The 115,343-nt window shown below is 37.7% G+C and carries 83 protein-coding genes and 1 tRNA gene (1 of these 84 running past the window's edge); 24 read left to right on the forward strand and 60 right to left on the reverse strand.

The window, feature by feature from the left end:
• Positions 1-521: 521 nt before the first annotated feature.
• The gene (aspS, locus tag OO013_RS10855) at positions 522-2,276 is read right to left on the reverse strand and encodes an aspartate--tRNA ligase (RefSeq protein WP_266056831.1); all 1,755 of its coding nucleotides are present in this window, start codon (positions 2,274-2,276) and stop codon (positions 522-524) included.
• A 175-nt stretch (positions 2,277-2,451) separates the two neighbouring features.
• Between aspS and OO013_RS10860 the strand changes: the two genes are divergently transcribed.
• From OO013_RS10860 to OO013_RS10870, 3 genes are all read left to right on the forward strand, one after another.
• Positions 2,452-3,030 (forward strand): hypothetical protein, encoded by a 579-nt coding sequence (locus OO013_RS10860; protein WP_266056832.1) that lies wholly within the window; start codon positions 2,452-2,454, stop codon positions 3,028-3,030.
• 1 nt (position 3,031) lies between these two features.
• On the forward strand, positions 3,032-3,481 hold the full coding sequence (locus tag OO013_RS10865) for a nucleoside deaminase (RefSeq protein WP_266056833.1): 450 nt from the start codon (positions 3,032-3,034) through the stop codon (positions 3,479-3,481).
• 172 nt (positions 3,482-3,653) lie between these two features.
• Positions 3,654-4,259, forward strand: a complete 606-nt coding sequence (locus OO013_RS10870) for a superoxide dismutase (RefSeq protein ID WP_266056834.1) — start codon at positions 3,654-3,656, stop codon at positions 4,257-4,259.
• 76 nt (positions 4,260-4,335) lie between these two features.
• Here OO013_RS10870 and OO013_RS10875 read toward each other — a convergent pair whose 3' ends face one another.
• The 5 genes from OO013_RS10875 to clpB all read right to left on the reverse strand — a co-directional run bounded on the left by OO013_RS10875 (position 4,336) and on the right by clpB (position 10,527).
• Positions 4,336-6,324: a M56 family metallopeptidase gene (locus OO013_RS10875; RefSeq protein ID WP_266056835.1), complete on the reverse strand. Its 1,989-nt coding sequence runs from the start codon at positions 6,322-6,324 to the stop codon at positions 4,336-4,338.
• A 2-nt stretch (positions 6,325-6,326) separates the two neighbouring features.
• Positions 6,327-6,710, reverse strand: a complete 384-nt coding sequence (locus OO013_RS10880; RefSeq protein ID WP_266056836.1) for a BlaI/MecI/CopY family transcriptional regulator — start codon at positions 6,708-6,710, stop codon at positions 6,327-6,329.
• Positions 6,711-6,839: 129 nt separating this feature from the next.
• On the reverse strand, positions 6,840-7,208 hold the full coding sequence (locus OO013_RS10885) for a DUF1801 domain-containing protein (protein ID WP_266056837.1): 369 nt from the start codon (positions 7,206-7,208) through the stop codon (positions 6,840-6,842).
• A complete protein-coding gene (locus OO013_RS10890) occupies positions 7,192-7,824 on the reverse strand; it encodes a trimeric intracellular cation channel family protein (RefSeq protein WP_266056838.1) in 633 nt (210 codons plus the stop codon). Before OO013_RS10890 ends, OO013_RS10885 begins: the two co-directional genes overlap by 17 nt.
• 87 nt (positions 7,825-7,911) lie before the next feature.
• Positions 7,912-10,527: an ATP-dependent chaperone ClpB gene (gene clpB, locus OO013_RS10895; RefSeq protein WP_266056839.1), complete on the reverse strand. Its 2,616-nt coding sequence runs from the start codon at positions 10,525-10,527 to the stop codon at positions 7,912-7,914.
• A gap of 482 nt (positions 10,528-11,009) precedes the next feature.
• Here clpB and OO013_RS10900 point away from each other — a divergent pair, with 482 nt between their 5' ends.
• On the forward strand, positions 11,010-12,392 hold the full coding sequence (locus tag OO013_RS10900) for a T9SS type A sorting domain-containing protein (RefSeq protein ID WP_266056840.1): 1,383 nt from the start codon (positions 11,010-11,012) through the stop codon (positions 12,390-12,392).
• A gap of 320 nt (positions 12,393-12,712) precedes the next feature.
• Here OO013_RS10900 and OO013_RS10905 read toward each other — a convergent pair whose 3' ends face one another.
• Positions 12,713-13,312: a DUF2179 domain-containing protein gene (locus tag OO013_RS10905; RefSeq protein WP_266056841.1), complete on the reverse strand. Its 600-nt coding sequence runs from the start codon at positions 13,310-13,312 to the stop codon at positions 12,713-12,715.
• A gap of 121 nt (positions 13,313-13,433) precedes the next feature.
• Between OO013_RS10905 and rlmN the strand changes: the two genes are divergently transcribed.
• Positions 13,434-14,492 carry a dual-specificity RNA methyltransferase RlmN gene (gene rlmN, locus OO013_RS10910; protein ID WP_266056842.1) on the forward strand — a complete coding sequence of 353 codons (1,059 nt, stop codon included), beginning with the start codon at positions 13,434-13,436 and terminating at the stop codon, positions 14,490-14,492.
• A 4-nt stretch (positions 14,493-14,496) separates the two neighbouring features.
• Here the strand turns inward: rlmN and OO013_RS10915 are convergent, their stop codons facing one another.
• Positions 14,497-15,492 carry a dipeptidase gene (locus tag OO013_RS10915; protein ID WP_266056843.1) on the reverse strand — a complete coding sequence of 332 codons (996 nt, stop codon included), beginning with the start codon at positions 15,490-15,492 and terminating at the stop codon, positions 14,497-14,499.
• A 111-nt stretch (positions 15,493-15,603) separates the two neighbouring features.
• A complete protein-coding gene (locus OO013_RS10920) occupies positions 15,604-16,446 on the reverse strand; it encodes a 1,4-dihydroxy-2-naphthoyl-CoA synthase (RefSeq protein WP_266056844.1) in 843 nt (280 codons plus the stop codon).
• Positions 16,447-16,609: 163 nt separating this feature from the next.
• On the opposite strand from OO013_RS10920, the gene kynU reads away from it, so the two are divergent.
• A complete protein-coding gene (gene kynU, locus OO013_RS10925) occupies positions 16,610-17,890 on the forward strand; it encodes a kynureninase (RefSeq protein ID WP_266056845.1) in 1,281 nt (426 codons plus the stop codon).
• On the opposite strand, the gene OO013_RS10930 is transcribed toward kynU, so the two are convergent.
• From OO013_RS10930 to OO013_RS11025, 20 genes are all read right to left on the reverse strand, one after another.
• A complete protein-coding gene (locus OO013_RS10930) occupies positions 17,887-19,374 on the reverse strand; it encodes an MltF family protein (RefSeq protein WP_266056846.1) in 1,488 nt (495 codons plus the stop codon). The genes kynU and OO013_RS10930 overlap by 4 nt on opposite strands.
• A gap of 36 nt (positions 19,375-19,410) precedes the next feature.
• The gene (locus tag OO013_RS10935; RefSeq protein WP_266056847.1) at positions 19,411-20,634 is read right to left on the reverse strand and encodes an alkaline phosphatase family protein; all 1,224 of its coding nucleotides are present in this window, start codon (positions 20,632-20,634) and stop codon (positions 19,411-19,413) included.
• 79 nt (positions 20,635-20,713) lie between these two features.
• Positions 20,714-23,512, reverse strand: coding sequence for a TonB-dependent receptor (locus OO013_RS10940; RefSeq protein WP_266056848.1), 2,799 nt, complete (start codon positions 23,510-23,512; stop codon positions 20,714-20,716).
• 717 nt (positions 23,513-24,229) lie between these two features.
• A complete protein-coding gene (locus OO013_RS10945) occupies positions 24,230-28,765 on the reverse strand; it encodes a T9SS type A sorting domain-containing protein (protein ID WP_266056849.1) in 4,536 nt (1,511 codons plus the stop codon).
• Entirely contained in the window at positions 28,762-30,642 is a 1,881-nt protein-coding gene (locus OO013_RS10950; protein WP_266056850.1) for a fibronectin type III domain-containing protein, read from the reverse strand. Before OO013_RS10950 ends, OO013_RS10945 begins: the two co-directional genes overlap by 4 nt.
• Positions 30,642-35,363, reverse strand: coding sequence for a hypothetical protein (locus tag OO013_RS10955; RefSeq protein ID WP_266056851.1), 4,722 nt, complete (start codon positions 35,361-35,363; stop codon positions 30,642-30,644). The genes OO013_RS10950 and OO013_RS10955 overlap by 1 nt, the downstream gene beginning before the upstream one ends.
• A 103-nt stretch (positions 35,364-35,466) precedes the next feature.
• Positions 35,467-36,381 carry a hypothetical protein gene (locus OO013_RS10960; RefSeq protein ID WP_266056852.1) on the reverse strand — a complete coding sequence of 305 codons (915 nt, stop codon included), beginning with the start codon at positions 36,379-36,381 and terminating at the stop codon, positions 35,467-35,469.
• Between the two features lie 443 nt (positions 36,382-36,824).
• Positions 36,825-37,847, reverse strand: a complete 1,023-nt coding sequence (locus OO013_RS10965; RefSeq protein ID WP_266056853.1) for a hypothetical protein — start codon at positions 37,845-37,847, stop codon at positions 36,825-36,827.
• A gap of 132 nt (positions 37,848-37,979) precedes the next feature.
• Entirely contained in the window at positions 37,980-38,528 is a 549-nt protein-coding gene (locus tag OO013_RS10970) for an REP-associated tyrosine transposase (RefSeq protein WP_266056854.1), read from the reverse strand.
• 108 nt (positions 38,529-38,636) lie between these two features.
• Entirely contained in the window at positions 38,637-38,810 is a 174-nt protein-coding gene (locus OO013_RS10975) for a hypothetical protein (protein ID WP_266056855.1), read from the reverse strand.
• Between the two features lie 74 nt (positions 38,811-38,884).
• Entirely contained in the window at positions 38,885-39,433 is a 549-nt protein-coding gene (locus tag OO013_RS10980) for an REP-associated tyrosine transposase (protein WP_266056856.1), read from the reverse strand.
• Positions 39,434-39,591: 158 nt separating this feature from the next.
• Entirely contained in the window at positions 39,592-40,149 is a 558-nt protein-coding gene (locus OO013_RS10985; protein ID WP_266056857.1) for a hypothetical protein, read from the reverse strand.
• Positions 40,150-40,376: 227 nt separating this feature from the next.
• Positions 40,377-41,057: a hypothetical protein gene (locus tag OO013_RS10990; protein ID WP_266056858.1), complete on the reverse strand. Its 681-nt coding sequence runs from the start codon at positions 41,055-41,057 to the stop codon at positions 40,377-40,379.
• A 233-nt stretch (positions 41,058-41,290) separates the two neighbouring features.
• Positions 41,291-41,956 carry a hypothetical protein gene (locus tag OO013_RS10995; RefSeq protein WP_266056859.1) on the reverse strand — a complete coding sequence of 222 codons (666 nt, stop codon included), beginning with the start codon at positions 41,954-41,956 and terminating at the stop codon, positions 41,291-41,293.
• Position 41,957: 1 nt separating this feature from the next.
• The gene (locus tag OO013_RS11000) at positions 41,958-47,822 is read right to left on the reverse strand and encodes a fibronectin type III domain-containing protein (protein WP_266056860.1); all 5,865 of its coding nucleotides are present in this window, start codon (positions 47,820-47,822) and stop codon (positions 41,958-41,960) included.
• A 34-nt stretch (positions 47,823-47,856) separates the two neighbouring features.
• Positions 47,857-49,578 (reverse strand): hypothetical protein, encoded by a 1,722-nt coding sequence (locus tag OO013_RS11005; protein WP_266056861.1) that lies wholly within the window; start codon positions 49,576-49,578, stop codon positions 47,857-47,859.
• Between the two features lie 512 nt (positions 49,579-50,090).
• Entirely contained in the window at positions 50,091-50,633 is a 543-nt protein-coding gene (locus tag OO013_RS11010) for a transposase (protein ID WP_266056862.1), read from the reverse strand.
• A gap of 580 nt (positions 50,634-51,213) precedes the next feature.
• On the reverse strand, positions 51,214-53,760 hold the full coding sequence (locus OO013_RS11015; protein WP_266056863.1) for a TonB-dependent receptor: 2,547 nt from the start codon (positions 53,758-53,760) through the stop codon (positions 51,214-51,216).
• Complete coding sequence (locus OO013_RS11020) at positions 53,757-54,665, reverse strand: FecR family protein (RefSeq protein ID WP_266056864.1); 909 nt, start codon at positions 54,663-54,665, stop codon at positions 53,757-53,759. The genes OO013_RS11015 and OO013_RS11020 overlap by 4 nt, the downstream gene beginning before the upstream one ends.
• 39 nt (positions 54,666-54,704) lie before the next feature.
• The gene (locus OO013_RS11025) at positions 54,705-55,235 is read right to left on the reverse strand and encodes an RNA polymerase sigma factor (protein WP_266056865.1); all 531 of its coding nucleotides are present in this window, start codon (positions 55,233-55,235) and stop codon (positions 54,705-54,707) included.
• Between the two features lie 152 nt (positions 55,236-55,387).
• Between OO013_RS11025 and OO013_RS11030 the strand changes: the two genes are divergently transcribed.
• Together OO013_RS11030 and OO013_RS11035 are read left to right on the forward strand one after the other, a co-directional pair.
• A complete protein-coding gene (locus OO013_RS11030; RefSeq protein WP_266056866.1) occupies positions 55,388-56,374 on the forward strand; it encodes a hypothetical protein in 987 nt (328 codons plus the stop codon).
• A 116-nt stretch (positions 56,375-56,490) separates the two neighbouring features.
• Positions 56,491-57,654, forward strand: coding sequence for a hypothetical protein (locus tag OO013_RS11035; RefSeq protein WP_266056867.1), 1,164 nt, complete (start codon positions 56,491-56,493; stop codon positions 57,652-57,654).
• Positions 57,655-57,739: 85 nt separating this feature from the next.
• Here the strand turns inward: OO013_RS11035 and OO013_RS11040 are convergent, their stop codons facing one another.
• Entirely contained in the window at positions 57,740-59,143 is a 1,404-nt protein-coding gene (locus OO013_RS11040) for a sugar porter family MFS transporter (protein ID WP_266056868.1), read from the reverse strand.
• Between the two features lie 557 nt (positions 59,144-59,700).
• On the opposite strand from OO013_RS11040, the gene OO013_RS11045 reads away from it, so the two are divergent.
• Positions 59,701-60,366, forward strand: coding sequence for a YiaD family glycine zipper/OmpA-like lipoprotein (locus OO013_RS11045; protein ID WP_266056869.1), 666 nt, complete (start codon positions 59,701-59,703; stop codon positions 60,364-60,366).
• 50 nt (positions 60,367-60,416) lie between these two features.
• The gene (locus tag OO013_RS11050; RefSeq protein ID WP_266056870.1) at positions 60,417-61,028 is read left to right on the forward strand and encodes a porin family protein; all 612 of its coding nucleotides are present in this window, start codon (positions 60,417-60,419) and stop codon (positions 61,026-61,028) included.
• 153 nt (positions 61,029-61,181) lie between these two features.
• Here the strand turns inward: OO013_RS11050 and OO013_RS11055 are convergent.
• A tRNA-Arg gene (locus OO013_RS11055) sits at positions 61,182-61,255 on the reverse strand.
• 147 nt (positions 61,256-61,402) lie between these two features.
• Between OO013_RS11055 and OO013_RS11060 the strand changes: the two genes are divergently transcribed.
• Positions 61,403-62,113 (forward strand): porin family protein, encoded by a 711-nt coding sequence (locus OO013_RS11060; protein WP_266056871.1) that lies wholly within the window; start codon positions 61,403-61,405, stop codon positions 62,111-62,113.
• Between the two features lie 55 nt (positions 62,114-62,168).
• Here OO013_RS11060 and OO013_RS11065 read toward each other — a convergent pair whose 3' ends face one another.
• The gene (locus tag OO013_RS11065) at positions 62,169-62,897 is read right to left on the reverse strand and encodes a hypothetical protein (RefSeq protein WP_266056872.1); all 729 of its coding nucleotides are present in this window, start codon (positions 62,895-62,897) and stop codon (positions 62,169-62,171) included.
• Complete coding sequence (gene rpoN, locus OO013_RS11070) at positions 62,894-64,336, reverse strand: RNA polymerase factor sigma-54 (protein ID WP_266056873.1); 1,443 nt, start codon at positions 64,334-64,336, stop codon at positions 62,894-62,896. Before rpoN ends, OO013_RS11065 begins: the two co-directional genes overlap by 4 nt.
• A gap of 245 nt (positions 64,337-64,581) precedes the next feature.
• Between rpoN and asnS the strand changes: the two genes are divergently transcribed.
• A complete protein-coding gene (gene asnS, locus OO013_RS11075) occupies positions 64,582-66,024 on the forward strand; it encodes an asparagine--tRNA ligase (protein ID WP_266056874.1) in 1,443 nt (480 codons plus the stop codon).
• 51 nt (positions 66,025-66,075) lie between these two features.
• Here the strand turns inward: asnS and OO013_RS11080 are convergent, their stop codons facing one another.
• The 12 genes from OO013_RS11080 to OO013_RS11135 form a co-directional block, all read right to left on the reverse strand.
• A complete protein-coding gene (locus tag OO013_RS11080) occupies positions 66,076-67,566 on the reverse strand; it encodes an NAD(P)H-hydrate dehydratase (RefSeq protein WP_266056875.1) in 1,491 nt (496 codons plus the stop codon).
• Between the two features lie 47 nt (positions 67,567-67,613).
• Positions 67,614-69,554 carry an ATP-binding protein gene (locus tag OO013_RS11085; protein WP_266056876.1) on the reverse strand — a complete coding sequence of 647 codons (1,941 nt, stop codon included), beginning with the start codon at positions 69,552-69,554 and terminating at the stop codon, positions 67,614-67,616.
• Positions 69,555-69,744: 190 nt separating this feature from the next.
• Entirely contained in the window at positions 69,745-70,830 is a 1,086-nt protein-coding gene (gene leuB / locus OO013_RS11090) for a 3-isopropylmalate dehydrogenase (RefSeq protein ID WP_266056877.1), read from the reverse strand.
• Positions 70,827-71,423, reverse strand: a complete 597-nt coding sequence (leuD, locus tag OO013_RS11095; protein WP_266056878.1) for a 3-isopropylmalate dehydratase small subunit — start codon at positions 71,421-71,423, stop codon at positions 70,827-70,829. The genes leuB and leuD overlap by 4 nt, the downstream gene beginning before the upstream one ends.
• Positions 71,424-71,437: 14 nt before the next feature.
• Complete coding sequence (gene leuC, locus OO013_RS11100; protein ID WP_266056879.1) at positions 71,438-72,829, reverse strand: 3-isopropylmalate dehydratase large subunit; 1,392 nt, start codon at positions 72,827-72,829, stop codon at positions 71,438-71,440.
• Between the two features lie 4 nt (positions 72,830-72,833).
• Complete coding sequence (locus OO013_RS11105) at positions 72,834-74,003, reverse strand: 2-isopropylmalate synthase (protein ID WP_266056880.1); 1,170 nt, start codon at positions 74,001-74,003, stop codon at positions 72,834-72,836.
• Between the two features lie 234 nt (positions 74,004-74,237).
• The gene (locus OO013_RS11110; protein WP_266056881.1) at positions 74,238-75,458 is read right to left on the reverse strand and encodes an NADH-quinone oxidoreductase subunit D; all 1,221 of its coding nucleotides are present in this window, start codon (positions 75,456-75,458) and stop codon (positions 74,238-74,240) included.
• Positions 75,433-75,957: an NADH-quinone oxidoreductase subunit C gene (locus OO013_RS11115; RefSeq protein ID WP_266056882.1), complete on the reverse strand. Its 525-nt coding sequence runs from the start codon at positions 75,955-75,957 to the stop codon at positions 75,433-75,435. The genes OO013_RS11110 and OO013_RS11115 overlap by 26 nt, the downstream gene beginning before the upstream one ends.
• On the reverse strand, positions 75,957-76,481 hold the full coding sequence (locus tag OO013_RS11120) for an NADH-quinone oxidoreductase subunit B (protein ID WP_266056883.1): 525 nt from the start codon (positions 76,479-76,481) through the stop codon (positions 75,957-75,959). The genes OO013_RS11115 and OO013_RS11120 overlap by 1 nt, the downstream gene beginning before the upstream one ends.
• Positions 76,465-76,968: an NADH-quinone oxidoreductase subunit A gene (locus OO013_RS11125; RefSeq protein WP_266056884.1), complete on the reverse strand. Its 504-nt coding sequence runs from the start codon at positions 76,966-76,968 to the stop codon at positions 76,465-76,467. The genes OO013_RS11120 and OO013_RS11125 overlap by 17 nt, the downstream gene beginning before the upstream one ends.
• A gap of 50 nt (positions 76,969-77,018) precedes the next feature.
• On the reverse strand, positions 77,019-77,651 hold the full coding sequence (locus OO013_RS11130; RefSeq protein ID WP_266056885.1) for an LON peptidase substrate-binding domain-containing protein: 633 nt from the start codon (positions 77,649-77,651) through the stop codon (positions 77,019-77,021).
• 91 nt (positions 77,652-77,742) lie between these two features.
• Complete coding sequence (locus tag OO013_RS11135; RefSeq protein WP_266056886.1) at positions 77,743-78,969, reverse strand: isocitrate dehydrogenase (NADP(+)); 1,227 nt, start codon at positions 78,967-78,969, stop codon at positions 77,743-77,745.
• Positions 78,970-79,128: 159 nt separating this feature from the next.
• Between OO013_RS11135 and OO013_RS11140 the strand changes: the two genes are divergently transcribed.
• Complete coding sequence (locus OO013_RS11140; RefSeq protein ID WP_266056887.1) at positions 79,129-79,698, forward strand: CAP domain-containing protein; 570 nt, start codon at positions 79,129-79,131, stop codon at positions 79,696-79,698.
• A 4-nt stretch (positions 79,699-79,702) separates the two neighbouring features.
• Here the strand turns inward: OO013_RS11140 and panB are convergent, their stop codons facing one another.
• The 3 genes from panB to OO013_RS11155 are packed head-to-tail and all read right to left on the reverse strand — an operon-like array spanning position 79,703 to position 82,601.
• Positions 79,703-80,524, reverse strand: coding sequence for a 3-methyl-2-oxobutanoate hydroxymethyltransferase (gene panB, locus OO013_RS11145; protein ID WP_266056888.1), 822 nt, complete (start codon positions 80,522-80,524; stop codon positions 79,703-79,705).
• Between the two features lie 48 nt (positions 80,525-80,572).
• On the reverse strand, positions 80,573-82,096 hold the full coding sequence (locus OO013_RS11150; RefSeq protein ID WP_266056889.1) for a PAS domain-containing sensor histidine kinase: 1,524 nt from the start codon (positions 82,094-82,096) through the stop codon (positions 80,573-80,575).
• A 1-nt stretch (position 82,097) separates the two neighbouring features.
• A complete protein-coding gene (locus OO013_RS11155; RefSeq protein ID WP_266056890.1) occupies positions 82,098-82,601 on the reverse strand; it encodes a phosphoribosyltransferase family protein in 504 nt (167 codons plus the stop codon).
• A 180-nt stretch (positions 82,602-82,781) separates the two neighbouring features.
• Here OO013_RS11155 and lon point away from each other — a divergent pair, with 180 nt between their 5' ends.
• Genes lon through OO013_RS11175 form a run of 4 tightly spaced genes read left to right on the forward strand, consistent with a single transcriptional unit; the run spans position 82,782 to position 88,703 of the window.
• Complete coding sequence (lon, locus tag OO013_RS11160; RefSeq protein WP_266056891.1) at positions 82,782-85,274, forward strand: endopeptidase La; 2,493 nt, start codon at positions 82,782-82,784, stop codon at positions 85,272-85,274.
• Positions 85,271-86,254, forward strand: coding sequence for a PorV/PorQ family protein (locus OO013_RS11165; protein WP_266056892.1), 984 nt, complete (start codon positions 85,271-85,273; stop codon positions 86,252-86,254). The genes lon and OO013_RS11165 overlap by 4 nt, the downstream gene beginning before the upstream one ends.
• A 7-nt stretch (positions 86,255-86,261) precedes the next feature.
• A complete protein-coding gene (hslU, locus tag OO013_RS11170) occupies positions 86,262-87,671 on the forward strand; it encodes an ATP-dependent protease ATPase subunit HslU (RefSeq protein WP_266056893.1) in 1,410 nt (469 codons plus the stop codon).
• Between the two features lie 12 nt (positions 87,672-87,683).
• Positions 87,684-88,703, forward strand: a complete 1,020-nt coding sequence (locus OO013_RS11175; RefSeq protein ID WP_266056894.1) for a DUF4421 family protein — start codon at positions 87,684-87,686, stop codon at positions 88,701-88,703.
• Here OO013_RS11175 and OO013_RS11180 read toward each other — a convergent pair.
• The gene (locus OO013_RS11180) at positions 88,700-89,206 is read right to left on the reverse strand and encodes a SixA phosphatase family protein (RefSeq protein WP_266056895.1); all 507 of its coding nucleotides are present in this window, start codon (positions 89,204-89,206) and stop codon (positions 88,700-88,702) included. The two genes, OO013_RS11175 and OO013_RS11180, sit on opposite strands and share 4 nt — an antisense overlap.
• 72 nt (positions 89,207-89,278) lie before the next feature.
• Between OO013_RS11180 and OO013_RS11185 the strand changes: the two genes are divergently transcribed.
• Both OO013_RS11185 and OO013_RS11190 read left to right on the forward strand, forming a co-directional pair.
• The gene (locus OO013_RS11185) at positions 89,279-92,560 is read left to right on the forward strand and encodes an amidohydrolase family protein (protein ID WP_266056896.1); all 3,282 of its coding nucleotides are present in this window, start codon (positions 89,279-89,281) and stop codon (positions 92,558-92,560) included.
• 103 nt (positions 92,561-92,663) lie between these two features.
• Complete coding sequence (locus tag OO013_RS11190) at positions 92,664-93,344, forward strand: metal-dependent hydrolase (RefSeq protein ID WP_266056897.1); 681 nt, start codon at positions 92,664-92,666, stop codon at positions 93,342-93,344.
• Positions 93,345-93,375: 31 nt separating this feature from the next.
• On the opposite strand, the gene OO013_RS11195 is transcribed toward OO013_RS11190, so the two are convergent.
• From OO013_RS11195 to carB, 7 genes are all read right to left on the reverse strand, one after another.
• Complete coding sequence (locus tag OO013_RS11195) at positions 93,376-94,560, reverse strand: formimidoylglutamase (protein ID WP_266056898.1); 1,185 nt, start codon at positions 94,558-94,560, stop codon at positions 93,376-93,378.
• Between the two features lie 80 nt (positions 94,561-94,640).
• Positions 94,641-95,948 (reverse strand): NADH:ubiquinone reductase (Na(+)-transporting) subunit F, encoded by a 1,308-nt coding sequence (gene nqrF, locus OO013_RS11200; RefSeq protein ID WP_266056899.1) that lies wholly within the window; start codon positions 95,946-95,948, stop codon positions 94,641-94,643.
• A gap of 137 nt (positions 95,949-96,085) precedes the next feature.
• The gene (locus tag OO013_RS11205) at positions 96,086-97,063 is read right to left on the reverse strand and encodes a radical SAM protein (RefSeq protein ID WP_266056900.1); all 978 of its coding nucleotides are present in this window, start codon (positions 97,061-97,063) and stop codon (positions 96,086-96,088) included.
• An 855-nt stretch (positions 97,064-97,918) separates the two neighbouring features.
• On the reverse strand, positions 97,919-98,821 hold the full coding sequence (gene accD, locus OO013_RS11210; RefSeq protein WP_266056901.1) for an acetyl-CoA carboxylase, carboxyltransferase subunit beta: 903 nt from the start codon (positions 98,819-98,821) through the stop codon (positions 97,919-97,921).
• Positions 98,822-98,981: 160 nt separating this feature from the next.
• The gene (locus OO013_RS11215) at positions 98,982-100,040 is read right to left on the reverse strand and encodes a class I fructose-bisphosphate aldolase (protein WP_266056902.1); all 1,059 of its coding nucleotides are present in this window, start codon (positions 100,038-100,040) and stop codon (positions 98,982-98,984) included.
• Between the two features lie 161 nt (positions 100,041-100,201).
• The gene (locus OO013_RS11220; protein ID WP_266056903.1) at positions 100,202-100,468 is read right to left on the reverse strand and encodes a DUF4834 family protein; all 267 of its coding nucleotides are present in this window, start codon (positions 100,466-100,468) and stop codon (positions 100,202-100,204) included.
• 11 nt (positions 100,469-100,479) lie between these two features.
• Positions 100,480-103,296 carry a carbamoyl-phosphate synthase large subunit gene (gene carB / locus OO013_RS11225; RefSeq protein ID WP_266056904.1) on the reverse strand — a complete coding sequence of 939 codons (2,817 nt, stop codon included), beginning with the start codon at positions 103,294-103,296 and terminating at the stop codon, positions 100,480-100,482.
• Positions 103,297-103,474: 178 nt separating this feature from the next.
• On the opposite strand from carB, the gene OO013_RS11230 reads away from it, so the two are divergent.
• Together OO013_RS11230 and OO013_RS11235 are read left to right on the forward strand one after the other, a co-directional pair.
• On the forward strand, positions 103,475-103,942 hold the full coding sequence (locus OO013_RS11230) for a hypothetical protein (RefSeq protein WP_266056905.1): 468 nt from the start codon (positions 103,475-103,477) through the stop codon (positions 103,940-103,942).
• Positions 103,943-104,123: 181 nt separating this feature from the next.
• Positions 104,124-104,537, forward strand: a complete 414-nt coding sequence (locus OO013_RS11235) for a tellurite resistance TerB family protein (RefSeq protein ID WP_266056906.1) — start codon at positions 104,124-104,126, stop codon at positions 104,535-104,537.
• A gap of 62 nt (positions 104,538-104,599) precedes the next feature.
• Here the strand turns inward: OO013_RS11235 and OO013_RS11240 are convergent, their stop codons facing one another.
• The 4 genes from OO013_RS11240 to OO013_RS11255 form a co-directional block, all read right to left on the reverse strand.
• On the reverse strand, positions 104,600-106,846 hold the full coding sequence (locus tag OO013_RS11240) for a Tex family protein (RefSeq protein ID WP_266056907.1): 2,247 nt from the start codon (positions 106,844-106,846) through the stop codon (positions 104,600-104,602).
• Positions 106,847-107,051: 205 nt separating this feature from the next.
• Positions 107,052-108,452 carry a dihydrolipoyl dehydrogenase gene (gene lpdA, locus OO013_RS11245; protein ID WP_266056908.1) on the reverse strand — a complete coding sequence of 467 codons (1,401 nt, stop codon included), beginning with the start codon at positions 108,450-108,452 and terminating at the stop codon, positions 107,052-107,054.
• A gap of 28 nt (positions 108,453-108,480) precedes the next feature.
• On the reverse strand, positions 108,481-110,094 hold the full coding sequence (gene odhB, locus OO013_RS11250; protein WP_266056909.1) for a 2-oxoglutarate dehydrogenase complex dihydrolipoyllysine-residue succinyltransferase: 1,614 nt from the start codon (positions 110,092-110,094) through the stop codon (positions 108,481-108,483).
• A 24-nt stretch (positions 110,095-110,118) separates the two neighbouring features.
• A complete protein-coding gene (locus OO013_RS11255) occupies positions 110,119-112,860 on the reverse strand; it encodes a 2-oxoglutarate dehydrogenase E1 component (RefSeq protein WP_266056910.1) in 2,742 nt (913 codons plus the stop codon).
• A gap of 318 nt (positions 112,861-113,178) precedes the next feature.
• Here OO013_RS11255 and OO013_RS11260 point away from each other — a divergent pair, with 318 nt between their 5' ends.
• From OO013_RS11260 to OO013_RS11270, 3 genes are all read left to right on the forward strand, one after another.
• Positions 113,179-113,763 carry a 30S ribosomal protein S16 gene (locus OO013_RS11260; protein ID WP_266056911.1) on the forward strand — a complete coding sequence of 195 codons (585 nt, stop codon included), beginning with the start codon at positions 113,179-113,181 and terminating at the stop codon, positions 113,761-113,763.
• Between the two features lie 12 nt (positions 113,764-113,775).
• Positions 113,776-114,303 (forward strand): ribosome maturation factor RimM, encoded by a 528-nt coding sequence (gene rimM, locus OO013_RS11265; protein WP_266056912.1) that lies wholly within the window; start codon positions 113,776-113,778, stop codon positions 114,301-114,303.
• Positions 114,304-114,555: 252 nt separating this feature from the next.
• Positions 114,556-115,343, forward strand: the 5' portion of a protein-coding gene (locus OO013_RS11270; protein WP_266056913.1) for a DUF4407 domain-containing protein. Its footprint extends 226 nt past the window's final position; 788 of the gene's 1,014 nt are visible here — the first part of the coding sequence; the start codon lies at positions 114,556-114,558; its stop codon lies off the right edge, out of view.

Here is a 115,343-nt window from a genome sequence, read left to right on the forward strand (position 1 = left end):
CTCTCCATTGTAATTATTCTTAAATGTTTGTTGTATCCCAGGCCCTAAAAATTGACTTAAGGAAATTCCTTAAGCGGTTTGCTATCTTGCCTACATCTATTCAAAGAACTTTTTCGCTTCCTATTTCCGGACGTTTCCGGTATCTCCGCGATCGTGAATACTTAACTTTTTAAGTACCCTCTTCCCGTTTTGGGAGTGCAAAATTGAAACATATTTTTCATTTCCACACAACTTTTTGCAAGTTTATTTTTTCTTTTCTCTGCCGGCCTCTCAATCAGGAACTTAACCCCGATCTCCCTCCTAATAAACTCGTCCCCATCACTTCAATCTTACTCCCTCTTCCACCGTCTGTTTCCGAAAGGGATTGCAAAGGTAAACACTTTTTTAATAATTGCAATACGTCACATTGGAAAAAATATTTACTCCCCCATAACTTGCTTAAAGTCACAACAATAATTTATTAAATAAAAAAAGCCGGCCTTTCCCGAGGCCAGCTTTCCATACATATATTATATAGTGCTTTATTTTTCTTCCTCAATTTTGAGATGTAATTCATGCAACTGATCACGATCGATAGTTGCCGGACTATCAATCATTATATCTCTTCCTGAATTATTTTTAGGGAATGCAATAAAGTCTCTGATCGATTCTGCTCCTCCAAATAATGCACACAGCCTGTCAAAACCAAAAGCAATTCCTCCGTGTGGTGGCGCTCCATATTCAAAAGCTTCCATTAAAAATCCAAACTGTTTCTTCGCTTCTTCTTTTGTGAAACCTAAATGATCAAACATCAATGACTGTGTCTTCTGATCATGAATACGAATGGATCCTCCACCTATTTCAACTCCATTAATAACAAGGTCATACGCATTAGCCCGTACTGCTCCCGGATCTGAATCCAGTTTTGAGATATCCTCTGTTTTAGGAGAAGTGAATGGATGGTGCATTGCATGATATCTTTCAGATTCTTCATCCCACTCTAATAAAGGAAAGTCAACTACCCATAAAGGAGCAAATACTTTATTATCTCTCAGGCCAAGTCGCTTACCCATTTCGAGTCTCAATTCATTCAATTGCTTCCTAACTACATTAGTATCTCCGGATAGAATTAAAAGAAGATCGCCTGAAGAAGCATTCATTTTTTCAGCCCAGCCTTTAAGATCTTCCTGGCTAAAGAATTTATCTACAGAAGATTTGAAAGAACCATCTTCGTTACATTTAACATATACTAATCCTTTTGCTCCTATCTGTGGCCTTTGCACCCACTTGGTCAGCTCATCAACTTGCTTTCTTGAATAATCTCCACATCCTTCAGCAACAATTCCTACCACTAGTTCTGCACTATCAAAAACTTTGAAGCCTTTGTTTTGAGCCACGTCATTCAATTCAACAAACCTCATGTCAAATCTGATATCCGGTTTATCAGAACCATAATATTTCATGGCTTCAGAATAAGGCATTCGCTTAAAGTCGGCTACCTCCACATCTAACACTTCTTTAAAGAGTGCTTTGGTCATTCCTTCAAACGTATCCAGAATATCTTCCTGCTCAACGAAAGCCATCTCACAGTCTATCTGAGTGAATTCAGGTTGCCTGTCAGCTCTCAGGTCTTCATCTCTGAAACATTTTACAATTTGAAAATACCTGTCATAGCCAGAAACCATCAATAACTGCTTAAAGGTTTGAGGTGATTGAGGCAACGCATAAAACTCCCCTGCATTCATTCTTGAAGGGACAACAAAATCTCTAGCACCTTCAGGAGTAGATTTGATCAATACCGGCGTTTCCACTTCTAGAAAGCCCTGACCATCCAGATACCTTCTTGTTGCCTGAGCTAATTTATGCCTTAACACCAGGTTCTTTCTGACAACATTTCTTCTCAGGTCCAGGTATCGGTATTTCATTCTTAATTCTTCTCCTCCATCCGTATCATCTTCTATAGTGAATGGAGGGACTTTTGAAGAATTAAGTATTTCTATCTCTTCAACGAACACTTCAACATCTCCGGTAGGAATCTTGTCATTCTTAGAATAACGTTCTTTAACTTCTCCTTTGGCTTTAATAACAAACTCTCTTCCCATTTCGCGAACCTTCTCTATTACTTCAGAATTAGTTTCGCCTTCCTGAAAGATCAGCTGTGTAATACCATATCGGTCACGAAGATCGATCCAAATCATTCCTCCTTTATCACGAATTCTCTGTACCCATCCACTTAGTTCTACCTTCTGTCCGGTATGTTCAATGCGTAATTCACCGCAAGTATGTGTTCGTAACATTTCAACTTTATTTTTATATTGGCTACAAATTTATAAAAGGAAATGACAAAATCTTCAATGGTTTTCAATTTCAGCTATAAACAAGTAAAATATATCATAGATTTGCAGTGGATTTTTCTCGTATATAAGATTTAAGAGAAAATATCGTTTAATTGCCTGAATAACTTTATAAAGAATGAAGCACCTATTTTTAACATTGATATTATTTTTCTTTTCAGTCGGAATAAGTTTCGGCCAGGAGGGACTCAGTCTTGAAAAAGCAACTGTAAGCGAAAATATTCAGATAAAGATTCCAGAAGGATTTTCAAAAATGACTGATGATGAGCTTTACGCAAAATACAGATCTGCTGATCCTGCCGCTTTTGCTTATATCAGCGCGGATAAACAAGCGGAATTTACTATTAATAGTGCTGAAACTCCGTGGCCGGAAGAAGATATCGAATTATTATATGGTTTTTACAAAGCCACAATATATGATCTTTTCGATGAGATCAATATCCTGAAAGAGGAGACTATTGATCTGGATGGAAAAAAAGTAGCAGTTCTTGAAATGGAAACTGTTGTATATCCTCCTGAAAATTCAATAATTCCTCGCCCGACGGTTAGAAAGTATAACTACATTCAATATTTTATCCATGATGGTAAGGTGTGGATTATGAGTTTTTCTTCTCCCCAGGGAGCAAAGCAAAACTGGAAAGAAATAATCGAAATAAGTATGGAAAGCATTAAACTCAAAAAGCCAAAACAGAAATAATATGGGGCTAAGTGTGCATTCGGATGAACATTTCATGAAAGAGGCATTGAAGCAAGCTCAAATCGCTTACGAAGAAGGTGAAATACCGGTGGGTGCTGTAATTGTATGCAATAACCGGATTATTGCCCGTGCTTATAATCAAACTGAGATATTAAACGATGTTACTGCTCATGCTGAAATGATCGCTATTACCTCTGCAGCTGACCACCTGGGTGGAAAGTACCTTACTGATTGTCGTTTATTTGTCACCCTTGAACCTTGCACCATGTGTGCCGGAGCCCTCGCCTGGTCACAGATAAGTGAAATTGTATATGGCGCTCCAGATCTGCAACGAGGATTTCGCAGATTAAACCCTTCCCCACTCCATCCTAAAACAAACATCAAATTCGGTGTATTAGAAAACGAATGCAAATCTCTTATCCAGGATTTTTTCACTGACCTGAGAAAATAGAGCCCACAAACAGTATTGGTTTATAAAAAATCGGTTAATTTTATAATACAATGCCAATCCACCCGGCATTAGCCTTGACCGTATTCTAAAATCAATGTAACATTACATTGAATAAACAGTTTATATTATTATAAATAGTATTTGTTTAACCAATAATAAACCACGATTAATTATGGCATTTGAATTACCGAATTTACCGTATGAATATGATGCGTTAGAGCCTAATATAGATGCTCAAACTATGGAGATTCACCACTCCAAGCACCATGCGGGATATACTTCAAAATTAAATGGTGCTGTAGAAGGTACTGATATGGAAGGTAAAAGCATTGAAGACCTTTTAAAGAACCACTCAGATAAAACTGCAGTTAGAAATAATGGTGGTGGTTTTTATAACCATAACCTGTTTTGGGAAGTAATGAGTCCTAATGGTGGTGGCCAGCCATCTGGCGAACTTGCTGACGCTATTAATGATGCATATGGATCATTTGATAAATTTAAAGAAGAATTTTCAAGCGCAGCGGCAGGAAGATTCGGATCAGGCTGGGCATGGCTATGTGTACATTCTGGTGGAAAAGTAGAAATCTGCTCTTCTCCAAACCAGGATAACCCATTAATGCCAGGCGTAGGTTGCGGCGGATTCCCTATTTTAGGTTTAGATGTATGGGAGCATGCATACTACCTTAAATATCAAAACAAACGTCCTGATTACATTGCTAATTTCTTTAATGTTATTAACTGGGACAAAGTAGCAGAACTTTATGCTGCGAATAAATAATATTATTTTAAACAGGTGAACAACCAAAAAAGGCCGGAAGAAATTCCGGCCTTTTTCATTTTATCAATATTTATAATCAATCAAAGTCAATATCCATGGCATCATCAATAATCTTTTTATATTTCTTCTGATGCTCAGGCTTGATCTTTTTACCATTAACTTTTATTTCATCATTCTTAATTTCGATGGTTTTAATTTCTTCATTAGTTGATACATAACCATCTTTCACAAGCTCAGCTTTAATTATGGCATTCCTCTTTTTCATTTCTCTTTCAAATTCTGCCATTTCAACCTTAAGTTCAGCCATTTCTCTTTTAAGCTCCTTCTGTGCTTGCTCAAGTTCTCGCTTCACCTCTTCATTGATCTTTTCATGATCAATTTCAACCTTTAATTCTTCAATCTCTCTTTTAAGCTCCTCTTTAGCCTGAGCAATTTCTTCTTTAGCCTGTTCCAATTCCATTCTCATCTGGGCTTTTTCTTCAGGCGTTAAAGTACTGTCATTTTCAAAAGAAAAATCAAAATTCATTCTACTGAAATCCAGACTTTCCATTGCCATCTTCATGCTTTCCCTAATATGCTTCTCATCTACATGAGCATCAGCCATGATTTTTTGAAAATCCATATTCTTCATACTTGAATAGGCTGCTTCCATTGAACGCATTATATGTTCAGAGATCTCCTTATTATTGATGACTACAACTTTTTCTTTGCCATCATCATCTTTGATAATATATTTTATTCCTTTATGATCATCAGGTAAGGTATCAGGATTTATCATATACACACGATTACCTTGTTTCCTCACTTGTGCGATATCATAAATCCTATATTTTACTGGATTAGCCGGCTCAGCAGGAGAGACTGATGCAATAACCTGAGGGTTTTCTGATTCTTCTATCGCTTCGACTGGTTCTATCGGAGCTATTCTCCTTATAGAAGGAAGTGATTTTGGTTCTTCGGGTTTACCTGGATACTCATTTACTTTCTTATCCTGTTTCGGATCAACTAACTCGCTAATTTTCTGTTCGGCTTCTAATAATTTTTTCTTGCCAACATCCATAAAACTCATTGCAACTACTGCAACAATCAGGATCACTAAAGGTATTATTTTATCTTTCATCGTCTTTTTTTGCATTTTAGGTTGAACAATTCGTTGAATTCTAAGTAGCAAACTGTGTTTCGACTGCCCACCTAACTGCATTGCAGGACTCTGTTGATTTATTGCATATTCTTCAAGTTTGGTTAATAATTTAGCGTATTGAATTGTTGAAGGTTGATAATTTAGTGCCACTGTATCGCAGCAGACTTCTCTTTCATGTCGGAGTACATCACTCATATACCAGACCATGGGATGATAGAAAAATATCACTTCAACCAATGATTGGACAAAATTGACCAGGTAATCACTCCTTTTAATATGGGCCAATTCATGGGCCAGGATTGCCTCCACCTGTTGCGTAGGAAGTCCTGTTGCCAAGCCTACCGGTATCAGGATAACTGGTTTTAGATGTCCCATCACCATCGGGCCATAAATGGCTGCAGATTTCAAAATCCTGACATCTTTATTAATATTAAGTGATTTTTTTAATTTATCGAGAACCTCATTCCACTGACTATCAACCAACTCAGTGGCCTTGTTTTTCAAAATTCTCAAATAGGCATAACTTCCGATCAGTCTAAACCCAAGTAATAATGCTCCGGTACTCCAGACAATCACAAGCTCTGGCAAAAAGGGCTTTATACGACCAGATAGCCCTTCCCAGAAATTCACAACTCCCGGATCATTCATGGTAATCAGATATTCTACCTGGTTATCTAGCATCCCCATCGATAAATTTGAAGCAGCTCCTAGTTCATTCCAATGCATTATAAATGTTTGAACGCTCCATCCAAGCCCTCCAAGCAAAGCTCCGAAAGTCAGCCAGTACATTACTTTTGGTTTATTTTTTACCAGTGGCTTTATTAAAAGGAATAAAATCCCGATCAACATAAACTGCCATAATGCATGAACAAGTGTCCATCCGGTAGCTTCGATTATCCGGTTATATGATTCAATACTAAACATTGTTAATCTATTTGAGAATCTTCAATATCATCGAGGTACTTTTTGATCCTTTCCAGCTCAGCTTTATCAGTTTTATTATTTCCCAATAAATGCATTACCAGTTTTGCTGCCGACCCCTGAAAGGTCGTTTCAAGCAGACGGTCAATTAGCCTGTCACTTGTCTGCTTGCGATCTATTTCTGCTGTATATATATGTGTCTTGCCGTGCTTCTCTCTGGAAAGATACTTTTTCTCATACATTAGTTGCATGATCTTCAAAGTTGTTGTGTAACCCGTATCTTTTTCTTTGGACAATTCATCATGTACTTCACGCACAGTAGATGGGCCCTTGTCCCATAAGACACGTAAAACATCTAATTCAGATTCGGTGGGTTTTGAAACACTCATTTTTTGCTACTACGATTAATTTCGTATTACAATTATATACGATTTTATTCGTAGTTAAAAGTTATCTACGAAAATATTCGTAAAAAAGTGTTAAATGGTGACTTAAATAGATGAGTGGAAGGATGTTACCTATTTTCTCCTTTTATTGATTCTGATCGCTTCGTCAATATAAAAAGGTAAACTTCCCCTGAAGTCAGTAGTACTATCAAGTATAAAATGCCGGATTTGCTTTTGATCTCCAGTCAATAATCCAAAAGGGTCTTCGATTTTAATTCCATCAACGAAGCCTATTATCAAATGATCTTTTTTCGGATTGAAATAGATTAACGGACCGTAATAATCATAAAAGGGAATTCTATACTTAACGGATTCTGAAACTCCCGGAGTATCCATCAACCACTGTCTGATTTCTTCGGCTTTAATGTATAAAGGGTATTCAAGGTTTTCTGCTAATAGCGAAGTAACCTGATCTGATTTCTGATTAGGTATTGCTTTCATCTGGTTGATCTGCCTCAATTACCGGTAATCCTAATTGGTATTTAATAGCTAATGTTCTAATGACAATTACTGTTGTCACACATGCCACATCTGCCCAGTTGCTGGTAATAGCAAAGGCATCAAATAAAGCATAGGCTAACCCACCAACAATACAAGCTCCTGCATAAATTTCTTTCCTGAAGATCAAAGGAACTTCATTAATCAGAATATCTCGAGTAATACCACCGGCGATCCCGGTGATCATGCCCAGTGTCATAGCCACCCAGTACGGCTGACCAAAAAGTAAAGTCTTTTCTATACCTACCAGTGTGAACATACCTAACCCAATGGTATCGAAAATAAAGAATGTATTTTCTAATCTTACCAATCGATTCCTGAATATCACTACAAATCCCAATGCTACCAATATTGTTATAAAATATTTTGGGTCCTCCATCCAGAAGGGAGTTGCGTTAAGCAAAAGGTCTCTGATCGTTCCGCCTCCAACTGACGTAACAATTCCAATGACGACAGAACCGAATAGGTCAACCCTTGCTGCTGCTGCCAGACGAATACCACTAATAGCAAATACGAACGTCCCCGCGTAGTCTATAAATTCAGGAAAAGTAAGCATCATCGAGGTAAATTTTAAAATTTGGCACCAAAGTAATAAAAAAAAACCGCTGCCTCATGGCAACGGTTCACTTTTTAAAACTGAATTACTTTAATCGTCTATTTGCACCTTATCAAGGTTCATAAACACGATATTATCACCTTCGATATCTATACCAACGACAGAATCTTTCTGAATATTTCCTGCAAGTATCTCTTTTGATAATTCATTTAAGACCTCACGTTGTATAACTCTTTTCAACGGTCTGGCGCCAAATGTCGGATCATAACCGGTCTTGCCAAGGTAATCAAGTGCAGCATCAGTAGCTTCTAGTTTAATACCATTGTGCTCCAGTCTGTTTTTGATCAGGTTAAACTGAATGGTAACAATCTTTCTGATATCTTCTTTAGAAAGAGGTCTGAACATGATCAGTTCATCAATTCGGTTCAGGAACTCCGGACGCACTGATTTTTTCATCAGTTCGAACACTTCATTTTTAGTTTTGTCGATCACCTCATCATGGTTTATTTCATCCATCATTTCAAAGTTGCTCTGTATGATGTTCGAACCAATATTTGTTGTCATGATGATGATTGTATTTTTGAAGTTAGCTATCCGTCCTTTATTATCGGTCAACCTTCCATCATCCAGTACCTGTAGCAGAATATTGAAGACATCCGGATGAGCTTTCTCGATCTCATCAAGTAATACCACACTATATGGTTTTCTTCTTACTGCTTCTGTAAGCTGGCCTCCTTCATCATAACCAACATATCCCGGAGGCGCTCCGACCAGTCTACTAACGGCATGCCTTTCCTGGTACTCAGACATATCGATCCTGACCATGGCATTTTCATCATTGAACAGATATTCTGCCAACGCTTTCGCCAGCTCAGTCTTACCCACACCGGTAGTCCCCATGAAAATGAAACTACCAATTGGTCTTTTCGGATCCTGTAATCCGGCACGGCTTCTTCTTACTGCATCGGATAATGCCTGAATAGCTTCCTGCTGTCCGGCAACTCTTCTGCTCAGCTCATCTTCCAGGTGAAGCAGTTTTTCTCTTTCGCTTTCGAGCATCTTACTCACCGGAATACCTGTCCAGCGTGCGACTACTTCCGCAATATCTTCTGAATCAACTTCTTCTTTGAGTAAGCTTTCCTCACCCTGCATTTCAGAAACCTGTTTCTGAAGTTCTTCTAATTTATTCTGAGTTTCAACCAGCTTACCATACCTGATCTCCGCTACTTTTTCATATTCACCTGCGCGCTCCGCTTTTTCAGCTTCAAGCTTAAGCTTATCGATTTCTTCCTTCGCATGCTGAATTCCCTGGATTACACTCTTTTCATTCTCCCACTTGGCTTTCAGACTGTCGCGTTGCTCACTGAGTTCGGCAATATCTTTATTTAATATCGCTTCCTTCTCCTTATCTTTTTCACGTCTGATCGCTTCACGCTCAATCTCCAATTGCATAATCCTTCGATTGAGCTCATCAAGTTCTTCCGGTAATGAGTCAATTTCAATTCTCAGCTTCGATGCAGCCTCATCCATCAAGTCGATAGCTTTATCCGGCAAGAACCGGTCAGAGATATATCTACTGGATAGTTCAACTGCAGCAATTACAGCATCATCCTTAATTCTGACTCCATGATGGAGCTCATACTTATCTTTAATACCACGTAAAATTGATATTGCATCTTCCTCACCGGGTTCATCGACTGTTACTGCCTGGAACCTTCTTTCCAATGCCTTATCTTTTTCGATGTATTTTTGATATTCCTTCAACGTGGTCGCACCGATTGCATGAAGTTCACCACGTGCTAGAGCAGGTTTTAATAAGTTTGCTGCATCCATAGCTCCTTCGCCACCACCACCGGCACCGATCAGCGTATGGATCTCATCAATAAAGAGAATGATTTCTCCATCTGAATCCTTAACCTCTTTAATTACCGCTTTCAGTCTTTCCTCAAACTCACCTTTATATTTGGCTCCTGCGACGAGGAGTCCCATGTCTAAAGAAATGATCGTTTTAGACTTTAAGTTCTCCGGGATATCACCATCGACAATACGCTGGGCCATACCCTCTACGATCGCTGTCTTACCTACACCCGGCTCACCAAGAAGCATCGGGTTGTTTTTCGTTCTCCTGGAAAGGATCTGAAGTACACGCCTGATCTCTTCATCACGACCGATCACCGGATCAATCTTACCCTGCCTCGCCTGCTCATTGAGATTAATAGAATATCGTGAAAGAGCCTGGTATTTATTTTCAGCATTCTGGTCAGTCACTTTCGATCCGCCACGAAGCTCTTTAATTGCTTTTACAGCATCAGACTCATTAAATCCGTGATTCTTTAATAGAGTGGCAGTTTTATCCTTACCTTTTAACAGGCCAAGAATAATGTGCTCCACAGCCACAAATTCATCACCAAATGTTTTGAGTGTCTTATTAGCTTCCGTCAGCGTTTGATGCGCATCATTAGATAAATACGGTTTACCGCCCGACACTTTAGGATAAGACCTGATCAAATTATCAAGTTCATCATTAAGAACGGGGGTATTTACATTTAGCTTTTTAGCCAGGTACGAAAAAACATTTTCGTCAGTAGAAATAATTCCTTTTAGCAAGTGCCCTGTCTCCACAGCTTGCTGTTCATGGGCCATTGCTACCTCAGTAGCCTTTTGAATGGCCTCCTGTGATTTTAATGTATAATTATCAAATGTCATATCTATTATTAGTTTCTTAGTTCAATTTCCTATAGGGAATAATCAATAATTCTACCAATTGATATTTTTAGACTAAAACAAGAAAAAACTGCAGGTTAAAGTGATAAAATAGCATTATTTTAAGACATTTTGTCTCAAAACCACTTATTTATTCCCTTAACACTGCCGTAATGACAGTTTTTAATTTGGTCTTTTTATTAAAGAGGTGAGTGGTTTTACAACGTGTTAATATTTGTATCAATGCCAAACTTGTTGTAGAAGATATGAATAATGGGGAAGCTCATAACTCAGGTTGATTGTTGAAAACGTTTAGATGGAAGTCCCGGGGTTTGAATTGAATATTATTGGACAATTTTGCGATATTTCTTTTATATTTTAATAAGACAGTTATATTTATAATAGGGTTAAGTTTTTTGAGGGAGAAGAAATGGAGAGTAATAACCCTATCCAAATTCATTAGTAAATCAACGCCCAGAAATAAGATGAAAAATTTTACTATCAACACCAGTAGCAGAATTTTGATTGCTATTATTTTGCTCTTTTTGATCAATTATTCAGGATATTCCCAATGTACTCCGAACGATTGTTCAACTATATTACCTCCTTTTGGAGGCATATGTGATTCATCATTTGTCGAAGGCACAAGCAATGAAGCTTATTCGGATTTTGAATCCTTTCATATTACAACTACATGCTTTGATGCAGGTATTCTCGACCCATCGTTTAGTGGCACAAATGTCAGCGTAGAACAAATAGATAACTTAACCTTTTTTGGTTTGCCAAATGGCATAACGGGGACATCTAATCAGATTTCGTATTCATCACCTGCTAATGGATGTATAAGCATTTCCGGAACCCCGTCTGAAGCCGGAGAATTTCAAGTAAACGTTTTTTTATTGGCAGATGTACTCATTTATGATGGAAACTGCTCTTCCGTTGTATCAGTACAAAATGATAATCAGATAACCGTTCCTTTAACATTGACTATTTTACCAGATGCCTCATTCACAATTCCATCCACTTCTTTTGCTGCTTGTGATGAAGCAGTTTCACTAAGCCCTACAGGCACAGTTGGAGGAAGCTTTTCTGGACCGGGTGTATCCGGGTCTACATTTAACCCCTCTGTAGCTGGACCTGGTTCTCATACAATAACATATTCTGTTTCGGCTCAAGAAGGAGAAGCAGTTGGTCCTGCGTCTAATAGTTCTTCAATTACTGTTAATGTTTCAGCTCTTCCAGAACCTGGGATTGATACACAAACAGCCTGTGATTCTTTCACATGGATTGACGGAAATACTTACACTGAAAGTAATAATACAGCTACTTTTAATATTGAAGGTGGAGCAGCAAATGGTTGTGATTCTCTTGTTATGTTAAATCTAACTATTGATACTATTTCAGATCTAACAACTTCTACAGATGGATCAACTATAACTGTCAATAACACAAATGTCACTTATCAATGGTTGGATTGTAATAATAATTATGCAATAATCCCCGGGGAAACAAATCAATCATTTACACCGGTAGAAAATGGCACATATGCTGCTGAACTCACTAAAAATAGTTGTGTAGACACCACTGCCTGTGTTGAAATTAACACTTTAGGAATAATTGATAATGATTTTGGAGATGACCTTAAGGTTTATCCCAATCCAACTGATGGTAATTTTTCCATTGAAATGGGGGGTTATTTTAAAAATGTAGAAATTTCAATATTTGAAATAGATGGAAAACTCATTCGGTCAGCAGTCTTTAACAATCAAAAAACCATTGATCTTACTATTACTGAGAAACCAGGAATCTATTTAATTGGGATAAGTGCTGAAAATAAAAAAGCCACGATCAGGTTATTAAAAGAGTGATATAATGGCAAAATGGAATTCATAAAACTCCTTGAGCTAAATCTTAAGGAGTTTTACCCCCCTCTGGTGCAAGAATTCTCTTGTACCTACGTCGTTAAGCTAAACTATAGAATTTAAATGTATTTCCTGCTCATGCCGGAAATTAAATTCAATCATTTTCTCATTTCTGGATAGTGAAGACACAATCCAGGGCTAAACGTTTAGGTTGAAAAATACTTAAAAGAACTAATAACAATCGGTCCAAGAAAATTATTGAACCATTATTAAGGAAAATAACACAAGCGCATGCCTACGCGAGTGGATTGAATTTATAATTAAATTTACTTCACCTTCAAAAACGGACTCTTTAAGAATGATTTTGGAATTGGGGCTTCCATCATTTCGTCAAATTCTTTAACGCTCTTTACTCCCTCTACCGTCATGAATGCCTTTGGATTATTTTCTTTTATCAACGTTTCCAATGAATGAAGCTGCTTTCTTCCGGCAATGACGAATATGACGCTGACTTCACCCTTACTTCCGTGTGCTTCGACTTCGGTGAATTTATAATCTTTTGATTTTAAAGCTTTTAGTAATTTAGATGCGTTACGTTGGGTTATGATTCTGATCACTATATTTCCAATAGCAAGTTTTTCTTCAATACCCATACCAACATAAATACCCGCAGCAAACCCTCCGGCATAAGCTACATAAGATATCGGGTTAGATAAATGCTGCATGATCTGACTAATCGCTATTAACCAAATCAGTGCTTCCAGGAATCCAAGTGCAGTGGATAATCCACGTTTTCCCTGAAGCATATAGATTACTCTCAGGGTATTTAAGGGTACATCTATAATTCGAGCAAGGAATATGATCAATGGCAGGAGAACAAATTCGAAAACTTCCTGACTTATCCCTAATACTGCTGCAAAATCCATTTACGCTGGTATTTAAATGTTTTACTTATAATCTCTTTCTTTCTCCGTAAATTTAATTCATTTAAAGCAGGATAAATCGAATTTTCAAAACACTATCGTCAATTCTACGTACATTTGCATCATGGCAGTAGTGAAGAAAAAGGATATCAGGTCGTTAAAGCCCGACGAGTTAAAAAAAGTTTTTGTTGAAAACGGCGAAAAAGCCTTCAGAGCAAAGCAGGTTCATGAATGGTTATGGAAAAAGTCTGCCCGTACTTTTGAGGAGATGACCAACCTTTCGAAAGACCTTCGAGAATGGCTGAATGAACATTTTGTAATTAACCCGGTAACTATTGCTGATCAGCAAAAGAGTAATGACGGAACGATTAAAATTGGCTTTAAACTTCACGATGGTCACCTGGTAGAAGGTGTGCTAATACCCACTTCAAAACGAATCACTGCCTGTATTTCTTCGCAAGTCGGATGTTCTCTATCCTGTGCGTTTTGTGCTACAGGTTTTCTGGATAGAAAAAGAAATATTGAAGCTGCTGAAATTTATGATCAGGTAGTACTTATCCGAGACCTTGCTGAAGAACTTTATAATCGCCCATTGACCAATATTGTATACATGGGAATGGGAGAACCATTATTAAACTACAGCCATGTTTTCAAATCTGCGGAATACGTTACTGCGGAATATGGTTTAAATATGGCTTCCAAAAGACTAACTGTTTCTACTGCAGGCATTGCTAAAATGATCAAAAAGCTAGCTGATGATGACGCTAAGTTTAACCTGGCATTATCTCTTCACGCTGCAAATGATAAAAAGCGTGATAAGATCATGCCGATCAATGAATCGAATACCCTCGAGGCTTTAGCTGAATCATTAAAATATTATTACGAAAAGACCAAAATGATGGTCACTTACGAATACATCGTTTTCAATAATTTTAATGATACGCTGGAAGATGCCGAAGAACTTTACCAGTTCACCAAAGTCGTTCCTTCAAAAGTGAACATCATTGAGTACAACCCGATCGACCAGGCGGACTTTGTCAATACAGAAGAAGACAAACTCGATAAATTTGCTTCCTACCTTGAACGCAAAGGAGTGAATGTCAATGTCCGTCGAAGTCGTGGAAAAGATATTGATGCAGCATGTGGACAGCTGGCAAACAAAGGCCACAAAGAAACTGCCTGATCAATTATCTAATATAATTTTCAGTAAGAAACTTCATCCCGGTTTTATTCATATATTTTTCTGCAAAATCGGCACCGAATTCTTTGGCTATGCGCTTGGCAACTTTAGGAAATTTGGATGAATCAGCCAGTTCAGGAAAAAATAAGGGATGTCTTTCAGGCTCATAATCTGCCCAGTAAAAGAAATCTGCTCCCTGTACGAGGTAATTTTCACCGCCTAATTTTATTCCATGCTCAATATGTTCTAAATAATATTCGGGGTTCTCTTTATGCATATAATCTCTCAGGTAGGTGATCCCGATTATACCATTATTCTGAATTATGTATTTCGCATGTTCATCAGTCAGGTTTCGATCGTGTTCATAGACCTCTCGAAAATTTGAATGCGAAGCGATCACCCTCAAATCGAGGCCATTCTTTTCTTTATAATTTATAATATCCTCTGCAAGCTGATAACTGGAGTGAGAAAGATCGATGCAAATCCCATATTTGGATAATATTTCCAGCAGAGTTTCACCATCTTCCTTTAAACCAATTCCCTGAGCCTTATTTCCACCTCCAAACCTGTTTTCTCCATGATGGGTCATTGATACGTATAAAGGAGTTCCGATCCATTGCTTCATAGCCAGCAAGTTCATTTCAGTCTGAACTTCGGCATCTCCCTCTTCGAGACATAATCCAGAAGCTCCTTCAATGGCCGGAATTAACGTGATATTCTTCTTTCTGAATTTACCCTTCCATTTTTTGAAAGGAAAATCCCTTTGAAAAAGTTCAAAAAGAATCCTCGCCTGTCTGAAGGCATTGACCACACTATCTTCACCCGGCGCTGTAAATATTGCACAGGTCTGTACTTTGACCTTTCCAGCTTCCATAGCAGGAAGAGAAGCTCCAATGTCATCAGTCTGTTCTAATGCATCATAAGATAATGCAGGCATATCCTGAACGTGTAAAAGATAACTTAACAGATCACAGTGGAAATCGACTACGGGTAATTTTTGCATGGCTTGATAATTTTTCGAGATACCGGGTTATGCTTGATTGCATAATTTAGATAAAAATAAAAAAAGCAGCCGATAAACTGACTGCTTTTTGAGGTATTTCCTATGATACGCTTATGGTATCCACTTGATATCTTTAAAATTCGGTTTTCGTTTTTCAAGAAATGCATTACGACCTTCTTTTGCTTCTTCGGTCATGTATGCAAGTCTGGTTGCCTCACCGGCAAAAACCTGCTGGCCTACCATACCATCATCAGTCGCGTTGAATGCGAATTTCAACATCTTGATCGAAGTTGGTGATTTCTCCAGGATCTCCTGTGCCCACTGGTAAGCAGTATCTTCTAATTCATCATGCGGGATCACGGCATTTACCATACCCATATCGTAAGCATCCTGTGCAGAATAATTACGACCAAGGAAGAAAATTTCTCTCGCTCTTTTCTGACCAACCATCTTAGCCAGGTATGCCGATCCATACCCCCCATCAAAAGAAGTTACATCAGCATCAGTTTGCTTAAATATCGCATGTTCTTTACTTGCTAGAGTCAGGTCGCATGTTACGTGAAGACTATGCCCTCCACCGACAGCCCATCCGGGAACCACAGCAATAACTACCTTTGGCATAAATCGCATTAAACGTTGAACCTCCAGGATATTAAGTCGTGGCATACCGTCATCATCAACATATCCCTGGTGGCCTCTGGCATTTTGATCTCCTCCACTACAAAAAGCCCATTTACCATCTTTTGAAGAAGGACCTTCTCCTGATAGAAGAATTACTCCGATAGAAGTATCTTCCCTTGCATCAAGAAATGCCTCAAATAATTCTCCAACAGTCTTAGGTCTGAATGCATTTCTCACATCGGGACGATTAAATGCAATTCGAGCTACCCCGTCGCACTTTTTATAAGTTATATCTTCGTATTCCTTAACGGTTTTCCAGTTTATCTTACTCATTTTAACTTTCTTTTAAATCAGTTACGCAATGTAAAAATACTTCTTGATTATAAAAATCTGATATTTTTCCCGGAAAGTATACGTATAAAACTGAATTTTAGTCTCTGGCTGCCTCAGTTGGATAGAAATCATTAATTTAGCCGCGCAACATAAAACTCAAAAGATGAATTACGAAGCAACCCTCGAATTTGCTCAAAAAATGGATCGCGAAGATGCCCTTTCGCGATTCAGAGATGAATATTATATACCGAAAGTCAATGGTCAGTCTTCTATCTACTTTTGTGGTAATAGTCTGGGACTGCAACCTAAGCGCACTGAAAAATACTTAGAACATGAAATGAAACAGTGGCGTGAGATGGGAGTTGAAGGTCACTTTGAAGGAGATACACCATGGTATGAGAGCCATGCCAGATCTAAACCAGCCTTGAGTAAGATCCTCGGTGCCAAAGAACACGAGATCGTGGCGATGAACAATTTAACCACAAATTTGCATCTAATGATGGTTTCCTTTTATAAACCTGAAGGGAAAAGAACCAAGATCATCATGGAAGGAGGTGCATTTCCTTCTGATATGTACGCTGTAGAAAGCCAGGTTAAATTTCATGGATTAAATCCTGACGATCATGTGATAGAAGTAACCCCACGAGAAGGAGAATACCTGATCAGACATGAAGATATCATTGAACAGATAGAAAAGCATGCTGATGAAATATCCATGGTATTATTTCCGGGCATTCAATATTATACAGGGCAGGTTTTTGATATGAAATCAATTACCGAAGCCGGTCATAAAGCCGGAGCAAAAGTTGGGTTTGATCTTGCCCATGCTGCTGGAAACATAGTGATGGAACTTCATAACTGGAATGTAGATTGTGCCACCTGGTGTTCATACAAATATATGAATAGCGGACCCGGAAATGTATCTGGGCTTTATGTTCACGAAAGATATGCTGATGATAATGAACTGCCTCGATTTGCAGGCTGGTGGGGACATGATCAGGATGAGCGATTCCAGATGCTTAAAGGATTTAAACCGATGCATGGAGCTGACGGATGGCAACTGGCCAATCAAAATGTACTGGCACTCGCAGCACACCAGGCTGCATTAAGTTTGTTTGAAGAAGCGGGTATTAAAAAACTGAGAGAAAAATCTGTAAAACTTACCGGTTATCTTGAATTCATGCTCAATGGATTGAATGATTCTGTTGATGAACCAATTGTTGAGATCATCACTTCTTCAAATCCTGAAGAAAGAGGGTGCCAGCTATCATTATTTGTTCATAAAGGTGGCAAAGAGCTGTTTAAAAAACTCCAGGAAGGTGGATTAATAGCAGATTGGCGCGAACCTAATGTAATCAGACTCGCGCCAACCCCTATGTATAATTCTTTTGAAGATGTTTTTCGACTGGTAAATCTTATGGAAAAAGTTTTCAAGCAATTCTAATTAAGCATCGCGACTCGCTCAAGCTTAGTAGAATCATTATATATCAATTGATATTGTTTGTATAAATTCATAATACTTCTAACATAGGCTACTGTCTCAGTTCCACGGCAGTAGCCATTTCTTACTACCTCATCCTGGTAATATTTCGGCTGAGACTTAAGTAACAGGTATTTTTCTACGTTGTCTTCCCAGACTTCAGGATCTGCACCGTATTTTCTGGCTAATCTTCTGGCATCTAATATATGTCCCTGACCAATATTGTATGATGCCAGGACAAACTTCTTTCTTTCAACGCTATCAGCCACACGATCATCCCAGTAGTTATCAAGCCATTCCAGGTGGGCAATACCGGCTTTAATATTTTCTTCAGGATTAAAGGTGTTAGTCACCCCATATTCTTTGGCAGTCTCAGGAAGTAACTGAAACAATCCATGAGCACCGGCCCATGATGTTACATTCGGATTAAATCTTGACTCCTGGTACGCTACAGAAGCAACGAGCAACCAGTCCCAGCCAATTTTTTCTGCACCCTTTTTAAATTGATCGTCATATGGAGAAAGCTTTTCACTTGAGAAAGAAGCGTAATCACTCTTAACCCATTTACGATTGTATTTAGGATTTTCGAAATACTTCCTGTAGATGACATAGTAATCATTGGTTTTTCGCATTTTTCTCACCCATTGATTAATAGTCGTTTCCAGAGAATCTGCATTCCTTCTCACTGCCCAGGAAATACGTTGAGGAAAACTCACTGCTGTTTTTACATCGATGCCAGGATAATATGTAGCATTTACCTTTGCCATATTCTCATCAGCAATAGTATAGTCAATCTCTCCTTCAGCTACTTTTCTGATCAGATCTTCAGTTGTGGTACCCATATCAGCTTCTACTATAAAAATATCATCACCGATCTCTTCGGATAGATTTTGAAGCCGTGTAAGGTAAGCACTACTGCTTCTCACATAAACTTTCTTACCAATTAGTTCTAAAGGTTCACGAACAAGTTTATTTTCGATCTGATGCCATTTCAGCTTACGCCAGTTATCCGGTTTGCGTTGAACAAGCACCTGCCGCTCGATGGAGTGATATTCAGTAAAGGTGGCAAATTTCTTTCTTTCCTTTGTAACAGAAAGATTATAGGCGATGATATCGACCTTACCACTGTTGAGCATTTCAAATGCCTCCTCAATGCTATTAGATATTTTAATTTCTAATTTGATATCAATATCATCAGCAAGACGCTGAAGCAGTTCATATTCATATCCCATTGGTTTACCTCTGTAGATGAAATAACCCGTTGAGCTATTATCTACCACGGCACGCAATACTCCCCTTCTTTTAATAGTGGGAAGATCGAGATTTACAACCTGGATGGAATTAGCACTGTCTTTAGATACGGTATTCTGCTTTACTCCTGACTGTCTGCATGAGTAAAAAGTAATCGACAAAAGTAAAACAGGTAAAAATAATACATACTTTCCCAAAACATTATTGGTTGGTGATAGGGTAAAGTACGTAATTTATTGCTCTTGGTTTAAAGTTTTTTCGAGAAGAAAGTCATTTCCATCGATGAATTCATATGGTTCAAGCGATAAAATATTAACTATCAAAGAATATATATGAATATTCTGGAATGATTTTATTTTTTCCCCATGTTTGAAAGATGGTCCATTTGCATAAAAAATGCCATGCATACTTTTCATTTCAGGATTAAATCCATGAGTACCTCCTCTTTCAAAGCCATTAGGAAACTCTTTCTTTTTTTCAGGTTGAAGAAAAATACACTTTTTCGGGGCGGTGACAATCATATCAGGTGTCCACGGCTTCTTATCCCCGTCAAATGATTTATAATTTTTTGGTTTTTCAAATATCACATCATTGCTGTTAAATGATGCTACAAGATCTTTTTTGGCTTTTAAAAAGGAAGTTTTAGGATCTACAAAGTATACATACGCAAAAGGACCTGCATTCAAAACAATATATTTCCCTTTATATTCATCGCTTTCCATATCCCAATAAATAGGCTTGTAATTTTTCATATCTTCCATTCCATGGTCGGAAACAAGAATAAGATTCACCGGGACACCGGTTTCTTTAATTTGTTCGCGAAAATAGCCAAGTTCTTCATCGAGCTTTTTAGCAGCTTTTTTTGTTTCCGGAGCAGTTGGGCCGTACTTATGGCCAACATCATCCATGGTGCTGAAATAACCAAGTATCAGGCTGGGGCGTTCATCTTTAGGTAATTCAAGCCACTCAATCATACCGTCAATTCTAGCTTTATTTGATATGCGACCATTATATGGATAGACATAGTCCGGTTTACAGCCATTAATGGATGCTTCAGTTCCCACCCAGAAATAAGATGCAGTTTTCAATCCATTTTGCTGCGCATAGCACCAGATAGGAAGTCCAGCATAAAACCTGCCATCGGTAACATCTTTTTTATCCCAGATCTGATAGACTGTTTCGATATCGCGATTATAAAAAGTATTTGCCGGGAGCCCATGATGCCCGGGTTCCATGCCTGTTACGATTGAATAATGGTTAGAAAAAGTTTTAGACGGATAAGAAGGGATTAAGGCTTCAGCGGCCACTCCCCCTTTTATTAAATCCTTAAAGTTATTCAAATCGAATTTTTCAACATAGTCGTGTCTGAATCCATCATAGGAAATCAATATGGTGACCGTATCCAGTTGAGCAAAAAGGACAGTGGGTAGAAAAATTAAAACAAACAATAATCGCATGATCGAAAGAATTACGCTATACAAAAATAAAAAAGGCTGCCAAAATTGACAGCCTTTTAAATTATTTATTTTGAGGAGGTTAGAAGCTAACCTTCAGACCAGCATTCCATGTTCTTCCAAAACCGAAATAAACTCTGTTTCTTGTCGAGCCATCAGAATCTGGAATAGCATGATTATTATCATCATCTGAAGGATCATGTAGTATATTAGTTTCAGATTCAGCAATATATTCTTCATCAAGAAGGTTATTAATATTGATGAACAACCTGATTTTAGAAACACCAGCATCAAAAGTATAAGATGCCCCAGCATCAACTAGACCATAGGAAGGCAATTCCCATGCCTGGTTTCCTGGAGATAAAAATACATTTTCACTGGCTACATCAAAGTCTGCGTATACTTGGGATGCATAATAGTAAGCTGCATTTATATTTAAACCATCGATAACTTGATAATCAGCTCCTAATGACCAGGTAGTTTGTGCAGCATCCGGCACCTTAACATCTTCCATGAACAATTCTTGAGTACCGATAAGCTCATTGTTATTATTGAATACATCTGCACTGAAATTATCAGTGTATCTCCAATTACCAAATGAGAACATCGCATTTATACTCAGGTTTGTAATTGGTCTGATTACAGCATCTATTTCAATTCCCTGGTGAAGTTGATTAACACCTTCAAAGTTAGCTGTACCATCCTGTCCATCTACATCAACTGTTCTTGAAAATTGACGATTCTTCCAAAAGGTATGGTATAAATTCACGTTTGCACTAATTAATTTATCTCTAAAGCCATAACCAAATTCATAAGCTTCCACATTTTGATTTTCGATATTTTCATCAACTTCATTCGAAAAGTTTACAAAAACATTATCAAAAATAGGCTGGCGAGAGAAATAACCAGCATTTGCAAACACATTATGCTTACTATTAATGTTATAATTAACACCACCTTTTATAGTTCCTCCCAGGAAGTTTTCCCAATCAGACTCCTGATTCCCTTCTTCGTAACGGAAATAGTCGATTCTTTTAAATCCTTGGTTTGACCCAGAAAGAGACAAAAATGCTGACCATTGATCATTTGTATATTCTACTTGACCAAATAACCCTATCCAACTCACTAAACCATCATTGTAATAATCAATTTTCTCATCATTGCTACCCTCATCTGTTGCATAGTGATTTGGATTATTAACATCGTCATCATCAAAATATGCATCTAATCCTAGCAAGTTTTCAAGCCTACGGTAATGAATACCCTTATAATACCGATAATCAAGACCACCAACAACAGCCCAGTTTTCATTTATCTCATGATTAACATTGGTTAATAACCCATACCAGTTATGAGAGTTCATAGAAGCTCTTCTAATAAATCCTCCTTGTGATCTATCTGTATAATAATCGTATTCTCTACCATCAGTATGTAGACTGTCTATAGTAGAATATCCAGATGTACCTACGTATTGACCGTTAAATCCACCTCCATTATCCCATGGAAGTTTTTCATCTAAAGTTTGCCAAGGGTTTGTTCTTATAAAATCATTTATTGAACCTCCTTGGTTCCAGGTACTAATGTCATTCCATCTAACCTGACCAGGAATACCAGCATTGCTAGTTCTAAATCGAGAACTTGTTCTAAAACGCCCATTTATTTGGCCTAAGTCCCCAGTTCCTCCACCTCTTCCAAATGAAGCATAAGCAGAAGTTGCTACCGTTGTTTTTTCTGATGGATCCCAATACCAGTTAAGGAAAATTTTTGGTTTGTGATAGAAATTCTTTCTCCAGGAGAATTGCTCTCCATCAAGTATTCCCCACTGAGGATTGTATTTTATTCCAGTACCTTCAAATGACCCATCAGGATCACCTTTTAACGTTTCATAATTAACTCCATCAAACCTTCCATACTCTCTTTGGTGATGCCATTGAGGAGCTCCTAAAGCTGTCAAGTGTACTGAATGTTTTTCGTTTATAACTTTTGCTACTGATAAAAAATATGACCATGCTTCAAAATCAGTACCATCAGCCCACATTGCTCCAGTTGTTCTTGTACCCTGAATAGTAGCAGCCCAGCCATTTTCACCTAACCCTGTTGATAGAACTAATCCGAATTTATTATATCCATCATTACCAATTGTGGTTGAAACAGCTCCTCCCTTTTCGTGATCAGCTGCATTGGTGATTATGTTTATAGAACCACCTACAGTAGGCACAGCTAATTTAGTTGCACCAAGACCTCTTTGTACCTGAATTTGAGATGTTACATCAGAAAGACCAGCCCAATTTGACCAGTAAACCCATCCGTTTTCCATATCGTTTACAGGAATACCATTGATCATTACAGCTGTATTACGCTGATCAAAACCTCTGATATTAATTCTTGAATCTCCAAAACCCCCACCTTGTTTGGTAGTATAAACTGATGGCGAATACTTTAATACTTCCGGAAATTCCTGATTTCCTAACTTTTGCTCTATTTCTGCACCTTTAATAGTCGATACAGCGACAGGAGTTTCCCTATCTTTTGCTACTGAAGCAATTACTTGTACTTCACTCAACCCAACTGCTGCTGAAACTAGTTTAATTGTCCCCACATTAGCCGTACCCCCTTCAGTTACCTTGACATCAATTTTCTTAGCCTCATATCCTATATAAGAGATGTCTAGAGTTTTATCTCCTACTGGTACATTGTTAATAGTAAAATTACCATTAAGGTCTGCAATAGCCCCTGTGGTAGTTCCTTCTATTACTACATTGGCACCAAGCAATCCTTCTCCGGTTTCACTGTCAACCAGTTTTCCGGTGATTTTTCCGGTTTGCCCGAATGCTGTTAGCGAGGCAAACACGAATACTAAAACGAGTAAACGTTTAATCATAATAGTTATAGTTTGGTTTGAATAATTCGGCGACAAAGATAAGTTTTTGGCATTACCCATCATGTAAGTTAAGATTAACTTTCTTTAAATACGCTCCGGGTTTCTTAACAATTTCTTAACATTTATTAACCGAAGCAATTTTGCCTGTAAAAAGGAAGGGCATTGGCTGTAACGCCCTGAAATCAAGACGTTTCAACACTTTCCTATGCAAATATTAAAAAATTTAATTGGAAATCATACTCATGAGTGTTATTGTTTTTTTAACATTTGTTCACAGGGGTATTTAGCTATTAGAGATTGATGATTTGGTTATTTGGGATTGAAATAACAGGTATTAGTGATTAAACTATTTGGGAATTGGGGATTGGGTGATTAGTGATTAGTGATTGGTTATTGAGTTATTAGGGAATATAAAATACATGTAAAAATTATCGCCTTGAAAAAATTACCTCATTAATTACCGCCTTGGTTCGTGTCTCCACGAACCAAATTTAGCTTCTTACCCAGATCTGGTGCGTGAGGACACGAACCAGGGCGAGGGCAGAGTGAGTGTGAGAGTGAGAAAGGAGAATGAGTCAGAGTAAAAAATTGTGACTGCAAATATAATTTGAACCAATCCGTCGCATAGGGACACGAACCAGGGCGGGAAGAGAATGAGAGTGAGAGTGAGAGCGGAGTGTGGAGAATAAAAAAAGCCGGATAAACCGGCTTTTTTTATCAATTAATTATCAATTGTCTTGCTGTGCTTTCTCCTCCCAGATATACTCTTAAGTAATACATTCCTGCTGGCAGATTAAATAAGTTCATATCGATAGAATGTTCTGTTCCAACTGATCCGGTAACTTCGTAAAGGACCTGCCCCTGACTATCATGAATTTTGATTTCCGGAGCTACTTCCTCAGCACTGGTAAACTGAACGGTCAACTCGCCATCGGATGGGTTTGGATACACTGTAAAGTCAGAGATGAAGTCAACATTATCAACCCTTCCTCCCTCCGGATTCTGAACTTCCAGGACAGTAATATTTTTTGATCTTGTTCCGGCACATTCAAAATAATGGGCAGTCAATTTTACAGGGTAAGTACCTGCCTGCTCGTATTGAGCTTCAGCATAATACTGTCCATTATGAAGAAGAGTTCCAAAACCCTGAAGATCCCACTCGATACTATCCGGTTCCGGAGTCGTCAGATCAATCATCAACACTGTATCCATGGCATTGACTTCTGTACTCATCAAAAATTCTGTTTGAAGCAGATCATTGTTTTCTACTATCGTGAACGTCGCAGATTCATTGCAGCCTTTCGCTGAGATCATATCCAGCGTATAAGTCCCCGGGACTGTAACCAAATAAGACGACACAGTACTTACCTCATTACCACTTCCATCTTTCCATGAATAACTGCTTCCTGTAATTATTGGAGAGAGTAATAATTCCTGACCTTCGCACACTTCCTGGTCAGTTAAACCCAGGTCTGCAGGTTCGGTAGCAGGCATTTCAAATGCATCTTCTTTGCTACAGCCATTTTCATCTGTTACAGTAACGGCATAACTCACTCCTCCCTGGATATTTGTAATCGGATTGGTGGTTTGACCATTATTCCATTGGTATGTTTTATTTCCCGTCCCTCCGGTAGATTCCAGTGTTATCGAACCGTCACTTCCATCTGCACATGTTGTTTGTATATAGTCAAAAAGACTAACCACTAGTTCCTCCGGCGCATCAAGGAATACATCAAAACTTGCCTCACATCCCTGGGCATCGGTAATGTTCACCTGGTAAGTTCCTTCGGAAAGATTGGCATAAGAAGCATTCGCCGGACCACTGACCCATTGATAGGTAAAGCCGGTATTATTTTCTCCAGATGCTGTCACAGTAATCGTTCCATCAGAACTGTCAAAGCAAGACGGTGCCTGAAGCTGTTCCATTATTGTCATCGGTTCAGGACCGGTAAGGTCAACAGTATGAAAAGAACGGCATCCCGCTTCATCCTCTACTTCCACCGTATATTGACCCACGGCAAGATTTTCTTCCCTTGGTGTACTTGTGCCCGTAGGCCAGCTTACTGAATACGCCCCTGTACCTCCAGTAATAGCAATTTCAGCAGCACCATCTGCTGTATAGGAACATGTGGGTTCTTCAATTAATGCTGTTTGTACTACCGGGCCATCCGCTGCAGAGATAAATGCATTATTTTGAGCAACACATCCCTTTGCATCTGTTATTGTAATTGAATAACTGCCTGGTTGTGCGTCTGTGATATCCTCAGTTTGCGAATAATTACTGCCATCTTTTTGCCATTGGAATTGATTCCCGCCATTTCCTCCGGTTGAAGTGATGAAAATACTTCCAAGTGGTTCGGCGCAGGTTGCATCGACCACTTCATCAATAGTTACTAAAAGCCCATCAGGCTGGGACACAACAAGAGATTGCTCCCCGGTAAGGCACCCGTTGGAATCTCTAATCTCTGCCAGGTAAGAACCGGCAACCAGGTTAGTATAATTTTGAATAGTATTGAAAGCTCCTCCTTGCCATTTAAATTCATAGGTTCCAGTTCCCCCCTGGCCTTGCAGGTTTATTGAACCATTGTCACTTTCAAAGCAGGTTTCATCAGTCACGGTTGCAGAAAGTTGCAAAACATCAGGTTGGGTAAGTTCAAAGGATGTCTGAGTCTGGCATCCATTGATATCAGTAGCGACTACCGTGTAGTTGCCAGCTGCCAGAGTTGATTCATAGTCTGATTTTGCTTCTCCATTCCAGCTATATGTATACCCTGGAGTACCTCCCGAGGTCAATAATAATACTTCGCCATCTGTATCTCCATTACAGCTTACACCAAACCCGTTTTTATCATAGATATCGGCTGTTACATTAAGCTCATCCGGTTCGCTGAGAGTATAGGCTACTTCGTTAATACATCCATTACCATCGGTGACATTTACAGAATAAATACCTGCCGATAAATTATTTCTGGTTTGCGAAGTACTGTTATTATCAGTCCAAGTGATTGAGTACCCTGTTCCTATACCACCAAAAGGCGAAACTTCTAATGTACCATCTGAATCACCAAAGCAAGTAATAGCATTGGTTTCAGTAAATGAGGCATTGACCCTGGTCGGTTCATTTAGAATCACTGGTTTTTGCCTCGAACATCCTTGTTCATCCTGCACATATACTGTATAAGCATTTGCGACCAGGTTGGTAAAGCTGGGTGAGGTTTGAAAACCTGCACCAGGCTCGGTGATACTATAAACAACAGCTCCCTGGTTATTACTCACGTTAACTACATTCAACACCCCATCTGAACTACCATAACATGAAGGTTGGGTAGTAGTTACATTAAAATCCATTTGGGCTGGTTCAGTGATTGTATAGGTTGTTTCAGCTGAACAGGTGGAGTTATATTGAACATATACTGTACCGGTTCCGACACTCAATCCGGAAAAAGTATTGGAATTTGGTTCTGCAAAAATACCGTCAGTCAATGAATACTTAATACTACTGATAGATGCAGAATTAGCAGTTGGAGTTAGCTGAGCAGTCAACTGCCCATCTGGAGACCCAAAGCATGAAGTAGAAGTTTCAGTGACTGAAAAGTTAAATTCCGGCTCTTTAACGGTTATAGGCACCGGATTTGAGAGACATTCATTCTCATCTTTAACAAGGGTGGTGTAAGTTCCTTTCGAAAGATTAGAAAAAACGGCATCCCCTATAAATGTTACTCCATTGTCGATGGAATAAGTTAAAGTATGATTATCAGCTACATTTCCTGTTACAGTGATTTGTCCATCCGAATTTTCCGGACATGTTAAATCTTTAACATTTGTTAATTCATCTGTTGTGTTAATTACTGCCGGAGCATCACTTATAATTACTTCTTCGGAAGTTGTTTGACAACCTAATCGATCTGTAGCTAGAACTATGTAAGATCCAGCGGAAATTCCTGAAATTATGTCTGAAGTGGCTGTGGATCCGTCATAGGTTATTGATTTAACTTCACTGCCGTTTTGCAGTACTGAATAGGTGTGGGAATAGCCATTCCCAATTTCTGCATTAACCTCGATTTTACCATCTGAAGCGCCTGGACAGGAAACTTGTCTATCACCTGTATACTCATTTAATGGATTTAATGTGACATTAAAACTTGGAGGAACATTTACATCTGCTGTTGCCTTATATCCACAGGATTCTTTAGAGGAATGAGTAATAGTAAATTCAATTAATCCGCTTTCAACCAAATCTATAGATAATCCTTCATTTGAATTAAAATTTACATCTCTTGGAAAACCAACGCAATAACCTGGTAATAATTCTGAAGCTGTACTTCCGCACCCTTCTTCAGGAGCAGGCGATAATTTTGAAATTGAAATTTTCATTGGAGCAGAGAATAATTTTGGAGCTATATTAATTTTAGCAACATCTTCCTGACAAACTCGTTGAATTATTTCAATATCAGCATCATTGTATTCATTGGGATAATTAAAGGTATAATTTGCTCCGGAAGCAATACGTGTTTTATCGTAGAAATTAAAATGAGCATAGAAATTTATATTTTTTTCATATCCAGCATTATCTGAAAAAAGTTCTGTATAAGAAATATCTACGGTTGGGCCTAAAGTAGTCTTAAACTGTGTTTTATTTATTAATATCTCATTAGTATTTGCATCCAAAACCTCATAATACCAATCAACGGATTCATACAAATTATGTATTTTACTGTTTTCTGGTGCAACATCAACATTTAAATTAATAGATTTTCCACATTCAATTTCCGTTAAATTAGGGATGGGCAAATCTCCTAATACCTTAACTAATACACTTATACTCATATCATCACGATCTGTGACAACATTATCCATTCGACAATGATCTATCCCTAAATATTTATATCCGTAAAAATTATCTAAGTTACAGCTAGCTGAAACTGGCCCTGGAGTAGGCCCCATATTTGGGTCTAAATATGTATTTTGTCTGCCAGAAGCAAAAAAGAATCGTGGAAATGTTTCTGGAGTGTATGTAGTACTATAATAATCACAATTGAAGCAATAATCCGGACCTGAATTATAATTATGAAAATCTTTAGCTACATTAAGACCTTCAGAAGAACTAAGTAATACATCTGAAAAAAATGCTCCTGGGTCCTTTAAAGGTTCATAAGCGCTATATAAATAAATTTTAGTTTCAAACTGCAATTGACCAAACCCTTTCCAGGTAAGCAGTAGACTAAAAAAAGATAAAAGTAAAACTCTTTTCATCGTGATACCTCCTTATTAATTTTTTGGTTGTCAGTGGTAATGATCTCTATTAAAGCTGATTTAATTTCATCCCCTATTCTAATTTCATTCAATATATCAACCTTATAGTTCCGTTTAAATGAGCGATATTGTTCTCCGTCTTTCACATAAATATTACAAATCCGTACTTTAGATGGATAAGTCACTTCGAAGGTAAGTTTGTTTTCTTCCAGCCTTGGATTTAGGTCAAAAATCGCTTCTCTATCTGATTCACTAGCTATAAATGCTTTCTGAAAAACTAATTCATCTCCTTGTTCCAGCTTGACCTCAAAATTCGATCGGTATTTCTCAGGAACAATGAATTTAAAATCTTTATTAAAAACCTTTGATTCAACTTGTTTGCCTCCGTAAATCAAAGTAAACTCTACTTCAAAAGGGGAAAAGGCAGTTAACTCCGGTTTTTCTTCATCATAATCTACAGACAAATAATCCCACAGATTCTTTTTATTAGAATAAACTACTTCCTCTGACCTCTCAGAGAGATTATATCGATTATCATAAGCCGCTACTGAATATTTATAATCATAAGCCGCTTGTGTGCTTAATGTGTCGTAATAAATGTCGCTTTCTGTCGCACTTAAATAAATAGGTTCATGTCCTTTTACGCCTCTTCTAAATAATCTGTATCCTTTAAAATCAGAATCCGAGGGTCTGTTAAATGAAATTGCCACAACATTATTAATAGTATCTCTTAACTCAATAAAATCTATTCGAGGTACCGCTGGAGCAATACTATCTAGCAATTGCACCAAATATGGGAATGATTTTTTTCCGTTGTTTTCTAATATATAATACCCTGAAACTGGATCATCAGTCCAAATTGAATTTTGATCCTTAGCAGAATTATTAATAGGAGCATATGTACCACTTTCTGATTTGCTATGCATTAGAACAGTATTTTTCCCCAATTGATTAGCAGTATAAAATGTTAACCTGCCCTGATCATCTATTTGATGGTCTACCAACTGGTTGATTTCTGTCTTTCCACTTACTTTCACGTTGGCATTCATTACTACCGGATCAGAGACAATACTATCACCATAGGGTGTTAGTCCGGCTACCTTATATTTTACTTTCCCATCGGTAGTGCTTAATGAATCATAGTAATCAAGAAAAACAGCCTGATCTACATTTATATATGGAGCTTCATTGATCTTTTCAAAACCATTTTCTCCAATACTTTTATAAATATTGTATCCGACAAAATCATATGAATTATCCTTCCATCTCAATGCAACTGAATTATCATCATTCAACTGATAAAAAATTCTGGGAAAGAAGACCTTCTCAGGTGATTGACCGTTAAAATTTGCGACAGTTGCCGCTAAAAAATTTTCAGGTTGATTTTGTAATGCTACTCGATAAATATAAGTGTCCTTTTTAACCGGGGAATCTCGAAAAGCAAACCCCGAAAGCTGAGCTGTTTTAAAAGAATAATCATTAACTAATTGTGAAATACCGAATCGATATTCCTGATCTTTTGCTGCTTTGTAGTATTCAAAAGGACCGAATTGTCCTCCCAGATCTACCTCACCTTCACCAAAGATCATTTCTGCGGCAACCAAAGTATAGTCAGACCCTTCCTTTAAAAATTCTTTTCCATCAGCTGTATTGATCCTGAAAGTTTTTTTCTCTTTTGTTGATTGACTGATTCGTTCAATAATTACTCCATTATCAATAATATCTCTCCACAAACCATAATTATCAGCAGCCCACTTTATAGAGACTCCATTTTCATCGGCACGAGAAATAGCTTTCAGCCCGGTAGTTTGTCCTTTTGTAATATCAAAAGACAATAAAACCAGCAAAATGATCAATATGGATCTATAACTTTTCATTAATAAATAAATTCAAAACTCGTTTCAACTTCGTCTGTAGTGATTTCCTTACCAGGTAGTTTGTAACTGAATTTTAGTTTGATCAAACCATTGCGAAATCTTGGGTATGGTGTTGCTAACAGCTCATTTTCTGATGATGGATAATTTCCTCCAAAATGATTAATCACCAGCTCTCGAATATTTTTATTATCCTGATTAACGATATAAGGGTAAAATATATAAATCATAACTCGATCTGGCCCGGCTAAAGATGCATCTGCAATATCAACAACGGGCAAATAAAAACCAGATGTTTCAAGTATTCTGAAAGCCTCCACCGGAGGCACACCACCGTATGCCTTATCATCACGGACTGTCAGATTCAATCCATATTTAGGATAGTTAGCATAGGTAAGCCCCATTACAAAATCTGAATGCCACTCAGAATCTTCAATAATCATTTCATACTCAATTCCCGATTCATTGAAATTTGCAAATTCCTGTCTGACGAATGGCTCACCAACTGTAAACCCATTAAAGATATCTTCCACTCCTGGTCTTACAGGATAAGTACTTGTCCCTTCAAAATCCATTGAAGCCACTTTCTCTCCTAAAGTTCTAAAATTACTTGTCCTCACCGGAGCGATATAGACATTCTGGGTTTGAAGCTCTGCTAAATTACCCGTGGCTTTTTGGCCTTTTATTTCCAGATCAAGGTTACTATCTCCACCAACCTTTGTTTTTACTGAATCGACATTTGAATCTACTGCATCAGCTGCCTTTGCAGGCACTTTGTTCAACGACAAATTGTAGATTTTACCTGTTTGAATGTTTGAAGGAAAATCAAACATCACCTCGTTTTTCCTATTATCGTAATCAAAGCCAAAGGAAGAAGATTCAGTACCGTCATCGGCAATAAACTTCCCTTCGAATTTCCAAGCACCCGAATCATTACTAAACAGATAATCCTGACCTTGCTCTAACTGAATATATCCCTGTGGATATTCATCCTGGTAGAAGTTGACCATCTCAATCTCAGGATAACTATACGCTACGTTGTGGTGTGGAATGTTATCCGGAGCTTCACCTGAAAGGAATTTCACTTCTTTAGATTCAACATATCTTTTTCCATCGACAATTACAGGCTCCCAGTTACCGCCTATGCGCTCCTCAAAGCTCACCTGTACCTTTGCTATCATTGTAGTGTGTGGCGAAAGGATGTCTACTGGTTTTACTGCTAGTACATCTTTATCATCATCCCACTGCTTTACCACTTCGATTGGTCGTTTTTCGCCGTCATGGGTGATATCAAAATGATCTAGCTTTATTTTAAATTCTTTGGTAACACCATCCAGATCTTCCAGCTTAAATATCTTTTCAACCGGCATATTAAATACTGCTTGTGGCTTGGTGAATACGTTTACTTCTTCTCCTTCTCCCGGTGTTACTTGTGAAATAACTGTGATTCCTTCGAGTACCGAACCTCCAACGATCTGACATTCTTCTCCCAGAGTCACTTCAAAATCGCAACGACCACTAACTAATCCACCTAACACACTATATCGCCCACCGACAATACCGCGCATCCAGAATGGATTTGGAAGCTTGGCCTGGAGTAAAGCCGCTGCTCCAATATGCAGAATTGATACTTTCTTCTTCTTACCAAAAACTTTAACCCTTATCCCAATATCTCCATCAAAATACGCATAGGCCTGTCCATTAGCATACCATCCATTAACTCCTAGCGTCCCTGGTCGACCGGCACACTCTGCGGAGCCATAATCTTTAAGCATGATATCAAATCCAGCACCAGCCATAAATCGGGCATAGAACATCAGGAAATTCATATCGCCGGTATCTATATTAAATCCGGCACCAAAGCCTACTCCTGCACCATCACCCAAGGCATTCATGTCTGACATATAATCCAGGTCTGCCTGACTTCTACCAAGTATTTCTGCAACCTTCGGATCTGGTGGTGGTGAGCCCGGTACTTTGGTTCCCATTACGAAATACGCATTGGCCTCGGCATTTAACGGACCAACGCCCATTTGTACTCCCAACCTGTCCTCCGGTGTACCAATGTATACATACCATTCCGCCGGATCGAAGTGCATCACTGCCCATCCTGCACGCCCATTTGGGCCTATACCGGTGATTATTCCTCCTGCCACATTGACGAACATATCCATGTTGGCGTGGAAGACCTTGTTTTCAAAATCGTATTCCATCACCATCGAAGCTGAGATACTTCCTTTACCTCCCATTTCAGTTGGATCGCCGAATATTTGCGTTATATCATTGGTTCCTGTGCTTTCAATCAAACTCCCAGATACAGATTCAACAGCATTACTAACAGATGCAGCTTTTTCTGCGATCTTATCCATATTATCCGTGATAACATCCAGGTCAACCATCATTTCCGGGGTCATCACGTAGGCATTTCCGGCAAATTTGATATTTCTGATTCCACCTCCTTTAAAGAAGGCTATTTCAAACATCGCATCACCATTCCATGCTTCTTTCTTTTTACCTCCCATTACAATCGAGGCCTTTACTCCTAACCCTGCTTTAGTAGAAGGCTTGTAGGTAATACCTGTACGGGTATATCCCAGGGAATTATATCCTCCTTTATCGATCTCCATGGCGTAGTAAGCTCCACCACCAAATCCATAAAGGTTCAAACTTGGCTCTACTATCGGAATGCCATTATCAAAAGTAGCGGCCGCATCGGCATACCAGTATCGCATGCCATTGACATTACCAAAAATGGCACTCGCTTCAATTTCCATCTTTAATCCCGATTGCATACCGAGCTTCAGATTACCATTAAATCCTTCACCATAAATGGAATCATTTCTGTAAAACTTTAATCTCCCATCAAGTGAAAGGCTGCTCACCTCACCACTCAATGCTATTTCATCTATCTCAAGTCTTTTAAATCTGAATCGCTGTCTTCCATTTTTCTCATAAGGTTCTGCAACGATCGTCATACCAGACATTCCGCTGAACCCGCCATCTTCCGGCTTCATTACATTCACGGTCAGATCAAAGCTAACACCTACCTCAGTGCTATCTGCCAATGTTTCAAACCCGATGTTATTCAACTGCACAGGGAAATTAGCCATTGCCTGTTGTGCCGCTTCAGAGTTAAAGGAGAATTGGCCAACCTGAAGGTAAGGTTTAACGGTTTGCACCTGGAGAGAGTAGAATTCCATCTCAGCGATCTCGAGCGCCTTCTTGCTATCATCACTAAAGGATGCCTCCACATTCATTTTACCATGTAGCGTGGCGCGGGGATAAAATTTTCCATTATAAACATCGACTTCCAGGGAGGAACCTGAATACAATTCAACTTCAGTTCCCTTAAATAATGGGAAAGTAAGTGTTGAATCATTTCTTACGTCAAATTCATATTGTCCATGAGGCAAAACCCTTCCTTCATAACTAAAATACTCACCATCACCATTGGTAGGAACGTGGATTTTTCCGTTGATCTCACCACGCTCTAATGAACCCATCAACATAGAAACTTCAAATCGCTCTAAAGAAAAAGCCCATTTATTCATCAGGCCTTCATCCATGTTGATAAGGTTTTGTCCGGAAATTGTCCCGGTAAAACCCAGGTCATCGATGATCAGACCCCGGCCATTGAAAGTTGTCCGGGCACTGTCTGTCCGTTGAAACTCCGGCGGCAACATGACGGCCACTTCTTCAATGTATACCCCACGCCATAACTCCGGCTGTTCTGCAACCAGGTAAGGCTGGTATTCTTCCGGAAAAACCACAGCTGGTGAATTTCGGTAATCGCTGTAATCGAATACTGCATTTTTCACCTGGAAGGTCACTCCTTTCACACCATTGATTTGAAACGGATCCAGATCAAAGCCAGCGATCAAATTATTCCAGTCTTCTAATTCTGTTTCAAATCTTCCCGTTACACGTTTTGTTGTATCTATTCTTCCAATCGAGTCTTCAGCGAGCAGCCATTCTTTAGAAAAGACTACTTCACCTTTTATTTTCATGGATTTATATCCGTCACAATCGATCTTTACATGCGTGCCGGATACTCCTCCGGACTTTAAGACCAATGCTCCTTTTCCTCCGGATATTGGAATGGCATAATCTTTAACCAGAAACAACATCGCATCATTGGTTATGATCCCGCCTTCCTCAGATATTTGAATATTGTGAGCCCCAAAGACCAGCTCCTGACCCTGAGGTGGTTGAAAAACCATATAAACACTCATGAAAGTACCCTGAGGCTTGAAAACGATCGAGTCGATAATTACCCCGTAGGTGAAACCTCCAATTTCTTTGCTTTTGGCGATTGGCAAATTCTGAACGGCTTCAGCATTCAGGACGTCAGTGAACATATCGTTTTTCACTACCTGATCCCAGATACTTTGAGCACGATCTAATACTCTTTGAATTGAATCAGTTACAGCGGTAGGTGGAGCTATGTCTCCTAGTGTATCGACAGAATTGAAAACCGGTTGATATAATTCTTCCCGACTTACTCTGGCAGGTAAAGCAGGCGCCGAACTACTCTTCACTTCTTCTCCGGTGTATCGTGCCAGTTCTTTTCTTTTCAGGTCTTCTAATAAGCGATCGGCCGGGGTACTAACTTCCGGCTTAGATTTTTCACCAATAGACTTTACCGGATCTATTGATGCATATCCTGATGAAAAGCCCAATAATAATAAGGCAATGAAGAAAATTAAATTCCTATGTTTATACATTCCTAATCTAGCATGTAAAAAAATCCTGTCGATACGGAGCTTAAGCACTCTCTACCGAAAAATTATGTCGTTAAAAGATCTTACCGTTACAAGGCGGTAACTCTTAATATTTACTATCTACAAATTGTAACCTCTTATCTTCTTTTATCCAGTCAATTATCGCATCCATTGCAGCCTGGTAATCATCGGCCAGAAACATTCCCGAAGCATCGACGGCCACGGGGAAATTAACTATCCGTGGAGCGATCTGCTCAGCAATACCATATCCGCAAGGTATCTTTTCACTCACATTCGGATTTGGTGATGCACAAAGAATCGATTGATCAGTTATTATTTCAAAAAGAAAATTATAAACTACTTCGTTGTTGGTGTAAGCCAGGTCAGGAACCACATCGTAAATAAAATCACTGTTGACTTCCATCTTCCTCACTGCCTCCATCAACCGGGCCTCCGCACGTTGGTTTCCCATCCTGGTCAGGGCAACTAATGCATGCCATTGCTCCCTGTTTCGGCTACTGTTATCCAGTGCAATATCTTCGAGGGCTTGAGTTGATTGCTGTACCTTGGCAAACCCAATGATTTTAATCAACAAACTACGATGAGGATAATCACCTCTAAGGTAAGCATCGAGCAACTGCTTAGTTTCAGGCGCAAAATCTGCCGGAGTAAAGCGCTTGAGCATGCTGATGGCTTTATAGGAAACCGAATTATCTTTGGAATTGCCCAATAGCGCCAGGTTTGCTACAGCCTGTGAGCGCAACTGTTTGTCGGTGCTGTACACACCATAAGCGCCAAACGCATTGATTGCTTCAAGTTTTAATTTTGAATCGTCAGTAGCCGCATATCGTTCGATGATCTTTATGGCAGTCGGGTTGTTGGCAAAACCTTCGTAAAAAGCCAATGGCTTTGATTCGGCCTTACCTTTTTTAACTACTTCAAAGTGATTAACGAGAGCTTCTTCCTGCGCAAAAATTAAAAAATGTGCGAAGAATGATACAAAAAATATTATTCGCTGCATAGTTGACTAAAAAATATGCCCAAAAATAGGAAAAGAAGATTTACGGAGCAAATAATTGATAGCTAAGTTGTTGGGAGGTTAGGTATTGGTTATTAGGTTATTAGTTATTGGATATTTGATTGGAGCTGTAGATAAATAAAAGGCACTTCATTGACGCTTGGAATAGGTGGTTATAGGGGGTAGTTATTGAGTTATTAATGATTAGTTATTTGGTGATAATTTTGAACTCTGCTGCTTGGAGTGTTCCGTAGGACAACTTCAAACTTTTTTATGAAATGCAGAGTCTATGACTTGGTCATTCTACAAAGAAAAATTTATATCCACGCTTTTTTACTTCTACGCTGAAATAAACTTATTTATTTGACCGGGATACAATCCCTGCTTTTCATGAAAAGTCTGAAGTTACGCTATCGCTAAACTCCAGACAGCTGGGGGGGCTGGAATTACTCACGCTCGAAGATGTGGAGAGTTTGATCCTGAGTTAAAGCAAAGATTCTATCTTTACTAATCTTTATTGTCCCAACCATTCCATTCTTCTTTTCAAAAATATGCTTCCAAGCAATTTTTTCTTGATTTGGATCAAAAATACCAATTTTGGCTTCATTGCTCCCCATATTCTGAGAGAAATAAATCATACCATCTTTTACTTGTATTCTCCAATCAGGATATATATCATGTTTTTTGAATTCTTTCTGAATATCGATTATTTTAATCTCATTAGTTTTTGCATTCAAAACTGCAAGTTGGGTAACCTCAATATCTTTATATTGAAAACCGTATAAAAATTCATTCTCTGAAGCAGTGAATGGCACATCATAAGTTTCCTCAATATTTCCATTTGCTGGATTTAGACGAAATGTCTTCCCATATTCAACAAAGAGTTTACCGACAATTTTGATTATTGAGGGTGTGCCTAGCTCCAATTCACTCTTAGCAGTAACTAAATCTTTGACATATATCTCCCAAACGCATATGTTTTCAAAAGTGAAGAGTCCAAATTTTTCTTGATTCCGGGATATGAAGTGATTTTCATCCCAAACTAAGAGAATTCCGTTTAAACCCAATTCTCCAGGAAATTTAGATATGATCTTAAAAGAATTTCTTTCAATTTTAGAAATATACTTTTTGGAAAAATCAAGTTGGAAATAAGTATAGGCAAACAGATAAGATTCTGTGAGGAAATTCTTAATGTCAAGATTAACAGTTGCTAAATAATCAACTGATTGGATTGCCCCATTCAAATTGAATATTTTTGTTTGACCCGTAGCTTTACTTGACACGCATATATTATCATCTGTAATTACTGTAACAATTGGATCCTGAATAGTTTCAATTTGCTTTTTTAAAGGGGCATTATTGATGATTTTAACCCCATGTTGATTGTTAATAAACAAAGTGTTCGACTGTTCTTCAATTTTAAATGATGATTCCTTAACACCTTCCAATTTGGACAGTAAATTGAACATGATACTAAAGTTTAAATATTGATTTGAAGTTGTTTTCAATATTGAGATAATCAATTACCCCCCGCTGTTTGGAGTGTTCCGAAGGACAACTTCAAACTTTTTATGAAATCCAGAGTCTGTGACTCGGACACTTTACAACAAAATGATATCAATTAATCCTTGTTCCCCACTATAATTACTAGCACTTGAATAAACATAATCTTCAGGACGTTTTACTAAACCAGATTCTACAGGATTATTATGAATATAGTCTAATTTTTGATCTTTAAATTGATTAGTTATTAATTCCTTTGGTTGATTATTTTGTCGCCAAAATTGAAAGCTATTGTTTTTGTTATTCTTTGACCCTGCTTGTTTAAAGATCCAAAGCATCCAATTCCTGCGACTTTCAGAATGATTATTGTTGATTGCTGATATAATCTCTTTTGCTGTATATTTCTTAAAATCTCTTAATATATCAGAAAGATTAAATCCTTTTTTTGCGGCAACAATTAAGTGTAGATGATTACTCATTAAACACCATGCATATATTTCAAGTCCTTTATTTTTTTGGCAAAAAATCAAACTATCAACAACTATTTCAGCATAATTCCTTCTAGTAAATACATCTACCCATTCAACTACCGCAAATGTTACAAAATATAAACCGTTCTGATCTCGAATTTTATAGCCTTTATCCATTAGTCAAATATAATGAAACAAACTTATTTATTTGACCGGGATACAATCCCTGCTATTCATTAAAAGTCTGAAGTTACGCTATCGCTAAACTCCAGACAGCTGGGGGTATCACAAATTATACTTTGGTTCTATGGTAGGTAAAACAGCTTTCAGCTTTTCCCAGTATGGTAGCCATTCATCTGGTTCATCAAAAATCGCCTCTACCTTTCTAAATTTTTGATTATAATTAGGATCATTGCATAGTTTAGAAATAATCAGTCCTCTGAAATATGCCTCTCCCATACCACTTAGAACTTCCTTCCAATTCTCCCCCCCCTGGCGCAAGAATCTTCTTGTGCCGTCGTCGTTAAGCGAACTTACCGTATGTAGTTCAGCTTAATCAATTCTTCTTTACCATGCCAACATCCTGCGCTGCTATATGTATATTCTTCTTCCTTTTCAACAAAACCGGCTTCTACAGGATTTCTGTGAATATAGTCAAGTTTTTGATAAAACATCTGCTCGTTAAGTAACTCTATTGGTTTGTTATGCTGCTGCCAAAACTGCCACTTTTTATTGTTGCTATTCTTTAAACCTGCTCTTTCAAACATCCAAAGCATCCACTCTCTCCTGCTTTCTCCAGGATGATCGAATATTGCTTTTTTTAATTGACTTGAAGTATGTCGTTTCATATCTCCAACAACTCTTTCTAAAGGCTTTTCTTTGGAACCAATAATCATATGCACATGACTTGTCATGATACACCAGCCAAATATTTCAAGATCCTTATTTTCTTGACAATACTTCCAGCTATTTATCAATATTTCTTTATACTCGTTTCTTATGAATACATCTATCCAATAAACTACAGCAAAACTTATAAAATTTAACTTGCTGCTATCGCCAAATTTATATTTCCGGCTCATGCCGGAAATTAAATTCAAACATTTTATCCTCAAAGAAATAAACGGTTAGGTTGGGAAATCCTTAAAAGAATCAATAACGATTGGTCCAAGAGGATTCTTGAACCAGGACTAGTCGATAATAGCACAAGTACATACTTGCGCTAGTGGGGGATTTATATTTATGAGCTTATTTCATTGATGATTTCATCGTAGAACAACCAAGATTCATCAATTCCTAATATTTTTTCAATAATAACCTTTCCAAACACTCCAGTAGGTGTATTATTATCTGGATAAAGCGGATAGCCAACTTTTAAATCTCCAATAAACAACTTATTGCAACAGGTACATCTTGAATATAATATATTAATTGAGCTCCTTCTTTGAAAATCAAAGTCATATTCAAACCCTGTTCTATTAATATATGTAACACTAGATACTTCATGTAAATAAACTCCATTAAAAATCTGACAAATATTTTTTAAAAAGGACAAAGAAAATTTCTCTGTTGATAACTGTTTAATCCAATGAAAACTCTTTATCCCTTTTTCAAAATCCTCTTTTATCTCAACTTTGACCGAGCAAAAAGGACAAATAAATGACAACTGCCAACTGCGGTTATACTCAAAATCACCAGGTAGAGTTAAAAAAAAAGGAGATGCTTCTTCAGTGATCTGATCAACGTCTATTAACTCTTTTCCGAAAAGAAAAACTTCAACTTTCTTTATTTCTTTCATAGCGAAAAACTAAGGTCCCTCAATGACTTTTATAACACTCCCTCCGCTGTTTGGAGTGTTCCGAAGGACAACTTCAAACTTTTGTATGAAATGCAGAGTCTCTGACTCGGTCATTCTACAACGAAAAATTTATATCCACGCTTTTTTACTTCTACGCTTAAAAAAACTTATTTATTTGACCGGGATACAATCCCTACTATTCATTAAAAATCTGAAGTTACGGTATTTTACTCCTTTTTCTTAAAGGATTTTGCACCCCATTCAAAATCTCTTACTTTTAAATTATTTGAGGTACATATAACATTATATTTAAGTCCTGATTCTGGAGCTTCCAGATCAAATATAAATATTAAATCTCTATTTAAAACCTCTTCAATTATAATCTCTTTAGTTGGATCCCATACGAGTTTTAAAGAATCAACATCTTTGCTATTAATTTTAATATCACAATTAATATTTTCACCATGAGTTAATTCCATTGGAATATCACTTCTCCACTTTAAATTGTATAATTTAAGTTTACTTGACTTTGACTTAGCCTCAAGTTCATTGATAATTATCTTAAATGGAGAGTTATTGTAGAATGATATACTAAATAAAATTTGTGATTGATTATCATTAATACTATTAAACCCAAAACCAGATATAAATCCATCGATTTTTGGTGTTAATTTTTCCCAATTAATTATTTCCTGTATTTGATTTGAATTTTGTGCTAATTTTAATGACTTTTCTGAAACTTCACTTGATTTGGATATGGCATAAATTGATACTACAGCTGTTAATAAAGTTGAAATCAAAGGAATAATAACTTGAGTTGTAAGATTCGAGTACCCCAACCATAACAAAATAACAATGGGAAGAATTATTATTAGTGATATGATTAAAATTGAAAATTTAATTTTCATAAGAAAGATAGCATCTATAATTGATTATTCTAAATAACACCACTTTAATTCCTCCATCTCCACTTTTATACTGAAATATATTTATTTATTTGACCGGGATACAATCCCTGCTTTTCATTAAAAGTCTGAAGTTACGCTATCGCTAAACTCCAGACAGCGGGGGGGGGCTAGTGGGGTAATCGCCATTTCATAACGGATTAACTCCATTGAACATTTTATAAAAGCTGCTAAAATTAATTTGATGTAAGAGTGTCTAAGTATTTTTTAGTGGCTTCCAGTTCTGATAAAGTTTCTGTGTCTTTAGGAGAGATTCCAGATACCCATTTATCATAAATTTCTTCATAACGTGGATTTTCGGATAGTTTAGCAGCAATAACACCACTAATCGCATTATTCCAGTTCATTCCCTTTTCAAAATCGTAAGAACTATCCAATACGGGTAAATTGAACCAATCATCAAAATCGCGCATGGTTTCAAAACGATCAAAAAAGGGAAAGCCCACTTCTTCCATAAACCGTTTAAAAGCTGCCAAATAAAATACTAAAGTTTCTTCATTTACTAAATTCCCAGGATTCTCGATTTCGTAATCTAATTCTGGTCTATTATATCGTTCTAATAAGCTAAAAACCTTTTGTAATACGCTGGGTGTCTCTTTTCGCTTCAGATATCTCGGGTTTATTTCTCCTTTTATTTCTTGAATAGCATTATTTCTAATTCGTAAAGCGGTGGTTATCGAATAACTATCTACCATATCATTTACCTCAAAAAATAATTTATCGAAACCATATTTTGTTTTTCTTTTTGCTGTGGATTGTGACCTGTTTAATTTGAAGTTCTCTCGCCTTAAAAAAACTTCCACCTGGTCATAAAATTCTTTGAGTACAAGCTTTTTATCCATATCACTTATAATTAATTATTGGAGCTACTTGACTACTAATACCTGGTACACTCTTATAGATATCTATCTTCAGGTTATTAGGATCAAGTAAATCCCCTTGAAATAAATCTAATTCTTCAAGCCTAGAATCAACTGCTCTAATTTCAACAGTAATATCATCTCCGTTTTTCATCCATGCAAACACTTTTGATTGATTGGGAGTGAAGGACTTTGCCAAGTCAAAATTGTCAAGGGTGGTGTATTTAGTATCTACGATGTAAAACATTCCATCCTTCTTCGCCAAATAGTCTGCAACAATTTCAAATGTTTCGCTTCCTTTAGTTACTTTCAGCGTGATTTGAGAACCAAATGAAGTTCCAAAAACATCCCGTACTTTACTCAAACCAGCAGTATTTTGAAAAGTTTGAGCTGTTTCTCGTAAATCCTTCCACCACTTACCTTGAGCCCATGATTGCAATGCAGAACCATTTACCAACTCTCCTTGAGATATTCTTTCCCAATATCTACCAGGGTTTTGTAATACATCATCAAAAGTGTCGAACCAATCAGGGTTATTAATTAGGTCTTGTTTTATACCATATTCAATATTTCCTAATCTTGATTTGACTTCACCTAAATGAGAACTTGTAAAATGCTCTTGATCAATTCGATTAAGTATAGATACTAATTCTTCATTGGTGGCATTATTTAATACATCTCCTAGATCACTATCAATAGCAGATTTTAATTTCTGTTTATTAATTCCCCTTCCTCTTCTGGAGATTTCTTTAAATTTATCAAGGATGGAAGTATTCCTACGATGAGATTCTAACCTTGAGGCAATTTCCCAACCATCGGGACCATTATTTTTTATGTATTGCCCCAATTCACTTGCAGGATCCCCAATTTCAGACTTAAGAGCTATCGGCAATTCATCAAACCAGCTATTATCATTTTTTCCTAAAAGAATAAAGTCATCTCCGGAATTAATACTTGTCCCAGCTGGGATATCCTCAACGACATCACCATTACTATTGATTTTTTTCCAGCCTATAAATTCCTCCGTACTATTTTTTGCCAAAGCTCGCACTTCACCATTTGAATAAAGCCGGGTGATACCTGCATTGGCAATTATTTCTCTATTGAGTGCAACAGCTAATTCTTGTGCTGAATTTAAATCACTACAAGATAACAACCTTAATGGTTTGTCTGATCCTTCTAAATCACGAATTAACTGCCCTAAATCACTACTTGAGTATCTTTGCCCATCAATAATGAAATCTGCTCCCTCTCCATGTACAATTATATCAAGGTAATTCTGACCAGATAAGTTTTCTATATTTCTGGAATAATTAACCACATTATCGGTAAGGTTAATTGCATCATCACTCAAGCTATTAACAAGATTCTCAATTCGGTTTACAGTTGATAAATCATCAGCCCCTTCTCCAATTAATTTTTTAAACTTATTTAAGCTGTTTTCAACCTCATCTATTTTAATCGAATTTGCATTCTGATTTTTAGCTAATTGAAGCTTTTCTTCTATTTCCTGAATTTTAACCTGAAGAGATTGCCGGATAGATGTATTGTTTTCAATAGCATCTATAACAGGACTATTTATTCTTTTTAGTTCTGTCACATATTCATCAATACCATTCAATAGGTTTTTTGAACCAAAAATTGTTATAAGAATATCTAATCCATCAACAGCACTTTGCAGATTTTCATTTTCGATATTAGTTGTAGTAATTAAAAGATTAGAAGATGCTATGCTTACTTCAAATATTTTATATAATCTCCTAGCTTTCCTTAAGTTATTTGCGACTATAAGTGGAGCTCCATCATAAATTGTAATTAAATCGAGGGCTGTAATTATTCCATCTTCAATAGCCTCATTTAATTTCATCTGATCATAATAGGTCAAGAAAACCGCCGGCATAATAACACCTTGTCCATTCGGTTCTAGATTATCTATAGCTTCTTTTACATAAAATTCTGCATTACTAGGGTCTACAAGAATTGGAGTGAATGGAGAAATACCAGTTTCAGGTGTTAAATAAAAACTACCCACCTCAATAGTTGGAATTAAACTACCCTGTTTTATAGAGTTTTTAATTGTTATTTTGGGGTCACCGTTTATATCCGTCCATTCTGAAACTACATCATACTCAATTACATTTATATGGGTATTGATAGTTTTTTCCTTTAACCTAACAAAAGGAAGGATACCATTATAATCATGAAGGTTAATTGCCTGAAATCGATCAATCACAACTTCTGAATTATATTGATACACATTGTTTAACCAACTGAAAAAATTCGAATAGTTATTTTCATCTAATAAATTAATTGATTTATCATGTAACTGATTACATAAATTATATATTAGATTATTATCATCAATAAAATCAATTACTTCTTTATATTGATTTGTGTCAAAGCTGTTTAATAAAGCTATTATTGCATTTTCCTCTACTTCACCAATTAATCTATCCTCAGATAGCTTTTTAAATGCTTTTAGTCTTAAGTCAATATCAATTTGCTTCAATAAATCAAAGCAAGACGAAAGTATTGACAATGAAATTTTTGTTGTTGAAACATCACCAGAATTTTCAAAATTTTCAATTAATTCATCTTTCTTAACCCTCAAAAACTCTACATCTCGACATTTTTCAGAATTGTTTAGATCACTAATATAATTGAAAAGACAACTTGCATCAGCATTTTTTAATAAGGTTGGGTAACCACTTAAATATTCAATTTTCCTTTCTATAGTTATTTGAATATCTTCAACATTGTTACTCCAGTCAATTATATGAGTCGTAACATAACAAGAACCATTATCATAATTATAAACTTTTGTTCTACCAGAATTCCTATAGGATAGTGATATTGGCAACTCTTCATTTCCATTAAAATATCCAGAAGCCCCTTCCACATTTGCCTTCCATGTATATTTTATTCCATTATAACGAATACCATAAATACAATACTTAGACTCTTCTGTATTTTTAATTATTATGACTGGTTTAAAATTTAAATCATCAGGAAATTCATCAATAATTTGCCCTAATGGTGTTAAACCAATTCCTAAAGCAGGCATTCCGTCTACTTGTGATTCAAACTCAAATAATAAAAGCAACTCACTCTCCTCATCCTCCTGAAGTCCCCCCAACACTGGTGCCGGATCATGAATCTTGTCCCATTGATCTTTGAGCAGTCGCGTGCCTGGCTGGCCTCCTGAGGCGTAGTCCATCAGGTTGTTGGTGGTGCCCTGAGCTACGTTGTATCCGTCTTCGCTGAAGGTGTGAAATAAATTGAAGGCTCCGTGTCCTAACTCGTGGGCTGCAGTCTTGGCAAATGTCTGTGCATTTGAGGTATTTAAAAAGATGAATCCAAAATGCCTGTTAAATGGCATGTACCCTGATAAGGAAGGATTTGTTGTTTTCCCAGGATGAATAACGAATAAATAATATTCTCCTTCAGCTACTTCACCTGCCTCTTCATACGCATTAATCACTGCCCGCATCTCTGAGGTAAAGCTCGCCAGCGGACCAGAACCTGAGTTTTTAAGCAAACCATCACCATCACTGTCGTAGTCAACAGTCGTAAATGGTTGTTTTTTGACTACATTAAATTGAACTACTGCCTGCTTGTAAATCTTATCTAATTCTCTTTTTACATCACTTGCTGATAGATCGCTGATGTCACCACCCTCCTGAAGTGGTACGATATTCAGGTTTAATGTCTTGTTGTTATAGGCAATAACATTAAGCTTTCCTGCTGTCTGAACTGCCGTGCTGTCTCCAAGGTTAGTTTCCTTTATCGCATACACCGGCTCGATCAGTCCCGCAAGTCCCGGAGCTCTGACCTGTACTCTTCGGTTGCCATTTGGTCCATTGGTGGTGTTAAGGGTATCCGTCAGTGTATATAACTTGTAATCACTACCTGGAAGATTTACTAATGCTTCATCTGATTGTCCGATCGCTGCAGATTTCCAGTCCACCCAGTAATCACCGGCCAACTCTAATCTTTCATAACTTTCTTCCGGTCCGTAGTTGGTCTTCTTATCGAAACCGAAACTCTGATCATCAGACTTACTAAACAACACTCTTTCAGCTGGATCAGTCACTCCGGATGGTGGTGTAAGCACATTCGGGTTAACTTTTTGTGCTACGTTGGAATTTTTCCTGACAATGTAGGTGTTATTATCACTGTCTTTTATGATCGTGTCTTTGTTCTGATCTTGTGTATGGGTTTGCCCATCGGTGGTGGTCACTACGATCTGACCGTTGCTAACCTCGATGCTTTCGATCACCCCATCAACAGCGAGGGTATCGGCCTGGTTTGCATATTCTATTGCATTTTCAGCTATATCCAGTGCCTGGTTTGCATAAGAAAAGGCACTATCTACTGATGCAATTACTGAATTGATCTCATCACGAATGTAATCCGGAACTGCCTGCACTTTGGCCCCGGTAACATTTACCTGTCCACCAACCAGCACATACTCTTCATTAATCTCTGCCTGGCTAAATGCAACAGCGATCTTCAGGTTGTCCATAAATGGTACTACTACAAACCCATCACCGGTGAATTTTCCTCCTCCACCTGAAACGGTACTCACCTTCACATCAAAGTCACCGGCTGTAAATATTTCACCAGGCTGTAGTTGCTCCAAAGGAGTTTTATTTGAAATGTCTGCTAAAGCATAATCGGCACCACAGGAATAGTTGACCGGTGGGGCTGGCTGTGTCAGCACTGTATCTCCATAGATGAATTCACTTTCTGCTATGCCACAAACAGCTCTGACTTCGTATTCGTAAAGTGTAGAATCTTTTAATCCTTTTGCCTTATACTCTTCGATGAAACTGTCATACTCATACCAATCAGCACCTTTCTTATTGGCTTCTCTCAATCGAACCACGAAGCCGGTATTTCCGGCCTGTGGTGTCCACTGAGCTAAAAACCCTTGCCTGCTTGGTGTATCACTAATACTGGTTGGTGGAGGACACGCATCACCATAGGTGAAATACCCGGCTTCTGAAAACCCGCTGTTCTTAAACAGGTCGAGGGTATTAATACCATCTTTTGCTTTTGCCTGTACTCTCCAGGCATAACTCTTACCCGGGATGAGCATTGGTTCTGCCGGCCCGTAAACCAGGTTGGTCGTATTTACCGTTGCCCGATAGATAGGAGCCTGGCTTCTGACTGCATCTTCTGCAGGTCTGTCATCCGGCCAGATTTCAAAAAGTGTAAATTCATATTCGGTTACGAAAGCTGAGTTGGGGCTTCCGGTATGTCTTGGTGTCCACTGAAAAACGATGTACTGTGGATTTTGAAGGTCCAGTTTGGTTCCCTTTTCCGGCAGGGAGATAAATGGCGGATCATTGAGCATCAACCAGGCCATCGAAGAACCGGTATTACTGATCTTTAGTCCTCTGCGATATTCAAGTACTTCGAGTTGGAACTCATAAAATCCTTCGGGTAGTTGACCTGTACGAGCCAGGTTATTTATACTGATATTTTGAGCCTGTAGGTTATTCAAGTCAAAATAAGGAGCCAAGTCATAGCCGGTCAATCGATTATTTTCACCACCGTAAATCATTGTCGGAGGTGGCATGAAGTCACTTCTCGTCTGGAGGATAACTGCATTATTCCGCTTAATGGTCAGTCTGAAGCGCACCTCCAGTTCAGAAATGGTGATATCTTTCAGCATGATATTAGCTGCAAGCTTATCTACCTCAGGTCGTGTATAATCAGCCAGGTTGAGTGAATATGGAGGTGTGAGCTGCATATTCACCTGAACAGGATAGTTTACCTGTCCGAAAAGTACACTTGTCGCAGTGACAAGAAATGTTGAAAGAATAAAAAATAATCGTCTCATATCCGGTTAACTTTCACCGTATAATTTTTTCAGTCTAAAAAGAATAATTGTACCCGAAGGTAATCGTCAGTTCACTAAACTCCTGCTCCGGAGCATTTCGTGAAGCATAGGTTCCATTCAGGTTAAATCTATGTTTTTTGGCCAGGGTATAATTTCCCGACACCCGGGCGGTAAGCACTTCCGACCGGCTGCTCTCTACTCCATAAGTGCGATTGTAAGATGTCGCGAGGGAGGTGCGCAGTTTTCGATCTAAAAATGATTTTGCTACCGATACCGATGGGCCATACGTTCCGTTGTTAAGTCCTGCAGAATTATTCACGTTGTAATTCATACTCAGCGAAAGCTGGGTGCTTGATGGCGTCCATCCCATGGAATACACTGCATTGGCGTTGATGAAAGTCAGGCCGGTATTCTGTTCTGTGCCTCCCTGTTCATCGTCTGTTCCCTGATAATTTACATTCAGGTTAATATTTTTTGGTCGCTCTTTATCTGTGCTCAACACATAGGCAACATTCATGTTTGCCTGTTGACTGATCTGGCGGTAATTAAGCGTATCCAGGTTATCATAAGGAGTCAGGGCATTGATGTTATCAAAGATTGGCCTGATGTTAGTGTAAGTCTGATAGCTGCTATAGTTGAATTGCAGGTTTAGTCTTTCTGATGGAGCATACCCCACACCAACAGCACCTGAAAGCCTCGATGTTGCTGAAGCTTCATCTCCTTCGAGGTTATTACGCTGTGTACCCACATTGATATTCAGATTTACTTTCCCCTCAAACAAAGAAGAGGCTGCTGTCACAGCGATTGTTTCCAGGTCATTGTTAAAGAAATAAGCTCCATGAGATTCATATCCCGGGTCAACCCGTTCGTAGGTCAATCCAACAATGTATTTTCCAAAGGTATAGTTTAATGCGCCATTGATTGCATCATATACAGCTGTTGAAGCATTCGCATTGTAGAATGCATCCATTATTTTGATCCCGGCATTGTTACCAAAATATTTATTTGTAGCTCCGATGTTGCGGGTCAGAATGGAGGTTCCGTATTCAATGTTAAATCGAAGATTTTTAGTTATTGAATAGGCCAGATCAACACTCATGGCAAGGTTTTCTTCGGGTGTAATATCTGAGTATAATGAATCAGTCAGGTTGATCGATGTGCTATCGTCTTTGGCATGAAAAAATGAGAACCCTGCCTGAAGTCTCTCTCCATTATATTTTGACTGGAGTCCGTAGCCCATTCTCTGGTAGGCCGGCTCAAGATAAGACTGAGTTGAATCCGGCTGTGCGGCCTTCAAAAACCTTCCGTAAACTGCTTTTATCTGCCATTTCCCGGGTGTTAATTCTAATCCTCCACCGCTAAAGGTATGACCTGCGAGCGTATAAGAGGAAAAAGTTTGATTTTGAACTCCGATATGAGCCGTTGCCCATTTATATCTTGGGCTAATACTTAACCTGTTAAATGGTTGTCTGAAGGATACCTGCTGATTGGAATAAGCAAAGCTCACCGGGGCACTGATCCCAAAGATGGTCAGGTTTAAATTTCCTGATAAGAAATAACTATAAGGGTCTCTTCGGTTTTCGATACCAAAGCCTTTATAGAAGATCTGGTTTACTGAGATCCCTCCGTTCACTGTTAGAGGCTTTTCTTTTCCGATGCTTTCAAGGTCAATATTCTGAGCCTTGATAGTTGATAAACAAGAGAAAAAAACAGCAGCAACGAGTAAAAAATAACGTTTATTAACTTGAAAAATCACCGTACGTTACTGGTTGACTAAAAAATAATTCCTAATGTAGGTGCAAGAATACGGCATTCTCCGAAAAAATCAAAGAGAATTAATTTTTTAATCACTGGTTTTCAAGAGAATAGATCGGGAATTAGTTATTGGAGATTGGGTAATTGAGTTATTAAGTTATTAGTGATTGGAGAATAGTCTGATGAAGTGAAAATTGTTACATACATATCGCCTTGGTTCGTGTCTCCACGAAACAAATCATCTGGTGCGTGAGGACACGAACCAGGGCGAGTACAGAGTGAGAGTGAGAGCGGAGTGTGGGGAATGAAGCTGTAAGTTTCTTTTGTGGCAAACAGGCGCGGGAAGAGAGTGAGAACGGAGAGCGGAGTGTGGGGATGTTGAGTAGGGTTATTGGTTGTTTAGTGATTAGGTTATTAGTGATTGGAGAATAGTCGGATGATGTGAAAATTGATACATTCATATCGCCTTGGTTCGTGTCTCCACGAACCAGTTCCTCAACAGTCAAATCTGTGTCAAAATTCGTCTCGGAGATCTTTAATAAATTGAAACTCCTTACTCCCTTCTTCATAAAATCCTGCGGATGAATATTTATAATCAACCGGATGTTGAACTAAATCCCACTGCTCTGCTAACGGATTATTATGGATATAGTCTAATTTTTGACTTGCCACTTCAGGACTGTATATATCAATAGCTAATGGGTCGCGTTGCCAAAATTCATACGATTTATTATTAGCCTTTACCCTATATTTCAATAGTTCATTATTCCCTTCCTTTAATAATTGTTTCTTAAACTGATGTGCTGTGAATTTTAAAAATGATCCATTGACAGATTCTTTGCCATTAATATCATTTTTTCGCCAAATTAAGTGAATATGGTTAGGCATAATAACAAAAGCAAAAACATCAATTTTATCCAGGTCACTCAAGTATTTTAATGATCCGATTATGATGTCTTTATAGGTATCATTAACAAGAAGCCTTTGCCATTTATTTATTGTGGCTGTCCAAAAATATATCTTTCCAATGTCCGTTATTGAATTCCTTTTATTCATAAGTGTTATATTAAACTGGTTCGTGGAGACACGAACCAGGGCAACTTTCTCAAATGAGATATTAAAAGATTAGTGATAATTAACATCCTAAGAATCAAAATTAAATTGGCAGTGAATCAAAAGGAAATTATAAACGGATAAGTTTTATCACCATTGCTTGGACATAAAAAATTCTTGGGTATTGAATTATCCGATGTAAATATCCGCCTTACATTCCGGTTCGTGAGGACACGAACCAGGTCGGGAAGAGAGTGAGAGCGGAGTGTGGAGAATGAAAAAAATGTCTGAATTGAAAATACTAACACCTTTCATGACAAGTATAGCTTCGTCACTGATGCGATATCTTTGTCAGTACAGGATTTACCAGGATGGAAAAAATGAATGGCTTAATTTGAACTATTGATTATTTAGTAATTAGAAAAAGACATCCAATTTAAATATCCGAATACCGCCTTGGTTCGTGTCTCCACGTACCAAATCCCAATATCATCTGGTGCGTGAGGACACGAACCAGGGCGGGAAAGGTCTTCTTAGCGACTTAGCGGTTATACTTTTTTTTTTAACAGCTCGCTATTTCCATCTACCAAAACACCCTGAACGTCACATTTGGTGTAATTCCCAGTCCATAAATGCGATTATCAATAAGGGAATTATCAATTCCCGGGGTGGTACGGAATTCGCGATTTAACAAGTTTTCCCGGTCATAAAGATTTAGTACAGATGCTCCAACACGATATCTGATATCCGATTTTTGTCCACCACCAAACTCATACATCATTGAAAAATCCAACCGATGATATATTGGTAAGTTGCTGCCATTTAACTCCCCGTAATTAATTAGTAATGGCCCGGCACCACTTTCATCAACTGTAACACTGGTAAATGTTTTTCCGGTATGCCAGGTCCATCCCAATGATAACTGCAGTGATTTTATCTGATAATAAGCGGTCCATTTTATAGTATGTTCGATATTCCAGTTCCCCGGAAAAGGCTGATCATCATTCAGGCCTGTGAACTGATTTTCACTAAACAGATATGAATAACTTGCCCAGGACCTGAAATTATTTCCTACTTGCTTTTTTATTAACACATCTGATCCCCTTACACTGCTGTTACCCAACCTGAATTCATTATCTACCGGATTCAAAAAGCCAAATGTCAGCGTGGTAATGTTTTCAATTTCACGATAATATCCTTCGATATCCACCAGCCAGCCATTGTTATCATAAGCAAAGCCAGTTGAAAACTGATAAGATTCAATAACCGGAAAACCATCATTTGAAGCCATCGACCACACCTGGTTTTCGAGCGATAGATCACTGACAACCGACTCCCGGATCTGACTCACTGTTTGAGTGCGATATTCGGCAGTTGCGTTGAAATAAAAATTATTGGATAGATTTTGCTCCAGGGCAATACGCGGTTCAAAATAAGTTTTTCTCAATTCGGAATAGTGATTAATTCTTAATCCTGCTTTTATGGAAGACTTATTTACTGATAAATCATATTGTCCGAATAGTGAATGGGTATTTAATACTTCATCGGCCTGATCTAAGATAAGTGTATATCCCGGCCCGGTATTTTTAAACTCGTATTGTACTTGGTTATTAGAAAACTGATATCCGGTTTTTACACGTCCTTTTTTATTCAAGTCGAATGATACAGTAGCATTAAAACCTAAGTCATCGACAGAGTTGTTTTTAAATGAATTTTCTTCCGTCGAGGGCAGTGAACGCATAAAATGATAATTCAACAGATAGCCTGAATAATATGCTTCGGTTTCTACAGTGAAATTATGACTATTATGTATCCATTTTAAGTTATACCCTTCATTTTCAGTTTTCAGCCTGTCTGTATAGTTAAGATCCTGTTCCCCCGAGCGAAATTCCAGATCATTCTTCGTGTAAAGGGAATTAAAACTGATATTATTTCTATTATTTATCCGGTAATTAACCCCGGTAGTGAAATCATTAAAATAAAAATCATTTTCTGATGTCTGGCCGGGTGTTGCAGGTACTTCATTGATTCTTGTATTTTGAAAAACACGGTCTGAATAACTGTCATACGTAAATGTTTCCAGAAAATCATTAAATGACCTGCGTGCTGATACTGTAGCCGACAACTTATTCTTGATTATCGGTACTTTTAGAAACACATCTCCATAGATCATATTAAGACCAGCACTTCCTTTAAAATCATTGTTAATTGTATTATCTGATCTCACATCAATCACTCCCGAAATCCGATCGCCATATTCAGCACTCACTCCATTCTTAATAAACAATACTTCATCGGTTACAAACGGATTAAAAGCAGAGAGCATTCCAAAAAAATGGCTTTGGTTATAGGTTTTGATACCATTCCACTTCACCAGGTTCATATCCGGGGAAGTTCCCCTTACGAATACTCCTGAAGCTGTTTCAAAGGGTCCGTTAACACCGGGAAGTTGCTGAATACTTTTTAATATATCCGGCTCAATTAAACCGGGTAATATGCCCAACTCATCTGGCTTTAAAATGATTTCATTGTTGACTTTAGACATCCCTCCGATCAAAAAATCACTCAACGTAATCTCGGGCAACTCATTAAGTCTTTCAGTCAAATTTACATGAGGACATTTATCTTTATAAAGTTCTTTTACAGGAATATCCAATGAAATAAAACCCAAATGGTCGACCGATATATTACTACCAAAGGGAACGTTGGTAAATTCGAAATAACCTCTCTTATCACTTTGGGTAACAATTTTATCTCCTGTAATTTTAAGCACTGCATTAATAATGGGTTCTGCAGACATCTCTTTTAAGTAACCACACACGTTTACTTTGTCATCCTCAGAAAAAGGTCTGACTACAATGTTTTTTTCATTTATGGTGATAAAATTTAGAGATGAAAGTCGCTCTAACCTGAAAACTACTTCGTGAAGGGTATTTGATTCATAATCAAATGGGACAACAGTTTTACCGGCAACAACAGTATCAATATAAGAAAATCGGACCTGATGTATCTGCTCGAGATCAGATAATATTTTTTCCAACGTGATTTCTGATTTCACATTAGTTTCTGACTGTCCCGAAACGCACCAAATAGAAAAAATAAGGCTACATAAAGTAAATACTACCCTCATTTATTCGATTTAAAAATTATTTTATCTCCGTCTTGTTTATATTCCAGGCCAAGTGATCCCGAAATTATCTGTAATGCTATTTTCAGATCATCATTTGGAAACCGGCCGGTAAAAGTCATTTCTTGTTTGAGGTCACTATAATCAACTTTCACTCCGTACTGGTTCTCTAATGTGATAAAGACATATTTTACAGGAGTATTATTAAATTCACTATTGTTTGTTGTCCATGCCGGTGATGACTCCTCTGTTTCTGTATATTGGATTTTATCATTTACGACCTGCACCACCATCCCTTCGGAAAGTTCGGTTTTTTCTTTACCTGATTCGACTAATACTCGTCCCTCGTAGCAGGCAACTCTTAAATATCCATTTAACTGTGTCACGTTAAACTCTGTTCCTAAAACAGTTACCCGACCTGCTGAGGTATTAACAGAAAACTTCACCCCCTTCTCTACATCGAAAAAAGCTTCCCCATTCAGTTGTACCACCCGGTTTTCACTCCATTTGCTTTCATTAAATTCCAAACTGGAATTGGCATTTAGTCTTACCAAAGATCCATCTGGTAATGCTACTTCATCCATTTCACCATGAGCTGTCTTAACAAGTGTGGTGGGCTGGTAAAAGAATAAAAATGCAAAAACAAATATCGCTACAGCCGCAGCAGCACCATACCACCAGTATGTCTGGCTGTTCTTTGGTTTAACTGAAAATTTATTGGTTCTGGATTTAATGTTCCGTAAAGCTGATTCCTCATCAAAAGGTTCTTGCTCGATATTATCCGTCGCAGCAATAATCTTTTGATACTTTTTAAATTCCTCACTTGACTCAAAAGCTTTTCTCTCTTCATCAGTGAGTTCATTATTTAGCCAGCGGGCCAGAAATGTATCGTCATAATTTTCTTTCATCTCTCGTTTGCTTATTTAAACAACGAATAAACACCTTGATTACCCTACCCCCTCATCTAAGATTTTTTTAATCTTAATAAGTGCCTTGTGCATTAATTTTTCTACCGCTTTTGTAGATACTTCCATTATTTCGGCAATTTCTTTGTAGGTCTTCTTTTCAACCCTATTGAGCAAATAGGCTGTTCGCTGACGCTCCGGGAGATCATTAATAGCCTGAGTCAAACTGTCCATGTATTCTTTTTCAATAATAAGAAATTCCGGAGATTGAACATCAGACTTGCCAGAATCTACCTTTACTGCCTTTTCTTTGTATTTTAACTTTACCTGCTCGTGGCGTTTTACACTTGTCATCAAATTAGTTGAAGCAGTATACAAAAACCCCTTAGCTTTTTCTAAAGGAATCTCAGCACATTTCTCCCATAACTTCACGAAAGCTTCCTGAACAGCATCATTAGCCTGCTCTTTATCGCCAAAACGATAACTCAAATAGGAAAATAGAGATCTTGCTTCCTTCTTAAACAAGGAATCAAAAATCTTTTCTTCGCAAACAGATTTTTTATTATCGAGCATAATTGAGACTTAAAGCTATGCGATTTTCCTATTTTCTCAAATCATTTAATTTTTTTTAGTAAAGGGGGGTAGGGTAAAGCCGGGTGCCGTGCGTCTTTATATCAGAACGGGGAGATACCCATTAATCAACCACTAATTAAATCAGAGAAAAAATGAAGACACACATTAAATTTCCGGCTTACTTAATAGCCTTTATCTTTTTACTGTTTACATCCTGTTTTGAGGAAAATCCTTTTGACGACAAACATAATGACGGTAATGGAGAAATTGTAAACAACGACTCAACCGATACTGACAGCCTCCACTGTCCTGAATTACATTTTACCTATGAACATGATTCATTTGGAGTCTATATATTCACTGCAGATTTCGAGAAGATGGAGGAAACACCTTTTTCGTGGTATGTCGATGGCGAACCTGTGGGACAAATCGCTGTTGACTCTGCTAACTATACACTCTTTTGGCAGTTTAATCCGGGAACACATCGAATTTGCATTAAAGCAAGTAACGATGAGTGTGGTGAGCTTATTTTTTGTGAATCCATCACCTATGACCCAATCAATTACGGCTGTCCAAATTTATCATTTACTAAAAATGCACTCAGCTCGAGAAATTATGAGTTTTTTGCAAATATCAGCAATCCCGATTCACTCGCCTGGTATGGTTGGATGGTCAACGGGGAAGTCGTTGAAAACGATGGGTATCAAAATAATGGAGACAACTACTTTAATTATATCTTCGAAGAAGAAGGATATTATGAAATATGCCTTATTACTGAAACGCCGGAATGTCCTGAAAGCGTTAGTTATTGCGAAAATTATTATGTTCAATTTGATAGTATTCCTAATGATTCGACAGGAACAATAAAGTGCAGACAGCTTGGATTTAATTATGCAAAAGATCACAACGACTCAACGTATACCTTTACTGCAGATTTCGAAGCGATGGACTCAGTATCATATTCATGGTCTGTTTATATAAATGGTGATTATCAGGGTGGAAAAACCAGACGGGCAGGAAGCGAAAGTGGACATACCTTCACCTGGTATTTTGAATCTGATGAAGAATATGTTGTATGTCTGAAACAAGTTGATGGTGATTGTGGCAACTATCAGTTGTGTGAAGAAATTAGTTTTTAAGTTGCTTTTTTGTTCATAATTCGAAGGCCGCTCCTGATCCCGGCGGCCTTTACTTTCCCCTTATAAATAATGACAGAGTTACATTAAAATCTTATCTTGGTGCTTGCTTAACAATAATGAAAAGATCAATAAAAAATATTATCCTCCTGCTAATAGCAATCATCCCATATTTTTCATGTGTGGATAATGATCTTGATCTTCCCAATGATAATCAAATTCAGACCACTGAAAGCACCGCACTATTAATCTTTTTAAATTCTTATAATGAACTTTCAGGTGGCGTGGCGAGCGACCAAATAACTTTCGTTTATCCAATTTACATTGCTTATACCAATGGAATAGTTGTAGAGGTTACTGATGAAGAAGGGTTAAATTCAATATTACAAAGCCAATCTGCTGACTTTTATGTTGGCAGTATAAAATTTCCACTCGAAATAGATAATGCAGGATCAATTCAAACGGTGAATAATGAAAAAGAATTTAATATCCTTTTGAAAGAACTGGGAGTTCATACTTTTGAAGAAGACTTTTTGAATGGCTTTCTTCAATGCTTTGATTTTGATTACCCAACACATGTAAATGATTCCACTTTTGAAACAGCCGGACAATTCCTGGATTTCATGGAAACTAAACCGGATAGTGTTTTTTTAGAACTGAATTTCCCACAGAACCTGTTAGTTTACAGCTATGACTCAATACTGACTTTCAACAACGAGTTTGAAATTCTGGAATTAACAAATAATTGTAGTGGATGCCCGCAACTTTCTTATTCCATCCGGACGGATAGTGCTTTTAACTACACTTTTATAGCTGATTTCCCTCTAAAAGACAGCATCCCCGGGTATCAATGGTATATAAATGGCGAATTTATTGAAAATGATGGAATTGAATATCAGGGAGACAATCAGTTAAGCAAAACATTTGAGCCTGGCGAATACTCTGTTTGTATTGCAGCAATTACTGATCAATGTATGGAAGGCACACAGTATTGCGATACAATTTTTGTCAAAGATCCATGCCCACAGCTTTTCTTCAACATTACTGACTCCACAAATAACAATTATACTTTTAGTGCAGATTTTACCAGGATGGATAGTACTACTTATAATTGGGAACTTTATCAAAATGGTGATCTACTGGCTTCAGAATTTGAAGATGGGACAGGTGACAACCAATTTTTCTTCCAGTTTATGCCGGGCACTTACAACATGTGTATGAAGGCTGAAACGCCTGAATGTCCCCAGGGAACATCATATTGTAAGGAAATAGTTGTTCAGTAATTTATTTAGTCTACTTTCTTTTTTGATATAAAAAAAGCCCTGTCGGGAAGACAAGGCTTGATAATGATTAATTATTTTTTAATAACTATTCAATCTTACCATATTTCTCTGCCCAGATATCTTCTAATTCTTCCAGACTTCGACCTTTGGTTTCGATAATATATTTCTTAGTAAATAAAATCAAAAGAATAATACAAACAGAAAAGATCACATATGGCAGGGACTTATTCCATGGGCCCTCAATATTGGCTTCACTATTTGCTATTATAGGAAAAGTTTGAGAGACAAGATAGTTTCCCGCCCATTGGACTGCAACAGCGATAGACATCGCGATACTTCTAATCTTATTAGGGAACATTTCTGAAAGAAGTACCCATGTCACAGGCCCCATACTCATTGCGAAAGAACCAATAAACATTAAAACTCCTATCAAAGACACTAAACCAACCTGATTTAAGTAAAGCGATCCACCCAACATAATAAATCCAAGAAGCATACCAAAACTACCTATGATAATCAGAGGTTTCCTTCCCAGTTTATCAACTGTAAACATTGCAATAAAGGTGAAGATAAAGTTTACTGCAGCCAAAAGAATCTGCTGTGCCAGCACATCTTCTTGTTTAAAACCAAGTGCTTTCTCAAAAATATCACTACCATAATATAGTACTGCGTTTATTCCTGTCAATTGCTGGAATAATGAAAGCAAAGAACCAATAATTATAATCGCCAGGGCAGATTTCTGGAAGATAGAAACTTCCTTTTTCTCAATTGACCTTTCCTTTTGTAAAGATTGCTTAATTTCGGTGATTTCTCTTTGAGCCGCTTCCGGTTCATGAAGCTTATTTAATACTTTCAATGCATCATCTTCTCTCCCTGCTAACACTAACCATCTTGGACTTTGGGGAATAAAGAAGGTCAGGATTAAAAATAAGGAACATGGAATTAATTCAGACCAGAACATCCATCTCCAGCCTACTTCTATATTTTCTGTTGGAGTAAAATTCGCTCCAATAAAATATGTGGCAAGAAAAACTACGAAGAAACCTGTTACAATTGCCAATTGGTAAAAAGTAACTAATATACCTCTTCGGTCTTTCGGAGCTATCTCTGCAATGTAAGTAGGAGCCGCCATTGAGGCTAAACCAATACCAAGACCTCCTAATATTCTGAAAGTCACTAATAACGGAATAGATTCCGGTAGAATTTCGGGTAACCCGGAACCCCATGCTGATATTGTAAATAAAACAGCAGATATTATCAAAGTAATTTTTCTACCAATAATACGAGTAGAAGGCCCGGCTAATAAGGCACCAAAAAAACATCCTATTAATGCACTGGATACCACCCAGCCTTGCATTACAGAATCTAATTCAAAGTATTTAGTGAAATAAAACTGGGAGCCATTGATCACCCCTGTATCGTAACCAAAAAGTAGTCCGCCAAGAGCAGCGACAGATGTTACGAGAATCAATAATCCATTTTTTGACATGTCTGATTTCGGTTCGTTGAAATATTATAGTTCAAATAATAAATTCGAATATAATAAATAAATATTGAATCAAGACTCTGGAGTGCTTTATTAGTGATTAGAATTAACACCCATACAATAAATGATATAAACACCTTGCCATTTTGTTCTGAATGCCTCCTGCCAAATTTTTAGTTTAATTAAATAAATAACTGTCCTACTATATATTCTTTAACCTTTAAAACAAGATAATTTCAATATTTTCTATACTTCAAAGCTACTTATATAATACCCAAAGAATCATTCCATAATTAAACCGAGATAGGTTCTGAAACCAACCTTAGAATATGATTAATTGGATGCTTGGGGAAAAAATTCCCCTTACTATATATTAATTCTACACTCTAAGCATTTTCTTCAAATCTATCTTTATGATTTTTTCAATAAAAGAATTAATTATTCAAATAAAAGAAGATTATCCTAACTTTAATATCTTGCTCTAAGCAGATATTTGTTCGATATGTTTTCATTGGCAGGCTTCTTGTTTTTTAATTAGAAGAATAAAACGAGAAGTAATTATGTATCTAAAAACAATATCAAAAGTACTATTAAGTATTTCCATTATAGTATTTCTCGGATGTAAAGCAAACAACACTCAAAAAGGTGCAGCAATAGGTGCTGGTAGTGGTGCTGTAATCGGAGGTATTATAGGAAATCAATCGGATAACACAGCGATCGGAGCAATTATTGGCGCTACTGTAGGTGGTACTGCGGGCGCATTAATTGGTAGACATATGGATAAGCAGGCTGAAGAATTAAGAGAAGATCTTGAAGGTGCAGAAGTTGAAAGAGTTGGTGAGGGTATTAAAATTACTTTCGATTCAGGTCTTATGTTTCCATTAGACGAATACACTCTTACTGAAGCAACAAAAGAAAACCTTGATGAGATGTCAGAAATCCTAAAGAAATATGAAGACACTAATATATTGATTGAGGGACACACTGATGCCACAGGTTCTGAATCTTACAATCAGGCTCTATCTGAGAAAAGAGCTAACAGAGTAACTGAATATCTAGCTGCGCATGGAGTTGACACTGATCGTCTTCAAGCAGTAGGTTATGGAGAAAGCCAACCCATAGCAACTAACGACACAGAAGCTGGCCGTCAACAAAACCGAAGAGTGGAAGTGGCAATTTTCGCTAACGAGGAAATGAAGGAAGCTGCTGAAGATGGTGAGCTATAAGATTAATGTAAGCAACCAAATAATTTATAATCTTTAATAAATCAACTATTATGAATTCAAGAATATTAATAATTGCACTATTTATTTTATCAGTCACAGCTATAGATGCTCAGATTTATGGTGTTAAAGGTGGATTTAATGCATCAAACTTTTACTCAGATGAAGTAGATGATAAAAATGCCAGATATGGTTTTCATGCAGGTTTTTTTAGCCAATGGGAACTTAATGAAGGACTAGGAATACAGGCTGAATTACTTTATTCAGGAAAAGGTAATAGTTCTACTTTTAGTAGCGGATCGCTAAATCAGGAAGTAGATTTCAATATGCACTATATTGATCTACCAGTTATGGCTGTCATTAAATTAGGTGATGCTGCCGAAATACACGGTGGTGTTTATGGTGGATACCTGGTTGGAACTGATATAACTTCAGATGGAGATTTAGGAGAATTCTCAGAAAGTGTTGATAAAGATAACTATAACTCTTTTGATTGGGGTTTTCTTGCAGGTCTTGGAGTTAATATTGGAGAAAATTTTCAGGTAGGTGCCAGATACAACCTTGGTATGGCAAAAATCGCAGATAGTGATGGCGCCAGATTATTCCTTGGAGATGCGAAAAACAGCTATGGTCAAATTTATGGAGCATTTAGATTTGGTAACTGATAAGAATACGTTTTTGTAGTAAAGGGACCGCTATTTAGTGGTCCTTTTTTTTATTACATCTTTTAACAGATTTTTTGATAAGAAAAGATTTCTTGCTTTTATATTGCAGGCAATAAAAAAACCCTGACGATGCTTTGCATGTCAGGGCAGTAGTGAACTCGGAGGGAGTCGAACCCCCAACCTCCTGGGCCGTAACCAGGTGCTCTATCCAGTTAAGCTACGAGTCCTTGGTTTTGATCACCCTGCAATTAAGTGCAGTTGACCAAATGGGAGTGCAAATGTAATTAAATATTTGACTTATTTAAAAAATATGCCCAAGAATTTTACAATTATACTATCTTTGTCCACGTTTTAAAGCACAAAAAACTAGCAACATGCGTTTAACCATTTTTAGTTTACTTTTTATATTCATTAATACAGTTTCATTTGGTCAGGAAGAAGAGAAAACCTCACCATGGAATAGTGTGCCTGGTAATTTATGGACAGAAGTTGGATTTAACTTCACTTTTGACAAACCTGATTCTATCAGTTCGAACTGGTGGGCTTCAAAAAGGGTTCAGTTTAATTACCAGTTACAATTTAATCTGGGAGAAGGTTCAGGACTTACCTTTCATCCGGGACTAGCATTAGCTGTTGAAAAACAATCTTATGATGGAAACAATGTTTTTGTCGATACAGGAAATGATGTTGTATTTTCCCCTACTTCGGAGATAGTTGATGGTAGCATTAAAAAAACAGGCTTTTTCACAACTTATATCGATGTTCCTGTAGAATTCATGTGGCATCTAAATAAATCAGACTATAGAAGAAGCTTTAAAGTAGCCCTGGGAGGATATGTCGGTTATTCCTTAGGTGGGAAAACAAAAATAAAGTATGACTATTCAGGTGATACCCGTAAATATAAAGAAAAGTCAGATTACGGACTTGAATCATTCCGATACGGAGCAGTATTCAAAATTGGATTTGGAGGAGTAATGGGTTACTACAGACATAACTTCTCTAAAATATTCCAGGACGATGAATCACCAGCAGAATTTATTAATGCTACACAGTCATCTGCAGGTGTTGCCTTGAGAATCTTCTAAACAAAAACTTCATAAAAAACTTAAGGAAACCGGATATCTATCCGGTTTTTTTATTTTAGTGTAATACCATTGCCGTCAAACCAACGCCATACCCAAGAACCAATCCTGCAATAATTTCTTTCAGATTGTGAGAACCCAGCGCAAGTCTTGCAGTGGAAACTATTCCACAAATCGCAACGATAACAGCTACATACCAAAAATAATTAGTTACCACAGGATAGTAAAGCCCGTATCCAAAAGCTATTCCCACAGATGCCGATAATGTAGTCGCATGTATTGAAATCTTAAAAAAAATCGTAATGACGGTGACGAGGATAACCAATAAGGTCATGGCAATAAAAATTGCATTTGTAACTGAATTAATACTAAACCTGAAAACAAATAAGTAACAAGACATGCAATAAATTACGCTGATCATCAAGAAAGGAAAAATTCTTTCATTTTTTAATGGCATTGTAAATGCTTTTCCTTTTTTATGCTTTCTAATAGAAACCAGTAAAGGCTTATTTTGAAGTAAAAATGAAACAACCGATTGATTTTTAATGATCCTGTAAAAAAATAACCTTGTAAGAAAAGCAACATAGGTCATTCTCAATAACAGCAGTAAAATCAAGGGAAATACTCCTGTCATCAAAAACACCACTCTTAAATAAACATAAAAGCTTTTTCCTGTAAGAGGAGTAACGATCATGGGGCTCATCAGGTAAAGGCTCCAAATCAATAGTCCTGGAACCAATAACGGATGAAATATCGTTGAAAAAATCAGTGCTAGTTTTTTATTCAAACAATCTCCTTTCTTAATCGGGCTACCGGAATATTCATTTGCTCCCTGTATTTTGCCACAGTCCTTCTGGCAATATTATAACCTTTGGATTTCAGTAGCTTTTCCAGTTTATCATCAGAAAGCGGTTTTCTCTTATCTTCCTTTTCAATTAGCTCTTTCAGATCATGCTTGACCTGCCTGCTTGAGACATCCTCTCCACTCTCAGTAGAAATACCCTCTGAAAAAAAGTATTTCAAAGGAAATATTCCAAACTCAGTCTGTACAGCTTTACTATTTGCTACTCTTGACACTGTGGAAATATCCATACCGATCTTATCAGCAATATCTTTTAGAATCATAGGCTTAAGCTTGGTTTCATCGCCTTCCTGAAAATAATCATATTGATACTGAAGGATCGCATTCATTGTAGACAACAATGTATTCTGTCTTTGCTTAATTGCATCGATGAACCATTTGGCAGAATCGAGTTTTTGCTTTACAAAAGTAACAGTTTCTTTAAGTTTCTTATCCTTTTTGTCACTCTTGTCGTAAGCATCGAGCATATCTGAATATGATCGGCTGATTCTAAGATCAGGTGCATTTTTACTGTTCAATGATAGCTCCAGGTTTCCATTGTTGTTAGTCACAATGAAGTCAGGCATTAAATATTGCGTCCTGGCAATTCCGGAAGAGGCTCCGCCCGGCTTAGGATTTAGTTTAGTAATCAGGTTTACAGCATCTTTAAAAAGATCTTCATCCTCAACATTGAGTTTTTTCAATATTTTGGAATAATGCTTTTTGGTAAATTCATCAAAACAGACAAGAATAATCTTTTTAGCTAGTTTAACTTCAGGTAAGTTCTCGTTTTTTCTTTCCAATTGAATAGTCAGACATTCCTGCAGGTCTCTTGCTGCAATTCCGGGAGGATCGAATTCCTGAATAATCTTTAATATTTCTTCAAGCTCTTCTACCGAGGTCTCAATATTCTGACTAAAAGCCAGGTCATTTCTTATGGCTTCAAGATCTCTTCTTATATATCCATCACTTTCAATGCTACCAATCAGTTGCAGGCCAATCTGATACTCTCTGTTTTCCAGATCAGTAAATCCCAACTGGCTGATCAATTGTTCCGACAATGATGATTGCCCGACTACTGGCATTGATTTATCTTCTTCATCAGGACTTCTACCATCGCCTTGCATTTTATAACCGGCAAAGTCGTCATCTCTTAAGTAATCATCTATATCAGGACCATCATCATAATCATCCTCGTAAGAATCTTCATTTAGAGGATCATCTGTATTTTCTTCCTTTCCCTCTTCCAGAGCAGGATTCACCTCAAGCTCTTCTTCTATTCTCGATTCAAGCTCGGCAGTAGGCACCTGCAACAGTTTGATAAACTGTATTTGCTGTGGTGATAACTTTTGTTGTAGCGCCTGCGATAAGCCTAACTTTTGCATATATTCCGTTTAAAAGTAAAATCTAATATACTAATAATGTGATAAATTAGCTTTTCATTGAAAATAAGCTGAATTTATACTTTTTTTGCGAAGTTTAAATTACTAAATCACCTCTATCTTCTGATAAATCTTACTTGAGGTGATTCAGAAAATTTAGCTAAAAATACGCATTTCATTTATAATTGTGTATCCTTTTTATAAAGAAGCCAAATAATTGGCATGCATAAAATCTAAAAAGAAAGATCGTGGATTATATTCGAATTAAGGAATTGCTGGACCAGCCCAAAACAGGAGAAACTGTTACCGTGAAAGGCTGGGTTAAAACCAGAAGAGGAAGTAAGCAGGTCAACTTTATTGCGCTTAATGATGGCTCAACTATTCACAACCTTCAGATAGTTGCAGAAACTGAAAAGTTCGGTGAAGAATTGATAAAAAAAATCACCACAGGAGCATGCCTTTCTGTAACTGGTGAGGTGGTAGAATCTAAAGGGTCAGGACAGGCTATCGAGATTCTGGGAGAAAATATAGATGTTCTAGGAGAATCAGACCCTGAAAAATTCCCTCTGCAGCCTAAAAAGCATTCATTGGAATTTTTACGAGAAAAGGCCCATTTAAGAGTTAGAACAACCACCTTTGGTGCAATTTACAGGATCAGGCATGCTATGATCTTTGCCGTTCATAAATTCTTTAATGACAGAGGCTTTTTTAATGTTCATACTCCTATCCTAACATCTTCTGATGCTGAAGGCGCAGGAGAAATGTTCAGAGTGACTACCCTTGACCCTAAAAATCCTCCATTAACAGAAGATGGAGAAGTGGATTGGAAAGAAGACTTTTTTGAGAAGCAAGCTAACCTCACAGTATCCGGACAACTGGAAGGAGAATTATCTGCACTTGCTCTTGGCAATATTTATACCTTTGGCCCGACATTTCGTGCAGAGAACTCTAATACAACCCGACACCTTGCTGAATTCTGGATGATTGAGCCTGAAATGGCTTTTCATGATCTTAAAGATAACGCAGAGTTAGCAGAAGATTTTCTGAAATACCTGGTAAACTACGCTCTTGAAAATTGTGAAGATGATCTTAACTTTCTTGCTAAAAGAGAGGAAGATGAAAATAAAAACAAGCCTGCAAATGAGCGTCCTGCTTTAAGTCTTCTCGAAAGGCTTAAGATGGTAAGAGATAATGATTTTGCCTTCTGCACGTATACTGAGGCGATTGACATACTTAAAAATTCTAAGCCTAATAAAAAGAAAAAATTCAACTACCCGGTAGATGAATGGGGCGTAGACATGCAATCAGAGCATGAAAAATATCTAGTGGAGAAGCATTTCAAAAAACCGGTTATTGTCACTGACTACCCTAAGGACATCAAGGCATTTTACATGAGGGTTAACGATGATAATAAAACCGTAGCTGCGATGGATATATTATTCCCCGGCATTGGTGAGATCGTAGGCGGGAGTCAGCGAGAAGAACGAATGGATATACTTACCAGCAGGATGAAAGATTTTAATATCGAGGAAGAGCACATGCAATGGTATCTCGACACAAGAAGATTTGGTTCATGTGTTCATAGTGGTTTCGGACTGGGTTTTGAAAGATTAATGTTATTTGTAACAGGAATGACAAACATCAGAGATGTAATTCCTTTCCCAAGGACTCCAGGAAACTGCGAATTTTAATAAAGCATAAACAAATTTGATAAAGCTAAGGAGGAATCTTCTTAGCTTTTTTTATCTCATTTCAACATGCCTGAATGCATCCGGAAGATAATCTATAATATCCGTTGCGGTCATTGAAATACACCCCAGGTCTTCGGCTGCTTCATCACCAGCCAGGCCATGAACAAACACTCCTACAATTGCTGCTCTTTTTGGAGTATATCCCTGACCTAATAAGGATGTTATGATTCCTGTTAGTGCATCACCACTTCCTCCGGTTGCCATCCCTGGATTTCCGGTCGAATTAAAGTAAACACTTCCTTCCGTATCGCAAACTGCTGTATATGCTCCTTTTAATACAATTATGACTTTATATTTTTTCGCATAATTTCTTGCCATCTCCAGCCGCTTAAATGAATCCTCTGCTTCACCGGCAAGCCTGCTGAATTCTTTAGGATGAGGAGTAAAGATAGTTCCTTCAGGAACATGTTTGAGGATATCCGGACGTGAAGAAATCATATTAAGCCCGTCAGCATCTATTACAGCCGGCACCTCAAGCTGTTTGATCCACTTTCTTAGTGCCATTTCAGTCTGATCTTCGGTTCCCAGCCCCGGACCAATACCCACAGCATCCATTCCTTTAAAATCTACTTCCTCAACATGATAATCTTGAAAAGTTGAAACAAGAGCCATAGCCTCAGGCACAGCAGTCTGAATTATATTTTCGCCTACCGCCGGCACATAACAAGTAAGTAATCCGGCTCCTGACCTAAGTGCTGCACGCGCTGCTATTACACATGCTCCCATCTTACCTGAAGATCCGCATATCAGCATTGTTCTGCCCATAACCCCTTTATGAGAAAACTTTGAAGGCTTTTTCAAAAAAGACCTGACATCTTCTAAAGTTACCATGTGAACTCGTGAATCAGTATGATCTATAAAACTTTGATCTAGTCCGATATCAACTACATGCCAGTCACCTACGAACTTTTCATTTTCAGCCATAAAAAATGCCAACTTGGGAAGCTGGAAGGAAACTGTATGTGTAGCCTCTACTACGTGTTCTCCGTCTACCGGACTGTCAGCATAAACACCTGAGGGAATATCTATTGAAACAACCTGACCCGGGAACTGATTAATCTCCTTTACAATTTTGGCATAACGTCCTTCTATTGGTCTGTCTAGCCCTGATCCAAATAATGCATCAATCAACACACCACCCTCAATAACTCCAAGGGAATCACTTACTACTTTTCGTTCTACCCCTTCAGGTAATCGTTGAAAATTTGCATTAAAATCATCACTCCCATCCTCTGATGCTACATAAACTTTTACCTCATATCCATTTTGATTTAAAATTCTTGCAACTGCAAGGCCATCTCCTCCATTGTTTCCTTTTCCCGAAACAACATGAACTTTACATTTTCCGGGAAATTCCCCTATAAACCATTTTGAAAAGGACGCTGAGGCTCTTTCCATCAGATCGATTGATTCAATTGGTTCGTTTTCTATAGTATGCTGATCAGCTTCTCGTATTTGAGAGGAGGACAATATTTTTATCATGTAGTAGCAGTTTTCAGAAAGTTAATCAAAAAGATCTATCTATAAAACTAGCTATTATGCTGAAACCGAAGAGTAAATTCAGAACCTAGTCCTTTTTCACTTTTCACTTCAATTCTACCATTCATTGCTTCTGCCTGAAGCTTCACCATATAAAGCCCCATTCCCTTCCCTTCAACATTAGTAGTAAAGCGCTGGTAAAGCCCAAAGATCTTTGATTTTACCACCTCCATATCCATACCAATCGCATTATCTATGATATTAACAATTAGTTCCCCGCCTTCTATTCCCACATTAATTTCTACACGAATTTTTCTATGACTATCTCTATACTTTAAAGAATTATTTATAAGATTTTGAATGATACTTTTGAAATATGCAGGGATAAGATTCCATTTGATTCCATTGGGAATATTTACAACAAGTTCACCTCCTATATCATTAAATTCTTTTTTGAAGGGTTCAATTAAATCTAAAATGAAATTTTTAATATTAATTTCTTCATAGGCTTTCCCGGCTCCTTTTCTGATGGATAATATTTGGTTAAGATCCTGAACTATCTGATCCAGGCTTTTTGCTTCACCTCTGATATGCCCTAATATTTTCTCCTGCTCACTTTTATCCTGACCATTGAGAATTTGAATAAGACCAATCATTCGTGCTATCGGAGAACGTAGATTATGCGCTGTAATAAAAGCATATTGTTCTAACTGATCATTTTGTGTTCGCAGCTCGTTGTTTGCCCCGGTAAGAGCCCTTGTTCTCTTTTGAACTTTCTCCTCTAATTCCCGGTTCTGTTGTTCTATCTTTTGGTTTTGATCAATTATCAGCTCCCTTGAATTGATTAACTGTTGATTAGTTACTCTTAATTCAGCTCTTATCTTTTGTGAACGGTATAGAATGAATGCGAGCACAACAGATAATCCCAGAAAAATCCAGGTATATATTGTTTGTCTTCTGGCAGCTGCGTCTTTAAGTTCAGCCAATTCTAATAATCTTTGATTTTCTTCAGCTTGATTAGCCAAATCAAACCCCATTTGCAAGGCCTGAATTTCCCTCTCACGTTTTGTTCTGCTGTTTACAGTCAGTAGCTCAACATATTTTTTGTAATACTCATCAGATCGGTCTCTTAATCCTTTACTTTCAAAAAAATCAGCAAGAAGTTTATAAATATCCTCTGTGTAATTATACAAGTTCATTTCTTCAGCTTCTCTTTCTATTGACCGAAGCAGAATAAATGCACTATCCATTCCTCCTGTATTCATATATGCTTTTGCAGCAGCAAGCTTTACATATACTCTTGCCAGGGTTTCTCCAGAGGTATCCACCCTTACCTTGTATTTTTGATATAGATCAAGAACCTCATTATTATATCCCAATTTAAGATTGGCGTTCATAAGGTAACTTGCAGAAAACAATTCCGTTTCCAGCCTTTCATATTCAATATTGATTTTATGGGCTTCCTGGATATAATGAAGGCCTTTTTCAATCTCACCTAAATTTATAAGGCAATCTCCAATATGTCCCAAAGCAAGAGATCTGCTGCTTTTCTTATCTGTCTCTATAAAATCCAGTGCTTTTTGATAATATTCAATTGCCTTTGTATAATAACCAAGACTCTTATAAACTAAACCAGCATTTGTATAGGCTATGTGCTTTGCAACTTGATCCTCAACGTCATCCAATAAGGCCAGACTCTGATGTGTCAGCAATACAGCATTCTTAAAATCTCCAGTTTCAGTGGCAGATATAGCCATGTAACCTTTGATGACTATTTTCTCTTCATTATCCCCTACCTCATCCAGATAATCGACCAATATCTGACCAAGTATAAAAGCACTATCAGGATCAGTATGAAGATAACCACTTGCAAGGGACTTATAAACAGGGTAATTAATTTCATTGATAACAAGAGTTGTATCACCCTGCGCCCTAATTGAATGTAGAGATGCAGTGATAAAAAGAATTATCAGAATTAGCTTATTATTCAAATTGGTTTTTTTAATCACTCCTCTTGTCATCTTATAAAAGATTAAAAATAAGTCTTTTATATGTTTATCTTCAACTTCAAGTAATATTTAACCATAATTGCTATTTTTTTTAATGATTTTTGATTTAAATAAAAAAACCGGAAAAGCATAAGCTAATCCGGCACAGTCAACTAAGAATTATAATTTATAACTAAACTTTTTCTTTCTTCAGGATTTTACCTTTGATATAATCGCCCACATCAGAAGTTGTATGAGGATTTGATTTAAACAGATCTTCAGTTCCAATTTTTTCATTGAGAGAATCTTTCACCGCTTGTCTAATGGAGTTAGCTGCGTCTACCATGTTAAACGAAGTTTCCAACATCATAGCAGCAGATAAAATCGTCGCTATCGGATTAGCAATGTTTTTACCTTTTGCTTGAGGATAAGACCCATGAACAGGCTCATACAGAGCAGTTGAATCTCCAACCGAGGCACTTGGCAATAAACCCAGAGACCCTCCAATTACAGAAGCTTCATCTGAAAGTATATCTCCAAACATATTTTCTGTTAAGAGCACATCAAACGACGATGGGTTGAGAATTAATTGCATTGCTGCATTATCAACAAACAAATAATCTAATTCGACATCTTTATATTCGCTTTTATGCAGATCTTTGACTTCATCTCTCCATAGTCTTGAGGTAGCCAAAACATTTGCTTTATCCACTAGTGTAACTTTATTCTTTCGTTTCTTTGCAGCTTCAAAAGCTTTTATTGCTATTCTTCTTATCTCCTGTCTTGAATATAAGCTTGCATCAAACGCTTCCTGATCATTTTCGCTTCGCCCACTTGGCTTGCCAAAATATATACCCCCTGTAAGTTCTCTGAAAATAACAAGGTCAGTATCTGATATCCGCTCATGCTTTAAAGGAGATGAATCCAATAATGCTTCATATGCGGTAACAGGTCGAATATTGGCATAAAGTCCAAGTGCTTTCCTCATTCTTAACAAACCCTGCTCAGGCCTTACCTTCGCATTTGGATCATTATCGTATTTTGGATCTCCTATTGCTCCAAACAAGATCGCATCTGAATTCAAACAAAGATTATGAGTTTCCTGTGGATAAGGATCCCCCTTTGCATCTATAGCTGCTGCCCCGACATACCCTTCATTAAATTGGAAATCGTGACCCCAAACCTGACCGACAGCTTTAAGTACTTTTACCGCCTCAGCACAAACTTCAGGTCCTATTCCATCACCTGCCAGAACGGCAATTTTTTTTATCTCACTCATGAAAATTTTACTCTTTGTTTTTCGAAGTCTATTATTTCATTTTTAAGGGTCAGAATATAGTCTATATCGTCGAACCCGTTTATCAGGCACTTCTTTTTATAGTCACTAATTTCAAAACTTTCTGATAACCCAATAGAATCAACGCTGACTTTTTGCTCTGGAAGATCTACCGTAATAATTGTACCCGGATCTTTTTCTAATTCTTTAAAAATTTTATTCAAAAATTGCTCACTAACCTGTACCGGTAAAAGACCATTATTTAAGGCATTACTTTTGAATATATCAGCGAAAAAAGAAGAAATCACAACCTTGAATCCATAATCGTAAAGGGCCCAGGCAGCGTGCTCACGACTTGATCCACTTCCAAAATTTTTACCTGCCACAAGTATTTCTCCCTGAAACTTATCATTGTTCAGGACGAAATCTTCCTTAGGAGAACCATCACTATTATATCTCCAATCCCGGAACAGATTATCTCCAAACCCTTCCCGGGATGTTGCTTTAAGAAATCTTGCAGGTATAATCTGGTCAGTATCTACATTATCTTCCGGTAAAGGAACAGCTGTCGATTTTATTATTGATATTTTTTGCATGTCAAATGGATTTTTTATTCAGCAACAGATATATATCCGTTAATTGCAGTGGCTGCAGCAGTCAAAGGACTAGCTAATAAGGTCCTTGCACCCGGACCCTGCCTTCCTTCAAAATTTCTATTGCTGGTTGAAACACAATACTCGCCTTCTGGTACTTTATCCTCATTCATTCCAAGGCATGCAGAACAACCAGGTTCTCTCAATTCGAACCCAGCTTCGGAAAAGATCTTATCTATGCCTTCTTCCTTCGCCTGAAGTTCTACCTGCTTTGAGCCAGGAATGAAAAGTGCAGTGATATTATCTGCCTTTTTCTTTCCTTTCACATAATTAGCTACCAATCTCAGATCTTCTATCCGGCTATTCGTGCAACTTCCTATAAATACATAATTCACAGGTTTACCGATTAATTTTTCACCTTGATGCAAGCCCATATAATTTAATGATTTAGCCAGGCTTTTTCTGGCATTTTCATCATTAAGATCGCTTTCTGCAGGAACTAATTCATTAAGTTTAATTCCCATTCCAGGATTTGTACCGTAGGTTATCATCGGTTCAATGTCGGCTGCATCAAAAACATATTCCGAGTCAAACTCAGCATCAGGATCACTTTTTAATTGTGACCAATCTGCTACTGCCTTTTCAAAATTCTCTCCTTTTGGAGCAAACTCTTTGCCTTGTATGTACTCAAATGTCGTTTCATCTGGAGCAATCATTCCTCCTCTGGCACCCATTTCAATACTCATGTTACAGATTGTCATTCTTGCTTCCATGCTTAGACTTTCGATAGCCGAACCTGCATACTCCACAAAATAACCTGTCCCTCCGGAAGAAGAAATTTTGCTGATGATATATAAAATTATATCTTTTGAAAGCACACCTTTCTTCAATTCACCATCAACTTTTATGCGCATGGTCTTTGGTTTTTTCTGCAACAAGCATTGTGTTGCAAATACTTGTTCAACCTCGGAAGTACCAATTCCAAACGCTATAGAACCAAAAGCACCGTGTGTACTTGTATGACTATCTCCACAAACAATTGTCATTCCAGGCTGAGTAATACCCAATTCTGGTCCAATAACATGAACTATACCCTGGTAGGGATGACCTAGACCGTAAAGCTCAATGCCATGGTTCTTACAATTCTCAGAAAGTTTTTCAACTTGCTTACGGCTTAAAGCTTCTCTGATTGGGAGATGTTGATCCTTTGTAGGCACGTTGTGATCAGCAGTTGCAACAGTATTTTCGGGCCTGAAAACTTTTAGACCCCGCTTTTCTATACCAGAAAAAGCCTGTGGACTCGTCACTTCATGAATCAGGTGTTTGTCAATGTATAAAAGATCTGTTGATGGGGATACCTTATGCACAACATGACGTTCCCATACCTTTTCAAAAAGGGTTTTTCCCATTAGTCTAATCTTGTTTATTTATAATTTTAGTTTCAGTCTTTGCAAGGATATGCAGATGCTCATCTTCTATTTGTTTATTCTGATCTGCCATATTCAAAAATTCTACATATAGAACTTCAAGTTCATCTTTTTCGAAAATATATCCCAGCTTTTCAAGTCTGTGTTTAAGTGCATGCCGTCCACTCCGAGCTGTTAAAACAATATTTGAATCGCCGGCGCCGACATCCTCCGGATCTATTATCTCATAATTTTCCTTGTTCTTCAAAAATCCATCCTGATGTATTCCGGAAGAATGAGCAAACGCATTTGCACCCACAATCGCTTTGTTTGGTTGAACCGGCATGTTCATTAATCTTGAAACCATATTACTCATTGGAGTAATCATTTTTGGATTTACATTAGTTTCAAAATCGAGGTGGGGATGACTTTTTAGTATCATTACTATCTCTTCTAAAGATGTATTACCTGCTCGTTCCCCTATTCCGTTCATTGTAACCTCTACCTGGCGGGCACCATTTTGGATTCCGGAAACCGTATTTGCTGTAGCTAACCCCAGATCATTATGGCAATGAACTGATATAATTGCTTTATGAATATTGGAAACATTCTCAAATAGAAATTTGATCTTCTGTCCGAAGACATCAGGCAGGTTATACCCGGTTGTATCAGGTATATTAACTACAGTTGCTCCTGCAGCTATTGCAGCCTCTACCATTTGCGCTAAATACTGGAGGTTTGCTCTTCCGGCATCCTCACAATAGAATTCAACGTCCTCAACAAATTTCTTGGCATATTTTACCGCTGAAACCCCTTGTTCCAGGACTTTCTCCCTGGTTGATTTGAATTTATGCTGAATATGAATATCTGAAGCTCCGATACCGGTATGTATTCTGGGACGCTTAGCAAATTTTAAAGCCTGAGCTGCAAGGTTAATATCCATTACTTTTGCCCTGGTTAGAGCACAAATCACCGGATCAGTTACTGCCCTGGAAATTTCTACCACTGAATTAAAATCGCCGGGACTACTAACCGGAAATCCGGCTTCAATTACATCAACACCCAACTTTTCAAGCCCCTTTGCTACTTCCACCTTTTCGGCTGTATTTAACTGACAGCCCGGGACTTGCTCACCATCCCGTAAGGTTGTGTCAAAAATTTGAATTTTTTCACTCATTTTTTTCCGATTTGCCCATTAAAAACCCTAAAAAATATCTTCTCACCATTGAGTAAGGAATGATTAGGTAACCACAAATAATACAATTCAAATATGGTATCCAAGAAGAATTAAAAAATTAAATAATAGGCGGCAATCAGAAAATAATATTGCTAAAAAACTAAAATATAGATGATATTTTAAAAATATTTCACTTACAAGCGTTAGCTAGTGAGACTAACAAGCGTAAGCTAACTACCTGTCAACTTCCCCTAGTACAAAATCTAGAGATCCAACTATAGCGATGAGGTCTGCTATGTAAGCTCCTCTGGAAATTTCGGATAAAACTGAAAGATTTGAATAACAACAGGAACGGACTTTGCACCGGAAAGGCACATCACTTTTGCCATCAGCCCTGAAATAAAACCCTAACTCTCCCTTCGGATTTTCAGCCCTCATGTAAAGGTCCTGTGCTTTTGGTCGAATCTTTTTAGGCACCATAGCCCAGGCATCAAAATCTCTGGTTCTTCGATGGTCCTTTTTAAGTTTATCAAGGCATTGTGTAATAATCTCAATTGATTGTTTACACTCTGCAAGTCTTACCCACATTCTGTCCCAGCAATCTCCCTGGGTCCCCATTGCTCCTTCTCCAATCGGAACCTCAAAATCAATTTCAGGATAGACAGAATATCCATCAACTTTCCTCAGATCATGCTTTAAACCTGAAGCTCTAAGCATTGGCCCGGTAACTCCAAAATTTATTGCGGTATCTATAGACATCACCCCGACTTTGGCTGTTCGGCCAACGAATATCTTATTGTTAATTATCAGTTTTTCAAGCTCTTCAAGTTTTGGTTTCAGATATCCTATAAGTTCAAAGCATCTCTCTTCAAAACCGACAGGAAGGTCGTAATACAAACCTCCTACCCACTGGTAATTGTACAATAAACGTGCGCCACTGATCCATTCAAACATTCGAAGGATTATCTCCCGGTCACGCATTAACCAGAAAAAGGCAGTCATTGCACCGATATCCATACCATATGTTCCCATTGCAATAAAATGAGAAGCAAGACGATTGAGTTCAGCTGTTAATACCCGGATATATTCTATCCGCTTTGGAAGCTGCCCTTCGAGTCCCAATAGTTTTTCAACACCCATAACATATGCGTGCTCATTATTCATGGCAGCAACATAATCCAATCGATCAACATAGGGAATGATCTGGTTATAAGGAAGGGCTTCAGCATGTTTCTCAAAACATCGGTGAAGGAAACCCAGATGAGGGACTACATCTTTGACAATTTCACCATCAGTTAGGACTTCAAGCCTTAATACTCCATGAGTACTCGGGTGGTGAGGCCCAATATTAATAATCATCTCCTCCCTTTTGAGGTCTTCCTCTTTATATTTTCCCGGAGAGGACCGTCTCAGGTTGTCAGGATGAAACTTATACTGCAGGGTTTTCTCTGTCATCGTAAGGTACTTTTACTCCATGATATTTATCCATATCCTCATAATCTTTTCGAAGAGGATGTCCTTCCCAATCCTCTGGCATCAAAATTCTTCGCAAGTCCGGATGATTATCAAACTTCAACCCGAACAAATCAAAAACTTCTCTTTCATGCCAATCAGCAGTTTGCCATATATTTGTTACCGAAGGAACTGTCGGATAATTATCCTTATTAAGATCTCGGGATACTTCAACTTTTAACATTAACTGATGTCCATAGGGAATAGAGTATAAGTTATAAACAACCTCCATTGTACCTTCTTCTGGTCCATTATCAATTCCTGTAAGACAGGAGAGTGAATCAAAATAAAGATTGCTATTGATGTTACATTCCCTGCAAACATCAAAGATTTTGTCCTTATTAACTTTGATACCTTGTGGAGTTGAATTTTCAATTTTCTCTAAAATGACCTCGTCTCCAAACGTATTTAGCAACAAAAGATATATTTGCTGAAATTCCATTAGACTGTTTTTTCTTTTTTCAAAAGCTTCAATATTTTTTTAGGAGCTAACATCTTTTCAGTTCTGATCTTTTCCTGGAGTTTAATGAAGCCCCCGATCAATGCTTCAGGTCGTGGAGGACATCCCGGTACGTATACATCCACAGGAATTACCCGGTCGACACCTTTTACCACATGATAACCATGTTTCCAGTAAGGCCCACCGCAATTGGCACATGAACCCATTGATATAACATACCTGGGTTCTGGCATTTGTTCATACAGACGTCTGACACGGTCAGCCATTTTAAAAGTAACTGTTCCGGCAACTATCATAACATCTGACTGTCGAGGTGATGCTCTGGGCACTATACCCAATCTATCCAGATCATAAGGAGTTGCTCCTGCAGACATAAATTCGATTGCACAGCAAGCAAGACCAAAACTCATCGGCCACATGCTAGATAACCTGGCCCAATTGATCAGATCGTCAAGTTTGGCAATAATTACCCCACCCTGTCCGAATGCATCACTTTTTTCTGCCATATTCCTTTTCAGTCATTTTTTTATTGAAGTCCTCATACAACTTTCCCGGTACAGGGGATTTAAATAAATAAACAGACTGCCTTGGTTTTTCCCAGGCAATAAATCCTTTTCTCCAGGCATAAGCAAGCCCAAGTACCAGTATAAATATGAATATCATCATTTCAAACCATACAAGCCAACCCCAAACACCATTGGTTTCAGCAATCAGCTGCTTATCACCAAAAACAGTAGCCCACGGAAAAAGGAAAATTAGCTCAACTTCAAATAATAAAAACATAAGAGCCACAAGGTAAAATCTCAGATTAAATTGTCCCCAGGCATTGCCCACGGGATCTTCCCCACTTTCATAAGAAGTATTTTTCTCTTTATTAGGTTTATCATTTCGAAGCAATCGACTGGTAACTATTCCTCCAATAGTAAAGATTGCTCCTCCTACCAGAAATAGCAGCAGTATTGAAAGGTCTGACAGATTAACGTTCGTAGCCATATCTAAATTAAGAGCTAATTTTAAAGCAATATAGTTAAAACAATAATACCTTAAAACCTGGGAGGTTTTAGGTGTTTAAAATGGCCATTCATTTTTATTATTCCACGTGCCCTTTCATACTCTCGAATCACTGGTAAAGTATGCTCTAAATGATCTACAATAAACTTTTTCCTTTCACTTTCCCTAGTAAATTTTAAAAGCTCATATTCCTGACTGATCGAAAGGCCAATTTTATGAGCAAGATCGTAGCTATTAATCTGTTCCAGAGCGGGATCGATAGGTTTTAAATTAAGTAATTCAAAAAGTTCATTTATAAGGGAATAATATTTGTCTTTGGTTATGGGGTCAGTAGAATCAAATTTATTTTCAATATATGACACATGGCCACCCGCATATAATTTACCGGGCCAGGGATTTTTATAATCTTCCACTTTAAAGATCCTTTCACCCCTGGTTTTAATATCCATCCGGCCATCCTCATAAGTTTTTGTAAGCTCTTCAATTTTCACCTCAATACCATATTCAATTACTCCCGTTACATAGCCCGGAATTCCGAAAGATGTATTTTCTTTCAGGCAATCATTAACCAGTTGCTTATATCTGGATTCAAAAACATGCAAGTTTACAGGTTCTCCGGGATAAGCAACCAGCTTAAGAGGAAATAAAGGCAAAAATTCATTCATATATCTTTAAACTTACTCCTCTTAACTTTGTTCAACAAAAAAAGCACTACCTGATCGGCAGTGCTTTTTTAAAATTTATATTTAAAGCTAATTATTTGTTTAATTTAGCTTTTAATCCCTCATCTAGTACAGCAAGGAATTCCTCAGTAGTTAAGTAATGATCCTGAGTCATTTCATCACCGTGAATCAGAAGAGCAAGGTCTTTAGTCATTTTACCATTCTCTACTGCTTCGATACAAACAGCTTCAAGGCTGTGAGCAAAATCGATCAATTCCTGGTTATCATCCAGTTTTCCACGGAAAGCCAAACCTCTTGTCCATGCAAAGATTGAAGCGATAGGGTTTGTAGAAGTAGGTTTTCCTTGTTGGTGCTGACGGAAGTGACGGGTAACAGTACCATGAGCAGCCTCAGCTTCCATAGTCTTACCATCAGGAGTGATCAAAGTTGATGTCATTAACCCAAGAGAACCAAATCCCTGAGCAACAGTATCAGATTGAACATCACCATCATAGTTTTTACAAGCCCAAACAAATCCACCTTCCCATTTAAGAGCAGCGGCAACCATATCATCGATCAATCTGTGCTCATAAGTGATTCCAGCTTCTTCAAACTTAGACTGGAATTCATTTTCATATACTTCCTGGAATACGTCTTTAAATCTACCATCATACTTCTTAAGGATGGTGTTTTTAGTAGACATATATAAAGGCCATTTCTTTTCTAGCGCCATGTTGAAACATGCACGAGCAAACCCGAAGATAGACTCATCAGTATTGTACATGATCATTGCAATTCCATCACCATCGAAGTCATATGCATCGTAAGTCTGAGGCTCACCGTTTTCAGGAGTAAAAGTCATTGTTAATTTACCTTTACCTTTTGTGATCACGTCGGTAGCTCTGTATTGGTCACCGAAAGCATGACGTCCGATACAAATTGGCTTTGTCCAACCCGGAACCAAACGTGGTACGTTTTTAATAAGAATCGGCTCACGGAAAACAGTTCCTCCAAGAATGTTTCTGATCGTTCCGTTTGGAGAACGGTACATTTCTTTCAAATCGAACTCCTCAACACGTGCCTCATCCGGAGTAATCGTCGCACATTTAATACCAACGTTGTACTTTTTAATTGCATTTGCGGCATCAACAGTGATCTGGTCATTAGTCTCATCACGTTTTTCGATACCCAAATCGTAATATTTAATATCAAGGTCAATGTATGGAAGAATAAGCTTATCTTTTATGAACTTCCATATTACCCGAGTCATTTCGTCACCATCCAGTTCGACAACCGGATTTGCTACTTTAATTTTGTCCATAGTAAATCTACCTGTTAGTATTCCGAGTTAGTTTTTAATATATTTTAATAATAGTTGGATGCGAAGTTACGAAATTATGTTTAAATGGCGTACAGCTGTTTTCCGTAGTTAGACATAATGACTGGCATTAATATTCGTTATAACAAAAAACATTACGATATGGCCTTTTATTTATCTTTCCTATTTGTTCTTTCAGCATTGGTAAACCCTCACACAAATAAGGTTGATGAAGAAATATGCTTAAATGAAAAAGAAATCAACCTACACAAATTACTAAATAATTACAGAACTGATAATAATCTTGCTCCGGTGGAAGTCTCTTCGAAATTGACTAAGGTAGCTCAGGCTCACGCTATCGATTTAGAAGATAATTATGAAATGGACGATGACTGCAACCCTCACAGCTGGTCGTCAGAAGGCGACTGGACATCCTGCTGTTATACTAATGACCACAAAAATGCCACATGTATGTGGTATAAACCCAAGGAAATCGCCAATTACGGTGCTCATGGATATGAAATAATTTTTTACCATTCCCGTGAAGCAACTCCGGAAGATGCACTATCAGGATGGCAGGAAAGCAGTGCACACAACCCTGTAGTGATTAACACTGGAATCTGGAAAAAAATTGACTGGAAAGCTATGGGAGTTGCTATTAGAGGGAGCTGGGCAGTAGTCTGGTTTGGCCCTGCTCCTGATCCGTCGCCAAAGCCGGATCTATGTCAGTAATCATTTAATAACTTTCTTTTTCAGTAGGAAAGTCTCCTGATTTAACATCGTCAATATAATTATTAAAAGCTTTTGACATGATGTCATTCAGGTCTGCATATTGCCTCAAGAAACGTGGCTTGAATTCTTGTGTGATCCCCAGCATATCATGTACTACCAGCACCTGACCATCGACATCAGGTCCAGCTCCGATACCGATTACCGGTATAGTAACCTTTTCTGCGACCTGCTTTGCCAGTTTCGAAGGGATTTTTTCCAGCACAAGAGCAAAACATCCGATCTTCTCCAAAAGTTCAGCATCCTCAATCAATTTTTGGGCTTCTGCTTCTTCTTTCGCTCGCACTGTATAAGTTCCAAATTTGTATATAGACTGAGGAGTTAATCCCAGATGTCCCATAACCGGAACCCCTGCAGAAAGAACTCTTTCAATTGATTCTTTAATTTCACTTCCGCCCTCCATTTTTACAGCGTGAGCTCCTGATTCCTTCATTATTCTCACTGAAGACCTCAGCGCTTCGCTAGAGGAACCCTGGTATGAGCCAAATGGAATATCAACAACAACCAGAGCACGATCAACAGCTCTGATAACACTACTCGCATGATAGATCATCTGATCCAGCGTAATTGGCAAAGTGGTTTCATGACCAGCCATTACATTTGAAGCTGAGTCGCCAACAAGAATAATATCAATACCTGACTGATCAATAATCTTAGCCATTGAAAAGTCATAAGCAGTCAGCATGGCGATCTTCTCACCAGTGTTTTTCATTTCCTGCAAACGGTGGGTAGTGATCTTTTTTATATCAGATGATCTGTGTACAGACATGTTTTTCTCGATTTTGGTTAAACAAAAGTGCTAAAGACTTTTCTATTTTCAAACCATATCAGAATAATGATTAGGTATAATAACTCTGAAAGTAGTTCCCTCTCCCTCTTTACTGGAGACATAAATTTGACCATTTAATTTATCGACAGTGGTCTCAACTAAATATAACCCGAGACCTGACCCGCTACTCTTTTCAGTTGCCCTGCTAAACATATTAAAGATAGTAGAAATTTTATCTTCAGGAATACCTTCTCCATTATCTTCTATTGTGATTCTCGCCTCTTTTTCATCAATTTTCGCCGTTACGCGAATAAAACTATTATCGATATCTCTTCTGTATTTTATAGCATTAGAGATCAGGTTATTTAAAATAATCCTGATTCTTGGAGGATCGGAATAAAAAGGAACTAATTCGCGGATATGGCTATAAACCTGTAAGTTTCGCATATTCTCAATCGCTCCATAAACAGCTATTGCCTGGCTTAACTCCACCTGTATGCTAACCTTCTCTTTCTTTATTTCGAGTCGGCTGTTTCTACTTATGTGTAAAAGATCTCCTACAAGATCATCGAGTCTTTTAACACTATTTTCAATTTCATCTACACATTTCTGATAAATCTCAGGCTCATTATCCATCCTGAGAATATTGACCAGTCCCAAAATTGATTTTAGAGGAGATCTTAAATCGTGACTTGCATGATATACAAACCGGTCAAGTTCATAATTTACCTGCTCTAATTCGATCATGCTTTTTTTAAGTGCAGTTATGTCACTTACTACCGCTTCAAGTCTATCTTCTTCTCTATTAAGTGTTGCTGAAACAAGCCCATGAAGCTTATTCCCATGAATGTTTTTTAGCTCTAATTCAAAATCTTCTACCTTGCCATATTCTTTTAACTCATCGATGAAAGCAATCCGGTCTTCCAGATTATAATAGAAATCCTGAATGTAAAGCTCTTTATTACTATCCGCCCCGGTAAGCTGGTAAAATTTCTTATTCGCTTCCAGAATTTTACCAGTGGAGGCTTCGGTAATAACTATAACTACCTGAGAATTTTGATAAAGGATATAATATTTTTCCTTAGTTTTTTCAAGCGCCTTTTTGGCTTTGACCTCTTCTGTTACATCTTTATGAGTTCCAACTACGTATTCTAATTTTCCCTCCTTAGAATATAAAAAATTGGACCGGTTTCGAATGTAACAATACTTTCCAGACTTATGTCTTAACCTGAAAATGTGCTGGTATTCAGAATCATCTTTTTCTTTGATCCTTTTCATAAATGATTTGATCGACTCTGACTTATCGTCTTCATGAACCCAATCCAACCATAAATTTCTGTCTGAAGAGACTTCGCTAATATCATAGCCCATCATCTCTACCCAGCGGTTATTGACATATACTTTAGCTGCCTCAACATCAAAAATCCACAAACCCTCATTAGTCCCTGAGATAATTTTTCGAAGTAAAAACAATTCTTTATCAAGGGATTTAACATTCAAATCCTCTTCGATAAAAACGATTTTAGTTTTCGCTATCTTTTTTTCTATTGATGATTGTGGCTTGAAGCTCATATTATTTTAAATAAACTGCAGGATCCTTTCCCAATTTCACTTCTACATGATCGTTAAGTGTGGTAGAAAGTTCATATCCCAAATAATTTGCCAGGATAGGGAAAGATTTGTGACTTCTGTTTACCAGGACAACCGTTTCGATCTTTTTTACAGAAGTTCCTAAAAATATTTTCATACCATTTGCCATGGTTCGTCCTGTATTTAGCACATCATCTACCAATATAACAACTTTATCAGTAATTGAGGACAAAGGAGTGTTCTTCGAAATTTTTACATCATCAGGGTCTGTTTTATCAATGAGTACTTCCAGAATTTCTACAGAAATTTCAGAAATACTTTCGATCTCTTTTCCCAATTCCCTGGCAAGATCTACACCTGCTCCCTGAATCCCGGCTAAAACCAATGATTTTTCTTCAAAATTCCGTTCATAAATTTCATACGCCATTCTGCGTATTTTTTGCCTGATGGCAATGGCATCTAAAATTTTATTATCTGTAGTGGTCATTTTTGTCTGATTATTAAATTTAAATGTAACATTTACTCCTCAATATTTTCACACTGACTGATATATTGTCATGTTAAATCGTAAATTTATGGTTTGGCACAAGGCTTGCCGTATTCTCATCCGCTTTAAATTAAAACAAAATTGAAAATTACATGCCATCTTGGCACATTAATATAGATTATGAGCAACGAAAATAAGCTTTCACCATTAGTTTTGACAGAACTGGCTGAAGATAATTCAGGAGATATGCTGCAATTGATAAATCCTGAGCAGGAAATTGATGATGACAAAACAATGGATAATCTCCCTGAAGAGTTACCTGTCCTTCCTATAAAAAACACTGTATTATTTCCCGGAGTAGTAATACCAATTACTGTCGGGAGAAAAAAATCAGTGAAACTTGTAAAGGAAGTCTATGAAAATGACAGAATAATTGGGGTTGTAGCTCAACATAATAGTAAAAATGAGGATCCTGGTAAGGATGACATTTACGAAGTCGGTACAATTGCAAGAATCATAAAAATGATCGTCCTTCCTGATGGAAATATTACGATTATTATCCAGGGAAAGAAACGTTTTAAGATCACTGATGTAAAATCAGAAGATCCTTATCTGAAGGTCACTCATGAGGTGTTGGAAGAATCATTCCCTGCTGACACAAATGAAAACCTGATTGCATTGGTACAATCCCTGAAAGATGCAGCTAATAAAATCCTTAAGCTAAACCCGGATATTCCACAAGAGGCACAAGTTGCTCTAGACAATATCGAAAGCACTAAATTTTTGACTCATTTCCTTTGCTCTAACATTAACGCAGAGGTTGACGAAAAACAAAAATTACTTGAAATAAATGATGGCTTTAAAAGAGCCTCACTTCTGCTTGAATACATGACCCGAGATATCAAAATGCTTGAAATAAAGCAGGAGATTCAGAACAAGGTTCATGTGGACATCGATCAGCAACAGCGTGATTATTATCTCCGTCAGCAGATACGAATTCTACAGGATGAATTGGGCAACGAAGGTCCAGAAGCTGAGATCGAAGAACTCAGAAATAGGGGAGACAAGAAAAAATGGCCCCAGGACGTTGCTGAACATTTTAACAAAGAACTTGACAAAGTATTAAGACTCAATCCTCAGGCGGCAGAGTATCCGGTATTAATAAATTACTGTGAGCTCATGCTTGAGCTGCCATGGAACGAGTACACAGAAGATAATTTTGACCTCAAGAGAGCTAAAAAAATCCTCGATAAGGACCATTATGGCCTCACTAAGGTAAAAGACAGAATTATAGAATACCTCGCAGTGTTAAAGCTTAAAAAAGACATGAAGGCTCCGATCCTTTGTCTTTATGGCCCTCCGGGTGTTGGTAAAACATCCCTGGGCAGATCAGTAGCCAAGGCACTAAACAGGAAGTATGTAAGAATGTCTTTAGGTGGTGTTCATGATGAAGCAGAGATCAGAGGTCACCGAAAAACCTATGTCGGTGCGATGCCCGGCAAGGTAATTCAGAACATTAAACGCGCTGAATCCTCAAATCCAGTTTTCATTCTCGATGAGATCGATAAGCTGGACTCCGGTCATAGAGGAGATCCGTCTTCAGCGCTTCTGGAGGTTCTTGATCCTGAACAAAACAGTACTTTTAGTGATAATTTCCTTGAAATAGATTACGACCTTTCGAAGGTACTTTTTATTGCTACTGCAAATAGCCTGGAATCCATCCCTGCTCCATTAAGAGATAGAATGGAAATAATTGAGATTACTGGTTATACGCATGAGGAGAAGGTTGAGATCGCTAAAAAACACCTTATTCCAAAACAAAGAAAAGAACACGGACTTAAAGCCAAAGATGCATCTTTAAATAAAGCCGCACTTAATAAACTGATTAACGGTTATACTCGCGAGTCAGGGGTCAGAGGTCTTGAGCGTAAAATCGGAGCAGTAGTTCGAAATGTTGCCAAGTCAATTGCTCTTGAAGAGGAATACGATCCAAAGATCACTCCTGAAAAAATAGTTGAAGTACTCGGCCCTGAAGTTTATGATCAGGAACTTTATGAGAACAACAAATATGCCGGTGTAGTAACAGGTCTCGCCTGGACTCCGGTAGGTGGCGATATATTATTTATTGAATCAAGCCTTAGCAAAGGAAAAGGAAAGCTTACCTTATCAGGCCAATTAGGCGATGTTATGAAAGAATCAGCTGTTACTGCACTTTCATATCTAAAATCTAATGCAGAGCATTTAAAAATTGATCACAGGCTTTTTAATGAATACGATCTTCATGTTCACGTTCCGGCTGGAGCCGTTCCTAAAGATGGCCCATCAGCAGGTATCACAATGCTTACCTCGCTAGCCTCAATATATACTCAAAGAAAGGTTAAAGACAAGCTGGCAATGACTGGTGAGATTACTTTAAGAGGTAAAGTGCTTCCGGTTGGTGGAATAAAAGAGAAGATCCTTGCTGCAGGAAGAGCTGGTATTAAAGAAATAATAATGTGCTCAAAAAATAAAAAGGATCTTAAAGATATCGAACCTGACTATATCAAAAATATTAAGTTCCATTTCGTCGATACTGTAGATGAGGTGATAAAGATTGCCTTATTAAAAACTAAAGTTGAAGATCCGATGATCTTTTCATTTGATAAAAACCCAAATTCCAAGACACAAATATGATCCTGAAAAGGCATCTGACATTTTTTTTGTTAATTATAATATCATTTAAAGGGTTTGGTCAGCAAATAGACCAAACCCAAATGCTTTTATTCCCTTCTTCTGCCAGAGACACAGGTCTTGGAAGCAGAACGTTAACCATTGATAATGATGCTAGTGTTTGGTTCAGGAATCCTTCTATGACACCCGACTCATCACAAGTCAGAATTGCTCACTTGACTTATGGTGATTACCTGGCAGATATTAAATATGGAACTATCGCCTATGGGCAGGAAATCAGTAATGGCATCAAAGTTTGGGGTGGTTTTCAGTTTCTTGATTATGGTAGCCTTGAAAGAACTACTAATACCGGAACATCAGAAGGAGAATTTTCATCCTCAGCATATCGTATTACAGCTGGCGCATCTCATAAAATCGGACTTTTTTCTATCGGAATGAACATAAATTATGAATCGTTCAATTTTGATGGGTATTCTGAAGGGATCGCTTACCTGGATATTTCAGGGACTTATTTTCATCCTGAAAAAAACCTTACTGCAGCGCTAAGTATCCAGCAAATAGGGAAATTTGGAAGCGATGCCTTCGATAATGATGTTCCCCTCAGAATATCAATCGGCACAACTTTTAAACCAGAGTTTGCACCATTCAGATTCACACTGCAAGCTTTTGACTTAAATGTAAAAAGACCAGAAGGATTGGATTCTGAAGATGAGGATTCAGGTTTAGATAAAATATTCTATCATATCAGCGCAGGAGCTGAAATCCTTCTACATAAAAATTTCTACCTCATGGCGGGGTATAATTTTAACAGAAGGCAACAATTAAGAACTAATCAGGGAAACGGAGGCGCTGGTCTTTCGTTAGGATTTAATATGAACCTTAAAGGATTCATGCTTTCATATTCGCATGGGTTCTTTCACCAGGGAGGTGGTGTAAACTACCTTTCATTACAAAAAGATATTTCATCTATATTCAATAAATAAAATTAAGATGTCAAAACAAGAAATTGCATTAACACCGAAGCAGATTGTAAAAGAACTGGATAAATATATTATCGGGCAGTCTGACGCGAAGAAAAATGTAGCTATTGCTCTTCGTAACCGATGGAGAAGAATGAATACTAAATCAGAATTGAAAGAGGAAATAATGCCCAACAATATTCTGATGATCGGATCTACCGGTGTTGGTAAAACTGAGATCGCCCGAAGACTGGCTAAACTTGCTGATGCTCCATTTGTAAAAGTGGAAGCCAGTAAATTTACAGAGGTAGGATATGTTGGACGTGATGTTGAAAGTATGGTCAGAGACCTTGTAGAACAGGCTATTCACATGGTAAAAGTCCAGAAAAAGGAAGAAGTAAGAGAAAAGGCTGAGGGAATTGTGGAAGAGATCATTTTAGATGCCTTGATCCCTCCTATAAAAAAGACCCCGGCGAGAACAGGATTTCAATCATCTACTGATACTAATTCTTTTGAAAGTGAGTCGGCTCCTAAAACAGATGAAGAGCTCAATGAAAAGACCAGGGAGCGATTCAGGGAAAAAATACGCAATGGTGAGCTTGATGACAGAAAGATTGATATCGACATCAAAGCTCCAAGTAATCCCGGAATAGGCATGATCGGCGGCGGAATGATCGACGAGTCGTCAATGATCAACCTTCAGGATATGCTTTCAGGTATGATGCCTAAGAAATCTAAGAAAAGAAAAGTCACTATTGCTGATGCTAAAAAAATCCTCTTGGATGAAGAGGCGTCCAAGCTGATCGATTTTGAAGAGGTAAAAGAAGAAGCAATTCAAAAAACTGAGAATACAGGAATTATTTTTATCGATGAGATCGATAAAATCGCTGCTTCTTCTAATAAACAGGGTGCTGATGTTAGCCGGGAAGGTGTTCAGCGTGATCTTTTACCAATTGTGGAAGGAAGTTCTGTAACTACTAAGCATGGGGTTGTAAATACCGACCATATATTATTCATCTCTGCTGGTGCGTTCCATGTTAGTAAGCCTTCAGATCTGATTCCTGAATTGCAGGGGCGTTTCCCGATCAGAGTTGAATTGGACAACCTGACTGAAAGTGACTTTCTGAAAATATTGCTAGAACCAAAAAATGCTTTGACTAAACAATATGAAGCATTATTTGAGGCAGAGGAAGTAACTCTTGAGTTTACAGAAGATGCACTTAAGCAAATTGCAAACATAGCTTTTGAAGTGAATGCTGAAGTTGAAAATATCGGTGCGAGAAGACTCCATACAGTTATGAGTAAACTTTTAAATGACTTTTTATACGAAGTTCCGGACGAAATAGGACCAAATGCTAAACTAATCATTACTGATGATATGGTTAGTGAAAAACTTGCCGGATTAGTTAAAAATAAGGATCTTAGTCGCTATATCTTGTAGTAAATACTTTTCATGCGGCAATTATTAGTCGTTTTATTTTTAATTGGATTTTGCGGATACGCACAGGAAGAAACTGATACTTTGTCATCAGACCGTTCTGAATATATCGAACGGTTTGATGACTATTTATATGTAAAAGGTCTGCTTGGAAACCGCTCTCTTAATGTCACTCTTGAAACTGACGATCAGCAAACAATCCAATACCGACCTAATGGCAATGGCTTGATCGGTTTTGGAGGTTATGCTTTTGATATAGCTTTTGAAGTAACCTTGAGGTTGCCGGAAAATGAAGATGGTGATAATGCCAGACTTTATGGTAACACTGACTACAGTGACTTTCAACTTAATTTGTATGGCACTCAATTTGGTGTTGATTTTTATCTACAAAAATATCAGGGATTTTATATTTCCAATGCTTCACAAATAAACAAAAATTGGCAAAATGGAGACCCTCACCCTCAACGATCTGATCTTTCAGTGAGAAATGTGAGTTTTACGGGATTCTGGATTCAGAATAGCGAAAAATTTTCATTCAAATCTAGTTTCAATCAAACTGAGAGACAAAAAAAATCTGCCGGTTCTTTTCTTGTAGGGGCTACGATAAGTGATATAAAAGTAGAGGCGGATTCAGCTATTAATACTATTCCTGATAATGATTTCAGTCCAACAGTAAAGTATTCAGGAGGCAAATTCACTACATTTTCATTGCTCCCAGGTTATACTCATAATTTCGTTTTAAACGAATTATTTCTTAACACAACTTTTGCAGCTGGCATAGGTCTTCAATGGCAAAAATATCCTTTTGAAGGTAAACAGGTTAGAAATACACAGTTCAGGGGGGCATTAAATGGAAGACTTTCATTCGGGTACAATGGCGATAAGATATTTACCGGTACAACAATTGTTTTTCAAAATGCTAATGCTAATACAAGAAATGTTAATTTGAATGTCAGTGCGTGGAACTTCAAATTGTTTCTGGGATACCGAATTAAAGAATTCGGAATTTTCAAAAAAGATCTAATGCCATTTTAAAGCCTGCGAAACTCCTTTCCTTTATTTTTAGGATAATCAAAAAAATCAAACCGCGCTTTTTCCGGTCTTGCCTCCGACCAGTTTTTTATACTTAAAACTACTACTAATACACCTGCTGTCGGTATGTTATCAATATCAAGGTTCAGACTATCAGCTACGCTATTTAGCCCTGGATTATGACCAACCACCATTACAATATTTTCCTTTCCCTTCTTTCGAATTACTTCCCAAATTGTAGAAGCTGAGGCGTGATAAAGATCTTTTTCCCATTCAATGTCATTTTTATCAAAGTTCATATTCTCACAAGCTTTGATTGAAGTAGCAGCTGTTCTGGCCGCCGGGCTTGAAATAACTTGTAGCGGCACCATTCCCAAAAGCCTTAGTCGCTTACCCATTTCAGGAGCATCATTTTTTCCTCGTTTATTTAAAGGTCTGTCAAAATCATCCATATAAGGATCTTCCCATGATGATTTTGCATGTCGCATGAGAATAAGTGTTTTCATTGGAAAAATATTTAATACTTAATTTATTAATTTAGCTTCGTTTAAATAAGTCCTAACCCAAAATAGTTTTTCATGAAACACCTTTTTATATTCTTTTTGCTCTTTTCTATTCCGGCCTTTCAAATAGTCGGTCAGGAAGAAAGCAAAGACAAAAAATGGGATGTGACAAATCCCGATACCCCTAACAAAAAAGTTTCAATTAACACTGACGAAGCAACCTGGATCAATGTGGATGTTAGCCCGGATGGAACTCAAATAGTTTTTGATGTTCTCGGAGATATTTTTATAATGCCTGTTGAAGGAGGAGAAGCCAAACCACTTCGTACTGGTCATGCCTGGGAATCACAACCACGATTTAGTCCCAATGGAAAAATGATCAGCTTCACTTCTGATGCAAACGGAGCTGATAATATCTGGATCATGAATACTGATGGCAAAGATTCGAGACAGGTAACCAAAGAAGATTTCAGATTATTAAATAATGCCAGCTGGACACCAGATGGCAACTATCTTGTAGCACGAAAGCACTTCACTTCAACTCGCTCGCTAGGTGCCGGCGAAATATGGATGTTCCATAAAAATGGCGGATCAGGAATTCAGCTTACTAAAAGGAAAAATGACCAGCAGGATGTAAATGAACCAATAGTAAGTCCTGATGGTAAATACCTTTACTATTCCGAAGATGTTTATCCCGGTGGATATTTCAAATACAATAAAGATCCCAATAGCCAGATATATGTAATCAAAAGAAAAAACCTTGAAACCGGAGATACGGAAACTTATATTTCTGGTGGTGGGGGAGCAATCAGACCTCAAATATCACCCAATGGTGAAAAGATGGCATTTGTAAGGCGGGTTCGCACAAAAACGGTATTATTTATCCATGATTTCAAAACCGGTATCAATACTCCTGTTTATGATGGACTAAGTAAAGATCAGCAGGAGGCCTGGGCAATTTTTGGTCCTTTCACAGGATATGACTGGCTACCTGACAACAAGCATGTCATTATCTATGCCGAAGGCAAAATCAAAAAAGTAAATACTGAAACTGGTGAAGATACCATAATCCCTTTCAAAGTATCTGCTGAACACACTATTGTCGAGGCATTAAAATTTAAACACAACCCTGCACCAGAGAAATTTGAAGTTAAGGTCATAAGAAATGCTACGACATCTCCTGATGGCAAAAATCTTGCTTTTAGTGCATTGGGATATATCTGGATACAATCATTACCCAATGGCAAGCCTAAAAAACTTACTCCTGATGATTATTTTTCATTTGAACCATCTTTCAGTCCTGACGGTAAAACTCTGGCTTTTGTTAGCTGGGACGATGAAGACAGAGGTGCAATACACACCATTCCTTCCAAAGGTGGTAACATCACAAAACTGACTACTGAAAAGGGAATCTACAGAACTCCGAAGTTTAGCCATGATGGATCAACCCTTGTTTTTAAGAAAGAAGATGGTAATCCCGCTATGGGATTTGGATATACTGTAAACCCGGGTATTTATACAATGAAAGTTATCCAGGGTGCCCCAATGAGATTTATTACTAAAGAAGGAGATTTTCCAGAATTTGGTATTGATGACGAACGGATCTTTTATCAAACCGGAGGATATCTTTTTGGCTCACTGGATAAGAATTATTTCAGTGTAAATAGAAACGGAAAAGATAAACAAAAACATTTCCATAGCAAATATGCTAATTCGTTTCACCTGAGCCCGGATAATAAATGGATAGCATTTTCCGCTTTACATGAAGTATATGTTGCTCCTTTCACAAAGACAGGTGAAACAATTGAGATCAGTAAAGAAATGCAAGCGTTGCCTGTCAAAAAAGTGAGTAGCGATGCGGGCATTAATATTCACTGGAATAGCAATGGTGAGGAGCTTCACTGGACTCTAGGAGATAAATATTATTCTATCCCTCTTTCCAAAGTTTTTACTTTCGTAGAAGGAGCTCCGGATAGTATCGGGGATATAAAAGCAGATAGCATTGATATTCAATTAACAGCTGAATTCGACAAACCGGAAGGACTCATTGCCTTTACCAACGCACGGATAATAACTATGAGCGGTGATGAAGTAATTGAAAATGGAGTTATAGTCGTTGAAGGCAATAAAATAATTGAAGTCGGACCAGTTAATGAAATTGAGATTCCTTCCAAAGCAAAAACTATAGATGCTAAAGGAAAAACAATCATGCCAGGCCTTGTTGACACACATGCTCACTTAAATGCTTTCCGATACGGGCTGAGTCCTCAAAAAGAATGGCCATATTATGCAAACCTTGCTTTTGGTGTTACTACTACTCATGACCCAAGTTCAAATACTGAGATGTCTTTGAGTCAGTCTGAATTGGTAAAAAGTGGCCGAATGGTTGGACCTAGAATATTTAGTACCGGAACTATTTTATATGGCGCTGATGGTGATTTTAAAGCAGTGATAAATTCGCTCGAAGATGCAAGGCAGGCAGTAAGAAGAACTGCAGCTTTCGGTGCAATTTCTGTAAAAAGTTATAATCAGCCACGTAGAGATCAGCGTCAACAGGTGATCCAGGCCTCGAGAGAAAATAATATCATGGTTTACCCTGAAGGTGGTTCTACCTTTTACCATAACATGACCATGATTTTAGATGGCCACACTAGTATTGAACATAACATTCCAGTGGCTCCATTATATAATGATGTGATCACTCTGTGGTCAGAATCGAATACTGCTAATACCCCGACTCTTATTGTTAATTACGGAGGATTGAACGGAGAATATTACTGGTATCAAAAAACCAATGTCTGGGAAAATGAAAAACTTCTGAAATATACACCACGTGGAGTTATTGATGCACGGTCCAGACACAGAACAATGGCTCCTGAAGAAGAATATAAAAATGGCCATATTTTGGTGGCAGAGCAATTGAAAAAACTTCATGACAAAGGAGTAAAAGTATGTGTAGGTGGCCATGGACAATTGCAGGGGTTAGGAGTTCATTGGGAATTATGGATGCTCGTTCAAGGTGGATTTAGCAACCTGGAAGCTTTACAAGCTGCGACACTAGATGGAGCAGAATATATTGGAATGGAAGATCACATCGGCTCTATTGAAAAAGGAAAGCTTGCTGATTTTATCATCCTGGGAAAAAATCCTCTTGAGGATATTGAAAACACACAATATGTAGAAATGACCATGGTCAACGGCCGCTTGTATGAAACCGAAACGATGAATGAGATCGGGAATACCCCGGAAGAAAGAAGCAAATTTTACTGGGAGATGGATGGCGTAAACAGCAATTTTGATTGGCATTCAGAATCAAATGCTCATATGCTTCCGCGATGTCATTGTCAATCACATTAACACAAAAGGCCTCAATTGAGGCCTTTTTTTATTCCCTCCTAATATCATAGATTAGATCTCGGTATTTGGTTATATTTAATAAGGAACAAAAAAAACAATTTACATGAAAATCACATACTACGGTCAATCTTGTTTTATGATGGAAACTGCCGAGAAATCTGTATTATTTGATCCATTCATAACACCTAATGAACTTGCTAAAGATATTGATGTTTCAACGATCAATCCTGATTTTATTTTAATAAGTCATGGTCACCAGGATCATATTGCAGACGCAGTAGACATAGCCAAGCGGTCTGGAGCGAAAGTAGTTTCTAATTTTGAAATAATATCATGGCTGGAAGATCAGGGAATCGAAAACGGCCATCCGATGAATCATGGAGGAAACTGGGAGTTTGAATTTGGAAAGGTAAAGTATGTTAATGCTGTTCATTCATCAGTATTACCTGACGGCACCTATGGAGGAAATCCAGGTGGATTTATCATCGAATCAGATGGTTATTCTATTTATTTTGCCGGAGATACTGCACTTCACATGGATATGCAATTGATCCCGCAATTCACTAATCTGGACCTGGCGATATTGCCTATCGGGGATAATTTTACTATGGGTGTAGATGATGCTATAATTGCCTCGGATTTTGTCAAATGTGATAAAGTTTTCGGTGTACACTACGACACATTTCCTTACATTGAAATTAATCATGATGAAGCAGTAAAAAAATTCAAGGAAGCCGGGAAAGAGTTGATACTTCTTGATATTGGCTCCTCGATGAATATTTAAAATAAAACCGGGATATAAATCCCGGTTTTAATTATAATCTTTTATTAACTGCAACTATCCATCTGTCTGGTATCACACCTTGCCCGGCTTGTTCGTAGTCTTTATAACTACACGGGATAACACATGTTTTGTTAATCCCTATATCCCATTTGTTAATTTCTTCATCTTCCCGGGTTAGCGGAACCTCCATCCACCACCGGTCTGTGAATTTACTTTTGTAAAAAACCATCTGGTCAGGCTCCCCACCAATTGGAACAACAAACTTGAGATAGTCATTAGTCTTGAAGTTTTGCTCTTCCTTTCGGTTAATCACACCTTCAATAAAATACCAGATCATCACAGCTGAAACCATGGCGCTTTTCATATTTTTATCGTCTTCAGAAGGATCATAACCATAAAATCCAACGCTACTGAGTTTTTCATTTAAACCAGCGTACCAGCAAACCTGACATGCTTCTTCACCTGTAAGACCAAACGGTTGAGCATTTTTCACACCCGGAAAATCAGCAGATTTTATTGCCGTCAAATCAAAAGACATCATATCGGCCTCTCTTACAATAGGCTCGATCTCTTTAATATCACTTCTTAAGTATCCCAACCTGAAAGTATCGAAATGCAACTTCTCAAGAGTATTCAATAAAGTCTGATCGATCAGGTACGATTGATATCCCAGTAGCGTAAAGTTGAATAGGTAATTAGGTTCATGAACCACTATCTTCTGTATATGCCGGTGTTCAGAAGCTTCTTCTTTATCACCTGACATATCTACTGTCTTGTCGATAGTGCATACACTTATTAGCTTCTCCAGCCCTTCATAGGATAGATATTGACCATAATCCAAATCGTGGCTTCCTCCAATAAAAACAGGAAGAATATTGTTCTCAATTAAGACTCTGCCTACCTCGCTTATTCGTTGTGTTGTTTCTTCATATGATTCACCATTTCTAAGATTCCCAAGGTCCATAATGCTATAAGGGCCTGCTCCTTTCTTAAGGGTATACAGTTTTTTGCGTATTTCATCAGCGGCAACTGCAATATTTCCAGAATTCTCAGCACCCCGGTTTTCTGTTAACCCTATTAAAGCTATTGTACAATCATCAGGTAACTCCGCTTTTCCGTTATTAATTGTTAACTGAAAAAAGAATGAACTTCTGTCAATGATATTTTCGTATAAAGAATCTGATACAGGATCAAAAAATAGACTGAGGTCTGTCATTATGAAACATTTTAATTCAAGCGTAAAATAAAAAAAGGAACTCCATATTTGAAGTTCCTTTAAATTTATTTTTTGTGATATTATCCTCCGAAGTCATCAAATCTAATATTCTCCTTCGGTACGCCAAGTTCATCAAGCATTTTCAAAACCGCAGCGTTCATCAAAGGAGGACCGCATAGGTAATACTCAATTTCTTCTGGTTCTGGATGTTCTTTAAGATAATTATCATACAATACCTGGTGAATGAATCCTACATATCCATCACCTTCGCTATCGTGCAGGTCTTTCTTAATCTTCCAGTTATCTTCTTCCATTGGTTCACTTAAACCAATGTAAAATTTAAAGTTAGGGAACTCATCTTCTATCTTTTCGAAATGGTCAAGATAGAAAAGTTCTCTTTTTGACCTACCTCCATACCAGTAAGAAACTTTTCTGTCAGTTTTCTCAGTGTGGAACAGGTGGAAGATATGAGATCTTAGCGGAGCCATACCAGCACCACCACCAATGTAGATCATCTCAGCATCAGACTCATTAATGAAGAATTCACCATAAGGTCCTGAAATAGTCACTTTATCACCAGGCTTTCTAGAGAACACATAAGAAGAACAAATACCAGGATTAACATCCATCCATTTGTTGTTTTCTCTATCCCAAGGTGGAGTAGCAATACGGATGTTCAACATAATAATGTTTCCTTCCGCCGGGTGGTTAGCCATCGAATAAGCACGGAAGATAGGCTCATCATTTTTCATGACAAGATCCCAAAGACCGAATTTATCCCAATCACCTTTGTAAACATCTTTTTTGTGACCTAATTCAGGATGAGGAGTAATATCCATGTCTTTGAAATCCACGGTAATTACCGGAACATCAATTTGAATATACCCACCAGATTTAAAGTCAAGATTTTCACCTTCCGGTAACTTAACCTTAAATTCTTTGATAAAGGTAGATACGTTGTAATTAGAAACAACTTCGCAATCCCATTTTTTGATACCAAAGATTTCTTCAGGAACACGAATATGCATATCTTCTTTTACCTTAACCTGGCAAGAAAGTCTTACATTTTCTTTTTTCTCAGTTCGAGAAAGGTGTCCTTCTTCAGTTGGAAGTACGTCTCCTCCACCATCTTCTACTACACATTTACACATGGCACAAGTACCACCACCACCACATGCAGACGGTAAAAATATCTTCTGAGATGATAATGTAGATAGAAGAGTTCCACCTGCTGAGGTTACGATCGGATTTTCCTCGTCACCATTTACGTAAATCTTAACATCACCTTGCTGCACTAATTTAGATTGTGCGAAAAGCAAAATCAGCACTAGTGCCGAGATCACTACGGTAAATGCTATAATTGAAACAATAATTGTCGTTGAAAACATTTATCTGACTATTTTACTGATAATTTTTTCTTTAACTCTATTCAGGCCACAAATATATCATTAATTCTTTATTCCATGTAGTAGATAAATATGATTTTTACTACATAGCTTAATCAACATTCAAAATCTTTAACTTCTCAAGCGAAAAGTTGTTTCCATGTCCCTTTATAAAAATTATATTTAAAAGTGGATCTGGCTGCCGTTAACCAGTATTTATTAAAATTAACCGCAAAACTGGGTTGCATATAACAGTTTATTACACACCCTTCACATTCTGGCAAGCGACCTTCCATCTTCAAAACTTTTTGAATTTCATCTTTTTGATACAGGTCATAAAGATCATTATTGATCAACCATTTATCAACGGAGGAATGATAACAGGGCCCCACTAATTCATTAAAAGGAGAAATCACCACAGTTGATGACCCCGCTTTGCATACAGGATGATCAATATGATTTCCCCCATTTAGCCTTAAGTCCAGAAATGCTTCATTTATATAAATGAGTTTTTCTTTACCCCATGACCTTAAAGCAGACAATTGCTCTTTATTAAAGGTAGCACAATTGATATCATTGTAGTCGAAAGCGGGATTTAGGATCAATACCAATTCATTTGGTAAAGAGATATATTGATAGATCCTTTCAATTTCACTTAAATTTTCCGGAAAAACTGTCATCAATATATCCGGTCTTTCATTATTTTCAAGAGCTATTGAAATTGATTCAATAATTTTATCATAACAATTAACCTTTCGTGCTTCATTGTGTTTATCCGCAGATTCAAAATCAAGAGAAAAATGAAGCATGTCAACCACACCTTTTATTTCCCGATATTTTTTTGGATAAAGTAATCCGTTAGTAGTTAGAGTAGTTATAAAACCATAGCTTTTGGCAAGACTTAAAAGCTCTCCGATCTCACGATGCAGCAAGGGCTCCCCGCCTGTAAAATCAATGATCTTAACTCCAAGTTTTTTTAGTGCCTTAAAATTCGATTCTGCATCCTCTAAGGAAATATAAGGAGAAGGTTTTTCCCAAATATCACAAAAGCTACAAGCAGCATTACATCTGTATGTAACATAGTAATTGCATAAAATGGGTTTTTTCCTTAGCAACATTGAAGTAAAATTAAAACAGAACCTTATAGGAAATAGGAAAATAAAGACAATTTTTCTTAACAATAGAGCTAAAACATTACATAATTATTAATGATTTATTATTTCTTGATTATAGGACAATATTAGTAAGGAATGATGTTTAAACAAATATGCTTCCATAATATGAAAATCTATTCGAAAGAATCGGTCATTTATTTATCCTTACAATTTACACATTCATCGAAGAAAAATATCATTTCGTCAATCATCATGACAAAAAACTACAGTTTATTCAATTTTTTTGAACAATTGACAATTCAGAATAATCTTCTGAGTAAAAAGTATGCTTACAGAGTATTTTTTTTCAAAAAAGTTTTGGTTTAATAAATTTCTTACATTACTTTAGCAACATAGCAATCAACAATAGATGTGCTGTTTACGAACGGAGACAGCTGTCTTTCAACTAAAACCAAACAGGATGTTAGGTTTAATGAAAAAATTTAAGACTAATATCCCTCTTATTTATTACCCACACACTATTTTGGCTCTTGGAACCCGTTTCGGGTAACGAAAAAGCCTCCTCGCTCGAGGAGGCTTTTTTATTATTAACAAATCTAGTCTTGATATATTTTCATATTCAATCGTCTTTAGGGTTCAAAACCTTTAGAGATTAGGCCCCCTAACTAATTAGTCCCTTAAATTTAAAGTGATAGTAATCTGTCAGATCAAATAATCAGGCTGGATTTAGAAGCAAGTATTTGATATCAGACTTTAAGAATAAAAAAAACCGAAGAAGATAGTCTCCTTCGGCCTTTAATTTTATTTCTAAGTCCATCAATGCAATTCAAGACGGATAATAAAACTTTTTCTATGAAATCATCTGCTTGCGCTTTCTTTCTTTTCTACTTTTTTAGCTTCTTTCTTTGTCTCAGCTTTTTCCTCATTGAGCATTTTGAGTAGAGTAACAAGTCGTCTTTTTAAATTTCTTCTATCAACTATGAAATCTAAAAACCCGTGTTCAAGAACAAACTCAGCGCTTTGGAATCCTTTAGGAAGGTCTTTTCCAATAGTTTCCCGAATAACCCTTGGACCTGCAAAACCGATTAATGCTCCGGGCTCAGAAATATTAAAGTCCCCAAGCATAGCAAAAGATGCTGTAACACCCCCTGTAGTAGGATCAGTCAATAAAGAGACAAAGGGTATTCCTGCTTTATCAAGCAAAGCAAGTTTTGCTGATGTTTTCCCCATTTGCATGAGTGAAAAACCAGCTTCCATCATTCTGGCTCCACCAGATTTTGAGATCATTAAAAAAGGAACTTTATTTTTCAGCGAATAGTCAATCGCTCTTGCGATCTTTTCACCTACTACCGACCCCATTGAACCTCCTATAAAGTTGAAGTCCATACAGGCAACACAGAGATCTAGACCATCAATTTTACCGTGGGCTGTTCTTACAGCATCCTTAAGATCTGTCTTTGCCTGTGATTGTTTAATTCTGGATGGATAAGGTTTTGTGTCAACGAAATCCAATGGATCCGCAGATGTCATTTCGGGGTCCAACTCAGTAAATTTGTTATTATCAAAGAGTATTTCAAAGTATTCTTCTGAGCCGATCCTGACATGGTATCCATCCTCAGGTGATACATATGAATTACTTTTTAACTCTCTCATGTGGACAATTTTTCCACTTGGAGTTTTATACCAAATTCCGTCCGGTGCTTCTTTTTTAGCCTCGGTCGGAGTTCTTATTCCTTTATCTTTTCTTGTAAACCAAGCCATAGAGTTTCATTTTTGGGCTGTAAAAATACGATTTTTCAGCTGATCAATAATGCAATATTCGAAAATTCTGCAGAATATAAAAGCCCGGACTTATAAGATTGAAGATAAAAAAAGGCTGCACCACCACAGTACAGCCTCTGTATAACCTAAATAGACATGATTATGCCAGCTCAATTTCCTGAGCCAGATAAACATCCTGAATGTGGTGCAATAATTCTGAGCCTTCCTTCATAGGTCTTTGGAAAGCCTTTCTACCAGATATAAGTCCCATACCCCCTGCTCTTTTATTTATAACAGCGGTTTTAACTGCTTCTGCAAGGTCTGATGCTCCTGAAGAAGCTCCGCCACTATTAATTAATCCGATTCTTCCCATGTAACAATTTGCTACCTGGTACCTGGTTAGGTCGATTGGATGATCGCTACTCAGTTCTGAATAAACTTTATCGTGAGTTTTTGCGAAATTTATAGCTTTAAAACCACCATTTGTTTCTGGCAGTTTTTGTTTAATGATATCTGCTTTTATCGTTACTCCAAGGTGATTGGCCTGACCAGTAAGATCTGCAGCAACATGATAATCCGTCCCGTCTTTCTTAAATGAACTATTACGAGTGTAACACCAAAGAATTGTTGCCATTCCCAGCTCATGTGCTCTTTCGAATGCTGCAGCAACTTCTTGTATTTGCCTGTTGGACTCTTCGCTACCAAAATAAATAGTTGCTCCAACTGCTTTAGCACCAAGATTCCATGCTTCTTCAACGGATCCGTACATTACCTGATCATATGTATTTGGATAGGTAAGCAATTCGTTATGATTGATCTTTACGATAAAAGGAATTTTATGTGCATATTTTCTACTCATCAAGGCCAATCCTCCAAAAGTAGTAGCAACAGCATTACAACCACCTTCAATAGCTAATTTGATTATATTTTCAGGATCAAAATAGATTGGGTTAGGGGCAAATGAAGCTCCTGCAGTATGCTCGATACCCTGGTCAACTGGCAATATAGAAACGTAACCAGTACCGGCTAATCTTCCAGAGTTATAAATAGAAGCAAGGCTATTTAGTACCTGGGCCGATCTGTCTGACTGAGCAAAGATCCTGTCTATGAAGTCAGGACCCGGAACGTGCAATGATGATTTGTCTATTGTCTCACATTTATGAGATAATAACTTTTCAGCGTCTGAACCTAATAGGTCTTGTATTTTTTGTAGGGACATGAAGAGTTTGGGTTTTATTGTCTAATGGTTGCAAATATATAAAAAATCCATTTTCAAGTCATTTCAAACGTTTGAATTTTTTATGAATTTTAGGCGAAGAGATTAAAAAAGGCCAATAGAATTAACTATTGGCCTTTAAATCCATGTATTTGAAAGTATTTTTACTTTACTTCTTCAAAATCAATGTACTCTCCATCGGCTGAACCAGTACTCTTTCTTTTTGGCTTTTCTTTTACAGGTACATAATCCACATTTAATTCACCATCTCTTCGCTGACGGTTTGCGTTTTTGTAACCTTGCTGCTGTTGCTGATTTTTATACTGAGTGGCAGCTCTACCTAACAACACCCTGAAAAGAAATCCAAATAGCTTTGAAAAGATGTAAAATATTACGAAAGCTATTAATAAAAATTTTAAAACAATTCCCATATTAGTTTAAACTATTTACTCAAGTATAGGTTTCGTTCTCTGTAAATTTTTAAGAAATAATCATCCTGAAGGTTATCTATAAAATAGATTGCTTCTCCTGTTGATTTCATTTCCGGACCTAATTCCTTATTTACATTAGGGAATTTCTCAAACGAGAATACCGGCACTTTAATAGCGTACCCTTTCTTAGTCGGATTAAAATCAAAGTCAGTAACTTTCTTTTCTCCCAGCATCACCTTAGTTGCATAATTAACATAAGGCTCATTGTATGCTTTGCAAATGAAAGGAACTGTACGAGAAGCTCTCGGGTTAGCCTCGATTACATACACAGTATCATCTTTAATCGCATACTGAATATTTATCAGACCAACAGTTTTCAATGCTTTTGCAATAGTTCTTGTATGCTGCTCGATCTGCTCTATAATCAGGTCACCAAGATTGTATGGAGGCAATACAGCATATGAATCTCCGGAGTGAATACCTGCAGGCTCTATATGCTGCATTATTCCGATGATATACACATTTTCACCATCACATATTGCATCAGCTTCTGCTTCGATCGCGCCATCGAGGAAGTGATCAAGCAATACTCTGTTATCTGGAATTTTATTATGAATATCGATGATATGCTCTTCCAGTTCTTGCTCGTTTATCACGATCTTCATACTCTGACCGCCTAACACATACGAAGGTCTTACCAGCAACGGAAATCCGATCTTTCTGGATAATTCGATTCCCTCCTGCGCATCTTCAGCAACACCAAATTCAGGATAAGGAATCTCATTTTCTTTCAATAATTCTGAGAAATGACCTCTGTCTTCTGCAAGATCCAGAGCCTCATAGCTCGTACCAAGAATTTTAATTCCATATCGATCAAGCTTCTCAGCCAGTTTTAATGCAGTCTGCCCACCAAGCTGAACGATCACACCATAAGGTTGCTCCAACTGAATGATCTCATAAATATGCTCCCAGAAAACCGGCTCGAAATAAAGTCTATCAGCAGTATCAAAGTCTGTAGAAACAGTCTCAGGGTTACAATTGATCATGATTGTCTCGTAACCACACTCTTTTGCAGCCAGAACTCCGTGTACACATGAATAGTCAAATTCTATACCCTGGCCGATCCTGTTTGGACCTGAACCTAAAACGATAACTTTCTTTTTATCACTTTTAGGATCAACTTCGTTTTCATCACCAAAAGTAGAGTAGTAGTACGGTGTTTTCGCTTCAAACTCCGCTGCACAGGTATCAACCATTTTGTAAATCCGGTTCACACCCATTTCTTTTCTCTTAGCAGCTACTTCACTTTCAAGGCACCCCAGTAAGTGAGCAATCTGTCTGTCAGCATATCCTTTTTTCTTTGCTGTCAACATCAAAGCTCGTGGAAGTGAATCCAGCTCGTACTGCTCAATTTCACGCTCTAAAACGATCAACTCCTCGATTTGCTGCAGGAACCAAGGATCTATTTTAGTGTATTTAAATATCGTATCAAAAGATACTCCCAATTTGAAAGCATCATAAATATGGAAAAGCCTGTTCCAGCTTGGAGTTTTTAAACTTTCTAAAAGAGGCTCTCTCTTCTTTAATTCCCTTCCATCTGCTCCCAGACCATTCCTTCTGATCTCAAGTGACTGACATGCTTTTTGAAGTGCTTCCTGGAAGTTTCTGCCAATACCCATTACTTCTCCCACAGACTTCATCTGAAGACCAAGTCTTCTGTCAGAACCTTCAAACTTATCAAAGTTCCATCTCGGTATCTTAACGATCACATAATCAAGAGCAGGCTCAAAATAAGCACTGGTAGTTTTTGTGATCTGATTTTCAAGCTCGTCCAAAGTGTATCCTATGGCAAGCTTAGCTGCAACTTTAGCAATCGGATAACCTGTTGCTTTAGATGCTAATGCTGATGATCTTGAAACCCTTGGGTTAATTTCAATAGCGACAATGTCATCATCTTCCGGGTTAACAGCGAACTGAACATTACATCCTCCGGCAAAATCACCGATACCGTTCATCATCCTGATAGCCATGTCACGCATCCTCTGGTAAACAGTATCTGGTAATGTCTGCGCTGGGGCCACAGTGATCGAATCCCCAGTGTGGATACCCATCGGATCAAAATTCTCGATCGAACAGATAATGATTACATTACCAATTCTGTCTCGTAAAAGCTCAACCTCGAACTCTTTCCAGCCCAGAATACTTTTTTCGATTAGTACTTCATGGATAGGTGAAGAATGAAGACCATGAGTCAGTGCTTTGTCAAACTCATCAGCAGAGTTAACGAAACCACCCCCGGAACCACCTAGGGTATAAGAAGGTCTAATTACCAGTGGAAACCCGATTTCCTGAGCTATCTCTTTACCTTCAAGGAAACTAGTAGCAGTTTCACCCTGGCAGACATGGATTCCCATCTCTGTCATTTTAAGACGGAATGCTTCTCTGTCTTCGGTAGTTGCAATAGCTCCGAAGTCCACTCCTATGACTTTCACGCCATATTTTTCCCAGATACCTGCTTTTTCACAATCTTCAGCGAGGTTTAGAGCTGTCTGGCCTCCCATTGTCGGAAGAACAGCATCGATCTTGTGCTCTTCAAGGATTTCAATAATTGACTTTTTCTCCAGTGGTCGCAAATAAACGTTATCTGCTGTAACAGGGTCAGTCATGATCGTGGCTGGGTTGGAATTAATCAGGGTCACTTCAATTCCTTCTTCTCTCAACGATCTTGAAGCTTGAGAACCTGAATAATCAAACTCACACGCCTGACCAATAACGATCGGGCCACTTCCAATAATTAAGACGGATTTTATACCGGGATCTTTTGGCATTTTTATATTTTGTTAGATGGAAAACATAAATTGCACAAAATTAGAACAACCAACTGTGAATAAAAAAAACTGGAGAATAAATCTTAAAAAATATTATTAATAATTATCATTAATTAATTGACATAGTCTTTTCTTCATTCTTATACTTGTTATTATTTTCAATAACTAACTATTAAATATGAACAGTATACTCGATCAAAACAGTGGAGAAGCTTTAGCCTTGAATGCGATGGCAAAGTCTAATTTAACTGAAGCTTCTAAATGGGCAAGATTTCTTGGAATATTAGGTTTTATTGCTAGTGGTCTTACTCTTATAATGGGTATTTTTATGGGTGGCACTATGGGTACACTTGCAAGTATGGGTGGTGCAGACACTCAACTTCCAGGTTTTATGGGTGCAGGATTTTTTATATTCTTTTACATAATAGTAGCTATCATCAGCTTTATTCCGTCATATTTTTTATTCACTTTTGGATCTAAAACTAAATCGGGAATTGAAGCAGGAGCTAATACTGATTTTGAAAATGGGCTGAAAAACCTTAAAAGACTATTTAAGTTTTATGGAATCATAGCCATTATTTTCCTGGGTTTTTATGCTCTAATGTTTGTTTTCGCCATTTTTGGGGGAATAGCTTCAGCTTTTTAATACCTCTCTAAAATATTTATCGATAAAAACGGGGAGTTAATCCCCGTTTTTTTTGTATTCCTATAATTAATAGGATTTATCGGTTACTAGATCGGTTTCTAGTGTATTTAAAGTAAACAGACACAATATTTACTTTTTTAAAGAAACTTTTTAAATTTAGTAACCCAATCATATTACCACTATGAACACCAGGAGCGAAAATTCTATTCTCATTAAGCTTTATTATCTGACAGCCTCTGCAGATGGAAGGATAAGTGAGAATGAAAAAATATTCTTTAAAGCAATGTGTGAGCAAGAGGAAATTTCTGATGAGGAAGTCGATTCTACCTTACCCATGCTTATGTCCAGAAAAGATGAAGAGGTAATGAACGAATGTATCAAAGAGCTAAAATCTAAATCCAAAAAATTCCAGATCGAAGCAGTCGCATGGATGGCAACAATCGCAAATAGCGATGGCTTTATGGCTCAGGAAGAATGGCAATTGATATATAGACTTTACAATAAGGAATTTAGTCTTGATCTGAGTGAATTGTTACTTATTCAGAAAAAGCACATGAAATACTGTTTAAAATTCAAATCGATGCACGCAGCATAAATTAGAATTTATTGGTTTATTCGCAAAAAAACCCGGAGACCTAGTCTACCGGGTTTTTAATTTTAGTTATTCCAAAGGCCTTTAAGCTTTTTCAATTTGGAGGCCATATCTCCTTCAGGCTCATCCTTTTTATTTTTGTTAGCACCCTTCTTTCGGGCGGGCTTTGCGTTTTCGTCTTTCATCGAAAGTGATATCCTGTTCCTGTTAAAGTCTACTTCTACCACTCTGACCTCAACCTTTTGTGACACTTTCACCACTTCCGCAGGCTCACTAACAAATTCGTTGCTCAACTCTGAAATATGAACTAGCCCGTCCTGGTGAACTCCTACATCCACAAATGCACCGAATTTAGTAACATTTGTAACGATGCCTGGTAAAACCATTCCCGGCTTCAGATCTTCTACTTTGTTTACCCCTTCATCAAAACTAAAGATCTCGAATTCAGCACGCGGGTCTCTTCCCGGCTTATCAAGTTCTTTCATTATATCATTAAGGGTTGGCAGACCTACTTCATCAGTGACATATTTCTTAAGATCGATCTTTGCCCTTAGCGACTTATCTTTTATCAGGTCTTCAACAGAAGCTCCCAGATCCTTAGCCATTTTCTCTACTATGGGATAACTTTCAGGGTGTACTGCACTTGAATCAAGAGGATGCTTACCGTTTCTTACTCTTAAGAAACCTGCAGCCTGTTCAAACGCCTTGTCACCCATAAGCTTAACCTTTTTAAGGTCTTCACGCCCATTAAAAGCTCCGTTTTCGTTTCTGTATTCAACTATATTCTTGGCAAGAGTAGGTCCCAGCCCGGACACATATGTCAACAATTGTTTAGAAGCCAAATTAACTTCAACTCCTACAGCATTCACACAACTCTCCACTACAGTATCAAGTCCTTTCTTTAGTGAAGACTGATCAACATCATGCTGATATTGTCCGACCCCTATTGATTTAGCATCAATTTTTACAAGCTCGGCTAATGGATCTTTTAACCTTCGGCCAATAGATACTGCTCCTCTTACTGTAAGATCCTGCTCAGGAAACTCCTCCCTTGCGACATCACTGGCGGAGTATATTGAAGCACCACTTTCATTTACTGAAATCACTGGTACCTCGAAAGGGAACTTAATGTTTTTACAAAAAGCTTCGGTTTCTCTCCCTGCAGTTCCATTCCCTATTGCTATTGCTTCTAGGTTGTACTTTTGGATAAAAGCCATTACAACAGCTTCTGATTCGGCTATCTTTTTTTGAGGCTCATTTGGAAAAATAGTTGTATTCTCCAAAAGTTTACCTTGTTTGTCAAGCGCGACTACTTTACAGCCTGTTCTGAATCCCGGGTCAATGGCCAGCACAGCTTTTTCTCCAAGAGGAGAGGCTAGCAATAATTCCTTCAGGTTTTCAGCGAAAACTTTAATTGCTTCTTCGTCACTTCTTTTCTTAGACTCCATCCTCATCTCAGTCTCGATCGCTGGTTTAAGGAGTCTCTTATACGAATCTTCAATCGCTTTCTCAACCTCATTGGCAGCTTCTGTATTGCCTTCAAGGATCATTTTATTGACAAGACTAATCGCCTCGTCCTTATCTACTGATATATCGAGCATGAGAAAAAGTTCTTTTTCACCTCTTCTCATTGCCAGAATTCTGTGAGATGGTGCTTTTGAAAGAGGCTCTTCCCATTCAAAATAATCCTTATATTTTGCAGCTTCTTCTTCCTTACCAGTAATAACCTTCGATTTGATCACTGCCTTGTTCCTGAACATTGTTCTCAATGCTTCCCGAACATCTGCATTTTCATTCACCCATTCTGCGATAATATCACGGGCACCCTGAAGAGCTTCTTCCACACTTTTAACTTCTTTGTCTTTCTCTTCAGAAAGATACTTTTCAGCTTCAGCAGCTACATCGAAAGATTCCTGGGAAAACAACTTTTCAGCAAGTGGCTCAAGTCCTTTTTCCTTGGCAATTGTACCTTTGGTTCTTCTTTTAGGCTTGTAAGGAAGATAAAGATCTTCCAGTTTGGCCATGGTTTCCGCTTCTTCAATTGCCTTTTTGAGTTCCGGGGTAAGCTTACCCTGGTCATCGATTGATTTTAAAACGGTTTCTCTTCGCTTATCCAGTTCTTTTAGCTGAGTAAGCCGGTCACTGATCGAAGAAATATTAACTTCATCAAGACTCCCTGTTCGCTCTTTTCTATATCTCGATATGAAAGGAATTGTAGCTCCTTCCTCTAAAAGTTCAACTGTCGCTGTAACTCCTTTTATTGGTAAATTTAATTCTGAAGCTATTTTCAGAACATGCCTTTCAACACTCATATATTTAATTTTACTTTAAATCAGGACCTCAAAAGTATGGCATTTAATCAAAAGCAACCCGAAGTGAAGCATTAAAATTTTAACAAAAAATCCGCTAAAAATTTGCACGTACTTTTACCCCTTTGATTTCTGCCTTTCACTTTAGAAAACCAAAAAAGCCGGCACAAATTGTACCGGCTCTATTATTTATAACTTTTGACTTCAATTAAATATGGATCGGTCTGTTTTCAGTGGCAGCCAGACAAGCCTCTTTGAATGCCTCCATATAAGTAGGGTGGGCGTGAGACATTCTAGCTACATCTTCAGCAGATGCGCGATATTCCATGGCAGTAACTCCTGCTGCAATCATATCTGCCGCTCTTGCTCCGATAATGTGAACTCCAAGTATTTCATCAGTTTCTTTGTGTGCCAGAACTTTCACCACACCGTCTATATCCATACTTGCACGTGCTCTACCTAAAGCTTTGAAAGGGAAGTTACCAATTTTCACAGGCACTTTATCCTCTTTTAATTGCTGCTCTGTTTTTCCAACAGAGGCAACTTCCGGCCAGGTATAAACAACACCAGGAATCAGGTTATAGTTAATGTGTGGCTTTTGCCCAGCTATCACTTCAGCAACGAAGGTGCCTTCTTCTTCCGCCTTATGAGCGAGCATTGCACCTTTGATCACATCACCGATCGCATATATATTACCAACACCAGTCTTCAGATTCTCATCAACTTCAACTCTTCCTCTGTCGTCAGTTTTGATACCAACATTATCCAGACCAAGACCTTCAGTATAAGCGTGTCGACCGATTGAAACCAGGCAATAATCTCCTTTTAATTCCACGTTTTCACCTTTTGGAGATTCAGCAACAATTTTCACTTCCTTACCGGTGTTTTCTACTTCGGTAACTTTATGCTTCAGGAAGAATTCGAAACCTAACTTTTTCAATGATTTCTGAAGTTCTTTTCCCATTGTTTTATCCATGGTAGGGATAATGCTATCCATGTATTCAACAACCTGAACTTTTGCTCCAAGACGAGCATAGACTGAACCTAACTCCAATCCAATAACTCCACCACCGATAATTACAAGATTCTTAGGAATCTCCTTCATCTTTAAGGCTTCAGTGCTGGTGATCACTCTTTCTTTGTCAAGTTTGATAAAAGGAAGAGTACTTGGCTTAGATCCTGTTGCTATGATAATATTTTTACCCTTGATCTCTTTTGCATCCCCTTTTTCAGGAGCAACTTTTATCGTGTTTTTATCAACGAAAGAGCCCAGACCTGTATGTACATCGATCTTGTTTTTCTTCATCAGATAATCGATACCACCAACAGTCTGTGATACCACATCATCTTTACGTTTGATCATCTGCTTCAGGTCTGGCTTCAAATTTGATAATTTGATGCCATGATCTTTAAAAGTAGTATCAGCGTTGTGATAATGCTCAGATGAATCAAGCAGCGCTTTCGAAGGAATACATCCTACATTAAGGCAAGTACCTCCAAGACTATTATATTTTTCAACAATAGCGGTTTTCATTCCCAACTGGGCACATCTAATTGCTGCCACATATCCACCGGGACCCGAACCAACTACGATAACATCATATTCCATTTTAAATATTGTTTTCTTAATGAAAAAATTAGATACCAAGCATCAATCTTGCAGGATCTTCAAGAAGTTCCTTCACTCGAACAAGGAAACTTACAGATTCCTTACCATCGATCACTCTGTGATCATATGAAAGTGCCACGTACATCATAGGCCTTACAACTACTTCTCCGTTTTCTACCATTGCTCTTTCTACAATATTGTGCATACCAAGAATAGCTGATTGAGGAGCATTAATGATCGGTGTACTCATCATAGATCCGAAGATTCCGCCATTAGTAATTGTAAATGTACCTCCCTGCATTTCATCCATTGACAACTTACCATCTCTTGCCTTTCCAGCTAGCCTGATGATCTCTGATTCGATTTCAGCAAATCCTAATTGCTCAGCATTTCTGATCACAGGAACAACAAGTCCTTTTGGTGTTGATACAGCAATTGATACATCACAGTACTCATGATAGATCATCTCATCTCCATCGATCTGTGCATTTACAGCCGGCCACTCAAGCAATGCCTGACAAACAGCCTTAGTGAAGAAAGACATGAATCCTAATCCAACACCATTCTTTTCTTTAAATTTATCCTTGTATTTCTTTCTGAGATCCATGATTGGCTGCATGTTCACTTCATTAAAGGTAGTGAGCATAGCCGTTTCGTTCTTAACAGAAACCAATCTCTTGGCAATCGTTTTACGCATGCTACTCATGCGCTTTCTCTCAGAATTTCTTTCTCCTTTAGATGCAGCCGCAGGTGCTTGTGCCTCCTCTTTCTTAGAAGCGGTTTCCTTCTTGCCTTCTGACTTCTTAGCATTTTGAGCATCTTCCTTGGTAATTCTTCCTCCGGGACCTGTGCCTTTAACTTCCTCCGGCTTGATCCCTTTTTCGGAAAGGATCTTAGCCGCAGCTGGCGAAGGATGACCTTTGGCGTATCCTTCTTCAGATTCAGATTCTTTTTTATCCGAAGATTCACTCTTTTCAGAAGATGAACTATCTGAATCATCAGAATCAGAAGACTCTCCTCCTTCAGTAACTTCGATCTTACAGATCAAATCACCGATCTCAAGAGTATCACCTTCCTGAGCTTCAATTCTTAAAATACCCTGTGCTTCGGCTGTTAATTCGAAAGTAGCCTTATCAGATTCGATCTCAGCGATCTCCTCATCCATTTCGACAAAATCTCCATCCGACTTCAACCATGAACCCAATGTCACTTCTGTGATCGATTCACCAACAGTAGGAACATTCATTTCAACTACCTCGCCAGTTGACTTTGAACCAGATGATTTGTCTTTATCTTCTTTGTCAGATTTATCTTCTGATTTATTTTCAGAATCTTTCTTTTTAGACTCACTGTCTTCAGAAGAACTATCAGAGGAATCTGAACCATTATCAGATGATCCACTTCCTTCACCTTCTTCGATCTCACACAGCACATCGCCTATCTCTAATGTATCTCCTTCTTCAGCCTTGATCTTCAACGTTCCTTCTGCCTCGGCAGTAACTTCAAATGTTGCTTTGTCTGATTCAATTTCACAGATTGGCTCATCCATCTCAACATGGTCGCCGTCCTGTTTTAACCAGTTGCCGATAGTTACTTCATTTATTGACTCACCAACGGCAGGAATTTTCATTTCCAGACTCATAGATCTATAGTTTATTTTCTTTTCTTATTTAAAAACAGCTTCAATAATTCGGTCTTGTTCTTCTTTATGAACTTTAGGGTATCCTGTTGCAGGAGAAGCACTAGGCTTTCTAGAAATCAATGTAAAGTCTTTTGCTTTACCCCAATTCATAAATAAAAAGCTGTAGTATCCCATATTTGCCGGTTCTTCCTGTGCCCAGGCGAACTCTTTGGCTTTAGTATATTTCTTCTCAATCAGATTATTAACCTGTGCTTCAGGGAAAGGATAAAGCTGTTCCACTCTGATAAGTGCAACATCATCAGATTTCTTTTCTTTTCTGGCTTCTATCAGGTCATAATATAGTTTACCTGTACATAAGACAACCTTTCTTACTTTCTTCGGATCAACGTCTTTGTCATCAAGAACTTCTCTGAATCGACCTGAAGTAAATTCCTCTTTAGGAGAAACTACTTTAGGACTTCTAAGCAGTGACTTAGGAGACATTACAATCAATGGCTTTCTGAATTCCCATGCCAGCTGTCTTCTCAATGCATGGAAAAAGTTACTGGCTTCAGTAATATTGACCACCTGCATGTTATATTCAGCACATAGCTGTAAGAACCTTTCAGGTCTGGCATTTGAATGTTCAGGTCCTTGTCCTTCATATCCATGAGGTAGCAACAAGACCAATCCATTCATTCTTTGCCATTTTGTTTCTGACGGAGCCAAAAATTGATCAATGATCACCTGGGCCCCATTAGCAAAATCTCCGAATTGAGCTTCCCAGATAGTTAACGCACTTGGATTGGCCATTGCATATCCAAATTCGAAGCCCATTACAGCAAATTCTGAAAGAAGTGAATTGTAAATCTCAAACGATCCTTGTTCTTTAGACATGTGGTTAAGGCTATTAAAGCCTTCACCTGAATTTGCATCCCTTATAATCGCATGTCTGTGAGAGAAAGTTCCTCTTTGAACATCCTGGCCTGTCAACCTTACTGTCCTGTTTTCAAGCAATATAGATCCATAAGCCATAAGCTCAGCACTTGCCCAACTAAATTCACCAGTCTTGAAAAATTCTTCCTTACGAATTTTTAATGCCTTTTCGATCTGTTTCAGAGGCTTGAAGCCTTCAGGTGTGAAAGTCAGTGCTTCACCAATTTTCTTTATTGTTTCTTCATCAATTCCTGTTTCAGGAGATTGCTCAAAGTCCTTTGGTTCGCTACGACGAAGTTCTTTCCATTCTTTCTCCATCTGCTGATAATGATATGGCAGAGATTCTTCCTTAACCATATTCAATCTGTCCTGAAGAAGACTTCTGAACTCCTTATCCATTTGCTTGGCGAGCTTGGCATCAACTTCCCCACGCTCAACCAGTTTTTTATTATAAACTTCCCTTGGGTTAGGGTGCTTACTAATAATATTATATAGCGATGGCTGTGTGAATTTAGGTTCATCACTTTCGTTATGCCCATGACGACGATAACAAACCATATCAATAAAAATATCTTTGTGCCATCTTTGTCTGTATTCAACAGCCAGCTTTACACAGAAAACCACAGCTTCCGGATCATCACCATTTACATGAAGTACCGGCGCATCAATTACTTTTGCTACATCAGTAGAATAGATAGAAGATCGGGCATCATCAAAATCAGTAGTAAATCCTACCTGGTTGTTAATCACGAAATGGATTGTACCGCCAGTATGGTATCCATCAAGCTGAGACATTTGTGTTACCTCATAAACAACACCCTGACCAGCTATTGCTGCATCACCGTGAATTAGTATAGGTAATACTTTATCGTGTTCCTTATTATACTGACCGTCTAATTTGGCCCTGGCAAATCCTTCAACAACAGGATCAACAGCTTCAAGGTGAGAAGGGTTTGGTGATAACTTTACGTTAACTTCTTTACCATTTTCCGTTTCGATCTGTGAAGAATATCCCATGTGATACTTCACGTCACCATCACCCATTGTCAGGTCCGGTTCTGCCTGCCCTTCAAATTCGTTGAAAATATGTTCGTATGTCTTACCCATAATATTGGCTAAAACATTTAAACGACCACGGTGGGCCATTCCTATGATCACCTCTTCAACACCAAGATCGGCAGAATAATGTATAATAGAATCAAGAGCCGGGATAGTCGTCTCACCACCTTCAAGTGAAAACCTTTTCTGCCCAAGATATTTGGTATGCAGAAAGTTTTCAAAAACAACCGCCTGATTTAATTTTCTTAAAATTCTTTTTTTATCCTCAGTTGTCGGATCGAAGCTAAGCGCATCTTTTTCGCTCTTTTTCTTGAACCAATCAAGTACTTCAGGCTCTCTTATATATAAATATTCAAACCCGACATTTCCTTCATAGATATTCTTGAGAGCTGCTACAATATCTTTAAGCTTAGCTCTGCCAATTCCGATTTCTTCACCTGCATCAAATTCTGTATCGAGATCTGATTCTGATAAATTAAAATCAGGTAAATCAAGAATTGCTTTTCTATCCCTTCTTTCTCTTACAGGGTTTGTTTTAGATCGGAGGTGTCCTCTGGATCTGTAAGCATGTATTAATGCCCTGACTCGTATTTCCTTATCGTCAAGAAGTCCGGTCTTAGATCCCGTTGCAGTAGCCTGCCCGTTTTCACCATATTGTTCCTGAGCAAATTCAAAACCTTCAAAAAATCGTTGCCAGGTTTTATCTACATTCTCAGGATCTTTTTTGTAATCAGCGTACAACTCATCTATATAAGAAGAGTGTGCATTGCTTAGGTATGAGTAGTTATCCATGTTCTATATTTGAATACTCGTTTCGGCACAAAGGTATTTAATCTGGAAGATATATAAAAACCGTTTAAGCGGTTATACGAATTTAATTGATATTCAACTTGAATGATCGAAAACGCTATGGGGCATATCAATTTTCTATCATGTTAAAATAATTAATTTCGTACTTCTAAACGATGTTAAATTACTTTTATTAAAAAATACTCTATATAAGGTATAATTTTAACGTCCCGGCTTTCAGGATTAATTAAAATAAAGTACTTTTGCGTTCCAATTAAAAAACGGACCGAAGGACGTGATCCTTCACAAACGTAACATTTTATGGCAGTAAAAATCAGATTACAGAGAGGTGGACGCAAGAAGCGCCCATTTTACAGCGTAATAATCGCTGACTCGAGAGCGCCGCGTGACGGTAAATTTATCGAGAAAATCGGTACGTACAATCCTACTACTGACCCTGCAACAATTGACATCGACAATGACAAAGCATTGGATTGGTTGTTAAAAGGAGCTCAGCCTACAGATACTGTACGTGCTATGCTATCTTACAGAGGATTGATGTTTAAAAAACATCTTCAGATAGGAGTTAACAAGGGTGCTATCACTCAGGAAGAGGCTGACAAGAAATTTGAAGCCTGGATGAAAGAGAAAGAAGAAAGCATTTCTAAGAAAACTGACACGATCTCTGCTAAGAAAGAAGCTGAAGCGAAAGCAAGACTTGAAGCTGAAGCAAAAGTTAGCGCTGCTCGTGCAGAAGCAATTGCTGCTAAGCAAAAAGAGGCCGAAGCTGAAGCGAAAGCTGAAGAAGAGGAAACAAGTGCTGAGGCTAGCGAAGAAGAATCTGCAGAAGCAGCTTCAGATGAAGCTCCAGCATCAGAAGAAAATCAGGAGAAAAAAGAAGATTAATTATTCCGGAGAATGGATATTAACTCTTGTTTTCAACTGGGTTACATAACCAGGCTCCACGGAGTACAGGGAGAATTACAGATCTTTATTGACTCCGATAATCCTGAAGAATATTCAGAAATGGAATCAGTGTTCGTTGAAATCGACGGACAACTGGTTCCATTTTTTATTGAATCACTTTCAGTAAAAGGAAATAAAGGCATTATTGCTTTTGAAGACATCCAAACATTAGAGGAGGCCGAAAAAATGAAAGGCCATGCTCTGTATCTTCCTTTACAAGCATTGCCTGAATTAACAGGTAATCAATTCTACTACCACGAAATAATCGGATTTAAAATAATTGATGAGAATCAGGGCGAACTGGGAATTGTAAATCATATAATAAATCATCCCGGACAAGACCTGATCGTTATGGATTTTAAAGACTCCGAGGTTTTAATCCCCGTTAACGATGTCATTCTCAAAGGTCTTGACCGGGATGAGAAAATTTTGAAAGTCGACCTTCCGGAAGGATTACTTGACGTATATCTCAACGGCTAACAATCATTCCCGGAATTTCTGACCCACCAATCAACTTTCTTCACTTATAAGATTAAAAAATAGGTTTAGGTTTAGGTTTAACGGGCCTGTAACTACTAGACACCCAAAGTGTATCAAAGGTTGGAACGGGTTGTTCAGCATTGAACATTTTTTTTACACGCTTCCATCGTTACTTACTGGTAAACAGCCAATTAAACATGCTGGCACATAATCTGCACACAATAAAATACTTTTCGGAAAGTTATTTTAATTATGACAGACAATAAATCAAATTCTCTCAAGGAAGAAGAGAACAAAGAAAAACCTATTTCCGGTATCGAAAGATTTTTGATCTGGTGTGCCGGAATTCCACCCGAAGCTATAAAGCCTTATCAAATGGAAAGATTGAGGTTTTCTGCATCAGGTTTACTCGTATTGCTCACTGCGATATTTGCTGTACTCTCGGGCTCATATGCATTACACTTTGTGTTCAATGAAATCTATCCTGCTATAACAATAGGCATCATATGGGGATTATTCATTCTTACAATAGACCGATTACTATTAATGGGGCTGTATCGTTATAAAGGACGACACCTTTGGAAACAAGGAATACCCAGGTTGGCTTTAGCTGCCGTTATTGCTATAACAGTAGCTAAACCTATGGAATTAAAATTATTTGCTGCTGAAATAGAAACCGAATCGGCTGTGCTTAAAAGAGAAGTGGTCAAAGAAAGAACAGCGGATATTGATAGTGCCTACGCACAACCTGAAAAAAGAATTGACAGTATTCTTACAGCCGGTGATGCTGAACTTAAAAGATTGGAAGGTTTGAGAAATGAACTTCGCGAAGAAGCCAGAAGGGAAGCAGACGGAACTGGTGGAAGCGGAAAAGTTTCTCCTGGACCTATATATAGAATCAAAAAACAACAAGCTGATGAAGCTCAATCCGAACTAGAAGCTTACCGAACAGATTATGAAAGCACTAAAGACTCTCTAAACTCTTATCGGGTAGCTCTCGAAAATCAAAAACAATCTGAGCTAGAAGATTATCTTAGTAA

This window comes from Mangrovivirga halotolerans, from assembly GCF_026241165.1.
GTDB classification, from domain to species: domain Bacteria; phylum Bacteroidota; class Bacteroidia; order Cytophagales; family Cyclobacteriaceae; genus Mangrovivirga; species Mangrovivirga halotolerans.

Coding starts and splice junctions, on each gene's coding strand:
- lon (WP_266056891.1), top strand. CDS start 82,782: ATGAGCAACGAAAATAAGCTTTCACCATTAGTTTTGACAGAACTGGCT.
- OO013_RS11080 (WP_266056875.1), bottom strand. CDS start 67,566: ATGATAAAAATATTGTCCTCCTCTCAAATACGAGAAGCTGATCAGCAT.
- OO013_RS11040 (WP_266056868.1), bottom strand. CDS start 59,143: ATGTCAAAAAATGGATTATTGATTCTCGTAACATCTGTCGCTGCTCTT.
- OO013_RS11215 (WP_266056902.1), bottom strand. CDS start 100,040: ATGTCCCTACAAAAAATACAAGACCTATTAGGTTCAGACGCTGAAAAG.
- OO013_RS11015 (WP_266056863.1), bottom strand. CDS start 53,760: ATGAGGGTAGTATTTACTTTATGTAGCCTTATTTTTTCTATTTGGTGC.
- OO013_RS11240 (WP_266056907.1), bottom strand. CDS start 106,846: ATGAGTGTTGAAAGGCATGTTCTGAAAATAGCTTCAGAATTAAATTTA.
- nqrF (WP_266056899.1), bottom strand. CDS start 95,948: ATGTTTTCAACGACAATTATTGTTTCAATTATAGCATTTACCGTAGTG.
- OO013_RS11000 (WP_266056860.1), bottom strand. CDS start 47,822: ATGAGACGATTATTTTTTATTCTTTCAACATTTCTTGTCACTGCGACA.
- OO013_RS10865 (WP_266056833.1), top strand. CDS start 3,032: ATGGGGCTAAGTGTGCATTCGGATGAACATTTCATGAAAGAGGCATTG.
- rpoN (WP_266056873.1), bottom strand. CDS start 64,336: ATGCAAAAGTTAGGCTTATCGCAGGCGCTACAACAAAAGTTATCACCA.
- OO013_RS11045 (WP_266056869.1), top strand. CDS start 59,701: ATGTATCTAAAAACAATATCAAAAGTACTATTAAGTATTTCCATTATA.
- leuD (WP_266056878.1), bottom strand. CDS start 71,423: ATGCAAAAAATATCAATAATAAAATCGACAGCTGTTCCTTTACCGGAA.
- lpdA (WP_266056908.1), bottom strand. CDS start 108,452: ATGGAATATGATGTTATCGTAGTTGGTTCGGGTCCCGGTGGATATGTG.
- leuC (WP_266056879.1), bottom strand. CDS start 72,829: ATGGGAAAAACCCTTTTTGAAAAGGTATGGGAACGTCATGTTGTGCAT.
- odhB (WP_266056909.1), bottom strand. CDS start 110,094: ATGAGTCTGGAAATGAAAATTCCTGCCGTTGGTGAGTCAATAAATGAA.
- OO013_RS11025 (WP_266056865.1), bottom strand. CDS start 55,235: ATGCTCGATAATAAAAAATCTGTTTGCGAAGAAAAGATTTTTGATTCC.
- OO013_RS11190 (WP_266056897.1), top strand. CDS start 92,664: ATGAAAATCACATACTACGGTCAATCTTGTTTTATGATGGAAACTGCC.
- leuB (WP_266056877.1), bottom strand. CDS start 70,830: ATGAGTGAGATAAAAAAAATTGCCGTTCTGGCAGGTGATGGAATAGGA.
- OO013_RS11035 (WP_266056867.1), top strand. CDS start 56,491: ATGAAAAGATCAATAAAAAATATTATCCTCCTGCTAATAGCAATCATC.
- OO013_RS10880 (WP_266056836.1), bottom strand. CDS start 6,710: ATGAGTGTTTCAAAACCCACCGAATCTGAATTAGATGTTTTACGTGTC.
- aspS (WP_266056831.1), bottom strand. CDS start 2,276: ATGTTACGAACACATACTTGCGGTGAATTACGCATTGAACATACCGGA.
- OO013_RS11135 (WP_266056886.1), bottom strand. CDS start 78,969: ATGGACAAAATTAAAGTAGCAAATCCGGTTGTCGAACTGGATGGTGAC.
- OO013_RS10965 (WP_266056853.1), bottom strand. CDS start 37,847: ATGTTCAATTTACTGTCCAAATTGGAAGGTGTTAAGGAATCATCATTT.
- OO013_RS10935 (WP_266056847.1), bottom strand. CDS start 20,634: ATGCGATTATTGTTTGTTTTAATTTTTCTACCCACTGTCCTTTTTGCT.
- rimM (WP_266056912.1), top strand. CDS start 113,776: ATGGATATTAACTCTTGTTTTCAACTGGGTTACATAACCAGGCTCCAC.
- accD (WP_266056901.1), bottom strand. CDS start 98,821: ATGGCTTGGTTTACAAGAAAAGATAAAGGAATAAGAACTCCGACCGAG.
- OO013_RS10900 (WP_266056840.1), top strand. CDS start 11,010: ATGAAAAATTTTACTATCAACACCAGTAGCAGAATTTTGATTGCTATT.
- OO013_RS10875 (WP_266056835.1), bottom strand. CDS start 6,324: ATGTTTAGTATTGAATCATATAACCGGATAATCGAAGCTACCGGATGG.
- OO013_RS10975 (WP_266056855.1), bottom strand. CDS start 38,810: ATGGGAGAGGCATATTTCAGAGGACTGATTATTTCTAAACTATGCAAT.
- OO013_RS11235 (WP_266056906.1), top strand. CDS start 104,124: ATGAACACCAGGAGCGAAAATTCTATTCTCATTAAGCTTTATTATCTG.
- OO013_RS10980 (WP_266056856.1), bottom strand. CDS start 39,433: ATGAGCCGGAAATATAAATTTGGCGATAGCAGCAAGTTAAATTTTATA.
- OO013_RS11180 (WP_266056895.1), bottom strand. CDS start 89,206: ATGAAAACACTTATTCTCATGCGACATGCAAAATCATCATGGGAAGAT.
- OO013_RS10860 (WP_266056832.1), top strand. CDS start 2,452: ATGAAGCACCTATTTTTAACATTGATATTATTTTTCTTTTCAGTCGGA.
- panB (WP_266056888.1), bottom strand. CDS start 80,524: ATGTCTGTACACAGATCATCTGATATAAAAAAGATCACTACCCACCGT.
- OO013_RS10890 (WP_266056838.1), bottom strand. CDS start 7,824: ATGATGCTTACTTTTCCTGAATTTATAGACTACGCGGGGACGTTCGTA.
- OO013_RS11165 (WP_266056892.1), top strand. CDS start 85,271: ATGATCCTGAAAAGGCATCTGACATTTTTTTTGTTAATTATAATATCA.
- OO013_RS11105 (WP_266056880.1), bottom strand. CDS start 74,003: ATGAGTGAAAAAATTCAAATTTTTGACACAACCTTACGGGATGGTGAG.
- OO013_RS11255 (WP_266056910.1), bottom strand. CDS start 112,860: ATGGATAACTACTCATACCTAAGCAATGCACACTCTTCTTATATAGAT.
- OO013_RS11060 (WP_266056871.1), top strand. CDS start 61,403: ATGCGTTTAACCATTTTTAGTTTACTTTTTATATTCATTAATACAGTT.
- clpB (WP_266056839.1), bottom strand. CDS start 10,527: ATGACATTTGATAATTATACATTAAAATCACAGGAGGCCATTCAAAAG.
- OO013_RS11050 (WP_266056870.1), top strand. CDS start 60,417: ATGAATTCAAGAATATTAATAATTGCACTATTTATTTTATCAGTCACA.
- OO013_RS11260 (WP_266056911.1), top strand. CDS start 113,179: ATGGCAGTAAAAATCAGATTACAGAGAGGTGGACGCAAGAAGCGCCCA.
- OO013_RS10870 (WP_266056834.1), top strand. CDS start 3,654: ATGGCATTTGAATTACCGAATTTACCGTATGAATATGATGCGTTAGAG.
- OO013_RS10920 (WP_266056844.1), bottom strand. CDS start 16,446: ATGAGTAAGATAAACTGGAAAACCGTTAAGGAATACGAAGATATAACT.
- OO013_RS11020 (WP_266056864.1), bottom strand. CDS start 54,665: ATGAAAGAAAATTATGACGATACATTTCTGGCCCGCTGGCTAAATAAT.
- OO013_RS11110 (WP_266056881.1), bottom strand. CDS start 75,458: ATGACAGAGAAAACCCTGCAGTATAAGTTTCATCCTGACAACCTGAGA.
- OO013_RS10950 (WP_266056850.1), bottom strand. CDS start 30,642: ATGAAAAGTTATAGATCCATATTGATCATTTTGCTGGTTTTATTGTCT.
- OO013_RS11185 (WP_266056896.1), top strand. CDS start 89,279: ATGAAACACCTTTTTATATTCTTTTTGCTCTTTTCTATTCCGGCCTTT.
- OO013_RS11120 (WP_266056883.1), bottom strand. CDS start 76,481: ATGGCAGAAAAAAGTGATGCATTCGGACAGGGTGGGGTAATTATTGCC.
- OO013_RS10995 (WP_266056859.1), bottom strand. CDS start 41,956: ATGGATAAAAAGCTTGTACTCAAAGAATTTTATGACCAGGTGGAAGTT.
- OO013_RS10940 (WP_266056848.1), bottom strand. CDS start 23,512: ATGATTAAACGTTTACTCGTTTTAGTATTCGTGTTTGCCTCGCTAACA.
- OO013_RS11205 (WP_266056900.1), bottom strand. CDS start 97,063: ATGTTGCTAAGGAAAAAACCCATTTTATGCAATTACTATGTTACATAC.
- OO013_RS10905 (WP_266056841.1), bottom strand. CDS start 13,312: ATGGATTTTGCAGCAGTATTAGGGATAAGTCAGGAAGTTTTCGAATTT.
- OO013_RS10985 (WP_266056857.1), bottom strand. CDS start 40,149: ATGAAAGAAATAAAGAAAGTTGAAGTTTTTCTTTTCGGAAAAGAGTTA.
- OO013_RS11030 (WP_266056866.1), top strand. CDS start 55,388: ATGAAGACACACATTAAATTTCCGGCTTACTTAATAGCCTTTATCTTT.
- OO013_RS11140 (WP_266056887.1), top strand. CDS start 79,129: ATGGCCTTTTATTTATCTTTCCTATTTGTTCTTTCAGCATTGGTAAAC.
- OO013_RS11155 (WP_266056890.1), bottom strand. CDS start 82,601: ATGACCACTACAGATAATAAAATTTTAGATGCCATTGCCATCAGGCAA.
- rlmN (WP_266056842.1), top strand. CDS start 13,434: ATGGCAGTAGTGAAGAAAAAGGATATCAGGTCGTTAAAGCCCGACGAG.
- carB (WP_266056904.1), bottom strand. CDS start 103,296: ATGCCAAAAGATCCCGGTATAAAATCCGTCTTAATTATTGGAAGTGGC.
- OO013_RS11220 (WP_266056903.1), bottom strand. CDS start 100,468: ATGGGAATTGTTTTAAAATTTTTATTAATAGCTTTCGTAATATTTTAC.
- hslU (WP_266056893.1), top strand. CDS start 86,262: ATGTCAAAACAAGAAATTGCATTAACACCGAAGCAGATTGTAAAAGAA.
- OO013_RS11010 (WP_266056862.1), bottom strand. CDS start 50,633: ATGAATAAAAGGAATTCAATAACGGACATTGGAAAGATATATTTTTGG.
- kynU (WP_266056845.1), top strand. CDS start 16,610: ATGAATTACGAAGCAACCCTCGAATTTGCTCAAAAAATGGATCGCGAA.
- OO013_RS10945 (WP_266056849.1), bottom strand. CDS start 28,765: ATGAAAAGAGTTTTACTTTTATCTTTTTTTAGTCTACTGCTTACCTGG.
- OO013_RS11115 (WP_266056882.1), bottom strand. CDS start 75,957: ATGGAATTTCAGCAAATATATCTTTTGTTGCTAAATACGTTTGGAGAC.
- OO013_RS11195 (WP_266056898.1), bottom strand. CDS start 94,560: ATGACAGACCTCAGTCTATTTTTTGATCCTGTATCAGATTCTTTATAC.
- OO013_RS11130 (WP_266056885.1), bottom strand. CDS start 77,651: ATGAATGAATTTTTGCCTTTATTTCCTCTTAAGCTGGTTGCTTATCCC.
- OO013_RS10970 (WP_266056854.1), bottom strand. CDS start 38,528: ATGGATAAAGGCTATAAAATTCGAGATCAGAACGGTTTATATTTTGTA.
- OO013_RS11150 (WP_266056889.1), bottom strand. CDS start 82,096: ATGAGCTTCAAGCCACAATCATCAATAGAAAAAAAGATAGCGAAAACT.
- OO013_RS11175 (WP_266056894.1), top strand. CDS start 87,684: ATGCGGCAATTATTAGTCGTTTTATTTTTAATTGGATTTTGCGGATAC.
- OO013_RS10885 (WP_266056837.1), bottom strand. CDS start 7,208: ATGAAAGCAATACCTAATCAGAAATCAGATCAGGTTACTTCGCTATTA.
- OO013_RS10955 (WP_266056851.1), bottom strand. CDS start 35,363: ATGTATAAACATAGGAATTTAATTTTCTTCATTGCCTTATTATTATTG.
- OO013_RS10960 (WP_266056852.1), bottom strand. CDS start 36,381: ATGCAGCGAATAATATTTTTTGTATCATTCTTCGCACATTTTTTAATT.
- OO013_RS11230 (WP_266056905.1), top strand. CDS start 103,475: ATGAACAGTATACTCGATCAAAACAGTGGAGAAGCTTTAGCCTTGAAT.
- OO013_RS11125 (WP_266056884.1), bottom strand. CDS start 76,968: ATGGCTACGAACGTTAATCTGTCAGACCTTTCAATACTGCTGCTATTT.
- OO013_RS10990 (WP_266056858.1), bottom strand. CDS start 41,057: ATGAAAATTAAATTTTCAATTTTAATCATATCACTAATAATAATTCTT.
- OO013_RS10915 (WP_266056843.1), bottom strand. CDS start 15,492: ATGCAAAAATTACCCGTAGTCGATTTCCACTGTGATCTGTTAAGTTAT.